Annotated in this window: 102 protein-coding genes, 7 tRNA genes and 2 pseudogenes (2 of these 111 only partly in view); 29 read left to right on the top strand and 82 right to left on the bottom strand. The window is 71.7% G+C overall.

What is annotated here, in order from left to right; all coding sequences use genetic code 11:
- The 19 genes from nusB to C6376_RS21865 form a co-directional block, all read right to left on the bottom strand.
- Positions 1 to 310: the 5' portion of a transcription antitermination factor NusB gene (gene nusB, locus C6376_RS21960; protein WP_107444998.1), read on the bottom strand. Its footprint begins 125 nt before the window's first position; only the first 310 of its 435 coding nucleotides appear in the window; its start codon is at positions 308 to 310; its stop codon lies off the left edge, out of view.
- Between the two features lie 2 nt (positions 311 to 312).
- Entirely contained in the window at positions 313 to 879 is a 567-nt protein-coding gene (efp, locus tag C6376_RS21955; protein ID WP_020117452.1) for an elongation factor P, read from the bottom strand.
- Between the two features lie 46 nt (positions 880 to 925).
- Positions 926 to 2032 (bottom strand): aminopeptidase P family protein, encoded by a 1107-nt coding sequence (locus C6376_RS21950; RefSeq protein WP_107444997.1) that lies wholly within the window; start codon positions 2030 to 2032, stop codon positions 926 to 928.
- 90 nt (positions 2033 to 2122) lie between these two features.
- Complete coding sequence (locus C6376_RS21945) at positions 2123 to 3004, bottom strand: Pro-rich N-terminal domain-containing protein (protein WP_107444996.1); 882 nt, start codon at positions 3002 to 3004, stop codon at positions 2123 to 2125.
- Between the two features lie 219 nt (positions 3005 to 3223).
- Entirely contained in the window at positions 3224 to 4318 is a 1095-nt protein-coding gene (gene aroB / locus C6376_RS21940; protein ID WP_107444995.1) for a 3-dehydroquinate synthase, read from the bottom strand.
- Positions 4315 to 4830, bottom strand: coding sequence for a shikimate kinase (locus tag C6376_RS21935; RefSeq protein ID WP_107444994.1), 516 nt, complete (start codon positions 4828 to 4830; stop codon positions 4315 to 4317). The genes aroB and C6376_RS21935 overlap by 4 nt, the downstream gene beginning before the upstream one ends.
- On the bottom strand, positions 4827 to 6011 hold the full coding sequence (gene aroC / locus C6376_RS21930) for a chorismate synthase (RefSeq protein WP_107444993.1): 1185 nt from the start codon (positions 6009 to 6011) through the stop codon (positions 4827 to 4829). Before aroC ends, C6376_RS21935 begins: the two co-directional genes overlap by 4 nt.
- A gap of 265 nt (positions 6012 to 6276) precedes the next feature.
- Positions 6277 to 7131: a shikimate dehydrogenase gene (locus tag C6376_RS21925; RefSeq protein ID WP_107444992.1), complete on the bottom strand. Its 855-nt coding sequence runs from the start codon at positions 7129 to 7131 to the stop codon at positions 6277 to 6279.
- A 121-nt stretch (positions 7132 to 7252) separates the two neighbouring features.
- Entirely contained in the window at positions 7253 to 9058 is a 1806-nt protein-coding gene (gene mltG, locus C6376_RS21920) for an endolytic transglycosylase MltG (protein ID WP_107444991.1), read from the bottom strand.
- 123 nt (positions 9059 to 9181) lie between these two features.
- Entirely contained in the window at positions 9182 to 9646 is a 465-nt protein-coding gene (gene ruvX / locus C6376_RS21910; RefSeq protein ID WP_107444990.1) for a Holliday junction resolvase RuvX, read from the bottom strand.
- Positions 9647 to 9654: 8 nt separating this feature from the next.
- A complete protein-coding gene (gene alaS, locus C6376_RS21905) occupies positions 9655 to 12327 on the bottom strand; it encodes an alanine--tRNA ligase (RefSeq protein ID WP_107444989.1) in 2673 nt (890 codons plus the stop codon).
- Positions 12327 to 12707, bottom strand: coding sequence for a hypothetical protein (locus C6376_RS21900; protein WP_107444988.1), 381 nt, complete (start codon positions 12705 to 12707; stop codon positions 12327 to 12329). Before C6376_RS21900 ends, alaS begins: the two co-directional genes overlap by 1 nt.
- A gap of 8 nt (positions 12708 to 12715) precedes the next feature.
- Positions 12716 to 13156, bottom strand: coding sequence for a DUF948 domain-containing protein (locus C6376_RS21895; protein WP_057580350.1), 441 nt, complete (start codon positions 13154 to 13156; stop codon positions 12716 to 12718).
- A 186-nt stretch (positions 13157 to 13342) separates the two neighbouring features.
- Positions 13343 to 13957: a 30S ribosomal protein S4 gene (gene rpsD / locus C6376_RS21890; protein WP_007491489.1), complete on the bottom strand. Its 615-nt coding sequence runs from the start codon at positions 13955 to 13957 to the stop codon at positions 13343 to 13345.
- A gap of 298 nt (positions 13958 to 14255) precedes the next feature.
- Positions 14256 to 15611, bottom strand: a complete 1356-nt coding sequence (locus C6376_RS21885) for a replication-associated recombination protein A (protein ID WP_107444987.1) — start codon at positions 15609 to 15611, stop codon at positions 14256 to 14258.
- 60 nt (positions 15612 to 15671) lie between these two features.
- Complete coding sequence (locus tag C6376_RS21880) at positions 15672 to 16331, bottom strand: vitamin K epoxide reductase family protein (protein WP_107444986.1); 660 nt, start codon at positions 16329 to 16331, stop codon at positions 15672 to 15674.
- 343 nt (positions 16332 to 16674) lie between these two features.
- Complete coding sequence (locus C6376_RS21875) at positions 16675 to 17796, bottom strand: IS630 family transposase (RefSeq protein ID WP_107441906.1); 1122 nt, start codon at positions 17794 to 17796, stop codon at positions 16675 to 16677.
- A 34-nt stretch (positions 17797 to 17830) separates the two neighbouring features.
- Positions 17831 to 19093, bottom strand: a complete 1263-nt coding sequence (hisS, locus tag C6376_RS21870) for a histidine--tRNA ligase (RefSeq protein ID WP_107444985.1) — start codon at positions 19091 to 19093, stop codon at positions 17831 to 17833.
- Between the two features lie 12 nt (positions 19094 to 19105).
- Positions 19106 to 19822 carry an MBL fold metallo-hydrolase gene (locus tag C6376_RS21865; RefSeq protein WP_107444984.1) on the bottom strand — a complete coding sequence of 239 codons (717 nt, stop codon included), beginning with the start codon at positions 19820 to 19822 and terminating at the stop codon, positions 19106 to 19108.
- A 180-nt stretch (positions 19823 to 20002) separates the two neighbouring features.
- Between C6376_RS21865 and C6376_RS21860 the strand changes: the two genes are divergently transcribed.
- Both C6376_RS21860 and C6376_RS21855 read left to right on the top strand, forming a co-directional pair.
- Positions 20003 to 20824 (top strand): peptidylprolyl isomerase, encoded by an 822-nt coding sequence (locus C6376_RS21860; protein ID WP_107444983.1) that lies wholly within the window; start codon positions 20003 to 20005, stop codon positions 20822 to 20824.
- Between the two features lie 155 nt (positions 20825 to 20979).
- The gene (locus C6376_RS21855; protein ID WP_107444982.1) at positions 20980 to 22209 is read left to right on the top strand and encodes a DUF349 domain-containing protein; all 1230 of its coding nucleotides are present in this window, start codon (positions 20980 to 20982) and stop codon (positions 22207 to 22209) included.
- 112 nt (positions 22210 to 22321) lie between these two features.
- On the opposite strand, the gene C6376_RS21850 is transcribed toward C6376_RS21855, so the two are convergent.
- The 15 genes from C6376_RS21850 to pgsA all read right to left on the bottom strand — a co-directional run bounded on the left by C6376_RS21850 (position 22322) and on the right by pgsA (position 37685).
- A complete protein-coding gene (locus tag C6376_RS21850) occupies positions 22322 to 24850 on the bottom strand; it encodes a bifunctional (p)ppGpp synthetase/guanosine-3',5'-bis(diphosphate) 3'-pyrophosphohydrolase (RefSeq protein WP_107444981.1) in 2529 nt (842 codons plus the stop codon).
- Between the two features lie 180 nt (positions 24851 to 25030).
- A complete protein-coding gene (locus C6376_RS21845) occupies positions 25031 to 25570 on the bottom strand; it encodes an adenine phosphoribosyltransferase (protein WP_107444980.1) in 540 nt (179 codons plus the stop codon).
- Positions 25567 to 26685, bottom strand: coding sequence for a protein translocase subunit SecF (gene secF, locus C6376_RS21840; protein WP_107444979.1), 1119 nt, complete (start codon positions 26683 to 26685; stop codon positions 25567 to 25569). Before secF ends, C6376_RS21845 begins: the two co-directional genes overlap by 4 nt.
- Before the next feature lie 3 nt (positions 26686 to 26688).
- Positions 26689 to 28461, bottom strand: coding sequence for a protein translocase subunit SecD (gene secD, locus C6376_RS21835; RefSeq protein ID WP_173985703.1), 1773 nt, complete (start codon positions 28459 to 28461; stop codon positions 26689 to 26691).
- A 133-nt stretch (positions 28462 to 28594) separates the two neighbouring features.
- Positions 28595 to 29101, bottom strand: coding sequence for a preprotein translocase subunit YajC (yajC, locus tag C6376_RS21825; protein WP_107444978.1), 507 nt, complete (start codon positions 29099 to 29101; stop codon positions 28595 to 28597).
- Between the two features lie 175 nt (positions 29102 to 29276).
- Positions 29277 to 30350 carry a Holliday junction branch migration DNA helicase RuvB gene (gene ruvB / locus C6376_RS21820; protein ID WP_107444977.1) on the bottom strand — a complete coding sequence of 358 codons (1074 nt, stop codon included), beginning with the start codon at positions 30348 to 30350 and terminating at the stop codon, positions 29277 to 29279.
- Between the two features lie 10 nt (positions 30351 to 30360).
- Complete coding sequence (gene ruvA, locus C6376_RS21815; RefSeq protein WP_107444976.1) at positions 30361 to 30966, bottom strand: Holliday junction branch migration protein RuvA; 606 nt, start codon at positions 30964 to 30966, stop codon at positions 30361 to 30363.
- Entirely contained in the window at positions 30963 to 31532 is a 570-nt protein-coding gene (gene ruvC / locus C6376_RS21810) for a crossover junction endodeoxyribonuclease RuvC (protein WP_107444975.1), read from the bottom strand. The genes ruvA and ruvC overlap by 4 nt, the downstream gene beginning before the upstream one ends.
- A 173-nt stretch (positions 31533 to 31705) precedes the next feature.
- Positions 31706 to 32458, bottom strand: coding sequence for a YebC/PmpR family DNA-binding transcriptional regulator (locus C6376_RS21805; RefSeq protein WP_107444974.1), 753 nt, complete (start codon positions 32456 to 32458; stop codon positions 31706 to 31708).
- 77 nt (positions 32459 to 32535) lie between these two features.
- On the bottom strand, positions 32536 to 33144 hold the full coding sequence (pdxT, locus tag C6376_RS21800; protein ID WP_107444973.1) for a pyridoxal 5'-phosphate synthase glutaminase subunit PdxT: 609 nt from the start codon (positions 33142 to 33144) through the stop codon (positions 32536 to 32538).
- Positions 33145 to 33150: 6 nt separating this feature from the next.
- Complete coding sequence (gene pdxS, locus C6376_RS21795) at positions 33151 to 34062, bottom strand: pyridoxal 5'-phosphate synthase lyase subunit PdxS (RefSeq protein ID WP_057580365.1); 912 nt, start codon at positions 34060 to 34062, stop codon at positions 33151 to 33153.
- Between the two features lie 169 nt (positions 34063 to 34231).
- A complete protein-coding gene (locus C6376_RS21790) occupies positions 34232 to 34774 on the bottom strand; it encodes a hypothetical protein (RefSeq protein ID WP_107444972.1) in 543 nt (180 codons plus the stop codon).
- A gap of 42 nt (positions 34775 to 34816) precedes the next feature.
- Positions 34817 to 35986, bottom strand: coding sequence for a glycosyltransferase family 4 protein (locus C6376_RS21785; RefSeq protein ID WP_107449096.1), 1170 nt, complete (start codon positions 35984 to 35986; stop codon positions 34817 to 34819).
- Positions 35983 to 36915, bottom strand: coding sequence for a phosphatidylinositol mannoside acyltransferase (locus tag C6376_RS21780; RefSeq protein WP_107444971.1), 933 nt, complete (start codon positions 36913 to 36915; stop codon positions 35983 to 35985). Before C6376_RS21780 ends, C6376_RS21785 begins: the two co-directional genes overlap by 4 nt.
- Complete coding sequence (gene pgsA, locus C6376_RS21775) at positions 36912 to 37685, bottom strand: phosphatidylinositol phosphate synthase (RefSeq protein ID WP_107444970.1); 774 nt, start codon at positions 37683 to 37685, stop codon at positions 36912 to 36914. Before pgsA ends, C6376_RS21780 begins: the two co-directional genes overlap by 4 nt.
- 226 nt (positions 37686 to 37911) lie before the next feature.
- Here pgsA and C6376_RS21770 point away from each other — a divergent pair, with 226 nt between their 5' ends.
- Both C6376_RS21770 and C6376_RS21765 read left to right on the top strand, forming a co-directional pair.
- Complete coding sequence (locus C6376_RS21770) at positions 37912 to 40107, top strand: elongation factor G-like protein EF-G2 (RefSeq protein WP_107444969.1); 2196 nt, start codon at positions 37912 to 37914, stop codon at positions 40105 to 40107.
- A 197-nt stretch (positions 40108 to 40304) separates the two neighbouring features.
- Positions 40305 to 41966: a hypothetical protein gene (locus C6376_RS21765; protein WP_107444968.1), complete on the top strand. Its 1662-nt coding sequence runs from the start codon at positions 40305 to 40307 to the stop codon at positions 41964 to 41966.
- Between the two features lie 133 nt (positions 41967 to 42099).
- Here C6376_RS21765 and C6376_RS21760 read toward each other — a convergent pair whose 3' ends face one another.
- Entirely contained in the window at positions 42100 to 42660 is a 561-nt protein-coding gene (locus C6376_RS21760; protein ID WP_107444967.1) for an HIT domain-containing protein, read from the bottom strand.
- Positions 42661 to 42727: 67 nt separating this feature from the next.
- On the opposite strand from C6376_RS21760, the gene C6376_RS21755 reads away from it, so the two are divergent.
- Complete coding sequence (locus tag C6376_RS21755; RefSeq protein WP_107444966.1) at positions 42728 to 43405, top strand: potassium channel family protein; 678 nt, start codon at positions 42728 to 42730, stop codon at positions 43403 to 43405.
- A gap of 30 nt (positions 43406 to 43435) precedes the next feature.
- Here the strand turns inward: C6376_RS21755 and thrS are convergent, their stop codons facing one another.
- The 3 genes from thrS to C6376_RS21740 all read right to left on the bottom strand — a co-directional run bounded on the left by thrS (position 43436) and on the right by C6376_RS21740 (position 47307).
- Positions 43436 to 45412: a threonine--tRNA ligase gene (gene thrS / locus C6376_RS21750; RefSeq protein WP_107444965.1), complete on the bottom strand. Its 1977-nt coding sequence runs from the start codon at positions 45410 to 45412 to the stop codon at positions 43436 to 43438.
- A gap of 117 nt (positions 45413 to 45529) precedes the next feature.
- Positions 45530 to 46744, bottom strand: a complete 1215-nt coding sequence (locus tag C6376_RS21745; RefSeq protein ID WP_107444964.1) for a hypothetical protein — start codon at positions 46742 to 46744, stop codon at positions 45530 to 45532.
- The gene (locus C6376_RS21740) at positions 46741 to 47307 is read right to left on the bottom strand and encodes a DUF4365 domain-containing protein (protein WP_107444963.1); all 567 of its coding nucleotides are present in this window, start codon (positions 47305 to 47307) and stop codon (positions 46741 to 46743) included. The genes C6376_RS21745 and C6376_RS21740 overlap by 4 nt, the downstream gene beginning before the upstream one ends.
- A gap of 168 nt (positions 47308 to 47475) precedes the next feature.
- Between C6376_RS21740 and C6376_RS21735 the strand changes: the two genes are divergently transcribed.
- Positions 47476 to 48201: a 3'-5' exonuclease gene (locus C6376_RS21735; RefSeq protein WP_107444962.1), complete on the top strand. Its 726-nt coding sequence runs from the start codon at positions 47476 to 47478 to the stop codon at positions 48199 to 48201.
- A gap of 91 nt (positions 48202 to 48292) precedes the next feature.
- On the opposite strand, the gene C6376_RS21730 is transcribed toward C6376_RS21735, so the two are convergent.
- Both C6376_RS21730 and C6376_RS21725 read right to left on the bottom strand, forming a co-directional pair.
- A tRNA-Val gene (locus tag C6376_RS21730) sits at positions 48293 to 48364 on the bottom strand.
- 39 nt (positions 48365 to 48403) lie between these two features.
- On the bottom strand, positions 48404 to 48850 hold the full coding sequence (locus tag C6376_RS21725; RefSeq protein WP_107444961.1) for an SRPBCC family protein: 447 nt from the start codon (positions 48848 to 48850) through the stop codon (positions 48404 to 48406).
- A 102-nt stretch (positions 48851 to 48952) separates the two neighbouring features.
- Here C6376_RS21725 and C6376_RS21720 point away from each other — a divergent pair, with 102 nt between their 5' ends.
- Complete coding sequence (locus C6376_RS21720; protein ID WP_254076006.1) at positions 48953 to 51325, top strand: SCO7613 C-terminal domain-containing membrane protein; 2373 nt, start codon at positions 48953 to 48955, stop codon at positions 51323 to 51325.
- 65 nt (positions 51326 to 51390) lie between these two features.
- Here the strand turns inward: C6376_RS21720 and C6376_RS21715 are convergent, their stop codons facing one another.
- The 7 genes from C6376_RS21715 to C6376_RS21685 form a co-directional block, all read right to left on the bottom strand.
- Positions 51391 to 54126, bottom strand: a complete 2736-nt coding sequence (locus C6376_RS21715) for a Tat pathway signal sequence domain protein (protein ID WP_107444959.1) — start codon at positions 54124 to 54126, stop codon at positions 51391 to 51393.
- A gap of 93 nt (positions 54127 to 54219) precedes the next feature.
- A complete protein-coding gene (locus C6376_RS21710) occupies positions 54220 to 54819 on the bottom strand; it encodes a hypothetical protein (protein WP_107444958.1) in 600 nt (199 codons plus the stop codon).
- 10 nt (positions 54820 to 54829) lie between these two features.
- Complete coding sequence (locus C6376_RS21705) at positions 54830 to 55705, bottom strand: carbohydrate ABC transporter permease (protein WP_107444957.1); 876 nt, start codon at positions 55703 to 55705, stop codon at positions 54830 to 54832.
- Entirely contained in the window at positions 55702 to 56658 is a 957-nt protein-coding gene (locus C6376_RS21700) for a carbohydrate ABC transporter permease (RefSeq protein ID WP_107444956.1), read from the bottom strand. Before C6376_RS21700 ends, C6376_RS21705 begins: the two co-directional genes overlap by 4 nt.
- Before the next feature lie 14 nt (positions 56659 to 56672).
- Complete coding sequence (locus C6376_RS21695; protein WP_107444955.1) at positions 56673 to 57962, bottom strand: ABC transporter substrate-binding protein; 1290 nt, start codon at positions 57960 to 57962, stop codon at positions 56673 to 56675.
- Positions 57963 to 58995: 1033 nt separating this feature from the next.
- Positions 58996 to 59067 (bottom strand) — tRNA-Val (locus C6376_RS21690).
- Between the two features lie 129 nt (positions 59068 to 59196).
- Entirely contained in the window at positions 59197 to 59658 is a 462-nt protein-coding gene (locus C6376_RS21685; protein WP_107444954.1) for a TIGR02611 family protein, read from the bottom strand.
- Between the two features lie 191 nt (positions 59659 to 59849).
- Here C6376_RS21685 and C6376_RS21680 point away from each other — a divergent pair, with 191 nt between their 5' ends.
- A complete protein-coding gene (locus C6376_RS21680; RefSeq protein WP_004002642.1) occupies positions 59850 to 60263 on the top strand; it encodes an SsgA family sporulation/cell division regulator in 414 nt (137 codons plus the stop codon).
- A gap of 367 nt (positions 60264 to 60630) precedes the next feature.
- Positions 60631 to 61191, top strand: coding sequence for a CGNR zinc finger domain-containing protein (locus tag C6376_RS21675; protein ID WP_107444953.1), 561 nt, complete (start codon positions 60631 to 60633; stop codon positions 61189 to 61191).
- Positions 61192 to 61276: 85 nt separating this feature from the next.
- On the opposite strand, the gene C6376_RS44490 is transcribed toward C6376_RS21675, so the two are convergent.
- Positions 61277 to 61429 carry a hypothetical protein gene (locus C6376_RS44490; RefSeq protein ID WP_173877776.1) on the bottom strand — a complete coding sequence of 51 codons (153 nt, stop codon included), beginning with the start codon at positions 61427 to 61429 and terminating at the stop codon, positions 61277 to 61279.
- Positions 61430 to 61686: 257 nt separating this feature from the next.
- A complete protein-coding gene (locus C6376_RS21670; RefSeq protein ID WP_107449095.1) occupies positions 61687 to 62133 on the bottom strand; it encodes a hypothetical protein in 447 nt (148 codons plus the stop codon).
- Positions 62134 to 62491: 358 nt separating this feature from the next.
- Here C6376_RS21670 and C6376_RS21665 point away from each other — a divergent pair, with 358 nt between their 5' ends.
- Entirely contained in the window at positions 62492 to 63055 is a 564-nt protein-coding gene (locus C6376_RS21665) for a DsbA family protein (RefSeq protein WP_107444952.1), read from the top strand.
- A gap of 74 nt (positions 63056 to 63129) precedes the next feature.
- Here the strand turns inward: C6376_RS21665 and C6376_RS21660 are convergent, their stop codons facing one another.
- From C6376_RS21660 to C6376_RS21650, 3 genes are all read right to left on the bottom strand, one after another.
- Entirely contained in the window at positions 63130 to 63954 is an 825-nt protein-coding gene (locus C6376_RS21660; RefSeq protein WP_107444951.1) for a GNAT family N-acetyltransferase, read from the bottom strand.
- An 87-nt stretch (positions 63955 to 64041) separates the two neighbouring features.
- Positions 64042 to 64863, bottom strand: coding sequence for an aminotransferase class IV (locus C6376_RS21655; RefSeq protein WP_107444950.1), 822 nt, complete (start codon positions 64861 to 64863; stop codon positions 64042 to 64044).
- On the bottom strand, positions 64860 to 65930 hold the full coding sequence (locus C6376_RS21650; protein WP_107444949.1) for a chorismate-binding protein: 1071 nt from the start codon (positions 65928 to 65930) through the stop codon (positions 64860 to 64862). Before C6376_RS21650 ends, C6376_RS21655 begins: the two co-directional genes overlap by 4 nt.
- A gap of 193 nt (positions 65931 to 66123) precedes the next feature.
- Between C6376_RS21650 and C6376_RS21645 the strand changes: the two genes are divergently transcribed.
- From C6376_RS21645 to C6376_RS21625, 5 genes are all read left to right on the top strand, one after another.
- Positions 66124 to 66196 (top strand) — tRNA-Gly (locus tag C6376_RS21645).
- A gap of 38 nt (positions 66197 to 66234) precedes the next feature.
- Positions 66235 to 66308: transfer RNA gene (locus C6376_RS21640), tRNA-Cys, on the top strand.
- Position 66309: 1 nt separating this feature from the next.
- Positions 66310 to 66381 (top strand) — tRNA-Val (locus C6376_RS21635).
- A 26-nt stretch (positions 66382 to 66407) separates the two neighbouring features.
- Positions 66408 to 66479: transfer RNA gene (locus tag C6376_RS21630), tRNA-Val, on the top strand.
- Positions 66480 to 66512: 33 nt separating this feature from the next.
- Positions 66513 to 66584, top strand: a tRNA-Val gene (locus tag C6376_RS21625).
- A gap of 54 nt (positions 66585 to 66638) precedes the next feature.
- Here C6376_RS21625 and C6376_RS21620 read toward each other — a convergent pair.
- The 3 genes from C6376_RS21620 to C6376_RS21610 form a co-directional block, all read right to left on the bottom strand.
- Positions 66639 to 66932: a zf-TFIIB domain-containing protein gene (locus tag C6376_RS21620; RefSeq protein ID WP_107444948.1), complete on the bottom strand. Its 294-nt coding sequence runs from the start codon at positions 66930 to 66932 to the stop codon at positions 66639 to 66641.
- Between the two features lie 80 nt (positions 66933 to 67012).
- On the bottom strand, positions 67013 to 67948 hold the full coding sequence (locus tag C6376_RS21615) for a phosphotransferase family protein (protein ID WP_254076005.1): 936 nt from the start codon (positions 67946 to 67948) through the stop codon (positions 67013 to 67015).
- Positions 67949 to 68191: 243 nt separating this feature from the next.
- Positions 68192 to 68386 (bottom strand): hypothetical protein, encoded by a 195-nt coding sequence (locus tag C6376_RS21610; protein ID WP_107444946.1) that lies wholly within the window; start codon positions 68384 to 68386, stop codon positions 68192 to 68194.
- 589 nt (positions 68387 to 68975) lie between these two features.
- Here C6376_RS21610 and C6376_RS21605 point away from each other — a divergent pair.
- Entirely contained in the window at positions 68976 to 70346 is a 1371-nt protein-coding gene (locus C6376_RS21605) for a serine/threonine-protein kinase (protein WP_107444945.1), read from the top strand.
- Between the two features lie 363 nt (positions 70347 to 70709).
- Here the strand turns inward: C6376_RS21605 and C6376_RS21600 are convergent, their stop codons facing one another.
- The 7 genes and pseudogenes from C6376_RS21600 to C6376_RS21570 all read right to left on the bottom strand — a co-directional run.
- Complete coding sequence (locus C6376_RS21600; protein WP_107444944.1) at positions 70710 to 71528, bottom strand: RNA methyltransferase; 819 nt, start codon at positions 71526 to 71528, stop codon at positions 70710 to 70712.
- Between the two features lie 64 nt (positions 71529 to 71592).
- Positions 71593 to 72825 carry a uroporphyrinogen-III C-methyltransferase gene (gene cobA, locus C6376_RS21595; protein ID WP_107444943.1) on the bottom strand — a complete coding sequence of 411 codons (1233 nt, stop codon included), beginning with the start codon at positions 72823 to 72825 and terminating at the stop codon, positions 71593 to 71595.
- A gap of 159 nt (positions 72826 to 72984) precedes the next feature.
- The gene (gene cobT, locus C6376_RS21590) at positions 72985 to 77121 is read right to left on the bottom strand and encodes a nicotinate-nucleotide--dimethylbenzimidazole phosphoribosyltransferase (protein ID WP_107444942.1); all 4137 of its coding nucleotides are present in this window, start codon (positions 77119 to 77121) and stop codon (positions 72985 to 72987) included.
- A 364-nt stretch (positions 77122 to 77485) separates the two neighbouring features.
- Positions 77486 to 78700: a precorrin-6y C5,15-methyltransferase (decarboxylating) subunit CbiE gene (cbiE, locus tag C6376_RS21585; protein ID WP_107444941.1), complete on the bottom strand. Its 1215-nt coding sequence runs from the start codon at positions 78698 to 78700 to the stop codon at positions 77486 to 77488.
- 97 nt (positions 78701 to 78797) lie between these two features.
- Positions 78798 to 79436 (bottom strand): GNAT family N-acetyltransferase, encoded by a 639-nt coding sequence (locus C6376_RS21580; protein ID WP_107444940.1) that lies wholly within the window; start codon positions 79434 to 79436, stop codon positions 78798 to 78800.
- A gap of 160 nt (positions 79437 to 79596) precedes the next feature.
- Complete coding sequence (locus C6376_RS21575; RefSeq protein WP_107444939.1) at positions 79597 to 80430, bottom strand: MetQ/NlpA family ABC transporter substrate-binding protein; 834 nt, start codon at positions 80428 to 80430, stop codon at positions 79597 to 79599.
- 77 nt (positions 80431 to 80507) lie between these two features.
- Positions 80508 to 80717: pseudogene (locus C6376_RS21570) on the bottom strand (ABC transporter permease); the annotation flags it as partial.
- A gap of 270 nt (positions 80718 to 80987) precedes the next feature.
- Here C6376_RS21570 and C6376_RS21565 point away from each other — a divergent pair.
- A complete protein-coding gene (locus tag C6376_RS21565) occupies positions 80988 to 81347 on the top strand; it encodes a hypothetical protein (RefSeq protein ID WP_107444938.1) in 360 nt (119 codons plus the stop codon).
- Between the two features lies 1 nt (position 81348).
- Positions 81349 to 81765 carry a hypothetical protein gene (locus tag C6376_RS21560; protein ID WP_107444937.1) on the top strand — a complete coding sequence of 139 codons (417 nt, stop codon included), beginning with the start codon at positions 81349 to 81351 and terminating at the stop codon, positions 81763 to 81765.
- Here the strand turns inward: C6376_RS21560 and C6376_RS21555 are convergent.
- The 3 genes from C6376_RS21555 to C6376_RS21545 form a co-directional block, all read right to left on the bottom strand.
- A complete protein-coding gene (locus C6376_RS21555; RefSeq protein ID WP_107444936.1) occupies positions 81755 to 82252 on the bottom strand; it encodes a GNAT family N-acetyltransferase in 498 nt (165 codons plus the stop codon). The two genes, C6376_RS21560 and C6376_RS21555, sit on opposite strands and share 11 nt — an antisense overlap.
- Before the next feature lie 45 nt (positions 82253 to 82297).
- Entirely contained in the window at positions 82298 to 82804 is a 507-nt protein-coding gene (locus C6376_RS21550) for an RNA polymerase sigma factor (protein WP_107444935.1), read from the bottom strand.
- 67 nt (positions 82805 to 82871) lie between these two features.
- Entirely contained in the window at positions 82872 to 84044 is a 1173-nt protein-coding gene (locus tag C6376_RS21545) for a glycerophosphodiester phosphodiesterase (protein ID WP_107444934.1), read from the bottom strand.
- A gap of 490 nt (positions 84045 to 84534) precedes the next feature.
- Here C6376_RS21545 and C6376_RS21540 point away from each other — a divergent pair, with 490 nt between their 5' ends.
- The gene (locus tag C6376_RS21540; protein WP_107444933.1) at positions 84535 to 85206 is read left to right on the top strand and encodes a 1-acyl-sn-glycerol-3-phosphate acyltransferase; all 672 of its coding nucleotides are present in this window, start codon (positions 84535 to 84537) and stop codon (positions 85204 to 85206) included.
- 129 nt (positions 85207 to 85335) lie between these two features.
- On the opposite strand, the gene C6376_RS21535 is transcribed toward C6376_RS21540, so the two are convergent.
- From C6376_RS21535 to argH, 4 genes are all read right to left on the bottom strand, one after another.
- A complete protein-coding gene (locus C6376_RS21535; RefSeq protein ID WP_107444932.1) occupies positions 85336 to 86859 on the bottom strand; it encodes an MFS transporter in 1524 nt (507 codons plus the stop codon).
- A 211-nt stretch (positions 86860 to 87070) separates the two neighbouring features.
- Positions 87071 to 87613, bottom strand: coding sequence for a TetR/AcrR family transcriptional regulator (locus C6376_RS21530; RefSeq protein ID WP_173985702.1), 543 nt, complete (start codon positions 87611 to 87613; stop codon positions 87071 to 87073).
- Between the two features lie 138 nt (positions 87614 to 87751).
- Positions 87752 to 88723, bottom strand: coding sequence for an aldo/keto reductase (locus C6376_RS21525; RefSeq protein WP_107444930.1), 972 nt, complete (start codon positions 88721 to 88723; stop codon positions 87752 to 87754).
- Between the two features lie 215 nt (positions 88724 to 88938).
- Positions 88939 to 90366, bottom strand: coding sequence for an argininosuccinate lyase (gene argH, locus C6376_RS21520; protein ID WP_107444929.1), 1428 nt, complete (start codon positions 90364 to 90366; stop codon positions 88939 to 88941).
- Positions 90367 to 90579: 213 nt separating this feature from the next.
- Between argH and C6376_RS21515 the strand changes: the two genes are divergently transcribed.
- The 6 genes from C6376_RS21515 to C6376_RS21490 all read left to right on the top strand — a co-directional run bounded on the left by C6376_RS21515 (position 90580) and on the right by C6376_RS21490 (position 96595).
- On the top strand, positions 90580 to 91521 hold the full coding sequence (locus C6376_RS21515) for a hypothetical protein (protein WP_107444928.1): 942 nt from the start codon (positions 90580 to 90582) through the stop codon (positions 91519 to 91521).
- Positions 91522 to 91670: 149 nt separating this feature from the next.
- Positions 91671 to 92342 (top strand): pyridoxamine 5'-phosphate oxidase family protein, encoded by a 672-nt coding sequence (locus C6376_RS21510; RefSeq protein ID WP_107444927.1) that lies wholly within the window; start codon positions 91671 to 91673, stop codon positions 92340 to 92342.
- A 9-nt stretch (positions 92343 to 92351) separates the two neighbouring features.
- The gene (locus C6376_RS21505; protein ID WP_107444926.1) at positions 92352 to 93089 is read left to right on the top strand and encodes a L,D-transpeptidase; all 738 of its coding nucleotides are present in this window, start codon (positions 92352 to 92354) and stop codon (positions 93087 to 93089) included.
- A 143-nt stretch (positions 93090 to 93232) separates the two neighbouring features.
- A complete protein-coding gene (locus C6376_RS21500; protein ID WP_173985701.1) occupies positions 93233 to 94615 on the top strand; it encodes a ferric reductase-like transmembrane domain-containing protein in 1383 nt (460 codons plus the stop codon).
- 56 nt (positions 94616 to 94671) lie between these two features.
- Entirely contained in the window at positions 94672 to 95802 is a 1131-nt protein-coding gene (locus tag C6376_RS21495; RefSeq protein ID WP_107444925.1) for an FMN-binding protein, read from the top strand.
- 55 nt (positions 95803 to 95857) lie between these two features.
- On the top strand, positions 95858 to 96595 hold the full coding sequence (locus C6376_RS21490; RefSeq protein WP_107449093.1) for an FAD:protein FMN transferase: 738 nt from the start codon (positions 95858 to 95860) through the stop codon (positions 96593 to 96595).
- A gap of 265 nt (positions 96596 to 96860) precedes the next feature.
- Here the strand turns inward: C6376_RS21490 and C6376_RS21485 are convergent, their stop codons facing one another.
- From C6376_RS21485 to C6376_RS21445, 9 genes are all read right to left on the bottom strand, one after another.
- Positions 96861 to 97406 carry an arginine repressor gene (locus C6376_RS21485; protein WP_107444924.1) on the bottom strand — a complete coding sequence of 182 codons (546 nt, stop codon included), beginning with the start codon at positions 97404 to 97406 and terminating at the stop codon, positions 96861 to 96863.
- Positions 97407 to 97413: 7 nt separating this feature from the next.
- Positions 97414 to 98613 carry an acetylornithine transaminase gene (locus C6376_RS21480; protein WP_107444923.1) on the bottom strand — a complete coding sequence of 400 codons (1200 nt, stop codon included), beginning with the start codon at positions 98611 to 98613 and terminating at the stop codon, positions 97414 to 97416.
- Entirely contained in the window at positions 98610 to 99515 is a 906-nt protein-coding gene (argB, locus tag C6376_RS21475; protein WP_107444922.1) for an acetylglutamate kinase, read from the bottom strand. The genes C6376_RS21480 and argB overlap by 4 nt, the downstream gene beginning before the upstream one ends.
- The gene (gene argJ / locus C6376_RS21470; RefSeq protein WP_107444921.1) at positions 99512 to 100663 is read right to left on the bottom strand and encodes a bifunctional glutamate N-acetyltransferase/amino-acid acetyltransferase ArgJ; all 1152 of its coding nucleotides are present in this window, start codon (positions 100661 to 100663) and stop codon (positions 99512 to 99514) included. Before argJ ends, argB begins: the two co-directional genes overlap by 4 nt.
- Complete coding sequence (gene argC, locus C6376_RS21465) at positions 100660 to 101688, bottom strand: N-acetyl-gamma-glutamyl-phosphate reductase (protein WP_107444920.1); 1029 nt, start codon at positions 101686 to 101688, stop codon at positions 100660 to 100662. Before argC ends, argJ begins: the two co-directional genes overlap by 4 nt.
- Positions 101689 to 101961: 273 nt before the next feature.
- A complete protein-coding gene (locus C6376_RS21460; protein ID WP_107444919.1) occupies positions 101962 to 104469 on the bottom strand; it encodes an alpha-L-arabinofuranosidase C-terminal domain-containing protein in 2508 nt (835 codons plus the stop codon).
- Between the two features lie 288 nt (positions 104470 to 104757).
- Positions 104758 to 105351, bottom strand: a complete 594-nt coding sequence (locus C6376_RS21455; RefSeq protein ID WP_107444918.1) for a histidine phosphatase family protein — start codon at positions 105349 to 105351, stop codon at positions 104758 to 104760.
- A 114-nt stretch (positions 105352 to 105465) separates the two neighbouring features.
- Entirely contained in the window at positions 105466 to 105936 is a 471-nt protein-coding gene (locus tag C6376_RS21450; RefSeq protein ID WP_107444917.1) for a GNAT family N-acetyltransferase, read from the bottom strand.
- A gap of 24 nt (positions 105937 to 105960) precedes the next feature.
- Positions 105961 to 107448 (bottom strand): PLP-dependent aminotransferase family protein, encoded by a 1488-nt coding sequence (locus C6376_RS21445; RefSeq protein WP_173985700.1) that lies wholly within the window; start codon positions 107446 to 107448, stop codon positions 105961 to 105963.
- Between C6376_RS21445 and C6376_RS21440 the strand changes: the two genes are divergently transcribed.
- Both C6376_RS21440 and C6376_RS21435 read left to right on the top strand, forming a co-directional pair.
- Complete coding sequence (locus tag C6376_RS21440) at positions 107447 to 108361, top strand: DMT family transporter (RefSeq protein WP_107444915.1); 915 nt, start codon at positions 107447 to 107449, stop codon at positions 108359 to 108361. The two genes, C6376_RS21445 and C6376_RS21440, sit on opposite strands and share 2 nt — an antisense overlap.
- A gap of 46 nt (positions 108362 to 108407) precedes the next feature.
- Positions 108408 to 108611 carry a DUF1918 domain-containing protein gene (locus C6376_RS21435; protein WP_057580426.1) on the top strand — a complete coding sequence of 68 codons (204 nt, stop codon included), beginning with the start codon at positions 108408 to 108410 and terminating at the stop codon, positions 108609 to 108611.
- Positions 108612 to 108639: 28 nt separating this feature from the next.
- Here C6376_RS21435 and C6376_RS21430 read toward each other — a convergent pair whose 3' ends face one another.
- A complete protein-coding gene (locus tag C6376_RS21430) occupies positions 108640 to 109860 on the bottom strand; it encodes a glycoside hydrolase family 10 protein (protein ID WP_107444914.1) in 1221 nt (406 codons plus the stop codon).
- A gap of 182 nt (positions 109861 to 110042) precedes the next feature.
- Between C6376_RS21430 and C6376_RS21425 the strand changes: the two genes are divergently transcribed.
- Positions 110043 to 110900, top strand: coding sequence for a 3-hydroxybutyryl-CoA dehydrogenase (locus tag C6376_RS21425; protein WP_107444913.1), 858 nt, complete (start codon positions 110043 to 110045; stop codon positions 110898 to 110900).
- Between the two features lie 95 nt (positions 110901 to 110995).
- Positions 110996 to 111295, top strand: a pseudogene (locus tag C6376_RS21420) (SGNH/GDSL hydrolase family protein); the annotation flags it as partial.
- A gap of 196 nt (positions 111296 to 111491) precedes the next feature.
- On the opposite strand, the gene C6376_RS21410 reads toward C6376_RS21420, so the two are convergent.
- The 3 genes from C6376_RS21410 to pheT all read right to left on the bottom strand — a co-directional run.
- Positions 111492 to 112022 (bottom strand): NUDIX hydrolase, encoded by a 531-nt coding sequence (locus C6376_RS21410; RefSeq protein WP_107444912.1) that lies wholly within the window; start codon positions 112020 to 112022, stop codon positions 111492 to 111494.
- Positions 112023 to 112098: 76 nt separating this feature from the next.
- Complete coding sequence (locus C6376_RS21405) at positions 112099 to 113439, bottom strand: transcriptional regulator (protein WP_107444911.1); 1341 nt, start codon at positions 113437 to 113439, stop codon at positions 112099 to 112101.
- 270 nt (positions 113440 to 113709) lie between these two features.
- Positions 113710 to 113718, bottom strand: partial view of a phenylalanine--tRNA ligase subunit beta gene (gene pheT / locus C6376_RS21400; RefSeq protein WP_107444910.1) — the 3' end only. It continues 2514 nt past the right edge of the window; the window shows 9 of its 2523 coding nt (coding positions 2515-2523); its start codon lies off the right edge, out of view; it ends in the stop codon at positions 113710 to 113712.

The raw sequence follows: 113718 nt of genomic DNA, 5'->3' as shown, positions 1-113718 counted from the left end.
CCGCGTCCGGGGTCTCGTCGGCCCAGATGAGCTCGTAGGCGCCGAGACGCAGGAGGTTGCGGTCGACGACCGGCATCCGGTCGAGCGTCCAGCCGACCGCGTACTGGGCGATCAGCTCGTCGATGCGCCGCGCGTGCTCCGCGTAGCCCTCGACCAGCTGCATGGTGTACTCGCTGACCGGCGGCTGCCGGGTGTCGGCCCGGGAGAGCCGGATCCAGTCCGCGAGGACCGTCAGGACGTCGACTCCGCGCTGGTCGCCCTCGAAGAGGATCTGGAAGGCGCGCTTGCGGGCCGTGTTGCGGGCAGCCACGGTTAGCTGTTCACCCGGCCGAGGTAGTCGCTGGTGCGGGTGTCGACCTTGATCTTCTCACCGGTGGTGATGAAGAGCGGGACCTGGATCTGGTGACCGGTCTCCAGGGTGGCGGGCTTGGTGCCGCCGGTGGAGCGGTCGCCCTGCAGGCCCGGCTCGGTCTCCTGCACCACGAGCTCGACGGCGGCCGGCAGCTCCACGAAGAGCACCTCGCCCTCGTGCTGCGCGACGGTGGCCGTGAAGCCCTCGATCAGGAAGTTGGCCGCGTCTCCGACGGCCTTGCGGTCGACCATGAGCTGGTCGTAGGTCTCCATGTCCATGAAGACGAAGTACTCGCCGTCCATGTACGAGAACTGCATGTCGCGCTTGTCGACAGTGGCGGTCTCGACCTTGACGCCGGCGTTGAACGTCTTGTCGACGACCTTGCCGGAAAGCACGTTCTTGAGCTTGGTGCGCACGAATGCGGGGCCCTTGCCGGGCTTGACGTGCTGGAACTCGACGACGGACCAGAGCTGCCCGCCTTCCAGCTTGAGCACCAGGCCGTTCTTGAGGTCGTTCGTGGAAGCCACGGTTGCGGAATCTCCTGGACTGACGACGACCCCGGGGCACGCACTCCTACAGCGCGAGCAGCTCCTTGGTCGTGATGGTGAGTAGCTCGGGTCCGCCGTCCGCCTCGGGGCGTACGACGAGCGTGTCATCGATCCGGACGCCGCCCCGGCCCGGGAGGTGTACCCCGGGTTCGACGGTGACCGGCACGCAAGCGTCCAGTTTACCCATGGCCGCGGGGGTCAACTGCGGGTCCTCTTCGATTTCCAGTCCGACTCCGTGCCCGGTGAGCGCCGGAAGGCCTTCGGCATACCCCGCGGAGTCCAGGATCTGGCGTGCCGCCCGGTCCACGTCACGGCAGGCGACGCCCGGCGCCAGGGACTCCCGTCCGGCCCGCTGAGCGGCGAAGACGAGGTCGTACAGCTCGATCTGCCAGCCGGCGGGGGACGTGCCGATCACGAAGGTGCGGCCGATCTCGCAGCGGTAGCCGCGGTAGGCCGCGCCCAGGCAGACCGAGAGGAAGTCGCCCTCCTCGACGCGTCGGTCGGTGGGCCGGTGGCCGCGGCGTCCGGAGTGCGGTCCGGTGGCGACGGAGGTGAAGAAGGCCGGCCCGTCGGCTCCGTGGTCGACGAGGCGCCGTTCCAGTTCGAGGGCGAGGTGGCGCTCGGTGCGCCCGACCAGGATCGACTCCAGCAGCTCCCCCAGCGCCTGGTCGGCGATCTCGGCGCCGATCCGCAGACAGGAGATCTCCTCCTCGTCCTTCACCACTCTGAGCTGTTCGACCGCGCAGCCCAGGTCGGCGAGGCGCAACCGGGGCGCCACGGAGCGCAGCTCGCGGTGGCGGACCACCGTCAGGTGATGTTCCTCGAGCGCCAGGGAGTCGCCGCCCTGGGCCGTGAGCAGGTCGGCGGCGGCCACCGCCGGATCCCCGCCGGCGTGGGGCAGGCCGTGGACCCGCAGCGACTCGTCCGGCCGGCCCTCACCCGGGCGGTCCTCGGGCGGCCCGGAGCAGACGAGGAGATCCTCGGTCCGGCCGAGCAGCAGGACGGCGCCCCGCGGGGCGGCGCCCGCGAGGTACCTCACATTGGCCGGGCGGGAGACGAGCGCAGCCGCGCTTCCGGCCGCGTTGCAGCGCTCGCGCAGGCGGGTTCGGCGGGACGCGTAGACCTCTGACATGAGTCGAGCCTAGGAGCGTCGGCCGGATCACGCCGGTTGGAGAGGCGTTCGGGGGACGGGACGCCCCTCAGCGGCCCTGTGCCCGGTCCGCTACCACTTCGGCGGGCTGGCGATCGCCCGCGCCAGGACGTCGTCCAGGACCCTCGCCGTGGTGGGGACGTCCAGCTGGGAGTTGTCGATGATCGGGAGGCCGGAGCCGTACCAGCCGGCCATGCGGCCGTGGATCCGGGCCACCTCCTCGTCGGTGAGGCGGCGGTTCCCGGAGCGCTCGGCGTTGCGCTCCAGGACGACTTCCAGACCGGGCAGCAGGACGACGGGCAGCAGGCCGGGGCCCACATGCCGCTTCCAGCCTCCGAGGCCGACGGCCGGGCGGTCGGGGAAGATCGCGTCGTCCAGGATGCACGAGATGCCGTTGGCCAGGAAATTGCGCGCGGCGAAGCCGCAGGTGCGGCGGGCCAGGCGGTACTGGGCCTCGGAGTGGTCGTTCCACCCGGACTGCGGGTCGGCGAAGCCCGAGCGGACCCATTCGCGCACGTCGTCGAGGCTGACGTGGGCGGTCGGCACCCGGCGGTGATCGGCCCAGAACTTGGCGACGCTGGTCTTGCCGGCGCCGGCCGGACCGATCAGCAGCACCGCGAGGGTGGTCGCCGAAGGGTCGGGGACGATCGGAGCGGGTGGCGCGCTGGGCATGGGTACCGGTCCACCCGGGGGCAGCGGCACATGCCCGGTGACGTCGGGGGCCGGCGGTGCCGGGGCGTGCTGCGGGGCGGGCGGGTGCGGCACGGGCGGCACCGGCGGCCGGGGGGCCGGCGGGACCGGGCCCGAGGGGACCCCGGGGTGACCGGGCTGCGGTGGATGGGCACTGCCCGGCTGGTGCGGTCCCGGGTGATGTGCGGCCGGCGGCCAGCCAGCGGCCGGACCGTGCCCCGGCTGGTGGGGCGGCGGCAGCGGAGAACCCACTGCGTGCTGCATCCGGTGCCACTCCGTCTCGTACAGGCAATGGGCGCTGGTCGTGGGGGCGCGGACCCCCGGTTCTCCCCACAGCCTAAAGGGCGTGGGAGATGCCCTTCCGAACGGTATCGCCCCCGGCTGTCGTTCGGTGAACGGCCGGGGACGGTCCGAAGTGCCCGGTGTGGACGGCGAATCGGGCGGAAGCGGATCCGGGCGGACCTACCCGGCCGTCCGGCGGTCCTACTCGCCCACCTCGCCGTACGCGGCGAGCAGGACAGCCGGGTCGGGACCCTCGAGGACGGTGGGCCGGGCCAGGCCGTCGAGGACGATGAACCGCAGCAGGTCACCGCGGGACTTCTTGTCGACCTTCATGGTCTCCAGCAGCTTGGGCCACTGGTCGTGGCGGTAGTGCAGCGGCAGACCCACCGACTGCAGGACCGTGCGGTGGCGGTCGGCCGTCGCGTCGTCCAGCCGGCCGGCGAGGCGCCCCAGTTCCGCGGCGAAGTGCATGCCTACCGAGACCGCCGCACCGTGCCGCCACTTGTAGCGCTCGTTCTTCTCGATGGCGTGCGCGAGGGTGTGGCCGTAGTTGAGGATCTCCCGCAGGCCCGACTCCTTCAGGTCCGAGGAGACCACGTCCGCCTTGACCCTGATGGAGCGTTCGATGAGCTCCGCGGTGTGCGGGCCCGCCGGGGTGCGGGCCGCCTCGGGGTCGGACTCGATCAGCTCGAGGATCACCGGGTCGGCGATGAATCCGGCCTTGATGATCTCGGCGAGCCCGGAGACGTAGTCGTTGACCGGGAGGGAGTCCAGCGCCGCCAGGTCGCACAGCACCCCGGCCGGCGGGTGGAAGGAGCCGACGAGGTTCTTGCCCTCGGCGGTGTTGATGCCGGTCTTGCCGCCGACGGCCGCGTCGACCATGGCGAGCACGGTCGTCGGGACGGCGATCCAGCGCACCCCGCGCAGCCAGGTCGCGGCGACGAACCCGGCGAGGTCCGTGGTCGCGCCGCCGCCGACGCCCACCACGACGTCCGAGCGGGTGAAGCCGGACTGACCCAGCGCCTTCCAGCAGTAGGCGGCGACCTCGGCGGTCTTCGCCTCCTCCGCGTTCGGCACCTGGATGGCGACGGCCTCGAAGCCCTGCCCGGCGAGATCGGCGCGCAGCGCGTCCCCGGTCTCGGCCAGCGCCTCGGGGTGGATCACCGCGACCCGCTTGACCCGGTCGCCGATCAGCCCGCCGAGCTCGCCCAGCAGCCGACGGCCGATCAGGACCTCGTACGGGTCGGTGCCCGCGCTGCCGCCGACCCGGATCCGGGTCACTGACTCGCTGCTCATGCTTCCTTCAACTCCAAAGCGTCCAGGGCGATCTGTGCGACCTCTTCGGGCGTACGGCCGTCCGTCGCGACCACCACCGTGGCCACGCTCTCGTAGAACGGACGGCGGGCGTCCATCAGCTCGCGCCACTGCTTGCGCGGGTTCACCGCGAGCAGTGGACGCGCCACGTTCAGCCCGGTGCGCTTGACGGCTTCCTCCACGTCCATGGCCAGGTAGACCACGCGCCGCCCGGCCAGCAGGCCGCGGGTGTCGGCGTCCAGGATCGCGCCGCCGCCGAGCGCCAGGACGCCGTCGTGCTCGCCGAGCGCGCCCCGCACGGCGAGCTTCTCGATCGCGCGGAACGCCTCCTCGCCCTCGTCGACGAAGATCTCCGCGATGCTGCGGTCCTGCTCGGCGACGATGTCGTCGTCGGTGTCCCGGTAGCCGACGCCGAGCCGTTCGGCGAGCAGCTGCCCGACGGTGGACTTGCCGACGCCCATGGGCCCGACCAGGACGACCAGCGGCCCGCTCATCGGATGTGCAGGTTGTCGAGGTACGACCGCACGTTGCGGCGGGTCTCGGGGACGCTGTCGCCGCCGAACTTCTCCGCCACCGCGTCCGCCAGCACCAGCGCGACCATCGCCTCGGCGACGATCCCGGCGGCCGGCACCGCGCACACGTCGGAGCGCTGGTGGTGCGCCTGCGTCGCCTCACCCGTGGCGACGTCCACCGTCTGCAGGGCCCGCGGCACGGTCGCGATCGGCTTCATCGCCGCGCGCACGCGCAGCAGCTCGCCGGTGGTCAGCCCGCCCTCGGTGCCGCCGGAGCGGCCGGAGGCGCGCCTGATCCCGTCGCCGGTGGCGAGGATCTCGTCGTGCGCCTTCGAACCGGGCACGCGCGCGAGGTCGAAGCCGTCACCGACCTCGACGCCCTTGATCGCCTGGATGCCCATCAGCGCGGCGGCCAGGCGGGCGTCCAGCCGGCGGTCCCAGTGCACGTGCGAACCGAGGCCAACCGGGACGTCGTACGCCAGTACCTCGACGACGCCGCCGAGGGTGTCGCCGTCCTTGTGGGCCTGGTCGATCTCCGCGACCATCGCCTTCGAGGCGTCCGCGTCCAGGCAGCGCACCGGGTCCGCGTCCAGCTTCTCGACGTCGGCGGGGGTCGGGTACACGCCGTAGGGCGCCTTCGCGGCGGCCAGCTCGACGACGTGCGACACGATCTCGATGCCGGCCGTCTCCTTCAGGTACGACCGGGCCACCGCGCCGAGCGCGACCCGGGCGGCCGTCTCCCGCGCGGAGGCTCGCTCCAGGATCGGCCGCGCCTCGTCGAAGCCGTACTTCTGCATCCCGGCGAGGTCGGCGTGGCCGGGGCGCGGGCGGGTGAGCGGGGCGTTGCGGGCGAGGCCGGCGAGGATCTCCGGGTCGACCGGGTCGGCCGCCATGACCTGCTCCCACTTCGGCCACTCCGTGTTGCCCACCATGACGGCCACCGGCGAGCCCATGGTCAGGCCGTGCCGGACACCGCCGAGGAAGGCGACCTCGTCGCGCTCGAACTTCATGCGCGCACCACGCCCGTAGCCGAGCCGCCGCCGCGCGAGGTGGTCGGCGACCATCTCCGTGGTGATCGGCACGCCGGCGGGAAGGCCCTCCAGCGTCGCGACAAGTGCGGGACCGTGGGACTCCCCCGCGGTCAGCCAACGCAGCCTGCTCAACGATGCTCCTCAGTGCTCGCGCCCTGGTACTGCTCTGCGCACGCGCGTCCGTCGCGTACGTCGTCGGCGTGACCGGGTGCGCGGCCCTGGCCCGCCGTCTTCGATCCTCCCACGTCCGGGGCGCGGACCCGGCCGTCGGTCCACCAACCGGACGGGACGGCGTCGCGGCGGTCGAGCGCGCTGCGGGACAGGACGTCGGGCGGCGTCGGCGCGCGGCCTGCCGCGAGGCGTCACCGGCACGGACCGCGTGGACGGGCCGAGCCGGTCAGGGCGACTGCCGCCGGGCGCTCAGCGCGTGTTCACCGGCCGTACGCATGACCTCCACGGGCGCCGGCGCCCGGCCGGTCATCTGCTCCACCTGGAGCACGGCCTGGTGCACGAGCAGGTCGAGGCCGCTGACGACGGCGCCGCCGAACATGGACCAGCGGGCGGCCAGCTCGGTCGGCCAGGGGTCGTAGAGCACGTCGAAGAGGGTGGCCGGGCGTTCGGGCACCGAAGCCGCCAGGGCGTCGGTGGCCCCGGCCGGGGTGGTCGCGACGACCAGCGGGAAGCGCAGGGCGTCGGCGGCGTCCGCCCAGTCGGCGATCCGGACGTCGACGTCGAGCCGTGCGCCCCACTGCCGCATCTCGGCGGCGCGGGCCTCGCTGCGGACGTAGGCGACGATCTCGCCGGTGCAGACCCGGGACAGGGCGGCCAGCGCGGACGACGCGGTGGCGCCCGCGCCGAGGACCGCGGCCGAGTCGACCTGCTCCACGCCGCGCTCGTGCAGGGCCGCGACCATGCCGGGGATGTCGGTGTTGTCGCCGACCCGGCGGCCGTCCTCGGTGAGGACGAGGGTGTTGACCGCCTCGACGGAGGCCGCCGTCTCGGTGATCTCGTCGAGCAGCGGGATGACCGCCCGCTTCAGCGGCATGGTCAGCGAGAGCCCGGCCCACTCGGGGCCGAGTGCGTCGACGAAGGCGGGCAGAGCCTCCTCGTCGACGTCGAAGCGGTCGTACGTCCAGCCGGTCAGCTCCAGCGCCTCGTACGCGGCGCGGTGCAGCGCCGGGGAGAGGGAGTGGGCGATGGGGCTGCCGAGCACCGCGGCCCGGCGGGCGTCGGTTGCTTTTGCTGCTGCCATGGAAACCAGTCCTTGAGCCTTCACGGCGCACCGCCCCGGACGGGTGGCGAGAGCAGCCGACCACCCGCCCGACGCCCGCCGTTGTCATGTCGTCGAACCCTGCGCGTACCCGGAAGGGACGTCAGCTCTTGCCCTTGCTCGCATTCCACGCCTTGACCAGCTTCTCGTGCTCGGCGAGCGTCTTCGTGAACTTGCTGCTCTTGCCGTCCGTCGAGAGGAAGTAGTACCAGCCGTCGTGCGTCGGGTTGAGCGCACCCTTCAGCGCGTCGTCACCGGGATTGTCGATGGGGCCCGGAGGCAGGCCCTTCTCGTGATACGTGTTGTACGGGTTGTCGTAATTACGCAATTCGGCGATCGTCAGGTCGATCTTGCTCTGGTTCTTCACGTAGTTGTACGTGGAGTCGAACTCCAGCGCGCCGTAGGTCTGCGGGTTTCCGGGCTTGAGGCGGTTGTAGACCACCTCGGCCATTTTGCGGAAGTCGTCGTGACTCGTGCCCTCCGCCTGCACCAGGCTCGCCACGGTGAGCAGTTCCCACGGACCGTCGAGGCCCACCGCGGAGGCCTTCTTGGCCAGGTCGAACTGCTCGTACTTCTCGGCGGCCCGGGTGACCATCTTCTTCAGGACGGCATCGGGCTTCTGCCCCTTGGAGACCGCGTAGCTGGACGGATAGAGGAATCCTTCCAGCGGGTCCTTCAGATCGGGCCGGTTGAGCGCCCAGGCGGGCAGGCCGAGCGTCTTGTACGACTTCTTGGCGACCCCCGCGGTGGTCCCCGCCGCCACGTCGAGACGTTTGTCGATCAGGGCGTAGACCGCGGAGTTGCGCAGCCCCTCGGCGATCACGAGGTTGCTACGGCTCTTCGGACTGAGCAGCAGTTCGACCGCACTCGCCGCAGACATACGTTTCTGCAACGTGTAGACGCCGTCCTGAATCGTTTTCCCCTTGGGATTCCCCTGTTGCGCCGAGACGAAGGCGTCGACGCTCTCCACGACGCCCGCCGCTTTCAGAATGCGGCCGATGTCGTATCCGCCCGCGCCTTTGGGAATCTCGACGGTCACGGCAGTGCCGGAGCCGTCGCCCGCGAAGTCCGGGGCCGCGCCGTAACGATTCTGGTAGAACTGGTAGCCGAAGTAGGCCACTCCGCCGAGACCGCCGGTGAACACCAGGACGACGATCAGGCAGGCGAAGCCGTTACGGCTCTTCTTGCCCTTGGCCCCTTTCGGCCCCTTGGCGCCTTTCCCGCCGCGTCCCCGCCGTTCCCCGCGCCCCTCCGGTTCGTCGCCGTCGTCCTCGTTCTCGTCGTCCTGGCCCGCGCCGCCCGCGAAGAAGGCGTGCTCGCCCTGGTCGGGACCGGGATCCCAGTCGGTCTTCTGCCCGGGCTCCGGTTCCGGCGTGGCCGCCTCCGGTTCGGGCTCCGGCGCCTGCCGCCGGTTGGGCGGCTCCGGCGGCGGATACGCGTCCGGGGTGCCGTAGAAGTCGGGCTGCTGGGCACCGTAGGCCGCGGCCTGCTGACCGTAGGGATCGCCGGGGTCGGCCGCGTACGGGACGTGGGCGTGGGTGCCCGTGCCGTCCCAGCCGCCCTCCTGGTACCCCTCGTGATAGGGCTGCTGGTTCTGGTGGCCGTACTGCTGCTGGTCCTGCTGGGCGTACTGCTGGTCCTGACCCGTGTACTGCTGCTGGTCGTAGCCCTGGTACTGCGGGTCGTACTGCTGCGCCTGTCCCTGGCCCTGGCCCCAGTCGCCGTACCCCTGGGGCTGCGACTGGTACCCCTGCGGCTGCTGACCCTGCGGGTAGTGGGGGTGCTGCTGGCCGCCGTAGGCAGGCTGATGACCCGGCTGGGCCTGCTGCCCTTCCCATCCGCCGTCCCCGTACAACGGGTCCTCCGGATGCCACGGTTCGGAGCCGGGGCCCCGGCCATACTCAGTCATCGATCCCCTAGAGCCGCGAGGCGGTGGACACGAAGCCTTCGCGAGCCCGTCACCGTTCCGCCTCTCTCTGTGCGGCGACTGTTCGAACAGCCCCGCATCGCGCGGAACGTTACCGTATCGCGATCAGATGACCACTTCGACGCCCTCGCCCGGTGCTTTACCTGACACCCGTTCGGATTCCAGCGCCTGCTGAAGAATGATCACAGCGGCTGCCTGGTCGATGACCGATCTGCCCTTCTTCGACCTCACCCCCGATGCCCGCAGTCCCTGACTGGCCGTCACGGTCGTCATCCGCTCGTCCACCAGACGTACGGATACGGGCGCGATTTTGTTCGCCAGTTCCTGTGCGAAACCGCGCACCTTGACCGCGGCCGGGCCCTCGCCCCCCTTGAGGGAACGAGGAAGACCCACCACGATCTCGATCGGCTCGTACTCCTCGACCAGTTGTCCGAGCCTCCGGTAGGCCGCCGGCAGGTCCCGGCCGGGGACCGTCTCCACCGGAGTGGCGAGGATCCCGTCGGGGTCGCACGAGGCGACCCCGATCCGGGCGTCCCCTACGTCGATCGCGAGTCGACGGCCCTTGCGCATGGGACCGCTCACTTCGCCGTTTCCGTCACGAGCCGCTCGACGGCGTCGACGGCGTCGCCGACCGCGGCCGGGTTCTGGCCGCCGCCCTGGGCCACGTCCGGCTTGCCGCCACCGCCGCCGCCGAGGGTCTTGGCCGCCGCGCGGACGAGCTCGCCGGCCTTGAGTCCACGCTCACGCGCGGCCTCGTTGGTGGCGATGACGGTCAGCGGCTTGCCGTTGTTGACCGTGAACAGGGCGACCACGGCGGCCCGGCCGCCCTGGATGCGGCCGCGCACGTCGAGGACCAGCCTGCGCAGGTCGTCCGGCGTGGTCCCGTCCGGGACCTGACCGGTGACCACGGCGATCCCGCGGACGTCCTTGGCGGACTCCACGAGACCGGCGGCGGCCTGCAAAACCTTCTCGGCGCGGAACTTCTCGATCTCCTTCTCGGCGTCCTTCAGCTTGCCGAGCATGGCGGAGACCTTCTCCAAGAGCTCCTCCGGACGTCCCTTGATCAGCTCCTGGAGCTGGGCGACGACCGTGTGCTCACGAGCCAGGAAGTTGTAGGCGTCGACGCCGACGAGGGCCTCGATGCGCCGCACGCCCGAGCCGATCGACGACTCGCCGAGCAGCTTCACCAGACCCAGCTGGGCGGTGTTGTGCACATGCGTGCCACCGCACAGCTCCTTGGAGAAGTCCCCGATGGTGACGACCCGGACGCGCTCGCCGTACTTCTCGCCGAACTCGGCGATGGCGCCCTGCTTCTTGGCCTCGTCGATGCCCATGACCTCGGCCTGGACGTCCAGATCGCGGGCGAGCACCTCGTTGATCTTCTGCTCGACGTCGGTCATCACGGCCGTCGGGACGGCGGAGGGGGAACCGAAGTCGAAGCGGAAGCGGCCGGGCTGGTTCTCGGAACCGGCCTGGGCGGCCGTCGGGCCGAGGGCGTCGCGCAGCGCCTGGTGGGTGAGGTGGGTGGCCGAGTGGGCGCGGGCGATGGCCGTACGGCGGCGGCCGTCGATCGAGGCGTGGGCCTTGGCTCCGACCGTCACCTCGCCGAACTGGACGACGCCCTTGTGCACGTACACGCCGGGAACCGGCTTCTGGGTGTCGCGGATCTCGACGACGGCGCCGGTGTCGACCTTGATCCGGCCGGTGTCGCCGATCTGGCCGCCGCCCTCGGCGTAGAACGGGGTGCGGTCGAGGACGATCTCGACCTCGTCGCCCTCGGTGGCGGCCGGCGAGGAGACGCCGTCGACGAGGATGCCGACGATCGTCGACTCGCCCTCGGTGTCGGAGTAACCGATGAAGTCGGTCTCGCCGGCCTTGTCGGCGATCTCGCGGTAGGCGCCCACACCGGCGTGCCCGGTCTTCTTGGCCTGGGCGTCGGCCTTGGCCTTGTCCCGCTGTTCCTTCATCAGACGGCGGAAGCCGTCCTCGTCCACGGACAGCCCCTGTTCGGCGGCCATCTCCAGGGTGAGGTCGATCGGGAAGCCCCAGGTGTCGTGGAGCAGGAAGGCCTTGTCGCCGGCGAGGACACGGCCGCCGGCGGCCTTGGCCTCGGTGATGGCCGTGTCGAGAATGTTGGTGCCGGCCTTCAGCGTCTTGACGAAGGCGTTCTCCTCGGCGAGGGCGACCTTCTCGATGCGCTCGCGGTCGGTGATGAGCTCCGGGTACTGCTGACCCATCATCTCGATGACCGTGTCGATGAGGTCCTTGACGACGAGGCCGGTGGCGCCGAGGAGACGCATGTTGCGGATGGCGCGGCGCATGATGCGGCGCAGCACGTAGCCGCGGCCCTCGTTGCCCGGGGTGACGCCGTCGCCGATGAGCATCACGGAGGTGCGCATGTGGTCGGTGACCACGCGCAGCGAGACGTCCGAGTCGTGGGCCTCGCCGTACGCGACGCCGGTCAGCTCGGTGGCCTTCCTGATGACGGCCATGGAGGTGTCGATCTCGTACATGTTCTGCACGCCCTGCAGAATCATGGCGAGGCGCTCCAGGCCGAGGCCCGTGTCGATGTTCTTGCTGGGCAGCTCGCCGAGGATCTCGAAGTTGTCCTTGCCGATGCCCTCCCCGCGCTCGTACTGCATGAAGACGAGGTTCCAGATCTCCACGTACCGCTCGTCGTTGACGGCGGGACCGCCCTCGACGCCGAAGTCGGGACCGCGGTCGTAGTTGATCTCGGAACACGGGCCGCACGGGCCGGGGACGCCCATGGACCAGTAGTTGTCCTTCATGCCGAGGCGCTGGATGCGCTCCTTGGGCACGCCGACGACCTCGTGCCACAGCCTCTCGGCCTCGTCGTCGTCCTTGTAGACGGTGATCCAGAGCCGCTCCGGGTCCAGGCCGTAACCGCCCTTGTCCTGGGGGCTGGTGAGCAGCTCCCAGGCGTACTTGATGGCGCCTTCCTTGAAGTAGTCGCCGAAGGAGAAGTTGCCGCACATCTGGAAGAACGTGCCGTGGCGGGTGGTCTTGCCGACCTCTTCGATGTCGGGCGTGCGTACGCACTTCTGCACGCTGGTGGCGCGCGCCCACGGCGGCTTGACCTCACCGAGGAAGTACGGCTTGAACGGGACCATGCCGGCGGGGACCAGGAGCAGAGTCGGGTCGTCCGCGATGAGCGACGCCGAAGGGACGACGGTGTGCCCGCGCTCCTCGTAGAAGCTCAGCCAGCGGCGGCGGATCTCGGCCGACTCCATCAGTGGTCCTCATTCCGGTCGTTCGAGTACGTCGTGTTCTCGATGTACTTCGGGTTGGTGCGGTGCTGCGGATTGGTGCGGTGCTGCGGGTCGGTGCGGTTCTCGATGGCGGGGTGACGCCTGGGGGCGGGCAGTGCCGGGTTCTCGTGGATCCCCAGCGCCTCCCCCAGCTCGGCCTCCCGCCGGGCCATGTTGTCGCGGACGTCGAGCGCGAAACCCACCGCGCGGTCCTTGAGGCGTGCTCCCGTCTCGAGGGCCTTGTCGGCCGCGGTCGCGGCGAGGCTCTCGGGGGTCAGCTGCCTCAGCTTGCGGTTGACCTTGGTGGTGGCCCAGACACCGGCGGCGACGCCCGTGCTGAACCAGAAGGTGCGGCGGAACATCGCTGGTCTCAGTCCCTCTTTCCACGGGGCTTGCGCTTCTCCCGCCGGGAGACCGTGCGGCCCACGATGACGGTCCGCCGGGGCTCCCTCGCGGGCGCGTCTTCCTTGCGGCCGCCGAGGGCCCGGCGGACGCCGTAGCCGAACGCGGCGACCTTCACCAGGGGTCCGCCGAAGGTGGAGGCGACCGTGGTGGACAGCGCCGACGCGTTCGACGTGACCTCCTGGACATCGCTGGCGATGGCGTCGACCCGGTCGATCTGGGTCTGCGCGGAGCGCACGGCGGCGGAGGCGTCGGCCAGCAGCGGGACCGCCTGTTCGGTCACGTCCGCGACCAGCCGGGTGGTCGCCCTGAGCGTCTGGGCCAGCCTCGCCAGCGCGACGGCGAGGAAGGAGACCAGGATCGCCCAGAACACGGCCACCAGAATGCCGGCCACCTCTCCACCGGACACTGCGCACCCGCTCCCTCGGCCGACGAACACCTATCTCTGGAGGCGAGCCTATCGCGCCGCCACAGGCGTTCCGTACCGGATTAGGGGCGCGCAAAAGCCCGTCGCCCCGCCCGCCCCGAAGGGCAGGAGGACGACGGGCCGGGGTGCGGAGGTGCGACGACCGCCGCGGGCCGATCCGGGCGGGGATCAGCGGGCGTAGTACTCGACGACGAGCTGCTCGTCGCAGATCACCGGGATCTCCTTGCGGTTCGGCTCACGGTCCAGGCGGAACGCCAGGGCCTTGAGGTTCACCTGGAGGTAGCGCGGGGTCTCGCCGTCGGGGGCGAAGCCGCCCTCGCGGGCGATGGAGAAGAGGGTCTTCTCGCGGCTGCGCTCGCGGACCATCACGACGTCGTCGGGACGGACACGGAAGGAGGGCTTGTCGGTCTTCTGACCGTTGACCTCGATGTGGCCGTGCACGACCATCTGACGGGCCTGGTAGATCGTGCGGGCGATGCCCGAACGCAGGACCAGCGCGTCGAGACGGCGCTCGAGCTCGATGATCAGGGCCTCACCGGTCTTGCCCTGGACCTTGGAGGCACGCTCGTAGGCGCGGACGAGCTGGCGCTCGGACACGTCGTACTGCGCGCGCAGACGCTGCTTCTCGAGCAGACGGACCTTGTAGTCCGAGTTCTGCTTGCGGCCGCGGCCGTGCTCACCCGGCGGGTAGGGGCGGGCCTCGAAGTACTTGACGGCCTTCGGGGTCAGCGCGATGCCGAGGGCACGCGACTTCTTCACCTTGGGGCGGGACTGGTTCGCCACTGTCTCTCGTTTCCTGGTTTCGGCTTGTCAGGGTTGAGGGAGGTCGCAATCCGCAGCCGGGGAAACCCGCCGGGTCCGCGTGGGACCTGTCGGGCAGCCGCTCCCCTGGTCTGGGCACATACGTGCAGCACGCGAGTTGCCCACCGACCGTTCCCGGATTCCGGGCGGTGATGGGCTGCCCGCGACACCTTCGACGGTGCGCGACGCTCCTGGAGCCGGTCCGATGGACCGGTGCTCCGGCTGACTGTCCCGTTCTGACTGCACGGGACGCAGCACTCCGAGGGATTCTACAGGGTGCTCAGGACCCGTTCCGACCGAGGTGCGTTCTGGTCCACTCGACCGCGTCCGCGTAGCGGGCCTCGGCGCCGTGCCGGGTGGGGGTGTAGTACTCCCGGCCGTGGATCGCGTCCGGCGCGTACTGCTGGGCGGCGATGCCCTCGGGCAGGTCGTGCGGGTACACGTACCCCTGTGCGTGCCCCAGTTTGGCGGCGCCCTTGTAGTGGCCGTCCCGCAGATGCGGCGGGACGGGCCCGGCCAGGCCCTTGCGGACGTCGTCGAGGGCGGCGCCGATCGCCGTGGTCGCGGCGTTGGACTTGGGCGCCAGGGCGAGGGCGATGGTGACGTGGCTGAGGGTGAGGGCGGCCTCGGGAAAGCCGATCATGGCGACGGCCTGGGCGGCGGCGACCGCGATCGGCAGGGCGTTCGGGTCGGCGAGGCCGATGTCCTCGCTGGCGGAGATCATCAGGCGGCGGGCGATGAAGCGGGGGTCCTCGCCCGCCTCGATCATGCGGGCCAGGTAGTGCAGGGCCGCGTCGACGTCCGAGCCGCGGATGGACTTGATGAGGGCGCTGGCGACGTCGTAGTGCTGGTCGCCGTCCCGGTCGTACTTCACGGCCGCACGGTCGACCGTCTGCTCCAGTGTCCGGAGGCTGATCTCCGTCTCGTCCTGGTCGAGGGCGGCGCCGGCGGCGGCCTCCAGGGCCGTCAGGGCGCGCCGGGCGTCGCCGCCGGCGATGCGCAGGAGATGGGCCTCGGCGTCCGCGGGGAGGCTGACGGCACCCTTGAGGCCGCGTTCGTGGGCCACGGCGCGCCCGACCAGATCGCGCAGGTCGTCGTCGGTGAGCGGCTCGAGGGTCAGCAGCAGGGAGCGGGAGAGGAGGGGCGAGATGACCGAGAAGTAGGGGTTCTCGGTGGTAGCCGCGATCAGCGTCACCCAGCGGTTCTCGACGGCCGGCAGGAGGGAGTCCTGCTGGGCCTTGCTGAAGCGGTGGATCTCGTCGAGGAAGAGGACGGTCTCCTTGCCGAAGCCGCCGATGGCGCGGCGGGCGCCGTCGATGACGGCGCGGACCTCCTTGACGCCGGCGGTGATGGCGGAGAGCTCGACGAACCGCTTGTCGGTGGCCTTGGAGACGACGTAGGCGAGGGTCGTCTTCCCGGTGCCGGGCGGCCCCCAGAGGATCACCGAGGAAGGGCCGGCCGGGCCCCGGGCGCCCTCGCCGACCAGGCGGCGCAGAGGTGAGCCAGGCTTCAGCAGGTGCTGCTGGCCCACCACCTCGTCGAGGGTGCGCGGGCGCATCCGGACCGCCAGGGGGCTCCCGGCGGGGTCCTTCTCCTGGCGGTCTTCCGCTGCGGCGGTGAACAGGTCGGGCTCCACACCTGGGAGCCTACGTCAGGGGTACGACAGTCCCCTCCGGGCGCCCGCGCGGCTGCGGGCTCAGGCCCAGAGGTCGGCGCCCCAGCGGGTCAGGATCAGCATCGCGATGATGCCGGCATGCGTGACCGGCAGGACCCAGGTGAACTCGCCGAGGAACCGCTTCAGCCCCGCGGGGGCGGGGAGGAGGCCGTTGCGCATGTTGAACGAGGTGACGTACCAGAACATGGTGATCGTCGCGACCCAGGCCAGCGAGCACCACAGACACAGGGCGTTGATCTTGTACAGCGACTGGTACTGCAGCCAGGTGCAGAAGACGACGCCGAAGAGCGTGCCGAAGTTGAAGGTCAGCCAGTACCAGCGCGGGAAGCGGGCCCGGGTCAGCAGACTCATGCCCACGCAGATCACCACGCCGTAGGCGACCAGGCCGAGCATCGGGTTGGGGAACCCGAAGACGGACGCCTGCTTGCTCTGCATGATGCTGCCGCAGGAGATGACCGGGTTGATGCTGCAGCCGGGCGTGAAGGTCGTGCCCGCGACCTTGGCCTCGAGGATCTTGAACTTGTCGATCGTGATGACCCACGCGGCGAGCAGACCGGCCGCGCCGGTGATCAGCAGCAGGATCGCGAACGCACGGCTGCCGCCCACCGTCCGTGGCTCCATCGCGGCCACGTGCTCGGGCTCGGACTCCGTGGAGGCGGCTTTCACTGTCGTCTTGCTCATCACGCCGATCCGTCACTTGAGAGTTGGACCATCTTCGGGCAGTGGCCATTGTGCCGCACAGGGCCGGCCGTCCACCGTTCGCTGGACATAAGGAGGTACGTGCGGCCACCCCCTGGCGTTCGGTTCCGGCCGGCACTCGAAGCATGACAACACACCCGAACCCCTCGCGGTGGATGTACCCGGCCTGCATACGGGCGGGCCGGGGAGCGCCGGGGCAGACCCGGAGGTGAGCGGTCGCGTGGGGCGCTCAGGCCTCGCCGTCGCCCGGAAGGGGAACCGGCGCACGCGGAGTTGACGGCGGGCGGGGACGCCGGGCAGCCACCCGGCGTCCCCCCGTGAAGCGCTAGTGTCCTGCGCCAGAGATCCGTCGGCAGAAGCGGGCAAGGGAGTCGAGGATCTCTTGGGCTGTCTTGGTCCAGATGAACGGCTTGGGTTCTTTGTTCCAGTCCTTGACCCATGCCCGAATGTCGGCTTCGAGGGCCTGGATGTTCTTGTGTGCGCCGCGGCGGATCATCTGGTGGGCCAGGTAGCCGAACCACCGCTCGACCTGGTTGATCCAGGAGGAGCCGGTCGGGGTGAAGTGCAGCTCGAACCTGGGGTGTTTGGCCAGCCAGGCCTTGATCGCGGGAGTCTTGTGAGTGCCGTAATTGTCCACGATCAAGTGGACCTGCAGGTGCGCGGGCACCTCCTTGTCGATCCGGATCAGGAACTTCTTGAACTCCACGGCCCGATGCCGACGGTGCAGGGCACTGATCACCTCGCCGGTGGCGACATCGAACGCGGCGAACAAGGTGGTCAGGCCGTTGCGGACGTAGTCGTGAGTACGCCGCTCGGGCATGCCCGGCATTATCGGCAGCACCGGCTGCGACCGGTCCAGGGCCTGGATCTGCGACTTCTCGTCCACCGAGAGGACCACCGCACCCTCGGGCGGGTTGAAGTACAGACCCACGACGTCGTAGACCTTCTCCACGAACAACGGATCCGTCGACAGCTTGAACGTGTCCGCCAGATGCGGCTTGAGCTGGAACTTCCGCCAGATCCGGCCGACCGTGGACTTCGACAGGCCGCTGTGCTCCGCCATCGACTTCCGCGACCAGTGGGTGGCGTTCTTCGGGATCTCCTCCAGCGTCGTGACCACGACCGCCTCCACCTGGTCGACGCTGATGGTGGGCGGCCGGCCCGGCCGGGGCTCGTCGACCAGGCCGTCCAGCCGCTCCGCCAAAAACCGCCGCCGCCACTTACGGACGGTGTCGGCGGCCACCCGCAACTCGCGGGCGACCACGACGATTGGCGGTACCTCCGGACCAGCGCACGCCAGCACAATCCGCGCCCGCAAGGCCACGGCCTGGGCCGATGTCGCCCTACGCGTCCACCGCTCCAACTCCGCCCGCTCGTCATCAGACAGCAGCAACGGTTCCAGCTTCGGGCCCCGACGAGGAACTGACGCACCAGCAGCAGAAGTCACACAACTACTAACGATCAACTACTGGCGCAGGACACTAGCCGAGCTTCGCCTCCAGTTCGGCCACGATCTCGTTGACGCCGATCGCCGTCTGCTCGCCGGACTCCATGTCCTTGAGCTGGACGACGCCCTCGGCGAGGTCGCGTTCACCGGCCACGACGCAGTAGCGCGCCCCGCTGCGGTTGGCGCTCTTCATGGCGCCCTTGAGACCCTTGCCGCCGTACGCGAAGTCGGCCGCGACGCCGAGCTTGCGCAACTCGGTGACCTTGGCGAAGAGCACCCGGCGGGCCTCCTCGCCGAGCGGCACCGCGTACACGGAGGTCGAGGCGGGCAGCCTGAGCTCCACCCCCTCCGCCTCCAGCGCGAGGACCGTGCGGTCGACGCCCAGCGCCCAGCCCACGGAGGGCAGCGCGGGGCCGCCGATCATCTCGGAGAGGCCGTCGTAGCGGCCGCCGCCGCCCACCGCGGACTGCGAGCCCAGCCCGTCGTGGACGAACTCGAAGGTCGTGCGCGTGTAGTAGTCCAGACCGCGGACCAGCTTGGGATCGTCCTCGAAGGCGACGCCCGCCGCGGTGATCAGCTCGCGCACCTCCTCGTGGTACGCCTTGCAGGCGTCGCAGAGGTAGTCGCGCAGCAGCGGCGCCTCCCCGAGCTGCTTCTGGACCGACTCGCGCTTGTCGTCGAGCACCCGGAGCGGGTTGATCTCCGCGCGGCGCAGCGTGTCCTCGTCCAGGTCGAGGCCTCGCAGGAAGTTCTGGAGCGCCTCCCGGTACACCGGGCGGCACTCCTTGTCGCCGAGGCTGTTGAGGAGGATGCGGAAGTTGCGCAGCCCCAGGGAGCGGTACGCCTGGTCCGCCAGGATGATCAGCTCGGCGTCCAGCGCCGGGTCCTCCGCGCCGATCGCCTCGGCGCCCACCTGGGAGAAGTGACGGTAGCGACCCTTCTGAGGGCGCTCGTAGCGGTAGTACGAGCCGGAGTACCAGAGCTTGACCGGCAGGTTGCCCACCTTGTGCAGGTTGGCCTCCAGCGCGGCGCGCAGCACGGACGCGGTGCCCTCGGGACGCAGGGCCAGCCTGTCGCCGCCCTTGGTCTCGAAGGCGTACATCTCCTTCGTGACGATGTCGGTCGATTCGCCGACACCGCGCGCGAAGAGTTCGACGTTCTCGAAGCCGGGCGTCTCGACATAGCCGTAGCCGGAGTTGCGCAGCGGGGCGGCGATGGCCTCGCGGACGGCGAGGTACTGGGCGCTGTCAGGCGGGATCAGGTCGTACGTGCCCTTGGGGGCCTGAAAGGTGCTCACGGAAGTCTCTCGTCACATTCCTCGTCGGGGAGGGGTGGGCGAACCCGCTCCCTGGCCGCCGGCCGCCACCTGCCGCAGATACGGGTTGGCGGCGCGCTCCTGGCCGATGGTCGTCTGGGGGCCGTGGCCGGACAGCACCACGGTCGAGTCGTCGAGCGGCAGGCACACGCGGGCCAGCGAGTCGAGCATCTCGGCCATGTCACCGCCGGGCAGGTCGGTGCGTCCGATGGAGCCGGCGAACAGCAGATCCCCGGAGAAGAACACCGACGGGACGTCGTTCGTCTCGGGCATCCGGAAGGTCACCGACCCCTTGGTATGGCCCGGGGCGTGCGCGACGGAGAACTCCAGTCCGGCCAGGTCGAGCCCGGCCCCGTCGGTGAGCTCGCGGACGTCGTCCGGCTCCCCCACGGTGAGCTCGCCCATCAGCGGCATACCGATGGACCGGCCCAGCGCCTTCTCGGGGTCGCTCATCATGTAGCGGTCCTCGGGGTGGATCCAGGCCGGCACGTCGTGCGCGCCGCACACCGGGACGACCGAGGCCACATGGTCGATGTGACCGTGGGTGAGGACGACGGCAACGGGCTTCAGCCGATGCTTTCTGATCGCTTCCTCGACGCCTGGGGCCGCCTGGTGGCCCGGGTCGATGATCACGCACTCCTCGCCGGCGGCCGGGGCGACGAGATAACAGTTCGTCCCCCAGGCTCCGGCGGGGAACCCGGCAATGAGCACGATCGTCCTTCGTTTGTGTCGATACGCGTGGGCTTCTGGGCGGCTGCGCCAGTGGTCAGAGCCTACCGGCGCTGCCGTTTCCTCAGCGAACCCATATACGGTACGGGACACACGCAGGCGGTCGGCTCACAAGACGCACGCGTCCCAGTCGACGTACGAGACGCATGAGGAGAGAACCCGGTGGTCACCCAGGAACAGCGGAAGCGTCAGCTCGCCCGGGAGAAGTTCTTGCGGCAGCAGCAGCGGCGCACGAGCGCCCGGCGCAAGGCCCGTATGCGCAACTCGGTGATCGCGTCGGTGCTCGGCGTGATCGTCATCGGCAGCCTGGCGCTGTACACGACGGGTGTCCTGAAGGACGACGGCAAGGACAAGACGAACGCGAGTTCGCAGACGACCCCGTCCGCCGCGCCCAGCGCCGCCAAGGACCCGTGCGAGAAGCCGGCCGCCGGCGCGGTCAAGACGCAGACCTGGAAGAAGGAGCCGGCGGTCACGATCGACGCGTCGGCCAAGTACACGATGACGCTCGCGACGACCTGCGGCGACATCGACATAGCGCTCAAGGCGAAGGCCGCGCCGCACACGGTGAACTCGTTCGGGTTCCTCGCCGGCAAGGGCTACTTCGACCACACCAAGTGCCACCGCCTCACCACCAACGGGATCTACGTGCTGCAGTGCGGCGACCCGACGGGCAGCGGCAGCGGCGGCCCCGGCTACACGATCCCGGACGAGAACCTGAAGGACGCCTCCCTCAAGGCCAACGTCTACCCGGCGGGCACGGTCGCGATGGCCAACACCGGGCAGGCGCACACCGGCGGCAGCCAGTTCTTCCTCGTCTACCAGGACAGTCAGCTGCCGCCCAGCTACACACCGTTCGGCACGGTGTCGGCCGAAGGCATGAAGGTCCTGAAGAAGATCGCCGCCGCGGGCGAGAACACCGGCGCGGGCGACGGCGCCCCGAACGCGACGGTCGTGATCGACAAGGCGACGGTCACGAAGTCCTGACGACGAACCGGTGGCCAGGGCGGTCAACTGCCCAATTTCGGTCGTGCGGGATGCGGACAGGCGGCCTGCCGGTCGCCTATGTTGGCCGTGACGAAACTGTGGACGATGCCCAGGGGCCCTGAGGCCCCTCGGAGGCATCATGTGGAGGAGGCGCTGTGAGCAGCGACCCGTGGGGCCGCGTCGACGAGACGGGCACCGTGTACGTGCGTACCGCCGACGGCGAGCAGGTGGTCGGTTCCTGGCAGGCAGGCTCCCCCGAGGAAGCCCTGGCCTACTTCGAGCGCAAGTACGAGGGCCTGGTTGTCGAGATCGGCCTCCTCGAGAAGCGGGTGCAGACCACCGATCTCTCGGCGAAGGACGCGCAGGTCGCGATCGACCACATTCGCGAGCAGGTGGACGCGCACCACGCCGTCGGTGATCTGCAGGCGCTGCGGGAGCGGCTGGACAAGCTGGTGGCGACCGTCGAGTCGCGACGCGAGGAGCGCAGGCAACAGCGGGCGAAGCAGTCCGACCAGGCCCGGCACGCCAAGGAGGACCTGGTCACCGAGGCGGAACAGCTCGCACAGTCCGACCAGTGGCGGGCCGCCGGTGAGCGGCTGCGCGCCCTGGTGGACACGTGGAAGGGGCTGCCCCGGCTGGACCGCAAGTCGGACGACGAACTGTGGCACCGGTTCTCGCACGCGCGCTCGGCGTTCTCCAAGCGCCGCAAGGCGCACTTCGCGCAGCTCGACGCACAGCGTGAGGAGGCCCGCCGGATCAAGGAGCGGCTGGTCTCCGAGGCCGAGGGCCTGTCCGGTTCGACGGACTGGGGTCCGACCGCCGCGCGCTACCGCGAGCTGATGGCGGACTGGAAGGCGGCCGGCCGTGCCCAGCGCGAGCACGAGGACGACCTGTGGAACCGCTTCCGCGGCGCCCAGGACGTCTTCTTCGCCGCCCGCAGCTCGGTCTTCGCCGAGCGGGACGCGGAGCAGACGGAGAACCTCAAGCTCAAGGAGGAGCTGGCCGAGGAGGCCGAGAAGCTGCTCCCGATCGGCGACCTGAAGGCGGCGCGGGCCGCGTTCCGTTCGATCAACGAGCGCTGGGAGGCCATCGGCCATGTCCCGCGGGACGCCCGGCCGAAGGTCGAGGGCCGGATGCACGCCGTGGAGCGGGCGATCCAGGAGTCCGAGGAGACGGAGTGGCGCCGGACGAACCCGGAGGCACGCGCGCGTGCCGCGGGCCTCACCGGTCAGCTCCAGGGCGCCGTGGACAAGCTGAGGGCACAGATCGAGCAGGCTCGCGCCCAGGGCAACTCGGCGAAGGCCGACAAGCTGGAGCGGGAGCTCGAGGGCCGTCAGGCGCTGCTGGACCAGGCTCTGAAGGGTCTGCACGAGTTCGGCGGCTGAGGCGGACCGGCTCCGCTGAGGACCGCACGCGGCGAGCGGCCCCCGTACCTGGTGTACGGGGGCCGCTTCGCGTTCTCGCCGCCGTCCTGCGGCGTGCGCGCCGACGGCCGTTCTAGGGCCTGCGCGCCGACGTCACCCGGTACACGTCGTAGACGCCCTCGACGCCGCGTACGGCCTTCAGGACGTGCCCCAGATGCTTGGGGTCGCCCATCTCGAAGGTGAAGCGGGAGGTGGCCACCCGGTCGCGGGACGTCTGTACCGCCGCGGACAGGATGTTGACGTGCTGGTCGGACAGGACGCGCGTGACGTCCGAGAGGAGCCGGGAGCGGTCCAGCGCCTCGACCTGGATCGCGACCAGGAAGACCGAGGACTGCGTGGGCGCCCACTCGACCTCGAGGATCCGTTCGGGCTCGCGTGACAGTGACTCCACGTTGACGCAGTCGCTGCGGTGAACCGATACGCCGCTGCCCCGCGTGACGAAGCCGATGATGGGATCGCCGGGCACGGGCGTACAGCAGCGGGCCAGCTTGACCCACACGTCGTCGACGCCCTTGACGACGACGCCGGGGTCCTGGTTGCTGCGCCGCTTGCGGCCGCGGCTGTGGGACGGCGGGACCGTCTCGTCGATCTCCTCGGAGGCGGCCTCCTCGCCGCCGAGCGCCTGGACCAGCTTCTGCACGATGTTCTGCGCGGAGACATGGCCCTCGCCGATCGCCGCGTACAGCGCGGAGATGTCCGAGTACCGCATCTCGTGCGCGAGCGTCACCAGCGAGTCGCCGGTCAGGATGCGCTGGATCGGCAGGTTCTGCTTGCGCATGGCGCGGACGATGGAGTCCTTGCCCTGCTCGATCGCCTCGTCGCGGCGCTCCTTGGAGAACCAGGCGCGGATCTTGTTGCGGGCGCGCGGCGACTTGACGAAGTTCAGCCAGTCCCGGGACGGACCCGCCCCGGCGGCCTTGGAGGTGAAGACCTCCACCAGGTCGCCGTTGTCCAGGGTCGACTCCAGCGGCACGAGACGCCCGTTGACCCGGGCTCCTATCGTGCGGTGGCCCACCTCCGTGTGCACCGCGTACGAGAAGTCCACGGGCGTCGCGCCGGCCGGCAGCGCTATCACGTCACCCTTCGGTGTGAAGACGAAGACCTCGTTGCGCGACAGGTCGAAACGCAGGGACTCCAGGAACTCGCCCGGGTCCTCGGTCTCCTTCTGCCAGTCGAGGAGCTGGCGCAGCCAGGCCATGTCGTTGAGGTGGTCGTCCTTGCCGGTGGTCCTCGGCTGGTCCGAGCGCACCTTCGAGGTGCCGGCGACGGCCTCCTGCTTGTACTTCCAGTGCGCGGCGATGCCGTACTCGGCGCGGCGGTGCATGTCGAACGTGCGGATCTGGAGTTCGACCGGCTTGCCGTTCGGGCCGATGACCGTCGTGTGCAGCGACTGGTACATGTTGAACTTGGGCATCGCGATGTAGTCCTTGAACCGGCCGGGAACCGGGTTCCATCGCGCGTGCACGGTGCCGAGCGCCGCGTAGCAGTCGCGGACGGTGTCCACGAGGACGCGGATGCCCACCAGGTCGTAGATCTCCGCGAAGTCGCGGCCGCGGACGATCATCTTCTGGTAGACGCTGTAGTAGTGCTTCGGGCGGCCGGTGACCGTCGCCTTGATGCGCGCGGCCCGCAGATCGGCCTGCACCTCGTCGGTCACTATGGCCAGGTACTCGTCGCGCTTGGGGGCCCGCTCGGCGACCAGGCGGACGATCTCGTCGTACATCTTGGGGTAGAGGATCGCGAAGGCGAGGTCCTCCAGTTCCCACTTGATGGTGTTCATGCCCAGGCGGTGGGCGAGGGGCGCGTAGATCTCGAGGGTCTCGCGCGCCTTCTTCTCCTGCTTCTCCCGCTTGAGGTAGCGCATGGTCCGCATGTTGTGCAGGCGGTCCGCGAGCTTGATGACCAGCACCCGCGGGTCCTTGGCCATGGCGACGACCATCTTGCGCACGGTCTCGGCCTGCGCGGCCTCGCCGAACTTCACCTTGTCCAGCTTGGTGACGCCGTCGACGAGCAGGGCGACCTGATCGCCGAAGTCGCGGCGCAGGTCCTCCAGGCCGTACTCGGTGTCCTCGACGGTGTCGTGCAGCAGACCGGCCATGAGGGTGGCCGGATCCATGCCCAGCTCGGCGAGGATCGTGGTCACCGCGAGGGGGTGGGTGATGTACGGGTCGCCGCTCTTGCGCTTCTGGCCGCGGTGCCAGCGTTCGGCGACCTGGTAGGACTTCTCGATCTGGCGCAGGGTCGCCGTCTCGATCTTCGGGTCGTTGCTGCGCACTATCCGCAGCAGCGGCTCCAGGACCGGGTTGTACGGGTTCTGGCGCTGGACGCCGAGACGGGCGAGACGGGCGCGGACGCGGTTGGAGGAGCCTGACCGGGCGGCCTGCTGCGGGGCGGCGGCCTGACGGCCGGCGGGCGCCGCCGTAGCGTCCTCGGGCGGAGCCGGCTTGGGACGGGGCTGCTCGGCGGGCCCGTCGGCGGGCGCGGAACGGTCGTGCCCGGCCGGGCCGCGGCTGTCCGCCTGCGCCTGCGACGCGGGGGTGGCCGCGGGCGCCGAGGCGGACTCGGGCTTGGCGGCTGTCAGGTGCTGGGCCTCGTCTGGCAAGAGGACTCCTCGTGCGCGATCCGGGTTCCCGGTCGGGCTCCGGAGCACCCATCGTAGCGATCCTGCGCCCCGGGATCGCCTTCAGGCCGATGTGAGGGCCGTCCACCGGTGAAACGCGAGGGGCGGGCACCGGATTCCTCCGGGCCCGCCCGTTCGCGTACGGCGGTGCGCAGACCGCGTTCAGATGGTGAGCAGCGCCTCCAGGGGCGCCCCGCGCAGGGCCGCCTCCAGGCGGGGACGCCCGTCGAGGAAGCCCAGCTCCATCAGGACCGCGACCCCGGCAACCTCGGCGCCGGCACGGTGTATGAGCTGGATCGACGCCTCGGCGGTACCGCCGGTGGCGAGGACGTCGTCGACGATCAGCACGCGGTCGCCGACGGTCAGGTCCTCCGCGTGCACCTCGATCTCGGCCGAGCCGTACTCCAGGTCGTAGGCCTGGCTGAGGGTCGCTCCGGGGAGCTTGCCCGCCTTGCGCACGGGGATGAAGCCCAGGCCGGCGCGGACGGCGACCGGGGCGCCCAGGATGAATCCCCGGGCTTCCAGGCCGACGATCTTGGTGGCGCCGGTGCGCTCGGCGATCAGCGCGAACGCGTCGGTGAGCGCGGTGAACGCCGCCGGATCCGCCAGGAGCGGGGTGATGTCCTTGAACATCACGCCCGGCTCCGGGTAGTCGGCCACGTCCCGGATGCGGCTGAGGAGCAGCTCCTCGACGCCGGTCACCGTCGCTTCCCCGACGGACGGCCACGGCCCCGGCCCCGGGACCCGGGCTGGTTGCGCGGGCCGACGACGGCAGGCGTCGCGTCCTCCGGGTCGTCGTCGTAGCCGTCGGCAGTGCGCGGCTCGTCGCCTCGCTCGCCCTCGGCCGGGGACTGGGCCCGCTTGGCGAGGACGCGCTTCTTCAGTGCCTTGTACTGCGGCTCGATCTCCTTGAGGTCGGCGACGAGCGGCGTGGCGATGAAGATCGAGGAGTAGGCGCCCGCCGCGAGACCGACGAACAGCGACAGCGAGATGTCGTTGAGCGTGCCCGCGCCGAGGAAGCCGCCGCCGATGAACAGCAGACCCGCCACCGGCAGCAGCGCGACGACCGTGGTGTTGATGGAGCGGACCAGGGTGCCGTTGATCGAGCGGTTGGCGACCTCGCTGTAGGTGAAGCGGGTCTGCTTGGTGAGGTCCTTCGTCTGCTCCTTGAGGGAGTCGAAGACGACGACCGTGTCGTACAGCGAGTAACCGAGGATGGTCAGCAGACCGATCACCGTGCCTGGCGTGACCTCGAAGCCGACGAGGGCGTAGATGCCGACGGTGATGGTGATGTCGTGGATCAGGGCGACGAGGGCGGCGATGGCCATCCGCCACTCGAAGGCGATCGCCAGGTAGATCACGACCAGCACCATGAAGATCGCCAGGCCCTGCCAGGCCTTGCTGGCGATCTGGTCGCCCCAGCTCGGACCGACGAGGTCGGCGTTGATGCTCTCCGGGTCGACCTTGAAGTCCTCGGCGAGCTTGTTCTTGATCTCGTCGGACTGCTGGATGTCCATGCCGGCGATCTGGATGCGCACCGAACCGTCGCCGAGCTTCTGCACGACCGCGTCGTGGCCCGAGGCGGTCTTCGCCGCGTCCTCGGCCTGGGTCACGGAGATGCTGCCGTTCTTCGCCGTGGTGAAGACGGCGCCGCCCTGGAAGTCGATGCCCATGTTCAGGCCGCGCACCGCCAGGCCGAGGACGGCCGTGATGGTGATCAGGATCGAGATGCCGTACCAGAGCTTGCGGTGCCCGATGAAGTCGTAGCTGATCTCGCCACGGTGCAGCCGGGCGCCGAGGTTACCGAGTTTGGACATCGCTCACGCCTCCTTCGTCTCGACGGGACCGGCGACGGGACCGCCGGGACGGCGGGTGCGGCGCAGCGGCGGCTGGGCACCCAGGCTCTTCGGGTCGAGGCCGGACCACTTGTGGCCGTTCGCGAAGAACTTCCGCCGAGCGATGAGCGTCATCAGCGGCTTGGTGAAGAAGAAGACCACGACCACGTCGAGGACGGTGGTCAGGCCCAGCGTGAACGCGAAGCCCTGGACCTTGCCGACCGTGACGACGAACAGCACGGCGGCGGCGAGGAACGACACGAAGTCGGAGACCAGGATGGTGCGCCGGGCCCGGGGCCAGGCCCGCTCGACGGCGGGGCGCAGAGTGCGGCCCTCGCGGATCTCGTCGCGGACACGTTCGAAGTAGACGATGAACGAGTCCGCTGTGATGCCGATGGCGACGATGGCTCCGCAGACGGCCGGCAGGTTCAGCGCGAAGCCGATGGCCGGGCCGAGCAGGGCCATGAGCACGTAGGTGAGGGCCGCCGAGACCAGCAGCGAGGCGAGGGCGACGAGCGCCAGACCGCGGTAGTACGCCACCAGGTACAGGACGACCAGGGCGAGGCCGATGGCGCCCGCCAGCAGACCGGCGTGCAGCTGGTCGCCGCCGAGGGCAGCCGTCACGGTGGTCGTGCTCTGCTCCTGGAAGCTGAGCGGGAGCGCGCCGTAGGACAGCATGTTGGCGAGGCCCTGGGCCTCCTCCTGCTTGAAGCTGCCGGAGATCTGCGCCTGGCCGCCGGTGATCGCGCTCTGCACGAACGGGCTGGAGACGACGTCGCCGTCGAGCACGATGCCGAACTCGTTCTGCGGCTGCTGGTTCTGCGCCAGCTTGCCCGTGATGTCGGCGAACTTCTTGCCGCCCGACTTGGTGAAGGTCATGGTGACCTGCCAGCCGGCGGCACCCTGCGTGTCGAAGACGGCCTGGGCCTTCTTGACGTCGGTGCCGTCGACCGCGGCCGGGCCGAGCAGGTACTTGTACCAGACGTTGTCGATCTCACCGCAGGCGACGGTCGCGTCGCCGGGCTTGACGCCCTCGCTGACCGCGGTGCGGACCTTCTTGTCGGTGCAGTCCAGGGCCGCGTACTTGGCCTGGAGCGCGGTGGCCTCGGCGGGGGCGGTGGCGCCACCGGAGGCTGACGGGCTGGGGGACGCCTTCGCCTTGGCGCCCGCGGCAGCCGACGGGGTGGCGTCGGCCTTGAGCGCGTCGGTGACGGCGCGGCCCTGCGAGGTGGCGGAGGCCGAGGGGGACGAGGAGGAGGTCGCCTTCTCACCCTTGGCGGAGGCGCTCGCCGAAGGGCTGGGAGACGCGCTCGACGAACCGCTCGGGGACGCGCTCGACGAGGGGGCGGCGGGGCCGGTGGCCTCCTGGGCCAGGACCGGACGGAAGTACAGCTTGGCGGGGGTGCCGACCTGCTTGCGGGCTTCCGCGGAGTTGGTGCCCTTGGGGATGTTGACGATGATGTTGTCGCGTCCCTGGGTCTGCACCTCCGCCTCGGTGACGCCCAGCCCGTTGACACGGCGGTTCATGATGTCGACCGCGGTGTCCATGTTGGCCTTGTTGATCGCGGATCCCTGGTCGGCCTTCGCCTTCAGCGTGATGCTGGTACCGCCGGCGAGGTCGATGCCAAGACGCGGAGTGGTGTGACCGGAGGCGAACATGCCTCCGGTGAGCCCCACGATGGCGATCAGGATCAGGGCCAGCGTGCGCCCTGGTTTGCTCTGGGCACTCGCACTCCGGCCCTTCTTGGGTGCTGCCACCTTCTCGTACTCCCTCTCGGGCCGCCTTGCGCCGGGTCAGCGCGGCGGCGGCCATGACATGGTGTGGGATCCCCTGGCGAGATGCGCGCGCCCCGGCGCCGTCGGGTGTGCACCCTGAGCTCCGGGGTCGTGGCTACTTCTTCTCGTCGGAGTCGCCCTCGGTCTTCTTCGGCTCCTCGTCGGCCTCGGCCTGCTCGCCCTCGGCGGCCTTCTCCCGGACCTCGTCGGTCTCGTCCTTCTTGCCGAGGTCGACAACCTTGTCGTCGGAGGCGGCAGCTTCGTCGACGGAGTCGTCGGTCTCGGCGAGGGAGGAGGCGTCGTCCGGGACGACGTCGGAGTCGGACTTCAGGTCGTGCTCGATGCCGTGCACGATGCGGTTGTACTCGTCGTCGGTCAGGACGGCGCCGATCGCGTTCTTCGCGAAGAGGAGTTCCACGCCCGGTCCCGCGTCGAGGAGAAGCGTGTCGTCGTTGACCTCCTTGACCGTCGCGTACATGCCGCCGATGGTGCGGACACCACTGCCGGGCTGCAGTTCGTTACGCATGGCGGCCGCCTGCTGCTGCTTCTTCTTGGCCGACCGGGTCATCAGGAACATGGCCCCGATGAGCACGATGAACGGGAGGAGGGTCAAAGGACTCACGGGTCGGAACTTCCTTCAAACGACCGCGGCGGTTGAGCGGCCTCATGGATGGGGGTTGTGTGCTGCCGACTAGGGCGGCATCGGCGGAGTCTAAGCGAGTCCGCGCGCAGGGAACAACGCTCAGCATGGCACCTGGGTTCCTGACCCGGCCAATGTCCTCGCCGAAGCCCCGGCGTCACGTCCCGAACAGGTCCTGCTGCCCGCTTCCCTGGCCCGGGGCCCGGGGCGGAGTGAGGCCTAGGTGCGTCCAGGCGGCCGGGGTCGCCACCCGGCCGCGCGGTGTGCGGGCGAGCAGCCCCTCCCGGACGAGGAAGGGTTCGGCCACCTCCTCCACGGTCTCACGCTCCTCCCCCACGGCGACGGCGAGCGTGGACAGACCGACCGGGCCGCCCCCGAACAGTTTCAGCAGGGCTTCCAGGACCCCCCGGTCCAGGCGGTCCAGCCCCCGCTCGTCCACCTCGTAGACCTTCAGCGCCGCCGCGGCGATCTCGCGGGTCACCCTCCCGTCGGCCTTGACCTGCGCGTAGTCGCGGACACGGCGCAGCAGACGGTTGGCGATACGGGGCGTGCCGCGGGAGCGGCCGGCGATCTCGGCCGCCCCCTCCGCGTCGATCTCGACGTCGAGGAGGTCGGCCGAGCGGTGGATGACGCGTCGCAGCTCGCCGGGCTCGTAGAACTCCATGTGCGCGGTGAACCCGAAGCGGTCGCGCAGCGGGGGCGGCAGCAGGCCCGCGCGCGTGGTGGCGCCGACGAGGGTGAAGGGGGGCAGTTCGAGGGGGATGGCGGTGGCGCCGGGGCCCTTGCCGACGATGACGTCGACGCGGAAGTCCTCCATCGCCATGTACAGCATCTCCTCGGCGGGCCGGGACATGCGGTGGATCTCGTCGAGGAAGAGGACCTCGCCCTCCTGGAGCGAGGAGAGGATCGCGGCGAGGTCGCCGGCGTGCTGGATCGCGGGACCTGAGGTGATGCGGATCGGGGCGCCCATCTCCGCGGCAATGATCATCGAGAGGGTGGTCTTGCCGAGGCCGGGGGCTCCGGAGAGCAGCACGTGGTCGGCGGTCGCGCCCCGCGCGCGGGCGGCGCGCAGGACGAGGTCGAGCTGCTCGCGGACCTTCTCCTGACCGATGAACTCGCCGAGGTCCTTGGGACGCAGGGCGGCCTCGACGGCCTGGTCCTCCCGGTCGGCGACCGAGCCCACCAGCCGCTCCTCGGCGGTGGTGTCCTCGGTCGTGTCGTCCCAGTTCACTGACGTTCTCCTAGCGGGCGCGGTTCAGGGTCTGCAGGGCGGCCTTCAGCAGCTGGCCGACCTGGGGCGCACCGCCGGCGGCCTCGGCCCGCGGGGTCACTGCGGCGACCGCCTCGTCGGCCTCGCGGGTGGCGTAGCCGAGGCCGATCAGGGCGGCGTGCAGCTGGTCGCGCCAGCCGCTGGTGACCGGTGCTCCGACCGCGGGGGCGCCGATCGGCTCGCCGAGCCGGTCCTTGAGCTCCAGCAGCAGCTTCTGCGCGCCCCTCTTGCCGATGCCGGGGACGGCGATCAGCGCCTTCTCGTCTCCGGTGGCCACCGCGCGGCGCAGGGCGTCCGGGGCGTGGACCGCCAGCATGGCCTGGGCGAGCCGGGGGCCGACGCCACTGGCGGTCTGCAGCAGTTCGAAGACCTGACGCTCGTCGTCGTCGACGAAGCCGTAGAGGGTCAGCGAGTCCTCCCGTACGACGAGGGAGGTGGCGAGCTTGGCCGGTTTGCCGAGCCGGAGCGTGGACAGCGTGTTCGGCGAGCACTGGACGGCCATGCCCACACCGCCCACCTCCAGCACCGCGGTGTCCGGGGCGAGTGCGGCGACGGTGCCGCTGACGAAGGCGATCATGCCGTACGGCCTTTCGATGTGATCGGGGCGGTCTCGGGGTGCGTGCGCGCCTTGGCGGTGTGCCGGGCGATCGCCTGCTGGAGCCGGTTCTGCGCGGGTGCGCGCCAGATGTGGCAGATGGCGAGGGCGAGGGCGTCGGCGGCGTCGGCCGGTCTGGGGGGCGCGTCGAGTCGCAGCAGGCGGGTGACCATCGCGCCGACCTGGGCCTTGTCCGCGCGCCCGCTGCCGGTGACGGCGGCCTTGACCTCGCTGGGGGTGTGCAGGGCGACGGGGATGCCGCGGCGGGCCGCGCACAGCATGGCGACGGCACTCGCCTGGGCGGTGCCCATCACCGTGCGCACGTTGTGCTGGCTGAACACCCGTTCCACGGCGACGAATTCGGGCCGGTGTTCGTCGAGCCACGCTTCGATGCCCTGCTCGACGGCGACGAGGCGCTGTCCCAACTCGGCGTCGGCGGGGGTCCGTACGACTCCCACACCGAGCATGGTGAGGGGCCGGCCCGCGACTCCCTCGACGACGCCGACACCGCACCGTGTCAGTCCGGGGTCCACCCCGAGTACCCGCACGCCCGCCCTCCCTTCGCTCTCCCCCGGCCCGGCCGGGACGCCCACCGGTTCGTGCAGGCTATCGGGTGCCACCGACAACGCCTGGCGGCACACGCCCCTGCGCACGCCCGGCAACGCGACGGGCCGACGGGGGTGTCCCGTCGGCCCGTTCGAAGACGCGGTGGAGCGCCGGCTCAGGCGTCGACCTTCTCCATGACCTCGTCGCTGACGTCGAAGTTGGCGAAGACGTTCTGCACGTCGTCGCTGTCCTCGAGCGCGTCGATCAGCTTGAAGATCTTCCGCGCGCCGTCCTCGTCGAGCTCGACCTGCATGGTCGGGACGAAGTTGGCCTCGGCCGAGTCGTAGTCGATGCCGGCCTCCTGGAGCGCGGTGCGCACCGCGACCAGGTCGGTGGCCTCGGAGAGGACCTCGAAGGTCTCACCGAGGTCGTTGACCTCTTCGGCGCCCGCGTCGAGCACGGCGCCGAGGACGTCGTCCTCGGCCAGCTCGCCCTTGGGGACGACGACGACGCCCTTGCGGTTGAAGAGGTACGACACCGAGCCCGGGTCGGCCATGGAGCCGCCGTTGCGGGTCATGGCCACGCGGACGTCTGAGGCTGCGCGGTTGCGGTTGTCGGTGAGGCACTCGATGAGGACCGCGACGCCGTTCGGTCCGTAACCCTCGTACATGATCGTCTCGTAGTCGGCGCCGCCGGCCTCGAGACCGGCGCCGCGCTTCACCGCGGAGTCGATGTTCTTGTTCGGGACCGAGCTCTTCTTGGCCTTCTGGATGGCGTCGAACAGCGTCGGGTTGCCGGACACGTCCGCGCCACCGGTACGGGCCGCGACTTCGATGTTCTTGATCATCTTCGCGAAGAGCTTGCCGCGCTTGGCGTCGATCACGGCCTTCTTGTGCTTCGTCGTAGCCCATTTAGAGTGGCCGGACATCTGCCTGTCTCCTTCGCGTAACCCAACCTGGACGAACTCCCCGGGCCTGCGGAGCCAGAGGGGACCTCCAGATCCTACTAGGACGCCGCCACCCGGTTCGCGCGCACCATGTCCACGAAGAGGGCGTGCACCCGGTGGTCGCCGGTCAGCTCCGGGTGGAACGAGGTGGCGAGCGCGTTGCCCTGGCGGACCGCGACGATGTGCCCGCCGTGCTCGGCGAGCACCTCGGCCCGGGCGCCCACGGACTCGACCCAGGGAGCGCGGATGAAGACACCCTCCACGGGAGGGCCCTGCACGCCCACGACGTCCACCGTGGCCTCGAAGGACTCGTTCTGACGTCCGAACGCGTTGCGGCGCACGATCATGTCGATGCCGCCGACGGTCTCCTGGCCCGAGCGCGGGTCGAGGATCTTGTCGGCGAGCATGATCATGCCCGCGCAGGTGCCGTAGACGGGCATGCCGGACCGTACACGCGCGCGAAGGGGCTCCATCACGCCGAACAGGACGGCCAGCTTGGAGATGGTCGTGGACTCGCCGCCGGGTATGACGAGGCCGTCGACCTCGGCGAGTTCCTCGGGGCGCCGCACCGGCCTGGCCACGGCGTCGGCCGCGGCCAGGGCTACGAGGTGCTCCCGTACGTCGCCCTGGAGGGCCAGGACGCCTATGACAGGGACCGTGTCGCTCATGAGGTGTTACCAGCCGCGGTTGGCGTAGCGCTCGGCCTCGGGGAGGGTGTCGCAGTTGATGCCGACCATGGCCTCGCCCAGGTTGCGGGACGCGTCCGCGATGATCTTCGGGTCGTCGTAGAAGGTGGTCGCCTTCACGATCGCGGCGGCACGCTTGGCCGGGTCGCCGGACTTGAAGATGCCGGAGCCGACGAAGACGCCCTCGGCGCCGAGCTGGCGCATCAGCGCGGCGTCGGCCGGGGTGGCGACACCGCCGGCGGAGAACAGCACGACCGGGAGCTTGCCGAGCTCGGCGACCTCCTTGACCAGCTCGTAGGGGGCGCGCAGGTCCTTGGCGGCGGCGTACAGCTCGTTGTTGTCGTAGCCGCGCAGACGGGCGATCTCGTTCTTGATCTGGCGCAGGTGGCGCACGGCCTCGACGACGTTGCCGGTGCCGGCCTCACCCTTGGAGCGGATCATCGCGGCGCCCTCGGCGATGCGGCGCAGGGCCTCGCCCAGGTTGGTGGCGCCGCAGACGAACGGGGTCGTGAAGGCGAACTTGTCGCTGTGGTTGACCTCGTCGGCCGGGGTGAGGACCTCGGACTCGTCGATGTAGTCGACGCCGAGCGACTGCAGGACCTGGGCCTCGACGAAGTGGCCGATCCGGGACTTGGCCATGACCGGGATGGACACGGCCTCGATGATGCCCTCGATCATGTCGGGGTCCGACATCCGGGCGACGCCGCCGTCCTTGCGGATGTCGGCCGGGACCCGCTCCAGCGCCATGACGGCGACGGCGCCCGCGTCCTCGGCGATCTTCGCCTGCTCCGGCGTGACGACGTCCATGATCACGCCGCCCTTGAGCTGCTCGGCCATCCCGCGCTTCACGCGCGCGGTGCCGGTCTCGGGGGTCTGGTTTTCGGAGATCGTGCTGGACACGGGTGACCTCACTAGTCGAAAAGAGGATTCTTCGGCACTGAGGAAACGCGAATGGACCAGTCCACAGCAAGGGCCAATGTGCAGCCGGTGGATCCTTTTCCCGGGCGGCGCCCGAGCAGCCCCCGACGCACGCCGATGCGCCGCCCGGACGGGCTCGGCCGGTCCCCGGTCAGACGGCCCGGTCGGCCAGCGCCGACGGGGGTTCGTCGTCCATCTCGAAGGCCATCGGGAACGGGGCGTGGCCGGCCAGGCGGAACCAGCGGACCTTGCGGTGCTCGCGCAGTCTGCGGACGGCGCCCACCGCGTCGTTGTGGAAGCGCCGGGCCATGGGGACCCGGCGGACTGCCTCCGTGAGCTCGCGGGCCGCCTCCTCCCCGCCGGGCGCCTCGCGTACGACCTCGACCTGCTGGACATCCGCGAAGACGGCCCGCAGGGCCTGGCTGAGCTCGCTCTCGGCGACCTCGCGCTGCTCCTCCTCGGCCTGTCGGGCGGCGTGCGCGGCCTCGTACAGGACGATCGAGGCGGCGGGGTCGAGGACCTTGGAGGTGGCCAGTTCCTGGGCCACCGACGCGCGGCGCAGCAGCTGCGCGTCGAGCGCCGCACGGGCGGCGTCGATGCGGGCGTGCAGCCGGTCGAGCCGTCCCGCCGTCCAGCTCAGGTAGAGGCCGATCGCGACGAGGACGACCAGGATCCAGATCAGGGTTGCGGTCACGGGCGGCAAGGCTACCCGCGATCCCCGCGGCGGCGGGGCGGGTCAGTCCCTGGCCAGCCCGAGCCGGGCCCGCAACCCCGTCGATCCCCGTTCGTCGTCGGCCGCGACCGCCGCCGCTCCCGCCGTCACCGTCTCGTAGACCGACAGGATGTCGGCGCCGACGGTCGACCAGTCGAAGCGCCGCACATGCGCGCTGCCCCGCTCGCTCAGCTGCTCCCGGCGTTCCGGGTCGCCCAGGAGCCGTACCGCCGCGGCGGCCAGCGCGTCCGCGTCCTCGTTGGCGAACAGCTCGCCCGCCGCGCCTTGGTCGAGGACCTGGGCGAACGCGTCGAGGTCGGAGGCGAGCACCGGCGCTCCCGCCGACATGGCCTCGACGAGGATGATGCCGAAGCTCTCGCCGCCGGTGTTGGGCGCGACGTAGAGGTCGACGCTGCGCAGGAAGCGCGCCTTGTCCTCGTCGCTGACCATGCCGAGGAACTCCACGCGCGCGTGCAACTCCTTCGGCAGGTTCTCCACCGCTTCCTTCTCGTCGCCGCGCCCGGCGACCAGCAGCCGTGCGTCCGGGCGTTCGGCGAAGATCTTCGGCAGGGCCCGCATCAGCACGGGCAGGCCCTTGCGCGACTCGTCGATGCGTCCGACGAAGCCGATGGTGCCGCCCTGCCAGTCGGGGTTGGGCTCGGCCTTGGCGAAGAAGTCGACGTCGACGCCGTTCGGGATGACGACCGCGTCGCCGCCGAGGTGCTCGACCAGCGTCCGCCGGGCGTACTCGCTGACGGCGATACGCGCGCTGATCTTCTCCAGGGCGGCCTGGAGGATGGAGTACGCGGCGATCATGGCCCGTGAGCGCGGGTTGGACGTGTGGAAGGTCGCCACGATCGGGCCGGAGGCCGCCCAGCAGGTCAGCAGGCCGAGCGAGGGAGAGGTCGGCTCGTGGATGTGGACGACGTCGAACGTGCCGTCGTGCAGCCAGCGTCGCACGCGCGCGGCGGACAGGAACCCGAAGTTGAGCCGGGCGACGGAGCCGTTGTACGGCACTGGGACCGCCCGGCCGGCCGAGACGACGTACGGCGGCAGCGGGGTGTCGTCGTCGGCCGGGGCGAGGACGGACACCTCGTGTCCGAGCCCGACGAAGTACTCGGCGAGGTCGCGGATGTGGAACTGGACGCCGCCCGGGACGTCCCAGGAGTACGGGCAGACGATGCCGATTCTCACGCGCTCGCCCCGTCCGACGGGCGGGGCGGCGACGGGCGGGATTCCAGGTCGGCGAGCCACAGTCGCTGCAGCATGTGCCAGTCCTCCGGGTGGTCGGCGATGCCGGTGGCGAAGGCGTCTGCCAGCGCCTGTGTCATGACGGACGTCTTCTCGGCCCGGGTGCCGGCCTCGGGCACCTCGACGGGCGGGTGCACGCGGCCCTGCATGACGGGCGAGTCGTCGTACCAGAGCGTGACGGGCAGCAGCAGCGCGCCGGTCTGCTGGGCGAGCAGGGCGGGTCCGGCGGGCATCCGGGCGGTGTCCCCGAAGAAGTCGACCTCGACGCCGGAGGCGGACAGGTCGCGCTCGGCGACCAGGCAGACCAGACCGCCGTCACGCAGCCGCCGGGCGAGGGTGCCGAAGGCGGCGCCGCCGGTGTGCGGCAGCACCTCCATGCCGAGGCCCTCCCGGTAGGCGACGAACCGGTCGTACAGCGTCTCGGGCCTGAGGCGTTCGGCGACGGTGGTGAACGGCGTGCGCAGCTTCGTCGTGACCCAGGCGCCGGCCAGATCCCAGTTGGCCATGTGCGGCAGCGCCAGGACGACGCCCCGGTCCGAGGCGATGCCGTCCGTCAGGTGGTGCAGGTCCTTGGGATCGAAGCCGTCGGCGACGCGCTCGGCGCTCCAGGCCGGCAGCCGGAAGGACTCCATCCAGTACCGCAGGTAGGAGCGCATCCCCGCGCGGGAGAGCTCGGCCAGGCGCTCCGGGCTCGCGTCCGGCACCACGCGCGCGTAGTTGCTCTCCAGGCGCAGCACGCCCTTCCCGCGCCGCTTCCACACGAGGTCGGCGACGGTGCGGCCGAGGCGTACGGCGGCGGGCTCGGGGAGCTTCTTGACGGCGCTCCAGCCGAGACCGTACAACGCGTCCGTCAGACGCTCCTGGGCGCTCACTTCGCGGCCTCGCTCCCCCGGGCCTCGCTGCCGTGTGCCTCGTCCGCCCGCTCCGCGACGTCCGGGGCGTCGGCCGCGGCCGCCTGCTCCGCCTCGGCGGATTCCCGGCGGACCGTGACGACGCGCTGGATCAGCGTGACGAGGCTGCCGACGGCGACGATCCACAGCGCGATCGGCAGCAACACCTGGATGCCGGGCACGCCGAACGCGTGCAGACCCGAGAGTCCGGCCGCGACCAGCGAGATCACCAGGCGTTCGGCGCGTTCCACCAGCCCGTTGACGGCGACCGGCAGGCCGATCGACTCGCCGCGGGCCTTCGTGTACGACACCACCTGACCGCTGGCCAGACAGAAGATCGAGACGGCGCACAGGGCGTTGTCGTCGCCGTGGCCCGCGTACCAGAGTGCGAAGCCGCCGAAGATCGCGCCGTCGGCGACCCGGTCGAGCGTGGAGTCCAGGAAGGCCCCCCAGCGACTGGTACGGCCGAGCTGGCGGGCCATGTTGCCGTCGACGAGGTCGGAGAACACGAAGAGCGTGATCACGATCGTGCCCCAGAAGAACTCGCCCCGGGGGTAGAAGACCAGCGCGCCCGCGATCACGCCGGCGGTGCCGAGGAGCGTGACCGTGTCGGGGCTCACGCCCCTGCGGATGAGAAACGCGGCGAACGGTGTGAGGACACGCGTGAAGAATGCACGCGCGTACTTGTTCAGCATGGCCTTCCCGAGGTTCGGTGTGGCCGTGCGGCCCCTGCTGGCCGTCGGCTGGCCCATCGTAGTCACGCGCGTGTGTGAGCGACGGTCGGGCACCCGGCCCCCCGCACCGTTTCACGGCCGCACGGTGTCCGGCACGCGGCCGGGTCGCGTCCGTCGTATGGACGCGCCGTGGCGGGAGTGGAAAGCTCGAAGGACCGCGGGCGTCGCCGGAGCCGCCATCGCACGCGGGGCCGTCGTGCCCGCGCCCCCAGTGACCTCACCGTGCACGGGAGGCAAGGAAAAAATGGGCGACAAGGCGAACGCACACCCCGGAGCCGCCGGCAGGGCTACGGCGGCCGACCAACCCGCGTCCGTACGGAATGTGGTGCTGGTCGGCCACTGCGGATCGGGCAAGACGACGTTGGTGGAAGCCCTCGCGCTGACCGCGGGGGCAGTGAACCGGGCGGGCCGCGTGGAGGACGGCGGCACCGTCTCGGACTACGACGAGATCGAGCACCGGCAGCAGCGCTCGGTGCAGCTCTCGCTGGTGCCCGTCACGTTCGACGGCATCAAGGTCAACCTCCTCGACACCCCCGGATACGCCGACTTCGTCGGGGAGCTCAGGGCCGGTCTGCGCGCCGCGGACGCGGCCCTCTTCGTCGTCTCGGCGGCGGACGGCGTGGACGGGTCGACCCGCATGGTCTGGGAGGAGTGCGCGGCCGTCGGCATGCCCCGCGCGATCGTCGTCACGCACCTGGAGGCCGCCCGCGCGGACTTCGAGGAGATGACGCGGATCTGCGCGGAGGCCTTCGGCGCGGACGACCCGGACGCCGTCCTGCCGCTGTACCTGCCGCTGCGCGGGCCCGAGGGGCCCGACGGACACGCGCCGGTGACCGGGCTGACCGGCCTGCTGTCCCGGACGCTGTTCGACTACTCCTCCGGCGAACGCAGGGAGTCCGAGCCAGACGAGGAGCGGTTGCCGGCCATCGAGGAGGCCCGCAACCGGCTGATCGAGGGGATCATCGCCGAGAGCGAGGACGAGACCCTCATGGACCGGTATCTCGGCGGCGAGCAGATCGACGTCAGGACGCTGATCGACGACCTGGAGCGGGCCGTCGCGCGAGGCGCCTTCTTCCCCGTCCTCGCGGCGGCCCCCGCCGCCGAGGGCGCCCGGCAGGGCCTCGGCACGGTCGAACTCCTGGAACTGGTCACCCGGGGCTTCCCGACGCCCTTGGAACGCGAGGCGCCGCAGGTGACGACGGTCGACGGCCGGCCACGGGAGCTGAAACCGTGCGATCCGGACGGTCCGCTGGTCGCGGAGGTCGTGAAGACCTCCTCCGACCCCTACGTCGGCCGGGTCTCGCTGGTCCGTGTGTTCTCCGGGACGCTGCACCCCGACGAGACCGTCCACGTCTCCGGGCACGGCCTCGCCGACCGCGGTCACGAGGACCACGACGTCGACGAGCGCATCGGCGCCCTGTCCGCGCCGTTCGGCAAGCAGCAGCGGGCCCTGACCCACTGCATCGCGGGCGATCTCGCGTGCGTGGCGAAACTCGGCCGCGCGGAGACCGGCGACACCCTCTCGGCGAAGGACGACCCACTCCTCATGGAGCCCTGGCAGATGCCGGACCCGCTGCTGCCGCTGGCCATCCGGGCCCACAGCAAGGCCGACGAGGACAAGCTGTCGCAGGGCCTGGGCCGACTGGTCGCCGAGGACCCCACGATGCGCCTGGAGCACAACCAGCACACCCACCAGGTGGTGCTGTGGTGCCTGGGCGAGGCGCACTCCGACGTCGCGCTCGAGCGGCTGCGCTCCCGATACGGCGTCCAGGTCGACGTCGTCCCGCACCGGGTCTCCCTGCGCGAGACGTTCGCGGCGAAGTCCGCCGGGCGCGGGCGGCATGTGAAGCAGTCCGGCGGGCACGGCCAGTACGCCGTCTGCGAGATCGAGGTGGAGCCGCTGCCGGGGGGCTCGGGCATCGAGTTCGTGGACCGGGTCGTCGGCGGTTCGGTGCCGCGGCAGTTCATCCCGTCGGTCGAGAAGGGCGTCCGGGCGCAGGCGGCCAAGGGGGTGGCGGCAGGGCATCCGCTGGTGGACGTGCGGATCACGCTGCTGGACGGCAAGGCGCATTCGGTGGACTCCTCCGACGCCGCCTTCCAGACAGCCGGCGCACTGGCCCTGAGGGAGGCGGCCGCCGACGCGAGGATCCATCTGCTGGAGCCGGTGGCCGAGGTGTCCGTGCTGGTGGGCGACGAGTACGTGGGCACCGTGATGAGCGACCTGTCGGGGCGGCGCGGACGCGTGCTGGGCACCGAGCAGACCAGCGGGAGCCGCACGCTCGTGCGGGCCGAGGTGCCGGAGATCGAGATCGGCCGGTACGCGGTCGATCTGCGCTCCCTCTCGCACGGCACGGCCCGCTTCCACCGCGCGTACGCCCGGCACGAGCCGATGCCTCCTCAGGTCGCCGAGAAGGTGCGTCAACAGGCGGAGACAGGCTGACGCTTGGTGCCGCACCGGTCCCAAGTGGCCGGTGCGGCACCATGCGGAGGACTTTCTTCCGGTTCGGCGGACGGCTTCGGTCGTCCGCCGACGGATGTCGGTGCCTGCCGATACGCTGATGACCTGATCAACAGGTGTGCGGAGCACGGAAGTCGGGAAAGCCGCAGAAGCGAGAGCAGCGGCGATCGGGGGCGGGAATGACCGTTGGCAGCGGTTACGCGGACATCTTCGGACCGCAGGTGCCGCAACAGGGCGACGGAGGGCAGACGCCGACGTTCGGCCTGGCGTCGGCGGCCTACCGGGACAACCCGGTCGACGACATCAAGAAGGCCGACAACGAGTGGCACCAGACGGCGGTCAACGGCGGCCGCAGCTGGGCCCGGATCTTCCGGCCCAACCTCGGCGAGGCGTTCTCGCAGGCGGTGATCGACCGCATGCTGGGCGTCGGCCGCAAGCCGCTCATCCAGTCGTTCGGCAGCGAGCCGCAGGTGGTCGTCGAGCACTGCCTCGCCGCGAACCGCATCCGCCGGGAACGCGACCAGAAGCTGACCGGCGTCATGCTGCTGTGCGGCCTGCTGTTCCTGCCCGGCCTGCTGGTGTGGCTGCTGGTCTTCCAACTGCGGGCGAGCATGGGGAAGCTGGACGACAAGCGGGTCTCCGGCCTCGGCACCGGTCTGCTCGTCGCCATGGGCGCGCTCGCCGTGCTGTTCCTGGTCAAGATGCCGTTCACCGGCGTCGTGGGGTGGTACGCGCGCGGGTGCGTCGTGGCGCCCGTGGTCGGCTGGTTCCTGGCCAAGCGGATCTGCGAGGGCACCGCGGTCGACCTTCGCGAGCGCTGGGACAGCCTGCTGTCCGGCGGCAGCGTCGGCGCCAAGGTCCCCGAGGCCGTGCCGACCAGCCCGAACCAGACGGCGGCGGAGCAACTGCGTCAGTCCCTGGCCCGGCTCAGCGCGGAGCAGCAGTCCAACTCGGTCTTCTACGCCGGCCCCAAGGGCATACTCGGCATGGGCACGCGGTGGGGGGCCTGGCACCTCGCCGAGGAGCTGGTGCCGAGCGACCCGAACAAGGGTGTGCACGAGTTCCGCAGCTGGACCGTCGTACGCGCCATCCACGACCAGCTCTCCGTGCTCAACCGGCAGAGCCTGAAGACCGGCGGCTTCCCGCCGCCCACGGTCCGGCACTGGATCGTCACCCCGGTCGGCGAGAACGCCAAGGCGGTCGCGCGGCCGGAGGGCACCGACGTCGAGGCGTACCAGGTCAAGCCGCGGGCCATAGAGGACATCTGCAACAACCAGCAGTTCGGCGGCGGCGACCGGCACTACCTGGGCGTCCAGTGGCCGCTGTGGGACGGCCAGTTGATCATCACCATGCTGATCACGGTGACGGTGCTGCACGAGACGCTGCGCATCGAGGTCACCGGACACGCCCTGGGCCCGGTGAACGGCCTGTTCACCACCAAGCCCGAGGCCCCCACCAAGGAGGTCGCCAAGAGCGTCCGGTTCTGGGAGACCCGGACGATCAAGCTGCCGCTCGTCACCGCCGACGAGGTGGTCCGGGTGGCCGCGCGCGCCACGATCAGCTGGTACCCGCCGCTGCTGAAGTGGCTCGGCGGCTCGATAGGCCTGCCGGAGCCCTTCGGCCTGCGGCACGCCTGGGCGGACCAGCCCTGGCGTCATCGTTTCATGGCCGACGACGCCCTGCGGGCGGCCACCCCGGTGCTGCGTGTGGTGCACTCGGCCGCGCTCAAGGTGCTCAAGGAGCACGACGTGAACATCGACAAGTTCACCTCGCGGTCCTCGATCCTCAGCGGTGCGGTCCAGGACGTGGCGCCGAGGAAGGCGGACAGCTACGACGCGTAGGCCTCCGGCGGCCGGCCGGAGGCGCGCGGGCGGTGGGGTGGGCATCCCCGGGGGCTGCGCCCCCAGACCCCCGCGGCCGGCCCTGAAGGGGCCTCGACCTCAAACGCCGGACGGGCTGACACGGTCACCTGTGTCAGGCTGTCGGCCAGGCTTCGGCCAGCATTTTCCTGGTGTCGGCCAAGAGCTGCGGCAGCACGCGTGTGTGTCCGACCACCGGCATGAAGTTCGTGTCGCCGCCCCAGCGGGGCACGATGTGCTGGTGCAGGTGGGCGGCGATCCCGGCGCCCGCGACGGCGCCCTGGTTCATGCCGATGTTGAAGCCCTGCGCGCCGGACGCGAGGCGCAGGGCCGTCATCGCCTGCTTGGTCAGCTCGCCCAGCTCGGCGGTCTCCGGCCCGGTCAGGTCGGTGTAGTCGGCCACATGACGGTAGGGCACGGTCATCAGGTGGCCGCCGTTGTACGGGTAGAGGTTCAGCACCGCGTACACGTGCTCACCGCGGTGGACGACCAGGCCGTCCTCGTCGGACTTCGCCGGGATGGAGCAGAACGGACAGCCGTCGCCGGCACCGGGGCCGGTCGGCTTGTTCTCGCCCTGGATGTAGGCCATCCGGTGGGGCGTCCACAGGCGCTGGAACGCGTCCTGCGTCCCCACTCCGATCTGCTGTTCCGGCTCACTCGTCATGCAAGGCAGCATATGGCTTCGCCCGTTCGCGGCGTGTCGCCGGGGCTGCGGGCAACGGCTCGCGCGCCAAGCTGGGCCCATGGACGCCAGCAGCCGCACGGTCCGCGACGACAGCCGCCTGGCAGGGTGGGAGGACCGCCTCGAGCTGCCACTCGCACTCGCCTCGTTGGTCTATCTCGGCGCGTACGCCCTCCACGTCCTCGCCCCGGGCATGCCCGCCGTCCTGCACAACGTCTGCTTGGCGGTGCTGTACACCACGTGGGCGGCGTTCGGCGTGGACTACGCGGTGCGCTGGCGGCTCAGCGGACGGGGGCCGAGCTTCGTGCGGACCCATGGGCTGGACACCGTCGTGCTGATCCTGCCGTTGCTGCGCCCCCTTCGGATCGTGAAGGTGTACCAGGCGATGGCGCGCCGACGCGACGAGCCGCGACTCTCGCTCTACGCACGCGTGGTCGCCTACGCCGGGCTGGCCACCCTGCTCCTCGGCTTCTCCGGCGCTCTGGCCGTCTACCAGCAGGAGCGCGGTGCGGCGGGGGCCAGCATCCGCACGTTCGGCGACTCGCTGTGGTGGACCGCGGCCACTCTGACGACCGTCGGGTACGGGGACGTCGTGCCGGTGACGCAAGCGGGCCGGATCATCGCCGTCGGCATGATGGCCTGCGGTCTCGCGCTGCTGGGCGCGGTCACCGGCTCGTTCTCGTCCTGGCTGCTCCAGGTGTTCTCACGGGAAGGCGACGAGCGGGCCCCGGGGAGCTGATCGGCTCTCCCGGGGCCCGGCCGCGCCGGCTCAGACCTGTGTCCGCTCCTCCACGACCTTCGCGATCTTCGCGATGGCCTCGTCGAACGGGATGCCGTTCTCCTGGGAGCCGTCGCGATAGCGGAAGGACACCGAACCGCCCGCCATGTCCTCGTCGCCCGCGATGACCATGAAGGGCACCTTCTGCTTCTGGGCGTTGCGGATCTTCTTCTGCATCCGGTCGGAGGAGGAGTCGACGTCGACCCGCAGCCCCTGCTTCCTGGCCGCCGCGGCGAACTTCTCCAGGTAGTCGACGTGCGTGTCGCCGATCGGGATGCCGATCGCCTGCACCGGGGCCAGCCACGCCGGGAACGCGCCCGCGTAGTGCTCCAGAAGCACCGCGAAGAACCGCTCGATCGACCCGAACAGCGCCCGGTGGATCATGACCGGTCGCTGCTTGGAGCCGTCCGGCGAGGTGTACTCGAGCGCGAAGCGCTCCGGCAGGTTGAAGTCGAGCTGGATGGTCGACATCTGCCAGGTGCGGCCGATGGCGTCCTTCGTCTGGACGGAGATCTTGGGGCCGTAGAAGGCGGCGCCGCCCGGGTCCGGGACCAGGGGCAGCCCCTGCTTCTCGGCGACCTGGCGGAGCGTCTCGGTCGCCTCCTCCCAGACGTCGTCCGAGCCGACGAACTTCTCCGGGTCCTTGGTGGACAGCTCCAGGTAGAAGTCGGTCAGGCCGTAGTCGCGCAGCAGGCCGAGGACGAAGGTGAGCGTCTTGTCGAGCTCCTCCGCCATCTGCTCGCGGGTGCAGTAGATGTGCGCGTCGTCCTGGGTGAAGCCGCGCGCGCGGGTCAGGCCGTGCACGACGCCCGACTTCTCGTACCGGTACACGGTCCCGAACTCGAAGAGGCGCAGCGGCAGTTCACGGTAGGAGCGGCCGCGCGCGTCGAAGATCAGGTTGTGCATCGGGCAGTTCATGGGCTTGAGGTAGTAGTCCACGCCCTCGTCGAGCTGCATGGGCGGGTACATGCCGTCGGCGTACCAGTCCAGGTGCCCGGACTGCTCGAAGAGCTTCCCCTTCGTCGCGTGCGGGGTGTAGACGAACTCGTAGCCCTCCTCCTCGTGACGGCGGCGGGAGTAGTCCTCCATGACCCGGCGGACGACGCCGCCCTTGGGGTGGAAGACCGCGAGGCCGGACCCGATCTGCTCCGGGATGGAGAACAGGTCGAGCTCGGAGCCCAGCTTGCGGTGGTCGCGCTTCTCGGCCTCGGCGAGGAAGTCGAGGTGCGCCTTCAGCTCGTCCTTGGTCGGCCACGCGGTGCCGTAGATGCGCTGGAGCATGGGGTTCTTCTCGCTGCCGCGCCAGTAGGCGGCCGCGTTGCGCATCAGCTTGAACGCCGGGATGTTGCGGGTGGTGGGCAGGTGGGGACCGCGGCAGAGGTCCTTCCAGCACAGGTCGCCGGTCCTCGCGTCGAGGTTGTCGTAGATCGTCAGCTCGCCGGCCCCGACCTCGACGTCGGCGCCGTCGTCGGAGGAGGCCGAGCCCTTGAGGCCGATCAGCTCCAGCTTGTACGGCTCGTCGGCGAGCTCCTCGCGGGCCGCCTCGTCGGTGACCACGCGGCGGGAGAAACGCTGACCCCGCTTCTGGATCTCCTGCATCTTCTTCTCGACGGCCTTGAGGTCCTCGGGCGTGAACGGCTTGTCGACGTCGAAGTCGTAGTAGAAGCCGTCCTTGACCGGCGGGCCGATGCCCAGCTTGGCCTCCGGGAAGAGCTCCTGCACGGCCTGGGCCATCACGTGCGCGGTGGAGTGGCGCAGGATGTTCAGACCGTCCTCGGAGGAGATCTCGACGCCCTCGACCTCTTCGCCGTCCCGCAGCACGTACGCCAGGTCCCTGAGCTCGCCGGCCACCCGCGCGGCGACGATCGAGCGCTCGCCGGCGAAGAGGTCGGCGGCCGTGGTGCCCGTCGTCACCGTGCGCTCTTCCCGCTCGGAATCGCGTTGGATGATCACACGGACGTCTGACACCGGTCTCTCCTGACTGAAGGCGGATGCGGGCGCCGTACCGTGGGCGCGCGCAATAGGGGATCGTACCGACCCGCACCCGCCGACCGCGAAATCAGCCCCCGCCGTCCCGGCCGGTGGCTACTCCCCGCCGCAGGCCTCCTCGAAGAAGTCGACGTTCTCCTGGAGGGACTTCAGCAGCCGGTCCCGCTCCTCCTCGTCCACCTGTACGGGGACGACCCCGCACGCGCCGGTGACCCTGCGGAACCCGCCCCGGCTCTCCAGCCGGCCGCGCACCCGCACGGGCAGCCCCACCAGGTGGGCCTGTCCGGCGATGCGGTAGTCCTCCTCGTCGAGGGTCAGCCGGACGTGCGGGATCTCGGCGCCGGCCAGCACCCGCAGTCGCACGCTGCCCTCGCCGCGCGGCCCCGACCGGCGCATCCGCACCACCGTGCCGGTGATCCGCACCGGCACGGAGGGCTCCTCGCGCAGATAGCGGGCGCCCGCCTCGCGCAGCACGGGCAGGTCGCCGGGCGAGAACTCGACCGGCTCGCCGCCGGGGGCGCAGTCCTCGGGGACGCCGGCCGCGGGCGCCCATTCGACGGCGATCCGGGCACCCTGGGTCCCTCGCACGAGGGTGATCAGCGCCTCGGTCAGCTCGCGGCTGGCGCCCGCCTCCACGGCGCCGTCGAAGGCGTCCATGGCGCCGGCCGCCCGCTGGTAGTCGATGGCCTCGCGCACGGCGTACAGGGCCTGGTGCAGCCGGACGGCGAGCGGGCGGGCGCCGGCGACCGGCGCGAAGGCCGTGAGACGACGCCCACCGGCCGCGGAGCCCACGAGGACGCCGTCCAGGGTCGCGAGGGCGGCGCGCCGGTGCCGGGCCCCGTAGTAGCCGGCACGCGCGCGCGTGGCGAGGGCGCCGGCCAGCAGCATCTGACGGGCCGCGCCGCGCAGCTGTTCCTCGACGGCCCAGGAGGCGGCCCCGGCGGGCCCGTCCGGCGCGTCCCGCCACCAGCGGATCTCGTCGCTGGGCACGGCGAGCCCGAGCAGCACCTCGCGGGCGCCGCGCGTGCCGCTGCGGGCGAGCGCCAGGAGCGCTTCCCCCAGCAGGTCGTCGCTGTCGGGGAAGGCCCGGCTCTCCGGCACCAGCAGGCTCGTCCCCGCGCCGCCGGGGCCGGGCGGGGTCCAGCGGCCGTAGCGTCCGGCGGCTCCGCCGCGCCGCTGCCAGCCGTGCCGGCGCAGCAGGGCGCCGAGGACGGCCGGGTCGACCTCGCCGGTCTCGGGGTGCCGGTTCCACTGGGCCTCGGGGTGCGGCCGCACCGGCCGCAGGCGCTCGTCCAGGGGGCGGTGGGTCACGGTCTGCCTCCCGTCCCGGCTCGCGTCATGATCTCGCACAGCGCCCGGTCGTCGAATATGCGTGCGGTCGGTATCCGCACGGTGGTGCGGGTCCGGCCGGTGATCGGGTGGCCGGCGAGATTGACCCAGTAGCAGCAGTGCCGCAGGTCGAGGCGGTCGTGGCCGGCCCGCAGCCACTGGTCCCGCACCCGGGGAACGATCATCACGACCAGGATCTTGTGCACCGTCACGGGGGTGCGGGCGAGCTTGCGCAGGTGGTCGTTGTCGAGGGTGAAGGAGAAGGAGTGGCCGGGCGGGTCGGGCCGCACCTGGTAGGTGGCCTTCAGCTGCACCTTGATGGTGACCTCGTCGTCGACGGTGTGCCCGGGAGCGCTGTGGCTGACGTGCCAGTCGATGCCGTTGTCGGGGAAGGGCTGGGACAGCGAGCATCCCGCGGCGGCCGCGACGGCGTGCAGATAGCCCACCTGCAGCGTCTCCATGCAGGCGGTGGTGGCGAGCGTGCCGCGTTGGACGCCCGCGCGCTCGGGCAGCAGCCCGCTCCGCTCGGGCTGCGCTATCGCCATGGCCAACAGCCTTCCCCGCAGAGCCGTTCCCCGTGACGGGCCGCTGAACTGCAAAGACCCGTACTCGTGTTGTGTCCTTCCGGCGTACGGCGCAAACAGCCCGGGTATCACCAAACTGGCAGAAGACGGTGCGTCAGCTGACGTGGGTGAACGAGGGGTTGGATTGCTATGACGTACTGGTACGAGGGCCCTCTGGCCGCTTTTGACACGGAGACGACGGGTGTCGACGTGGAGACCGACCGGATCGTGTCGGCCGCCCTCGTCGTCCAGGACGCACCGGGGGCGCGGCCGCGGGTCAGCCGATGGCTGGTGAACCCGGGCGTGCCGGTGCCCGCGGGGGCGACGCAGGTGCACGGACTGACGGACGACCACCTGCAGCGCAACGGCCGCTGGCCGGCGCCGGTGATGTTCGAGATAGCCCAGCTGCTCACCGAACAGGCAGCCGCTGGACGCCCGTTGGTGGTGATGAACGCACCGTTCGACCTGACGCTGCTCGACCGCGAGCTGCGCCGGCACCGGGCCTCGTCGCTGGACCACTGGCTGGACTCGACGCCGCTGCGGGTGCTGGACCCGCGGGTCCTGGACAAGCAGCTGGACCGCTACCGCAAGGGGCGTCGCACGCTCACCGACCTGTGCGCGCACTACGACGTGACCCTGGCGGAGGCGCACGACGCGGCGGCCGACGCGCTGGCCGCCCTCGAGGTCGTCCGCGCGGTGGGGCGCCGTTTCGCCGCCCGCCTGGAGCGCCTGTCCCCGGCCGAGCTGCACGCCCTGCAGACGTCCTGGCATGCCGCTCAGGCGCGGGGGCTCCAGGCGTGGTTCGCGCGCAGCGGGTCGCCGGAGACGGTGGACACCTCGTGGCCCCTGCGACCCGAGATGCCGGCAGCGGCCTAGGCATCCGTCCCGGGGCGTGCGCGGCGACTCGTCCGGCCTGCGTCCGGGCACGAAAAAGCCGGCCCGCTCGATGCGGACCGGCCTCTCCCGGTGGGCGATACTGGGTTCGAACCAGTGACCTCTTCGGTGTGAACGAAGCGCTCTCCCACTGAGCTAATCGCCCGGGAACGCACCGAACAATACAGGTCCCCGCACGCTTCCTTCAAACCGCTTCCAAGTACGCGGTCAGGCCGCGCCGCCCGGCCCGCATCATCAGCCGGTGGTTCAGGCGGAACACCGGCCGTCCGGGCACGGCGAGCCGTCTCAGGAGCGGCTTGTTCACCTCGACGGCCTGGTCGTAGCGGGCGAGGCTGCCGCAGCCGTCGGCGGTGACGGTCCAGCGCGCCCAGCCGTCGATGTCGCCGGACAGCGCGGTCTGCAGGATTTTGGCCGCGGGATCGCGCCGCACCGCACGCGCGGTGAAGGTCAGGTCGTACGGGAGGAGGGAGCGGACGCGGATGACGCCGGTCGTGTCGTCGATCCGGTTCACCTCGCGCACCTGGGGCCACCAGCGCGGGTAGTCCTCGGCTCGCTCCAGCACCTCGTACACGCGCGTGGGCGGCGCGTCCAGCGGCCACAGGCTGCAAAAGCGGTAGCGGGTCCAGTCCATGCGCCGAGTGTGCCCGCCCTGGGGGCGGCCGGCCGCATCTGAGTACGTCCCTGAGTACGTGCGCTCATGCCCGTGTACGTGACGCGAGCCACACTCCCAGGCATGACGCATATTCCGCCCCCGGCCGACGAGCTGCGGTTGCTCGACGCGGAGCTCTGGCAACTGGACGCCCGCCGCGCTCAGTTGCTGACCCGTCGCGCCTGGCTGGTCGCCGCCCTGCAGCAGGCGGCGGCCGGTCCGGTCCGGCCGACCGCGCCGGGACCCTCGGCGCCTCGGGTTCCGGCCGCCCCGTCCGAGGCCACCGCGCCGGGCGTGCAGAACGTCCTCCTCCTGCTCGGCGGCATCCTGCTCACCGTCGCGGCGATGGTGTTCACTCTGGTCAGCTGGGGTCATCTCGGGATCGTCGGCCGCTCCGCGGTGCTGGGCGCGGTCACCCTGGCGGTGCTGGCCACGCCCGTGCCGCTGCTGCGGCGACGGCTGCGTTCGACCGCCGAGGCGGTCGCGGGCCTGGGTCTGGCCCTGACCCTGCTGGACGCGTACGCCCTGCACGAGGCCGCGTTCCCGGCGGCGGACGGGACGACGTACGCGGCGCTCACCTTCACCGTGCTCGCGGCGCTGTGGGCGCTGTACGGCACGGCCCTTGCCGCGCTGCCGGACTCGGCAGCGCTGCGACTCCCCCGCCCGGCGGCCCTGACGGCGGCTCAACTCGTGCTGCCGCTGTGGACAGTGAGTGGCGACGGCGGTCCGCACGCGCTCACGGCCGCGGTGCTGCTGACGGCCGCCTTCGACGCGACGGCCGCGCTGCGGGCGTCCGAGCGGACCGTGCGTGTGGTCGCCGTGGTGTGCGCGGCCGGGACGGGTGGCTGGGGCGTGCTGACGGCAGGCCTGCTCTCGGTGGACGCGACCGGTCCGGGCGCCGCGGCACGGGCCGCCGCGCTCCTCGCCCTGGCGGCGGTGATCGCCCTGGGGGTGACCCGGTTCGCCCCGGGGCCCGGCCTCGCGGCGGGCACGGCCGCGGCCGGCGCCCTGTGCACGGTCGTCGGTCTGGGCGGGGTCCTGCGGGTGTCGCTGCCCGGCGACTGGACGGTGCCGGCCTATCTGGCCTGCGGGATCGCGCTGTTGGCCGGGGCCCGGGGACCGGAGGCGGTGCGCCGGGGCTTCTTCGGGGCCTCCGGCGCCGTGCAGGCGGGCGCGGTGCTGTGGTCGGTGCCGGCCGTCGGCGTCGCGCTGCTGGGGCCGGTCTCCTGGCTCGGACGCGTGTGGTCCGGCGCTCCCGCCGACGCCCGTGCCGCGGCGGCGAGCGACGTGTTCTGGCCGCCGTACGCCGTCACGGTCCCTCTCGTCCTCCTCGCGGTCGCCGCGGTCACGGCGACGGCGGTGCGCGACGAGGAATGGCGGCGCAAGGCTCGCACCGCCGCGCTCGCGCTGACCTGGGCCGCGGTGTTCGTCACCCCGGCGGCCCTCCAACTCCCCTACGTCGTCGGTCTGTCGGTGCAGGGTGTGCTGACGCTGGTCCTGCTGGCGCCGGCGTCGCGGACGGCCACCGCGCTCGCCCTGGGCTCGTCCCTCGGTCTCGCGTTCCTCTCGCTGGCCGCCGAACCCGCCACGCTCGCCGTGTTCGGCTCACTCACCGTGGTGTGCGCGGCAGCCGCCCGGCGCGGGCGCTCTGCGCCGGTGACCGCGGCCGCCTCCCTGGGCTACGCCACCGCCCTGGCCTGCGCGGCGGGCGCCGCGGACGGCTGGCGGCCGGAGCACATCGCGCTGCTGGTGCTGGTGGTCCCGGCCGTCGCGGCGCTGATCGCGGCCCGGACCGGCGACACGGCCACCACGCTCGCCGTCGAGGCGACGGGCGCCGTCGCGGGCCTCGTGGCCATCGGCCTCGCGGTGTTCGACCTGCCCCTGCTCGCCCTGGTGCTGTCGCTGTGCGCGGTGATCGCCGCGGGCACGGCCGTCCGTGCGGACCGCCGTTTCGCCGCCCACGTGGCCGCGGTGCTCTTCGTCCTGGCCTCGTGGGTACGACTGGTCGACTGGCGGGTGGACACGCCGGAGGCGTACACGCTGCCGGTGACCGTCCTGGCGCTCGTCGTGGGCGTCCTGCGCCGGCGCAAGGACCCGCAGACGTCGTCCTGGACGGCGTACGGACCCGGCCTCGCCGCAACCCTTGTGCCCAGCCTCGCCGTCACCTGGTACGACCCGGAGTGGACCCGCCCGCTGCTGCTGGGCGCGGCCGCTCTGGCGCTCACCCTGTCAGGCGCCCGGCGCCGGCTCCAGGCGCCGCTGGTGCTGGGCGGCTCGGTGCTCACGCTGGACGCGCTGCGCCAACTCGCCCCGTATCTCGCCCAGGTGAGCGACGCGCTGCCCCGCTGGGTGCCTCCCGCCCTCGCCGGACTGCTGCTGCTCGCGCTCGGTGCGACGTACGAGCAGCGACTGCGGGACGTCCGGCGGGTGCGGGAGGTGCTGGACCGCATGCACTAGGCCCGGTGGCGGGAGTCGTCCCGGGGGCCGCCCCGGGACGACTCCCGGGACGGATCGGGTGTCCGTCAGGGCATCTTGTCGCCGAGCAGTGCCAGGTTCTCGATGGCGGCGAGGCCGTAGAGCGCGGTGTCGTTCGTGGCGACCCAGGTGGCCTCGCTGCCCGCGACGAGGGTGGCGGGCCCGCTGAGCGGCTCCGTCTTCCACGGCGAGGACTCGGTGTAGCCGTCGGAGCCGTAGAACTTCGTCCACGCCCGCTTGGCGAGCGCCGCGTCCCCGGTCTGGACGGCGGCGTAGGCGTCGAGACGTGAGTGTCCCTGGAAGAGCAGCAGGGTGCCGAAGTTGGAGCCGTAGCGTGCCGCCTGTTCCGCCTTGGTGGCGTTGAAGTAACGGCAGTAGTCGAAGTAGGCCTCGTTGAACTTCGGCATGTCGACCAGGTGGATCAGCTCGGCGCACAGCTCGTTCAGGCCGAACACGGCCGACAGGTGGGACACCTCGACCTTGGGCTTGTCGGCGACGGCGAACCTGCCGGTGTCCAGGTCGTACAGGCCGCTGCCCTGGACGAACCCGTTGGGCTGCGCGGCGATCGTCTCCATGGTCGACAGCACGCGTGCCTTGGCCTTCTGCCACTTGGGGCCCTTGCGCTCCCACTCGGTCAGCCAGGCCGACACCAGACCGCTCCAGTCGGTGCCGAAACCGATGGACAGGGCGTGCCGGTCCGGTGTGTAGGGCTCGGTACGGATCTTGCGCAGCGGGTCGAGGGCGAGGAACGTCTCGTCGGAGTCGACGTTGGCGTGCATCAGGTCGCCGACGCGCTCGTCCGCCGTCAGGAAGTAGTAGTAGCGGCGGTAGGTGGTGTTGGCGATGCGCTGCTGCTTGGCGCTGTCGGCGTAGTGCTGGACGCCGTGCCGGGTGCCCAGGCCCGCCCACTTGCCGAGGTGGTAGACGTCGACCTCGCCGGTGTGCCGGGTCATCGCCTCGGCGAAGCGGAAGATGTCCGCACGGCCGCTGCGCAGGTACGCGAGCCACAGCCAGAGGTCCGGCGACAGCTCCGAGTTGTCCCAGGCGTACCCGCCGATGTCGTACCGCCACTGGTGCCGGACGGTGTCATACGTGTGCATGATGTCGCCGTAGTCCCAGAAGCCGTACCAGCGGCGCTGCTCCACCTGGCCCTTGTAGTAGGTGAAGAGGAAGTCGAGGTGGTCCTCGATCTTCGCCTTGGCGGGGGTCGAGCGGTCCGGCTCGGAGTACAGGCCAGGCCCGAACACCTTGGCCTTGATGAGCTGCCGGGGCGGGGCCGCGAGCTGCGGCAGCACCCGGACGGCCTCGACCTGTTCGGCGAGCTTCTCGGGCGTCGGCGTCGACTCGTTGGCCCAGAAGAGGAGTTCGGAGGTGCGGGCGATGCCGTAGGGGGTGCCGAATCCGGGCTCGTAGTCCTCGTAGGTGATATTGAGGCCCTCGAGTTGTTCGGGGAAGGTGTCCTGACCCATGCCGTCGTGGTAAAAGCGCAGGTCCATGGGCTGCGCTTCGGGCGACCAGAGCCAGAGGGTGACCTCGGCGGCGTCGGTGTGCGCGTCGCGGATGTCGAGCTGGGCGGGGTGCTTCTCCCAGAAGTCCCGCAGGCCGAAGGAGAACCCGCCGCTCACACCGCCGACGTATCCGAAGCCGGAGGCCCGCCTGCCGCCGCCGGCGCCGATCCAGCCGTGGCCCTTCTTGGTGCGCTTGCGCAGGGTGAAGCCGTCGGCGGACAGCTGGGAGAGCGTGTAGTCACCCCACTCGGGGATGTACTGGAGGCGGGTGGTGACCCGCTGGTCCCAGGTGGCGGGGTCGGGCAGCTTGCGGCCCGCGTACTGGGCGGCCTGCACCGCCGCGCCGGGGTCGCGCCGCAGTCCGGTGATGCCCTTGACCGCCTCGCGCAGCAGACCGGTGCCCTCGCCGCCGATGCGGACGTGCCGGTCGTAGGACTCGTCGCGCATCGGGACGGTGAAGCGGACGCCGAGGCCCCTGATGAAGTCGCCGCTCGCCTTGCCGGGCTCCTGCTTTCCGTCGTAGGTGATGGTGTGCACCATGCGGAAGGAGTCGGCGCCCGCGTAGAAGTAGAGGCGGATGGAGAACGGCAGCCAGCTGCGGCTGCCCTTGCGGTGCTTGCCGTCGATGCGGACGACAGCGCGGACCGGCCCCGACTGCTCGACGGTGACGCCGTCGACGGCGCCGTCGAAGCGCTCGGTCTTGACCGTGCCCTGGTCCTCGTCCTCGATCTCGGGCTGCCGGATCAGCACCAGTCGGCCGTTGCGGGCGATCTCCGTGGAGCCGCGGGTGACGGACTTGATGAGGGTGGCGCCCGACGTGCCGATCTTCGCCGTGATGACGCCCGTCGACACGTCGATGGTGCCGCCGTGCTTGTCGACGGTGACCTTCTGCGTGGGGGCGGCGGGGGCGCCGGCGGCGAGGGTGAGCTTGCCCGAACCCGAACTTACGGCGTGCGCGGTCCACTTGAGGGAGCCGTCGGGCCAGTAGGCGATGGGCCAGGACTGTACGGGGACGTCCTTGCCCGCGGCGTCGGTCAGCGCGAAGGTCTGGTCCTCCCGGTACGCACCCATGGGCCAGGGCACGCCGAGGGTGGAGCCGGGGGCGGCGCCGAGGCCGCCGTCCTCCAGCCAGTCCAGGGTCACCGGATCCGTGTCCGCCGCCGCGGCTCTCGGCGCGGCCTCGGCGTCCTTGGCTCCCAGGGCCCAGCTGAACTGCGCGGCGGCGCCGGCGACGGCGGCCGCCTTGAGGAGGGACCTGCGGGGGATGGGGGACATGGCCTTTCCTTTCCGTGCGAAAAGCAAGGTAGTCAGGGGCATGACAGAGAGAGGCGCGGCGCCCATGGCGCCGACCTGGTGGGGGCACCGCCGTCAGCGGTGCCGGTACCGCTGCTCGACGGCGACGGCCGCCGCCGCGACGGCCCCGAGGACCGGGACCGCCAGTGGCAGGACGAACAGGGCGGACAGGGTGACGACGGCCAGCCCGCAGACGACCAGGAAGGATCCGGCGGGGTCGAGCACGGTCCGCCGCCCGGCGTCCGCGACCAGCACCCGCCAGGCGGAGCCCGGGATCCAGACGGCCGCCGCGCGCAGCAGGGCCACGGCGAGCCCGATCAGCGCGAGGACGCCGACGGCTCCGACGAACGGCCCTCCGGGCAGACCGGCCCGCACGGCCAGGACGTCCGTCCAGACCGCGGCGGCCGCCGCCCAGCCGGCCAGACCGACGGCCCACCCGCCGCGTACGGCCGCCCGGAAGTCCGCGGCGAACTCCCGCAGCCCGCCGTTCTCGTGGCGCGTGCGGCGTCGCAGATGCCGTGCGCCGGCCGCGAAGGCCGCGGGATAGGTGACGACCCCGATGCAGGCCACGGCGATCCACACCCCGGTGAGCAGACACTCGGCGAAGACCGCGAAACGCTCGCCGAACACCGACTCCTTGCGCGTGGAGCGCGCCTTCACCCCTGTCTGCGCCATGGTGGCCGCCTCAGCCCTTCAGTCCGGAGGTCGCCATTCCGTCGATGAGATAGCGCTGGAAGGCCATGAAGAAGGCGATGACCGGCACCAGCGCCACCAGCGACATCGCGATCATGCTGCCGTAGTTGGAGATGCCCTCCTGGTCGCGGAACATCATCAGACCCAGTGAAACGGTGTACTTGGAGGGGGTGTTGAGGTAGATCAACGGCCCCATGAAGTCGTTCCACGCGTTGATGAAGGTGAAGATGGCGCTGGTGATGAGGGCGGGGCGGCTCAGCGGCAGCACGATGGACCAGTAGGTCCTCAGGTGCCCGCAGCCGTCGAGCTTGGCGGCCTCGTCCAGCTCCCGCGGCAGCCCGCGCATGAACTGCACCATCAGGAAGACGAAGAACGCCTCCGTGGCCAGGAACTTGCCCGCGACGAGCGGCACGAGCGTGTCGATGTAGCCGAGGTTGCGGAACAGCACGTACTGCGGGATGAGCAGCACGTGGTACGGCAGCAGCAGAGTGCCGATCATCAGCGTGAACAGCAGGTTCCGGCCGGCGAACCGGATCTTGGCGAAGGCGTACGCCGTCAGCGAGCTGGACAGCACCACGCCGACCACGGCCAGGACCGCGTACAGCAGCGAGTTGGTGAAGAAGCTGCCGACGGAGATGCCGGAGATGCCGTCGGCGAGCCCGGAGAAGTTGGCCCAGACCGGCTTGGCAGGCAGCAGGTCGAGGCTGGCGATGATGTCCTTGCTCGGCTTGAACGAGGCGCCCAGCACCCACACCACCGGGTAGAGGACGACCGCGAGGACGAGCAGGGCGCCCACGTGCCAGGCGAGGGAGCCGGCGCGCCGCCGCTCACTCGCGCTGCGCACGACGGGACTGGTGGCACTGGTCACTTGGCGGCCTCCTCGTAGTGCACCCACTTCTTCTGCGACCAGAACAGGACCGCCGTGACGAGCGCCACCGCCACCACCAGCGTCCAGGCCATCGCGGAGGCGAAGCCCATCTGTGCCTCCTTGAAGCCCTTCTGGTACAGGTAACAGGTGTAGACGAGGGTCGCGTCGGCCGGTCCGCACCGGGTGTCGGAGACCACGTACGCCGAGCCGAACACCTGGAACGCGTGGATGGACTCCAGCAGCACGTTGAAGAACAGCACCGGGGAAATCATCGGCAGGGTGATGTTCCAGAAGCGCCGCAGAGGGCCGGCCCCGTCCATCTCGGCGGCCTCGTACAGTTCCTGCGGCACCTGCTTGAGCCCCGCGAGGAAGATGACCATGGGCGCGCCGAACTGCCAGATGCTCAACGCAACCAGGGAGTACAGGACGTAGTCCGGGTTGCCGATCCAGCCGCCGACGTCGACCCCGAAGACCTTCTGGGTACGGTCCACCACGGCGTCGTCGGAGAACAGCGCCCGCCACACGAAGCCCACGGAGACGCTCGCGCCGATGAGCGACGGCATGTAGAACGCGGCCCGGTACAGGGCCTGTCCCCGCCGCTTCTGCGCGAGCAGCAGCGCGACGCCGAGGGCGAGGAGCAGCTTCAGGGGTGTCGCCACGACGACGTACTTGAGTGTGACCTCGACCGACTTCTGCCAGCGCGGGTCCTGGAACATCGTCGTGAAGTTGTCCAGACCCACCCACTTCGGCGGCGTGAACAGGTTGTAGCTGGTGAACGCGTAGTAGAGCGACGCGATCATCGGCCCCGCCGTGAGCAGCAGGAACCCCGCGATCCACGGCGACATGAAGAGATAGCCGGCGAGGTTCTCGCGGCGCCGCCCACGCCGCCCGGCGGCGGGAGCGGCGGACCGCTTCTTCGCCGGGCGCACGGGCGCTTCCTTGACGAGCGTCATGCTGGTACGTCCCCTCAGCCCGCGAACGCGGCCTTGGCCTCGCTGAACAGCGCCTTCGCCGCGTCGGCCGGCTTGGTCTTGCCCTGGGCGACCTCACCGCCGATGCGCAGGAAGGCCGCCTCGATGACGTCCGCGCCGGACGGGTGCGGGGTGATCTTGCCGAGGATTCCCGCCTTGGCGACCTCGTCCTCGTAGGCCGCGACGCCCTTGTTGTTGGGGTCGGTCGGCTTGAAGGCGTCGTACTGCTCGGTGGTGGCGAGGATGCCGCGGTCATAGCCCATGATCTTGCCGACCTCGGGATCGTGGACCATGAAGTCGATGAACTGGGCGACTTCCTTCGGGTGCTTGGTCCCGGAGAAGGCGCTCAGCATCAGCGAACCGAGGTACTGGCCGGTGTTCTTGCCGTCCGTGGTGGGGATCGGCGCGAGCCCGTAGTCGGAATCGCCCTCGCCCTGATAGCGGATCGAGAAGTTGTCCCAGGTGAATTCGGAGGCGGCGAGGCCCGCCGAGAGACCGGACTTGGGCTTGGCCTGCTCGATCTTCTTGGGATCGGCGACGAGACCGGACTTCACCCTCTTGTAGCCGTCCTCCCACCACTGGGTCAGGTCGGCCTCGGTGAACCCGAGGGCGCTGTCGGTGAAGAAGGCCTTGCCGTTCTGCCGCAGGTAAAGGTCGTAGAGGTACATGATGGCGAAGTAACCGGTGTCACCGGCGATCTTCGACTTGTCCTGAATCGTCTGCAGCGCGGCGAAGTACTCGTTCCAGGTCCAGCCGAACTTCGCCTCGACGCCGGCCTTCTTGAAAGCCTTCTGGTCGATCACGAGCGCCATGGTGTTGGCGCCGACGGGTATGCCGATCTGCTTGCCGTCGACCTGACCGTTCGCCAGGACGCCGTTGCGGAAGTTCTTCAGGTTCAGGTTCCCCGCGTCCGCCTGCGCCTTGAGGTCCATCAGAACGCCGCGCTTGTCGTACTTACGCAGGAATCCGACCGCATTCTGGAAAACGTCCGGCGGATTCCCGCCGGAAGCCTGGGTCTGGAACTTCTCCCAGAACGCCTCGTAGTCGGTGAATTCGGGCTTGATCTTGATCTTCGGGTACTTCTTCTCGAAGAGCGCGATCGCCTTCTTGATGGCGATGGTGCGCGGCTCGCCGCCCCACCACGCGTAACGGATCGTCACCGTCCCGTCCGCCGAGGTGCCGCTGTCTCCCCCGCACCCCGTCGTCGCGGCCAGCCCGAGCGTGGCCGCCGTGGCTCCGGCCGCCTTCAGGATGGTTCGCCTCTCAACATTCCTGCTGGTTCCCACAGTCGGGCCCCTCCCCGCAGCGTCATCGCTTGCATGAATCGTTTCAAGAAAGCGCTTGCTGGCACAAGGTACGAGGGGCTTGAGGGAGCGTCAATGATTCGGACAGGAATTTCTTGTGAGCGGGCAACGGGGCCGGGCGCGGTCAGGTCCGTCGACCACTGGTCCAAGAGCCGTGAACTCCCTGGTCAGACAGGGCAGTTCGGAGAGCCGAACGTCAGGCGCGACCAGTGTCAACACGCACGGGCCGCCGAAATCCGGCTGCGGGAGCGGGACATGGGAGACGTGCGGGGCGAAGGCCACTGCCCGGGACGGCAGTTGAAGGACGACCTCCGCGAGAGAAGGTGCGGCCCGGATCGAGGAGGGGCGTCTGCGGGCCGGGGCCGGAGGAGCGAGGGGACGGTCCAGGCGAGGGCCGCTGCGCGGGCGGCGGTGGGCCATGGGGCGGGGGCGAGCCGGCGCGGACTCCTGGACGGGCCACGAAGGCCGCCGGACGGGCGAGGCGCCGGCGCCAGGACGGAGCGACCGTCGTCGGACCAGCAGCCGACGGCCCCACGCTGCGGCGACACCGCCCGGCGGCCGAGACCGGCGCCAGGACGGGGCGAGGGCCGTCGGCGGGCAGAGGCCGGACAAGGTCGCTCGACGGCGTGAAGACGCGCAGGCCGCCGCCGGGGCGGGGCCGTCGGCTCGAGGAGGGACAGCCGGTGGGGTGGGTCTCGCCGGGCCGGGCCGTCGCCTTGAGGAGGACAGCCGGTGGGGTCGTCGGCGTCACGCCACTCGGAGCCGCCCGGCCCGAGAGAGGGGCCGCCACCAGGGTGGAGCAACGAGGTTCGTGCGTGCGCGGGGGCCGCGGCCGGCCCCTGGCGGGGTGGGCAGCCCAACCGCGCGGCCTGCGGGTTTCCCGAGGCGGGGGCGCACCCGACGGAGGCCTCGAAACCCACCGCTGCCCGTCGAGCGGCCACATGGACGATGCGCCGGTGGCTTCGAGAACGACCTCGGCCCGTCTGCGGGATTCGCAGACAGGCCGAGGTTCCGGTGGGCGATACTGGGTTCGAACCAGTGACCTCTTCGGTGTGAACGAAGCGCTCTCCCACTGAGCTAATCGCCCGGACGCAGGAAGAACATTACCCCATGTCAGGGGGTGGCCGTGACCAGGGACAACCCGCCGTTCAGCGGTGCCGGGGCGGGCCGTGGACCGGCGATCGCACGGACTTCGCCGCCCGGGACGGACCGACGGTCACTGATCCTTGATCTTCCAGGGCATGGTCAGACCGAACTTCCACAGATAGAAGCCCACCAGCGCGCCGATGATCACCAGACCGACCGACGTCAGGATGATGTTGCGGCGCCGGACCCTCGGATCGAGAGCGCGCTGTGCCGCCTCGGTGACCTTGCGTTTGGTCCAGCGCAGAACCAGCTGGGCCCAGACGAACTCGGTCGCCCAGATCGCCATGCCACCGAAGATCACGACCCAGCCAGGTCCGGGCAGCGGAAGCATGACGATGCCGGCGCCGACCACGGCCAGGCCGATGACGAAGACGCCGACCTGCCAGCTGAGGTGCAGCATGCGGCGCGCCTTGACGAATTCCGGCGCCCGGGAGCCGAGCCCCTGCCCGTGCCGGTCGTTCGCCGTGCCCTCCGGCACCGAGTCGTCCGCGGCCACGAAGGCCTCACCCGGCTCGTCACTCCCCGTGTTCATACAGCCAGACCCTACCCGAGAGATTCCAGTCACCGGAATGGTGGTACTTCGCGAACGAGCTGTCGGCCGGATGAGTTACGTAAAGGCACGCAAAACACGCAGAGGGGTTTACAACGGCACCGTAGGTGGCATGTCGATTTCGCCGACGTGCGAATCCCCGAGCGCACACTGAGCGAAAGGCCCTGGCGCTTATGAACACCACGGTCAGCTGCGAGCTGCACCTGCGCCTCGTTGTGTCGAGCGAGTCCTCCCTGCCTGTCCCCGCAGGCCTGCGGTACGACACGGCCGACCCCTACGCCGTGCACGCCACCTTCCACACCGGAGCCGAGGAAACCGTCGAGTGGGTGTTCGCCCGCGACCTCCTCGCCGAGGGCCTGCACCGGCCCACGGGCACCGGCGACGTCCGCGTCTGGCCGTCGCGCAGTCACGGTCAGGGCGTCGTCTGCATCGCTCTGAGCTCCCCTGAGGGCGAGGCCCTGCTCGAGGCCCCGGCGCGGGCTCTGGAGTCCTTCCTGAAGCGAACGGACGCAGCCGTACCTCCGGGTACGGAACACCGGCATTTCGATCTCGACCAAGAGCTCTCGCACATCCTGGCGGAGAGCTAGGGCGAGGGGCTCAGACCGAGCCGCCCGGCGCCGTCCAACTCGGGGAGACGGCTCGGGCCAGACCATCGCACAGAGCATGCGCCGACGCCGCTCCACGGGCACCCGTGGAGCGGCGTCGGCGTGCGTGCGTCGATGTGCGCGCATCCTGGAGGCGGCCTGGCGGACCTTCGCGGGAACGGCCTGCGCCGGCCTGTCGGGCGCGGGCGGAGGCCACGGCCCCGGGCCCCCGGAACCGGCCGTACCACCCCCGCGCGGGCCGCCCCCGGGGAGTCCGGCTCACAACCGCCCCTTGCCCGGGGCCCCGGTGCGGCTACCATCGGCCAGCATCGGCGGGCGCCCGCCCGACCGTCAGGCCAGGGAGCGAAACGTGCTGATCACCCACGACACCCGGTGCGCACTCGACGCCGTGGTGGATCTGGTGAACTCCGCGCCGGAGGACGAGACGACTCCGGACGGACTGCCGGATGTCGCCGCCCTCGGAGTTTTCGTACGAAAGCACGAAATCAGCGACATCGGCAGGCTCTCCGAGTTCGATCTGTCCGCCGTGCGCAAGGTCCGTGGACGGTTCGCCGGGGTTTTCGCGGCGCGGGACCCGCGTACGGCCGCCCATCTGATCAACGAGCTGGTCGCCGCCGCGGGCACCACCCCGCGCCTCACCGACCACGACGGCTACGACTGGCACGTCCACTACTTCGCCCCCGGCGCCTCGGTCGCCGACCACCTGGCCGCCGACTGCGGGATGGCACTGGCGTTCTTCGTGGTGGCCGGTGAGCAGGAGCGACTGCGGCGCTGCGAGGCACCGGACTGCCGGCGCGCCTTCGTCGACCTCTCCCGCAACCGGTCCCGCCGGTACTGCGACAGCCGCACCTGCGGCAACCGGCTGCACGTGGCCGCCTACCGGGCGCGTCGCAAGGAGGCGGCGGGCTGATCACGCCCTCGTGCGCAGGGGCTCCGTCGGGATGCTTGATGCCGACGCGGCCCCGGCGGGTGGCGCCGGGGACCGCGGGTACGGCTCAGAGCAGCAGCAGATCGTGCAGCGAGGCCATGAGCAGCAGACACCCGATCACCGCAAGGAAGATCATCAGCGGTGGCTGGGAAAGGGCGAAGAGGCACCCGCGCGGCTCGTCCTTCGGCGGCGCGGCGTCGCTCTGTGTCGTGTCCAGCATCTCGCCGCGATGATGACGCAGGAAGGATCTTCCGCGCGATCAACACGCACGGAATGAGCGGGACTTCGCTGGATTCCGTGATGTCGGTTTCAGGCCGTGTCCAGGCTGTGATCACTTCCGCGCACGAGCGGCCCGAGTGTGTCGTTTCACCTTTGGACCACCGGACCGGCCGGACCGGCCCTCACCTGCCGGACTTCATGAGAGTGCCGGGCGGCACAAGACCTGCCGGGCGGCGAGCCGCGGGGCGCCGGCCGGGTTCAGATGCCGTGCTTCTTGAGGATGGCTTCGATGTCGCTGAAGTCGTCCGCACCGCCGTTCGCCCGCGGCGTGGCCGCCGGACGGGAGGCCGGCCGGGCGGACTGCCCGAGGGACGGCGCCGAGGCCGCGGGCGCCACCGCCTCGGAGTGCGTGGCGCGGGCCGCGGCTCTGCGCTCCTTGCGGGTGCCGCCCCGGCGGCGTTCGACGGCGCGTGTCGTGGCGAAGAGGGCCCAGGCCCCGCCGAGCACGGCGAAGCCGGCCCAGGCCGTGGGACTGAAGGCGGTGTCGGCGATCCAGTCGACGATGCCGGTCATCACCAGGCCGAGGGGCACGAGGGCGTAGGCGGCGATACGGGCCGCCGCGAGGTAGCGCTTGCGGTAGGCGGTGACCACCGCGATGCCGAGGCCGGCCGCGGCGACGGCGGAACAGACGGTCTCGGCAATCATCCGGTCCTCCAGGCAGAACGTGCGGGCACGGTCGGGGTGGACTCGGCGGCACGACCGGCAGGCCTGCGCCTCGTCCTCCTCCATCCTGCACCTGGCCACCGCTCCCGGGCCATGCCGCAGCCGGACATCAGGGACATCTCCGGGTCGGCTCCTCCGCAGGTGCCGTATGCGCCTGCCCCCGGCTGCCGCTCCGGGTACCCCGGCACCGGTCTCCGGGCGGCGTCGTGGCGCGGACTGTGGTGGTGTGGTGGCGGCGGGCTGTGGTGGTGTGGTGGCGGCGGGCTGTGGTGGTGTGGTGGCGGCGAGCCGCAGGCCCTCCGGATTGGGGCGGTCGGGCGGGGGCTGGAAGACTGGCCGCATGAGCGACTCGTCCCCGGCACACTCCTCCCCGGCCTCCCCGGCCGCCTCCTCCCCGGCCGACGCCCGGCCGCCCGTCGTCCTCGACGTCTGGTGCGAGCTGCAGTGCCCCGACTGCCGTGGCGCGCTCGGCGACCTGCACGCCCTGCGCGAGCGCTACGGCGATCGCCTGGAACTGCGGTTGCGGCACTTCCCGCTGGAGAAGCACCGGCACGCCTTCGCCGCCGCGCAGGCCGCCGAGGAGGCTCTGGAGCAGGGCCGGGGCTGGCCGTACGTCGAGGCCGTGCTGGCCCGGGTCGAGGAGCTGAACCGTAGGGGCGAACCCCTCCTGGTCGAGATCGCGGCTGAACTCGGTCTGGACTCGGAGGAGTTCGACACCGCTCTGATCGACGGCCGGCACATGCTGATCGTGGACGCCGACCAGGCCGAGGGCAAGGCGATCGGCGTCACCGGAACCCCGACCTACGTCATCGGCGGCGAGCGTCTCGACGGCGGCCGGAGCCAGGACGGGCTGCGCGGACGCATCGAGGAGATCGCCGACCGGTTGCTGGCCGAGCAGGCGTGAGACCGGGCCCCGTCAGCCGGTAGGCCCGCCGACCGGCAACTCCGCCGGCCGGTGGGTCCCTGCCGGTGCCCGGTTCAGATCAGGGCCTTGTACATCGAGTAGGCCACCGGCGCGTATCCCAGCGACTCGTACAGCCGTTCCGCCGGGGTGTTGCCGGCGAAGACGTTGAGGCCGAGGACTTGCCTGCCGGCTTCGACCGCCTGCGTCTCGGCCAGCAGCATCAGGGAACGGCCGTGGCCCCGCCCGCGGAAGGGCTGGTCGGCCTCGACGTCGAAGACGAATGCCTTGTCACCGACGATCGCCAGCCAGAGCCTGCCCACCGGGACGCCTTCGTGCTCCAGCACGCTGAACCGCATGTCCGGCGTCGCGCGGCCCTGGGGCAGCTCCTGTTCGTGGTCGCGCCGTGCCTTGGCCCAGGCCTCGTCCTCCGGCACCCCGCGCTCCAGCCAGTCCTGCGCGTAGTCCGCCACGGCGTGCCGCTGCCAGGCCTCGTACTCGTCGTCCGTCATCGGCCGGCCCCGGCTGCCCTCGGGCAGCCGGGCGGGCGTGGGGCCGAGCGGTTTCTCCATGCCGCGGTTGCGGTGGACATAGCCGAGCGCGGTCGCGAGCCGCAGCGCGGCCGACGCGGCCGCCGGCACCCGGACGTCGATTCGTCTGCAGCCCCAGCCGCGGGCCACCTCCTCGGCGGCCAGCGCGGCCACCGTGCCCCGGCCGCGCCCGCGGTCCGGCTCCTCGATGCGCAGACCGGCGATCACTGCGACGCGGGGTCCGAAGGAAAGGGACGTCGAGAGATGGACCGCTCCGACGGGACGGCTGTTCACGCACACCTGGTAGTGGCGCGACAGCGCCCCGTCGGCAGCGCGCTGGAGCGGCTCGGTCGGCCGCAGGGTCGTGGTCATCAGGGGCTTTCTACCCAACACGGAGCGCGTCGTCAGCTCGATTTCCGCCGCTGTCGGGCGCGGGCCCCGAACGTCCGGCCCGGACCCTCACGGATCGAGGTCGTCCGCCGCGCGCTCGGCGAAGATCCGCATGGCCTTGGCGGTCACCGGCCCGGGCGCGCCCGGCAGTTCGCGGTCGTCGACCCGGTGGACGGCCTGGACGTCGCGCAGCGTGGAGGTGAGGAAGACCTCGTCGGCCCGCTCCAGCACGTCCAGCGGCAGGTCGGTCTCCTTGGCACCGGTCCACTCGACGGTCAGCTCGCGCGTGATCCCCGCGAGGCAGCCGGAGGCCACCGGCGGGGTGTGGATCTCGCCGTCGAGGACGACGAACACATTGGAGCCGGTGCCTTCGCAGAGCCGCCCGGCCGTGTTGCCGAACAGGGCCTCGGTGGCACCCTGCTCGTGGGCACGGGCCAGCGCGACGACGTTCTCGGCGTACGAGGTCGTCTTGAGGCCGGTGAGCGCGCCGCGTTCGTTACGGGTCCACGGGACGGTGACGACGGCCGTGGAGTCGGCGCGCCGGGCCGTCCCGCCGAGCGCGACGACGAGGGTGGGGCCCCGGTCGCCGCGGTCGGAGCCCAGGGGGCCGTGGCCGCCGGTGTAGGTGATGCGCAGCCTGCCGAGCGGCATCGGGTCGGCCCCGAGGACGGCGGCACAGGCGCGGCGGATCTCGTCCTGGTCCGGGTCGGGCAGGCCCAGGCCGCGTGCGGAGCGGGTCAGCCGGTCGAGGTGCCGGGTGAGCGCGAAGGTCTCCCCGTGCATCGCCTTCACCGTCTCGAAGACGCCGTCGCCCACGGTCAGTCCGTGGTCGAAGACGGAGACACGGGCGCTCTCGCCGTCCTGCAGCCCGCCGTCGAGCCAGATCTTCACGTCAGTCCCTCTCCCTCGGCCTCGCACGCTCCCGTGACCTCGTACGCACCCGACGCTACCGCGAGGAGCCGGGATGCCTTCAGCTCGGTCTCCTCCCACTCGGCTTCCGGGTCGGAGCCCCAGGTGATGCCCGCGCCGGTGCCGAAGCGCAGCACGGCCGCGCCGTCGGCGGCCCGGTCGATCCAGAAGGTGCGGATGCCGACGGCCAGCTCGCCCGTGCCCCGGTCGGCGTCGACCCAGCCGATGCCCCCGCAGTACGGGCCGCGCGGCGCCGTCTCCAGCGCGTCGATGATCCCTAGCGCGCTGGCCTTGGGGGCGCCGGTGACCGAGCCCGGCGGGAAGGCGCCGTCCAGCAGCTCGGGCCAGCCGGAGTCCGCGCGCAGCTCGCCGCGGACCGTGGAGACCAGATGGACCAGACCGGGATGCTTCTCGACTGCGCACAGGTCGGGCACCGTCACGGTGCCGGTGGCGCAGACCCGTCCCAGATCGTTGCGGACGAGGTCCACGATCATCACGTTCTCGGCGTAGTCCTTGGTGAGGAGGTCCGCCTCGGTGCGGCCGGTGCCCTTGATGGGTCCGGACTCGACGATCCGGCCGGTGCGACGAAGGAAGAGCTCGGGTGACGCGGTGGCCGCCTCCACGCCGTGCGCGGGCAGGCGAATCGTTCCTGCGTACGGTGCGGGGTTGCCCCGGGCCAGCAGGGCGGTCAACGCGTCCACGTCGGCGCCGGACGCCACGGGCGCGGTCAGCACACGGCACAGGTTGGCCTGGTACACCTCGCCGGCCGCGATGTGCTCGCGGATCCGGCGCACGCCCGCCGTGTACGCGGCGCGGTCGAGGGAGGACGTCCAGTCACCGGCCGCGGGCCCCCGCCAGGCCCCCGGCACGGGGGCGGGCACCGGCTCCTCGCGCACCTCGGCGAAGCGGGCGCAGACCAGCCGGCCCTCGAAGTCCGCGCAGACGGCCCAGAACCCGGTGCCCTCGAGCGCGGCGGGATCGCTGGTCACATCGAGGAGGCCGGTGGCGAGGCGGCCGCCGAAACGGGCGAGAGGAGGGAGGTCGAGCACAGGGTCGAGTGTAGGGCGGGCGCTTCGGGCAGCGCCCTCGCGTGTTCCGCAGGTCACGGCCTCCGGTGGGACGCCGACCTGGTGCGCGCGCGAGCGCAGCGCAGCACGCTGCACAAACGCGTTTTTGTACTGGCCCGGGAATCCGCTAGAGTTCAACTCGTCGCCGGGCCGCGAGAGCGGAACGAAACGACAAGCGGACGTAGCTCAGTTGGTAGAGCGCAACCTTGCCAAGGTTGAGGTCGCGAGTTCGAGCCTCGTCGTCCGCTCGAAGGAAGAAGGGGTCTTCCCGGCCCCCTACACTCCTGGTGGAGTGGCCGAGAGGCGAGGCAACGGCCTGCAAAGCCGTCTACACGGGTTCAAATCCCGTCTCCACCTCCAAGGACGATTAGCTCAGCGGGAGAGCGCTTCCCTGACACGGAAGAGGTCACTGGTTCAATCCCAGTATCGTCCACTGGATCTGCTCGAAGATCCTTACCCGCGCGATTAGCTCAGCGGGAGAGCGCTTCCCTGACACGGAAGAGGTCACTGGTTCAATCCCAGTATCGCGCACGCAGTGTCACGGTCCGCGGATCGTGGTCCCGAGGACGATTAGCTCAGCGGGAGAGCGCTTCCCTGACACGGAAGAGGTCACTGGTTCAATCCCAGTATCGTCCACACGCCGAGAGCCCCCGGCCGCCTTCGCGGTCGGGGGCTCTCGCGTGCGCCGGTTCAGCTGGAGAACAGCATGTGGCCGAAGCTCTTGTGGCGGTGGTGGCCGCCGTAGTGACCGCCGTGACCGCCGCCGTGCGGGGCTCCCCAGGCGGGAGCGGCCGGCGCCGCGGGGTACGCCTGCGGGGCCCCCGGGGGCGGCGGCGCGGGCTGGGACCACTGGGACTCCACCCGGGTCAGCGCCTCCAGCTCGCCGTAGTCGAGGAAGATCCCGCGGCAGTTGCTGCACTGTTCGATCTGGACGCCGTTGCGGTTGTACGTGTGCATCTGAGCGTGACACTTCGGGCACTGCATGTTCGGCTCAACTCCTCGCCGGTCGGTGCTGTTTCGCCTACCGCCAGGACAGACACTGTCCGGCTGCGGTCGGTTGCACCCTACTTCGCGAAGTCCGCCGCCACCTGCGCGGGGAGGGAACCCATGCGCGCGCAGGCGTCGACCAGGCACTGCTCGACCTCGTCGAGCGGACGGCCGGCCACAGCCGCCTTGGTGACGGCCCGTGCCGCGCTCTGCACGGTGAGTGCGCGCGCCGGGACGTCGAGCCGGGGCCAGGGATCGCCGGCAGCCGGCACGGCGGGACCGGCCGCGGATCGGTAGGCCGTGAGGAAGCGGTTCCACTCGTCGGGCGGGAGCAGTCCGCAGGCGAACCAGGCGGCGGGACGGGCGAGATCCCAGGCCGGGTCGCCGACGCCGAGGTCGTCGACGTCGATCAGCCGCCACGGGCCGTCCGGGGCGGGACGGCGGACGAGCTGGCCGAGGTGGAGGTCGCCGTGGCAGAGGGCGCCGACGCCGGGCACGGGGGCTTCGGCCCGGGCCCAGGCCGGGAGCGTGCGCCAGGCGCCGAGGACGGGGGCGAGGGCGGGATGCGCTCCGGCGGCGCCCAACAGCGCCACGGCCCGGGCGGCCTTCGCGGGACCGCGCATCGCGGGCAGGCCGGCCGGGACCGGGGTGCGGTGCAGTTCGGCGAGCAGTGCTCCGGCCGCCTCCCAGGGCGCCGCGTCGGGATCGTCCGGGTCCACGGGGGCGCCGTACGGCCAGAACGTGACCAGGCGTCCGTGCAGCAGCGTCGGGGCGGGGGTGAGCGGCGGCAGGAGGATGTCGGGGAGGGCGGCGGCCGCCGCGAGGCGGGGCGCCAGAGCGGCCGGGTCGGTGTCGGGCCCGTGCGCCTTGGCGACGGTATCGGCGTGCCGGACGACGACGGCGTCGGGGCGGTCGGCGAGGGTGGCCGCCCCGCAGGGGCAGGTTTCGACGGCCGCGTGCGCCCGGGCCGCGGCCCGGCGGGTGAGCTCGGCGAGCAGGGGGTGCGGGGTCACGTGGCTCCTGGACGGCGGCGTAGCGGGTCGGTCTCCTCGTGAGGGTACGCAACGGGGTCGCCGGGGATCGGGCCTCGCGGCCTCGAAGAGGGGAGGACGAGCGACGCGGGCGGGGAAAAACAATGCAGGCGCAGCTCCCCAGCTGCGCCTGCATCTTTTGCCGTCCGCCGCACCCCCGTCCCCACGGGGTTTCATGGGTGGATGTCCCCGCCCGGACCGCTCTTCCGGGCCTGGGGTCGCCGCTCAGCGCCCCAGCATCACTCCCACGGACGACGCCTGTGTGGCCACCGTCTCCCAGCCGTCGAAGACGACGAGGAGCAGGACCGCCAGGGGAAGGGCCATCAGCGTCGCCACCAGGGGGTGGCGGCGGCCCGTGCGACGCGGGCGCGCATCGCGTCCCGGTGCGCGGATCGCCGTCCGCGGTGCCGTAAGGGCCATGGTCCCTCTCCTGACCTGATCAGTTGTCGTTGGCAGCGGCGGGTGTCTGACCTCGGGGGACGAGTGCTGCACCCGCCGCTTGACCTCAAATCTAGGCGTACGGCGGACGACGGTCGTCATGCCCTCGTACCGATTGACGGGCCTCCCGGAGGATGAGCCGCCACCGGGGGTGTACTCCCCTGGGTGGAGAGAAGGTCCTACGTCTCGGGGTCTTCCCGGAGGGGGTGCCCGATCCGGGACGGTTTTCCCGGGCAGGGCCGTGACTTCGCTCACTTCCGGCGCCTCTCCCGGTACCGCGGCCGGTAGCGGGCGGCCCGCTCCGCGCGCCCTCACGTCATGCGTCCGGGCGGCGGCGCCGATGTCCGGGGCACTGTGCGGCCGGTCACCCTTCATGAGTTCAATCCCCCTTCCGGGGAGGGTGGTTGAGAGGGCACGGTCGGCCAAGTGCCGCTTTTCCCGAACCCTCTGACGACTCCTCGATTCTCCCGTCCGGCACTGACAATCCATCGGGACGAGAGGGCGCGGCCTCTGCGCGCGAACGGCCGTGTAAACGTAAGCTGTGCCACGTCAGACGGACCGGGCAGCGGGGATGAACATGGCGATGATGCGCCTGAGGCGCGAGGACCCGCGCGTCGTCGGCTCGTTCCGGCTTCACCGGCGGCTCGGCGCGGGCGGGATGGGCGTCGTCTATCTGGGCTCCGACAAGAAGGGGCAGCGGGTCGCCCTGAAAGTGATCCGGCCCGATCTGGCGGAGGACCAGGAGTTCCGCTCGCGGTTCGCACGCGAGGTGTCGGCCGCCCGGCGGATCAGGGGCGGCTGCACGGCACGGCTCGTCGCGGCGGATCTGGACGCCGACCGGCCGTGGTTCGCCACGCAGTACGTGCCCGGCCCCTCTCTGCACGACAAGGTCAACGACGAGGGACCGCTCGGAGCGGCGGAGCTCGCCGCGATCGGGGCCGCGCTGTCGGAGGGACTCGTCGCCGTCCACGAGGCCGGAGTGGTGCACCGGGACCTGAAGCCCTCCAACATCCTGCTCTCCCCCAAGGGTCCGCGGATCATCGACTTCGGCATCGCGTGGGCGACGGGCGCGTCCACACTCACGCACGTCGGCACGGCGGTCGGCTCCCCCGGCTTCCTCGCGCCGGAGCAGGTGCGCGGGGCGCTGGTCACACCGGCCACCGACGTGTTCTCGCTCGGCGCCACGCTCGCCTACGCCTCGACGTCCGACTCGCCCTTCGGGCAGGGCAGTTCGGAGGTGATGCTGTACCGCGTGGTGCACGAGGAGCCGCAGCTGCACGGCGTCCCGGACGCGCTGGCCCCGTTGGTGCGGGCCTGTCTGGCGAAGGACCCCGAGGAACGACCCAGCACGCTCGAACTCTCCCTGCGGCTGAAGGAGATCGCCACCCGGGAGGCCCAGGGCATGGCGGACGCGCGGCCTCCGGCACCGCGGGCGGCCGAGGCTGACCGGCCCACGGGACGACTGGCCGACCCGGGCCATATGGAGCGCACCCTGCGTCATCCGGGCGGGCCCGGCACTCCCCCGCCGCGCGGCGGGACGCCGTCCTCACGCGGTCCGGCCCCCACGCGCGGCGGTGCGCCGTCGCGCGGCGCGAACCCGGCCCGCGGGGGCGGCGGCGCCGCGTCGCGGTCCGGGGCCCGGCCTGCTCCCGGCACGCGCAACACCCGGCCCGGCAGCGGCAGTCGGCCGGGACCCCGCAGCGGCGCCCGGCGTCCCGGGCCGCGGACGACGGGCGGCAGACTGCGGCCCGCCAACCCGCGTCTACTGCGTCAGCGGCTGTTCGTGTTCGTGGTGGTGACGCTGTTCGTGGCGCTGGGCATCGCCGTCGTCCAGGGGTGCGAGGGACCGGCACGCGGACTCGGCGGAGGCGACGGCGTCGTCCGGCACGAGCAACCGCACCTCCCGCCGGCACCGGGCGCGGGCGATACGACGGCCGGCTGACCCGGCGGGCGACGCGCGGACAAGCGTCCGCGTCCATCTGTCGTGGACTTCGGCGCCCACAGCGGCCCTGCCCGTACATCCGGGGCCCGTCGCATCGTCGCCGGCCACCGGCGGCGGGGGCGTGTCCCAGCCTGTCACGCTCGGGCCGACCCGCGGGTCGGAGCCGTCGTCTCCGCAGGCCCGGGCGTGTCAGCGAAGGCCCGCCCGGTGCGCCCTTCCCCCCCGTGGGGGCACTCCCAGCCGCGTCGTCGGGCACGCCCCTGTACCACCCGTGCGGGGGCGGCCCTGACCGCCGTGCGATGGCACGCACCGGACGCCGCGCGCCCCGCCCTTCGGGCGGACGACGCCACGTCGCGGACGTCCCTAAGCGCGAGGCCGGCCCGTCGCCACCGCGTAGAAGGCGACTGCCGCCGCCGCGCCCACGTTGAGCGAGTCGACGCCGTGGGACATCGGGATGCGGACCCATTCGTCGGCGGCGACGAGCGCCTGGGTGGAGAGGCCGTCGCCCTCCGCGCCGAGCATGAGGGCCACCCGGTCCATCCGGTGCGGGGCGGCCTCGTCCAGGCTGCGGGCCTTCTCGTCCGGGGTGAGGGCGAGCAGGGTGAAGCCGGCCTCGCGGACCGAGTCCAGGCCCTTGGGCCAGGTGTCCAGACGGGCGTACGGGACGGAGAAGACCGCGCCCATCGACACCTTCACGCTGCGCCGGTAGAGGGGATCCGCGCAGTCCGGTGAGAGCAGTACGGCGTCCATCCCGAGGGCGGCGGCCGAGCGGAAGATCGCACCGATGTTGGTGTGGTCGTTGACCGACTCCATCACGACCACCCGCCGCGCGGTGTGGAGCAGGTCGGCCGCCGTGGGCAGCGGCCTGCGCTGCATCGAGGCCAGCGCGCCCCGGTGGACGTGGTAGCCGGTGACCTGTTCGGCGAGGTCGGGGCTGACCGCGTAGACCGGCGCCGGGAGCTCGTCCATGACGTCGCGCATGACGTCGATCCACTTGGCCGAGAGCAGCATCGAGCGCATCTCGTACCCGGCGTCCTTGGCGCGTCGGATGACCTTCTCGCCCTCGGCGATGAACAGGCCCTCCGCGGGCTCGCGTCTGCGGCGCAGCTCGACGTCGGTCAGGCCGGTGTAGTCGCGCAGGCGCGGGTCGTCGGGATCTTCCACGGTGATGAGATCGGCCACAGGGGTGATACTGCCTTGTCCTGGGTGCGGTGCCAACGGCTCGGAACGGTTGTGTTACCCGCGGTTACTCTGAGGTCCGCGGCCCGACGCCGACGACCGGGCCGATGACGACGACCGCCGGGGGCCTGACCTCCTGGACGCGGACCGTCTCGGCGACCGTGGCGAGCGTCGCGTCGACCCGGCGCTGGGCCGCCGTCGTGCCCTCCTGGACGAGGGCGAGCGGGGTGTCGGGCGACTTGCCGTGCGCGACGAGCGCCTCGGCGATCTTCCCGATCTTGTCGACGCCCATCAGGATCACCAGGGTGCCGGTGAGCTTCGCGAGAGACGCCCAGTCGACCAGCGAGCGCTCGTCGTCGGGCGCCACATGGCCGCTGACCACCGTGAACTCATGGGCGACGCCCCGGTGGGTGACGGGGATGCCGGCCGCGCCCGGCACCGAGATGGAACTCGAGATCCCCGGGACGACCGTGCAGGCGATGCCGGCCTCGGCGAGGGCCTGGAGCTCCTCCATGCCGCGGCCGAACACGTACGGGTCGCCGCCCTTGAGACGGACGACGGACTTGCCCTGCTTGGCGTGCTCGATCAGCGCGTTGTTGATGGCCTCCTGGGCCATGTACCGGCCGTAGGGGATCTTCGCCGCGTCGATCACCTCGACGTGCGGCGGGAGCTCGGCCAGGAGGTCGCGCGGGCCGAGGCGGTCGGCGATCACGACGTCCGCCTCGGCGAGCAGACGGCGGCCGCGGACGGTGATCAGGTCGGGGTCGCCCGGGCCGCCGCCGACCAGCGCCACGCCGGGGGTCCGGGTGCGGTGGTGGGGGGCGACGAGGGTGCCGTCGCGCAGGCCCTCGACGACCGCGTCGCGGATGGCGGCGGTGTGCCGGGGGTCGCGGCCGCGGCCGTCGGTGGTGAGGACCGCGACCGTCACGCCCTCGCTGTGGCCGGTCGCCGGAGTCCAAGCGGTCGCGGCCTCGGCGTCGTCGGAGCGCACGCACCAGATGCGGTGTTCCTCCGCCTCCGCGGACGCCAGAACGTTCGCCTCGAGGTCGCTCGTGGCGATCAGGGCGTACCAGGCTCCGGCGAGGTCGCCCTGCGCGTACCGGCGCCGGGACCAGGTGATCTCGCCCGCGTCGGCCATGGCCTCGACGGACGGGGTGGCGCTCGGGGAGACGAGCTCGACGACCGCGCCCGCGGCGATCAGGGCGGGCAGCCGGCGCTGGGCGACCTGGCCGCCGCCGAGGACGACGACCCTGCGGCCGGCGAGGCGGAGACCTACGGGGTAGGCGGGGTGTTCGGCCATGAGGGTGCGGCTCCTCGTACGGGCAGAGAGGTGCAGTGAGCGGGCGCTGCGACTCTGGAGCGGCCCTGACGTGCGCATTTTAGAGGTGTGTTCAGGTGTGTGCAGCATGCGGCGGGGCCAGGGGCGCGCACCGGCGCGCCCGCCGGCCCCGCGGGGGTCCTACTTCTCCGTCACGCCCGCCGAGTCGAACGTCGCCACCTCGTGCATCGCCCGGGCCGTGCTCTGGACCAGCGGCAGGGCCAGCAGCGCGCCCGTGCCCTCGCCGAGACGGAGGTCGAGGTCGACGAGAGGACGCAGGCCCAGCTTGTTCAGGGCGGCCACATGACCGGGTTCGGCGCTGCGGTGGCCCGCGATGCAGGCCGCGAGGACCTCGGGGGCGATCGCACGGGCCACCAGAGCGGCGGCGCCGGCGCTGACGCCGTCCAGGATGACCGGCGTGCGCAGGGACGCCCCGCCCAGGAGCAGCCCGACCATCGCGGCGTGCTCGAAGCCGCCGATCGCGGCCAGGACGCCGATCGGGTCGGCCGGGTCCGGCTGGTGGAAGTCCAGGGCGCGGCGCACGACCTCGGTCTTGCGGGCGAGCGTCTCGTCGTTGATGCCGGTGCCGCGGCCGGTGACCTCGGCGGGGTCGGCGCCCGTGAACACCGAGATGAGAGCCGCGGACGCGGTCGTGTTCGCGATGCCCATCTCGCCCGTGAGGAGCGCCTTGTTGCCGGCCGCCACCAGGTCGCGGGCCGTCTCGATGCCGACCTCGATGGCCTGCTTGGCCTCCTCGCGGGTCATCGCGGGGCCGGTGGTCATGTCGGACGTGCCGGCGCGGACCTTGCGGGGCAGCAGCCCCGGGGTCGCGGGCAGTTCGGCGGCGACGCCCACGTCCACCACGCACACCTCGGCGCCCACCTGGCTCGCGAAGGCGTTGCAGACCGCTCCGCCGCCCAGGAAGTTGGCGACCATCTGGGCCGTGACCTCCTGTGGCCACGGGGTGACCCCCTGCGCGTGGACGCCGTGGTCGCCGGCGAAGATCGCGACGGCCGCGGGCTCCGGGATCGGCGGCGGACACTGCCGGGACAGACCGGACAGCTGCGCGGAGATGATCTCCAGCATGCCGAGCGAGCCCGGCGGCTTCGTCATGCGCTTCTGCCGCTCCCAGGCCTCGCCGAGCGCCTTGGCGTCCAGCGGGCGGACGCTGGCGACGGTCTCGGCGAGCAGATCGTGCGGGTCCTCTCCGGGCAGCGCGCGACGGCCGTACGTCTCCTCGTGGACGACCCACGACAGCGGACGGCGTTTGGCCCAGCCCGCCTGCATCAGCTCCGGCTCGTCCGGGAACTCGTCGACGTAGCCGACGCAGAGGTAGGCGACCACCTCGAGGTGTTCCGGCAGTCCCAGCGCGCGGACCATCTCGCGCTCGTCGAAGAAGCTGACCCAGCCGACGCCGAGGCCCTCGGCACGGGCGGCGAGCCAGAGGTTCTCGACCGCGAGCGCGGAGGAGTACGGCGCCATCTGCGGCTGGGTGTGACGGCCGAGGGTGTGACGGCCGCCGCGGGTCGGGTCGGCGGTGACGACGATGTTCACCGGGGTGTCGAGGATGGCCTCGATCTTGAGTTCCTTGAACTGCTTCGCCCGCCCCTTGGGCAGTGACTTCGCGTACGCGTCACGCTGCCGGACCGCCAGTTCGTGCATCGCGCGCCGGGTGTCGGCGGAGCGGATGACGACGAAGTCCCAGGGCTGCGAGTGACCGACGGAGGGCGCGGTGTGGGCGGCCTCCAGGACCCGCAGCAGCACCTCGTGCGGGATCGGGTCGTCGCGGAAGCCGTTGCGGATGTCCCGGCGCTCGCGCATGACCTTCAGGACGGCCTCGCGTTCGGCGTCGTCGTACCCGGGCGCGGCGGGACCCGCCGACACCCGCCGCACTCCGTCGGCAGCCGGGTCGTCGTCCTGTTCGGCGGCTCTGGTCTCCAGGTCCTCCGGGCTCTGCACGACGTCGGGGTCGACGGCTCCGGACGCGGCGACGCCGGTCTCCCGCCGGGCGTCCGGGGTGTCCTGGGCTGCCGGGGCGGGGCCGCTCTCGCCGGGCGCGGTCTCGCGGGGGGCGGGAACCGTGGCGGCGGGCAGGCCGGCGGCGGCCTCGACGGCGGGACGGGCCTCGGAGGCCGCTTCCGTGGCCGTCTCGGGGGCCGGCTCCGCGACCGGCTGCTCCTCGGGCGGGAGCACGAGGAGCCGCGGCGGGGTCGGGGCGAGGTGCGCGGGGGTGGGCACCTCGCCCTCGACCGGAACGAACTGCCCGAGGGACGGCTGCGGCGCGGGCTCCGGCACGGCGTGGCCGGGCACGGCTTCCTGCGCCCGGTGCACCGCCTGGTCCGTCTCCGGCAGTTCCGGTGCGGGCCGGGGGCCCTGGGGGGCGGCGGCCGCGAGATCCGCGCCGGTCGCGTCACCCGGCGCCGAAGGCACGGGCCGCGGGGCGGGGACGGCCTCCGCGAGGAAGGTCAGGGGCTCGGGGGCGGCGGCAGAAGCGAGGGGCGCCTCGGCGGGCCGCTCCGACACGGCCGTCGTCTTGGGGTCGGGCCCCGGCCGGGACTGCGCCACGTCGTCCAGCCCGGGCTCCGGTCCTGCCTCCGGCTGCGGCTCCGCGGGGGGTGTTTCGGGGGTGACCGACGCCTCGGGGCCGGCCTGCGGGGACTCGCCGTGCGCGGGGGCGGGCTGCAGGGCGTCCGGAGCGGGGGATGCCGGATCCGCGAGGTGAGCGGCGACCGGGACAACAGGCTCGGGCGTGGGTGAACTCTCCGACTCCGCGTCCGCCGTCGGCCGGGTCTCCGACTGCGGCGCGGGCCCGGCGTCGGGGGCCGGTTCGACGGGCTGCTCCTCGGCGGACGCGGGCTCGGTCTGCGGGACGAACTGCTCGGCGACGGCAACGGCGTCGGTGTCGGCGTCGGTGTTCGGAACGTGCGCGGATTCCGGGGCCTTCGGGGCGGACGCCGCCGGCTCAGGCGCTTCGGCCGCTTCCTCGGTCATGCCCCCGGTCATGGCTTCGTCGGGCTGCGGAGCCTCGGCCGCTTCGGGCTCTGCGCCCAGGGCGGCTCCGGGTTCCGTGGCCGGGGCGGGCTCGTCGGCCGGCCCGACCTCCGGGCCGGGAGGCGCGTCGGCGACCGGTACGGGTTCGGCCGCCGTCTGCGGAGCCGGGGCAGGCGCCTCGCCGGGACGGGCGTCCGCGTCCGATGCCTCAACCTGGGCCTGGGCCTGCGGCTGGGCCTCGGGCTCCTGGGCGGCTTCCACCACGGGGCCCGCCTCGGCCGCGTCCGGCGCCTCCGCCTCCACGGGCTCGGCGGGCTCGACCGCCTCGGCGGCGCTGTGTCCAGCCGGTTCAAAGGCTTCCGGCGTCCGGGAAGCCGCCGGGGCGTCCTCGTCCGCGGGCAGCGACGCCGGCGGCTCGGCGGGGGCGTCCACCGGCTGGTCGCCGCCGGGCACAAGCGCGTCCGCGGCCTCGGCCAGGTCCTGTCCGGCCTCCGCCATCATGGCGGCGCCCAGCAGTTCACCGGGGTCGACGACGCCGTACGTCCCGGTGGACGGCGGCTCCGGCGAGGCGCCTTCGGGTTCGGCCGCGAGCTCGGCCTGCGGCTCCTGCGGCTCCTGCGGCTCCTGCGGCTCCTGCGGGGCGGTAGCGGCGATCGCCTCGGTCGCCACCCGGGTCACCACGGCCTGGGCCACGCCCGCCGGTTCGCCCTGCTGCTGCGCCGCGACCGGGGCCGGCACGACCGGCTCCGCGGTGGTCGCCCCGGAGGCGGCCGGCGCCTGGGCCGTGGCCTGCGCGGTGCCCCAGGGGGACGCGCCCTGCAGCGGCATCTCGCGCAGTTGCGGCACGTCGAGGTACTCGGGTCCGGAGGCGGAGGGGCCGGGCTGGCGGACCGGCGCGCCCGCGGGGCCGCGGTCGGCCAGTGAGCGGACCGGGCTGGCGGAGGCGTCCGGGATCGGCGGGCCGAGGTGCAGTGGGCGGCGCGGGGCCGCCTGGGGCGCCGACGCGCCGGGCAGACGGACGGCGCTGAGGTCGACCGAGCCGCTGTCGCGGCCGTCCGTCTCGTGCGGGCCGGGCTCGTGGACCGCCTCGACCACCGGTTCCGGGGCGGGCGGGGCCACTTCGTTGCCCCACGCGCTCTGGGCGCCCGGCAGCAGCAACAGGTCTGCGTCCTCGGCGGTGGTCTCGGAGAGGTAGGTGTACGCACCGTGCGCGGGGGCGCCCGGCTGCTCCACCATGCCTGCCCTCTCCGGCAGCGCCTCGCCCGGGACCTGGCCGGTGTCGGTCATGCGTACCCCTCGCCCATCGGTTAGTGCTCTTACGACCAGCTCGCCCGGAGCGGCGCACCGACCGCCCCGCAGTGAGAACGAGCGTCCGTGCCCAGCGGCACGAACGACCCGCTCGAAAAAGCGACAAAGCCATACAGTGGCATTGTCCCGGCTGTCGTGTCGTCGCGACAGCTTGATCCGCGACGCTCCGCTGTGGACTGCGCCACGTTGCGCGCCCTCCGGTTCTGCCGTACCACACCCAGCCCAAAAGGGAGGTGTTTTCCGGACATTGACCGACGAAGCGCCGGGCGACCGGAAGCGGTACGACGATCGGCCAGCCTACCGCGAGCGGTACGACAACAGGATCACCGGGCGGGCGACCGGGTCAGGGCCTGCGGTCCGCGAGAACCCCCGTGAGCAGGAACGCGACGCTCCGCTCCGTCTCCGTCCAGGCCCGGGTGTCGAGTGCGACGGCCTGGACGAGGGCGCATTCGACGCGGTAGTCGTGCTCGGTCAGGTCGCGGCCCACGAGTTCGGCGGTGTCCCGGGTGGCCGCGTGGGTGACGATGCGCTGCGGGCGGCGGTCGGCGACCGCGGAGACGACGGCCGCTCCCCCGCCGCCGACCCGGACGACGTCCGGTTCGGGCAGGTTCTCCAGCACGTGCGGGGCGTCCCCGCGGACGATCTGGAGCTGGACGCCGTACCGGCGTGCGACGGCGTCGGTACGGGCGCAGGCCTGGATGTCCCGGTCGACGGCGATGACGGCGGCGCCCGCCCGGGCGGCGTCGGCGGCGAAGGCTCCGCTGCCGCAGCCGATGTCCCAGACGAGGTCGCCCGTCCGCGGCCCGAGGTGGGCGAGTTGGGCTGCGCGCAGCAACGGCGCCTCCCCCTCGCCCAGCCCGCCGCCGTAGGTGTCGGCGGGCAGGGTCCAGCCGCGCGGGCCGGCGCCCGGGTCACGGCCGGCGATCCAGCCACCGTCCCCGGCGGCGGCCGGGCCTGCGGGGCCGATGACGATGACGACGTTGGGGTCGCGCCAGGCGTGGTCGGCCGCCTTGTCGGAGGTGACGACGCTGACCTGCTCGCGATCGGTGCCGAGTTCCTCGCAGACCACGAAGGTGCGGTGCACGCCCTCCATGAGCAGGCCGAGCTCGGCGGGACCGGCGCCCGGGGAGGTGAGGACGGCGACCTTGGTGTGGGCGCGGCACACGTTGACCGCCCGGCGCAGCGTGCGCCGGTGGGCGACGACCACCTGGGCGTCGTCCCAGGGCATCCCGGCGCGGGCGAAGGCGGCGGCGACGGCGGAGACGGCCGGGACGACCTCGACCTCCAGGCCGAACTCGGGTGCACGCAGGGTTCGTACGACGCCGAAGAAGCCCGGGTCTCCGTCGGCGAGGACGACGGCGGTGCCACGGTGGCCGGTGATACGGCGGGCGGCGAGGGCGACGCTGCCGAGCCGGATGCGTTCCGCGCCGGGCGGCACCTCGGGCAGCGCCAGGTGGTGGGCGGCGCCGGCCACCAGCGTGGCGGCGTTCAGAGCGGAGCGGGCCGCGTCGGTCAGCGGCGAGCCGTCCCAGCCGATCACCGTGACGCGGTCGGCCATCGTCGTCAGTCTCCCCCGGGGTTCACGCAGGCAGCGGGCACCGTGAGGGTACCTGGTCGGCGGGCGGGGGCGGGGGCGGTGACACCTGCGGCGGGGATCAGTTCCAGTCGGTGTACGACGTGAATCCGCCGCTCTCCGCGAAGGGCTCGCCGCCTCCGTCCAGATCCTCCGGCAGGAGGCTGTAGACGATGTAGTCGGTGCGCACCTCGTTCCAGGTCCCGTCCTCGGCACGGGCGCGCGCTATGCAGGCGCCGCGCAGCACGCCCTCGCTGATGCAGCCGATCTTCTGCGCGACCTGCTGGGAGGCGGTGTTGTCGGCGGCGGTGCGCAGCTCGATGCGCTCGAACTTCTGGTCGGCGAAGAGCCATTGGGCGGTGGCCAGCGCCGCCTCGGAGGCGTAGCCCTCGCCGCGCGCCCAGGGGCCGATGATGTACGACAGTTCGGTGGAGCGGACGTGCCAGTCGGTCTTGGCGAGCTGGACGACGCCGACCAGGCGCTGGGTGAGGAACTCGGTGACGGCGAGGTCGAGGCCGCGTCCCGCGGTGCGTTCACCGGGCGCGCACTCGGCGATCCAGCGGCGGGCGGCCGCCTCGTCGAAGGGCTGGGGCACCGCGGTCCAGGCCGTGACCTGCTCGTCGTTCATCATGTCGGCCAGGGCGGGCACGTCGTCCTCGTCGAGGGGGCGCAGCACCAACCGCTCCGTGCTGATGGAGATGTTGGGGAAGGTGCTCGTCATGCGCCGCTCCGTAACCTTCGGGACCTCGGGTGAGACCTGCCGCCCCGTCAGGGCCGACTGAACTGCCCAGCATGCAGCATGTGCGCCCGGAACCCCACCACGGGGTCCACACCGGGTGAAGGCGCGGACCCCGTGCGTGTGTGTGCGTCGGGGGCGCGGGTCAGAAGGCCGCCACGACGGCTCCGTCGTACTTGTCCTCGATGAACTTCTTCACCTCGGGAGAGGTGAGCAGCCCGGCCGGCTTCTTCACCCGAGGGTCGTCCTGGTCGCCCTTCCTCACGGCGAGGAAGTCGGCGTACGGGTTGTCCGTCGCGGACTCCGCCGCCAGCGCGTCCTTCGCCGGGCTGAGCCTGGCCTCCAGCGCGTAGTTGCCGTTGACCACGGCGGCGTCGACGTCGGAGAGGGAGCGCGGCAGCTGAGCCGCCTCGAGCTCCTTGAACTTCAGGCCCTGGGGGTTGGAGGTGACGTCCCCCGGGGTCGCGTCGTAGCCGCGTCTCGGCTTCAGCCCGATGAGACCTGCGGCCTCCAGGAGCTTCAGCGCGCGTGCCTCGTTGGTGGTGTCGTTCGGCAGGGCGACGGTGGCGCCCTTCTCGAGGGCGTCGAGCTTCTTGACGCTGCGGGTGTACAGGCCGAGCGGCTCGAGGTGCACCGTGGCGCCGGGCACGGCGACGATGTCGGTGCCGTTCTCCTTGTTGAAGTCGTCGAGGTACGGCTGGTGCTGGAAGTAGTTGGCGTCGACCTCACCCTGCTGGACGGCCGTGTCGGGCGTGACGTGGTCGGTGAACTCCTTGACCTCGAGCTCGAGGCCGGCCTTCGCCGCGAGGTTGTCCTTGATGTAGTCGAGGATCTCGCCCTGCGGGGTGGGTGTGGCGGCGACGGTCAGCGTGGCGTTCGCGTCGGCGCCGGAGTCCTTGTCCGAGCCGCAGGCGGTGAGTCCGAGGGTGAGGGCTCCGGCGGCGAGGACGGCAGTGGTGATCCTGGCGGTGTTACGCACGAAAAGTGCCTTTCCTGAAGGTGGTGCGGCCCCGCGTCGGGTGGTGCGGGGAGTTCGGTGGGCGGCCCGCGGAGGGCTCAGGCGACCTTGCGGGCGTCGGCGGCGTCCGCCGGCTGCTTCGCCTTCAGCAGGCGGAGCTTGGGGGCGGGGCCCGAACTGCCGCCGCGGCGGTGCAGCGAGCGGGCCGTGCGGTCGCCGGCGAACTGGATGAGCGAGATGGCGACGGCGAGGACCGCCACCGTGATCCACATCAGTTCGGTCTGGAAGCGCTGGTAGCCGTAACGCAGACGTACGGTCCTGACCAGGACGCCGCTGTCCGTATTCTGGACAGCCGTGGACAGCCGTGGACGGCCTCCGGCGTTCCTGACCCCGGCACGCAGATCTCCGCTCCCCCGCCGGTGACCGGCGCCGACGAGGCGGACCGGTCCAGGGCCACGAGGCCGGCGCCCGGTTCGCGGACCCGGCATGCTGTGGCCGACGCCACGGCCGCGCCGCCGGTCCCACGGGTCCACGGGGCCGACCGCCGGGTGTCTGTTACGCCGTATTAAGGTCACTGCATGCTTGATGCCCTGACGGCGATGACCGGCGTCGCCGCGTTGCTGCTCGCCGCCTGGTGCGGCTGGGCCGCCTACCGCGACCAGTCGACCAAGGACTGGCACTTCATCGGGATGGCCGTGGTCTCGCTGCTGGCGACGGTCCAGCTGGTGATCGGGACCGTGCAGCTGGCGCGGGGCGAGAAGCCGGAGCAGGGCACGACGCTCTTCGTGGCGTATCTGCTGGGCGCGTTCGCATGCGTGCCGACGGCGGGGTTCATGTCACTGGCCGAGCGGACCCGCTGGGGTTCGGTGACGGTCGCCGCGGGCGGAGTGGTGCTCGCCGTGCTCGAGGTGCGGCTCTTCGACATCTGGGGAGGCTGAGATGACGGCGGTGCAGGAGAAGCCGGGCCGGCTGATCAGCGGGCCCGGGATGCTGCTGGTGTGGTTCTACGGCGTGATGGTGGTCGGGGCGGTGTCGCGGTCGGCGTACGAGATCGCCGCGCATTTCGACCGGGCGCCGCTGTCGTACACGCTGTCGGCGGTGGCGGGTGTGGTGTACGGCTTCATCACGTACTCGCTGGTGCGGGGCGGCGAGACGGCACGCAGGGCGGCGCGGTTGTGCTGCGCCGCCGAACTCGCGGGCGTACTGGTCGTCGGGACCTGGACCCTGGTCCAGCCGTCCGCCTTCCCCGAGGCGACCGTCTGGTCCGACTACGGGATGGGGTATGTCTTCATCCCCGTGCTGCTTCCGGTGTCGGCCCTGTACTGGCTGCGCACCTCCCGTACGGCTACGCCGTAGCGGCGTACTGCCCGGCCTGCTTCTCCAGGACGATCATCGGCACGCCGTCCGTGCCCTGGGAGGTGCCGACCGTCTCGTAGCCGACGCGGCGGTAGAGGCGGAGGTTGCCCTCGCTGCGGTGGCCGGCGAAGAGGCGGAACTTCTTGGCGCCGCGCTCGCCGCCCAGCGCCGACTCGGCGGCGCGCAGCAGCCGCGCGCCGATGCCGTGGCCCTGCAGGCGGGGGTGGACGCAGAGCTTGCCGATGGCGGCGGCGCCGTCCTCGGTGAGGGTGCCGCGCACCGAGCCGACCACCTCGTCGCCCAGCCGGGCCACGAAGACGCAGTCGGCGGTGAGTTCCTGCCGCACCGAGTCGAGGCTCTGGACGAGCGGGGCGATGCGGTAGTTCCCGTACAGCGCGGCTTCACTCTGGAAGCACAGGTACTGCAGTCTGAAGATCTGCTCGGCATCATGCTCGGTCGCCACCGAGATGGTCACGCTCATGCCCATGTGCGCACGCCTCCCGCTCACCTGATCGCCTGTGGTCCCTCACTCCTATCCCCGCACTTCGGGAGCCGCAACCTCCGGTGCGAGCAAACGGCGAAGACATCCCAGACATCTGGAACGTTCCGGTCCGAGACTGCCCTGTGAGATACCCAACTTCCCCGCGATCTCCCGGTAGGTGAGGTCCTCGGGCGAGAGAAGAGCCTGCAGAAGACGGGAACAGCGGCCGGGCAGCCGGTGCACGGCCTCGCGCAGCGCGCGGTGGCGGGCGGCGGTCAGGGCCAGGTGCTCGGGCCCGCGTTCCGCGTCGTCGGCGGGCTCGGTCTCGTAGGGCTGTTCACGGCGGGTGGTACGGCGAGCGCGGCGGACCTCCGCCCGGACCGCCCGGCGCAGCCAGCCCTCGGGGTCGCGGGGCGGGCCGTCGGCGGCGAGGCGTTCGAGCAGACGGAGCCAGACGGCCTGCTCCAGGTCACCGGGTTCGGCGCCGGCGGCTGGGGCCTCCGCGAAGGCCTCCGCGCTGAGCAGCGGGTACAGGGAGGCGAGCAAGTCGGGGGTCATGTGCCACACGATGCGGCGGCCCGGGCGGTCGGTTGCCCGGGCGGCCGACTGTCACCCCAACGAGGACTCAGCCGTTGACGAAGTCCGCGCGGGCCAGCACCCCGGTGTCCGGGTTGTCCGTGAAGACCCCGTCGATACCGGTCGCGAAGTAGGTGCGGAACGCGCCGAAGGAGTCGCCGTAGGCGTCCGCGTCGGAGCCCTTGCGGAAGTCGGCGGGCAGGAAGGGGTTCTCGTTGCGCATGGTGTACGGATGCAGGATCAGGCCGACCGCGTGGGCGTCCTTCACCAGGGTGGTCGGCCTGGTCAGGTTGCCGGCCGCGTCCTTCGGGATGACCAGGTCGAGGGTGGGTCCGATGCCCTGCGCGTACCCGGCGATCTCCCGCAGGCCGGCCCGGGTGATCAGGTCGGCGACGGTGCGCGGGTCGCCCGTCTCGACGAAGTCCCAGGGGCGGGAGCCGGCGGTGGACAGCAGCACGACGAGCGGGTTGTCGACCAGCTTGTTCAGGCGCTGGATGCTGGTCGGCTCGAAGGACTGCAGGACGACCGGCGAGTTCTTCCCGTCCTTGCCGTACTTGTGGAGCAGCTTGGCGACCCGCTCCTCCAGGCCCAGGCCCTGCTTGCGGAAGTAGGTGGGGTGCTTGGTCTCGGGGTAGATCCAGACCTGCTTGCCGCGCCTACGGGTCTGCTCGTCCTGCCACTTGAGGACCTCCTCGAAGGTGGGGATCCCCCAGCGGCCGTCGTAGAGCGTGTTGTGCGGGCGGTTGGCCGGGATGCGCTCGACCGCCCGCAGTCTCTTCAGTTCGGCGAGCGTGAAGTCCTCGGTGAACCATCCGGTGGTGGGGACGCCGTCGAGCACCTTGGTCGTGCGGCGGCCGGCGAACTCGGGGTGGGCGGCGACGTCCGTCGTGCCGCCGATCTCCGGCTCGTGCCGGCAGACGAGGTGGCCGTCCCGGGTGGGGACGAGGTCGCCGGCCTCGACGATGTCGGCCCCGAGGTCGAGGGCGAGCTGGTAGGAGCCGAAGGTGTGCTCGGGGCGGTAGCCGCTGGCGCCGCGATGACCGATGACCGTCGGCACCGGAAGGCCTCTGAGGCCCCCGTGACGTGCCTCGGCGGCCGCCGCCGTGCCGGGCAGACCGAGCACGCCTGTGGCGCCGAGCACGGCCGCGCCGAGGAGCGCCCGCCGCCCGGTGCCGCCCGTGGCCGCCTGCTCGTTCGACTCCTGCGTGTCCTGCGTTCCCATGAGGGTCCTCCGGTCGTCGGCTCGTCCCTGCGGGCCGATGGTAGGGGCGTGGACATGACCGCCGGGAGACCTCGGCCCCAACACGCGGCGGACGGCGGACGGCACGTGGTGTACGCGGGTGCGCGATGTCGTCTACGCCGGATGCGGTCCGTGCGGTACGTCGAGGTGACGGGTCGTCGGACGCCGAGATTCGCCCCGGCCGGCCGGGGAACCCGGTCACCGCCGGCGCGGGGTGCCGGCGGCCACGGCGGGGTCCGGGGCCCCTCACCCGGCCTTCCCGGGGGTGGGCCTCCTCGTTCCGCCGGATGACGGGCGGGCTACGGCCGGGCTACGGGTGCGCTGCCGACGGGCGGCTCTGCGGCCGTACAGGTAAACAAACGTCAACAGTGCGTAAGACCCGGGTGACCCGATGTGCGTCGGCCCCCGGCCCGCGAGTATCGTCCTCACCTGCACAGACTCATACCGTTTTCCCTTGACATCGGAGGGCTCGTTGTCGCGCTTCGCGCTCATCAAGGCAGTGCTCGGACCGGTCATGCGCCTGATGTTCCGCCCTCGGGTCGAGGGCGCGGAGCACATCCCGGGCGACGGCCCCGTGATCCTGGCGGGCAATCACCTCACCTTCATCGACTCGATGATCCTGCCGCTGGTGTGCGACCGACAGGTCTTCTTCATCGGCAAGGACGAGTACGTCACCGGCAAGAGCCTGAAGGGCCGGCTGATGGCCTGGTTCTTCACCGGGGTCGGCATGATCCCGGTGGACCGGGACGGAGGCCGCGGCGGCGTCGCCGCGCTGATGACCGGACGCCGGATCCTGGAGGAGGGCAACGTCTTCGGGATCTACCCCGAGGGGACGCGGTCCCCCGACGGCCGCCTCTACCGGGGCCGTACCGGCATCGCGCGACTGACCCTGATGACGGGTGCGCCCGTCGTGCCGTTCGCGATGATCGGCACGGACAAGCTGCAGCCGGGCGGAGCGGGCATGCCCCGTCCGGGCCGGGTGACGGTCCGGTTCGGCGAGGCGATGGAGTTCTCCCGGTACGACGGGATGGACCGCGACCGCTATGTGCTCCGGGCCGTCACCGACTCCGTGATGACCGAGGTCATGCGGCTGTCGGGGCAGGAGTACGTGGACATGTACGCCACCAAGGCCAAGGCGGCGTGACGCCGCCGCCGGGGTGCGCCGTCCGGCGCGGGCACGACGGCCCGTCGCAAGGTCGCCCGCGCCCCCGGCTCGCGGGACCACCTGCCCGGTGACGTGCGGACGCCGTTTCCCGCGCCCCGCTCGCCTCACTCAGCCGGCGGTCTCCAGGCGCTGCCCCCTGAGCAGGAACCACGCCGCCACCGCCGCCGCCAGCAGGACCGCCGCGCCCACCCCTGACGCCACCGCGAGGCCGTCGACGAAGGCCTCGCGGGCCGACGCCAGCATCTGCGCGCCCGCGGCCGGCGGCAGGTGCCCCGCCGCCTCCACCGCACCGCCCAGCGACTCGTGCGCCTGTTCCGGCGTGCCCGCCGGGGCCGCGAAGCCCCGGTAGACGCCGGTCACGATCGAGCCGAGCAGGGCGATGCCGAGCGCCGCGCCGAGTTCGTACGCCGTCTCGGAGACGGCCGAGGCCGCGCCCGCCTGGTTCTTCGGCACCGAGCTCAGTACGACGTCCGCGGTCACCGTGAAGGAGAACCCGGCGCCCACGCCCACCACCAACAGGGCCGCGCCCAGCAGCGGATAGCCGGTGGTCCCGGTGACCGTCGTCAGCGCGGCCAGTGCCAGGCCGATCGCCGCGAGACCGCCGGAGACCACGGCCCGCACCGAGAAGCGGCGCGCCACGCGGCCCGCCAGCAGGCCGGCCGCCACCGCGCCCACCGCCGCCGGCAGTTCGGCCAGTCCCGCCTCCAGGGGCCGCCTGCCCTGGACCGACTGCAGGTACTGGGACAGGAAGAACACCAGGCCGGACATGCCGAGCACGGTCAGCAGGTCGGCCAGCACCGCGCCGCTGAAACCGCGCCTGCGGAACAGCCGCATGTCCAGCAGCGGGACCGGGAGCGCGAACTGACGCCGCACGAAGCCGTACAGCGCCGCGGCGCCGAGCACGGCCGCGGCGAGGGTCTCCCAGCTCGGGCCGTGAGCGGCGACCTCCTTCACGGCGTACACGACGGCGATCACGCCGACCAGCGACAGCGTCACGCTGATCAGGTCCCAGGGTCCGTGGTCGGGGTTCCTGGACTCGGGCAGCGTCTTCACGCCGACCACCACGAGCACCACCATGACGGGCAGGTTGATGAGGAAGACCGAGCCCCACCAGAAGTGCTCGAGCAGGAATCCGCCCACGATCGGACCGACCGCGGTGCCCGCCGAGGCCGTCGCGCCCCAGATGCCGACCGCGAGACTGCGTTCGCGCGGGTCGTGGAAGAGGTTGCGGATCAGGGCGAGGGTGGCCGGCATGAGGGTCGCTCCCGCCACGCCCAGCAGGGCGCGGGCCGCGATCATCGTCTCCGGGGAGGTCGCGTAGGCGTTGAGGACCGAGATCAGGCCGAAGGCGGTGGCGCCGAGGAGCAGGATCCGCTTGCGGCCGATGCGGTCGCCGAGGCTGCCCATGGAGACGAGCAGGCCGGCGATGACGAACGAGTAGACGTCGCCGATCCAGAGCAACTGGGCGCCGGAGGGTTCGAGATCCTCGCTGATGTACGGGGTCGCGAGACCGAGGACGGTCGCGTCGACGGCCACCAGCAGCACGGCGAGCACGAGGACGGAGAGCGCCAGCCAACGGTCGGGGCGCCTCACCGCCTCGGTCGTGGTCGCCGGCTGCAGGGTGCTGGTCATGGTTCCTCTGTTCGTGAGCGGGGTGAGCCGAAGGATCGGGTGAAGGGGACGGCCGACCGCTCGAACCGGCGCGAGGCGGCCGACGGTGGGGCAGCGAGCGGCCGCCACCGATCGGCGGTGGTACCGAGTTCTGGACCACCGAGCCAAGGTGGTACCGAGCGGTGCCGGGCGATGGGCGGTGCCGGGCGGTGGGCGGTGGGCGGTGCCGGTTTCAGTGGCGCAGCGCGCCGCCGAGCAGCAGCTCGGTGATCATGTGGGTGAAGTCCTTGGCGGCGACCCGGCCCTCGGAGACCACCCAGGCGCCGGAGGCCAGCAGGCCGTAAAGCGCCTCGGTGAGCCAGGCGGGGGTGAGGTCGATGCGGAACTCTCCGTCGGCCTGGCCGCGCCGGAACAGGGCCGCGACGCGCTCGTCGATCCTGGTCCAGCCCGGGTTCTGCCGCTCACCCTCGAACAACTGGTTCTCGGTGTAGAGGAAGGCGAGCAGGGCGGCGGCCGGCTCGATCTCCCGGACGAGCCGGCGTACGGCGTCGGGCGCCGGGCCCTCGTCCAGCCGCGCCGCCTCCAGGGCGGACTCGCACTCCGCGATGCCGAGGGACTCCAGGGCGCGCACGAGCGCGTCACGCCCGGCGAAGTGGCGGTGCAGCGTGGCCCGGCTGATCCCGGCCGCCTTGGCGACCTCGTCCATCGTCGCGGTGGATTTTCGGGTCAGCAGGGCCGCGGCACTGCGCAGCACGTGGTCACGGTCGACAGCCATGAGACAAGAATAACCCATGTGAGACGTTCATGTCTCATTCTCAGGGTGTGCGGCTCACCCGGCACGGTCAGGGCGAGAGTCCGCCGGACGTCGTAGGCTCGGCGCGCTCGCTCGATGTGCTCGGCGCACTCGACGCGCTCAGTGCCAGGGCAGCCGGCTGCGCCGCTCCCAGTAGGCCTGCGGGTCCTCCGCCAGTCCGGCGAGCCGGTCCAGTTGGTCGTCGTCTAGGTCGACGGCCGCCGCGTGCAGGTTGGAGACCAGTTGGGCGACGGTCGCCGCGCCGGAGAGGACGACTCCGGCCCAGGGGCGGCGCAGGATCACCGCCAGGGCGACCGCGTCACAGCCGAGACCCGTCTCCCGCGCGACCGCTTCGAGGGCGTCGGGCGCGGCCGGCCCGGCGAGGCGCCCGTTGGCCATCCCCTCCTTCACGATCACCGTGAGTCCGGCCTCCCGGGCCTCGGCGAGAGCCGGGCCGGCCGAGGTCTCCAGGACGTTGTAGGTCGCCTGGACGGTGCGGAAGAGGGGCTCGCCGTCGACCGACACGGCGAGCGCGGCACGGATGGCGTCGGCCTGGGCGGGGCCGCTGGTGGAGAAGCCGACGGTGCGGCCGCGGGCGGCGGCCTCCGCCAGTTTCGCGTGCAGTTCCTTGTCGGCGAGGGCCGGACTGTCCGGGGTCACCGAGTGGATCTGGTAGAGGTCGAGCCGGTCGCCGAGCAGGCCTTCCGTCTCCCGGCGCTGACGTTCGTAGGTGGCGAGACCGTGGTCCTTGACCTCGTGCGTCTCGGCGTCCGTCGACCAGTCGGCCGTGTAGGTGTACCCCCATTTGCTGCCCACGACGACGTCGTCGGCGTCGGGCCGGACGGCGAGCCAGCCGGCGAGGAACTCCTCGGAGCGGCCGTAGGAGCGGGCCGCGTCGATGTAGCGGACGCCCTGCGCGTAGGCGGCGTCGAGGAGTTCGTGCGTACGGGCACGGAGCGCTTCGACGCTGCGGTCCTGCGGAAGGTCCCGGTCACGGCCGAGGTTGAGATAGCCGGGGCGGCCGACGGCGGCGAGCCCGAAGCCGATGTGACAGGTGGGGGTGGTCGCTGAAGCGAGGCGGGCGAAGGGCATCGCGGGCTCCGTTCGGTCGGCTCCGGTACGGCTGACGACCAACGTAACCCGCGACGGCGTTCGCTCCGGCGTGCGGGGGGGGGGCGGAGTGCGGGAGGCGGAGTGCGGGAGGCGGAGTGCGCGGAAGCCCCGCGCACGGGGCTTCGTGGTCGCCCACCGCCGCGCGGGTGCGCCGCGATCGCCGCGGCCCTCGCGCGCCGCGCGCCCCGCCGGTGTCACCGCTTGGCGGTGGCCCAGTCGTGCTGCGCCCGCACGTTCGCCTTCACCTCGGCCAGCTGGACCGCGACCGCGCTCGGGGCGGTGCCGCCCCGGCCGTTGCGGGAGGCCAGCGCGCCCGGCACGTTGAGCACCGAGCGGACCTCGGGGGTCAGATGGGCGCTGATCTTCGCGAACTGGTCGTCCGTCAGCTCGTCCAGCTCCTTGCCCTCGGCCTCCGCCGCCTTGACGCACTCGCCGGCGACCTCGTGCGCGACACGGAACGGCACACCCTGCTTGACGAGCCACTCCGCGATGTCGGTGGCGAGCGAGAAGCCGGCCGGGGCCAGTTCCTCCATGCGCTCCCGGTGCACGGTGAGGGTGGCGACCATGCCGGTGAAGGCCGGCAGCAGCACCTCGAGCTGGTCACAGGAGTCGAAGACCGGCTCCTTGTCCTCCTGGAGGTCGCGGTTGTAGGCGAGCGGGAGGGCCTTGAGGGTCGCCAGCAGTCCGGTCAGGTTGCCGATCAGACGGCCGGACTTGCCGCGCGCCAGCTCCGCGATGTCGGGGTTCTTCTTCTGCGGCATGATCGACGAGCCCGTGGAGAAGGCGTCGTGCAGCGTCACGAAGGAGAACTCCCTCGTGTTCCAGAGGATGATCTCCTCGGCGATGCGGGACAGGTTCACGCCGATCATCGCGGTGATGAAGGCGAACTCCGCGACGAAGTCCCGCGAGGCGGTGCCGTCGATGGAGTTGCCGACGCTGCCGTGCTCGAATCCGAGGTCCTTGGCCACGGACTCCGGGTCCAGACCTAGGGAGGAGCCGGCCAGGGCACCCGAGCCGTACGGCGAGACGGCCGTGCGCTCGTCCCACTGACGCAGCCGCTCGGCATCCCGGGACAGGGACTGCACATGGGCGAGGACGTGATGGGCGAAGAGCACCGGCTGGGCGTGCTGGAGGTGGGTGCGGCCCGGCATCGCCACGTCCGGATGGGCCTCCGCCAGGCCGACCAGGGCGTCCTGGAGGTCGGCGATCAGCCCGCCGACGATCCGCGCGTGATCTCGCAGGTACATCCGGAAGAGGGTGGCGATCTGGTCGTTGCGGGAGCGGCCGGCGCGCAGTTTGCCGCCGAGGTCGGGGCCGACGCGCTCCAGGAGGCCGCGCTCCAGAGCGGTGTGGACGTCCTCGTCGGCGATCGTGCCCACGAAGGAGCCGTCGGCGACGTCCTCCTCGAGCGTCCCCAGGCCCGCGATCATCCGGGTCAGCTCGTCCTCGGTGAGCAGACCGGCCTTGTGCAGAACACGCGCGTGGGCGCGGGAACCGGCGATGTCGTAGGGAGCGAGTCGCCAGTCGAAGTGGACGGACGCGGACAGCTTCGCCAGGGCCTCGGCGGGACCGTCGGCGAAACGACCGCCCCAGAGCCGTACGTCACCGCTGTTGCTGCTCACTTGCGTTGCTCCTCACCGCTGCATTCACCGACCTGCATGATTATGCAGACCTCTGCATGATTCGTCAATCCGACGTGCGCGGGGCGGCGGCCCCGATGAGTTGCGAAGACTTTTTGAAGAATGCCTTGAACAACGGCAACCGCTTACCCGTACTCACCGCTGAACGCCGGCCGCGTGAAACAAACCCACTCCTGACCCAAGTGAGGCATCCGCATGTCCAGGGCTCTTCCGAAGTACAACAAGCGTCGTGTGGTCGTCATCGGCGCGGCCGCCGCTCTGGCCCTGACCGGTGCGGTGGTCGTGAACTCCGCTCTCGCCGGGGAGTCGTCCAAGGGTGGTGCGACCAACGCCCAGACACTGGCCGCCGGTCCCGGCACGATCACCTGCCCGGACGTGGCGTCGCAGCTGCCCGCCGTCCCCGCCACCGCCAAGGCCGAGGTCGACCGCAACCTCGCCCTCCTCCAGACGCAGATCAACGAGGCCAACACCCGCCTGCAGAACACCGTCGGCCAGGGCGGCCCCAACTTCGTGCAGAACGCGATCCTCGGCCCGCTGCAGGGCAAGCGCGAGTCCACGATCGACCGCATCGCCATCTCGATCGGCCGCAAGGGCACCAAGCCGCAGGGCCTGAACGCCCTCGCCAAGTGCGCTCTGAACGCGGGCGGCGCGGCGAACAACGGCGGCGCTGCCGCTCCGGCGAACGGCAACGCGGGCAACAACGGCAACGCCGGGAACAACGGGAACAACGGGAACAAGGGAAACGCAGGTAACAACGGAAACGCGGGCAACGCAGGGAACAAGGGAAACGCGGGTAACAACGGAAACGCGGGCAACGCAGGTAACGCGGGCAACGCCAACGGCGTCGGCACGATCACCTGCCCGGACGTGGCGTCGCAGCTGCCCGCCGTCCCCGCCACCGCCAAGGCCGAGGTCGACCGCAACCTCGCCCTCCTCCAGACGCAGATCAACGAGGCCAACACCCGCCTGCAGAACACCGTCGGCCAGGGCGGCCCCAACTTCGTGCAGAACGCGATCCTCGGCCCGCTGCAGGGCAAGCGCGAGTCCACGATCGACCGCATCGCCATCTCGATCGGCCGCAAGGGCACCAAGCCGCAGGGCCTGAACGCCCTCGCCGCCTGCACGCTGAACAAGTGACGTGACAGGTGCGGCGGCCGCCCCGGGACAGCACCGGCCGGGGCGGCCGCCGCACCATGCGTACGGCCGCACCAGGCGCACGCGCGTCGACCGGGGAGGTCCCGTATTTCCTTAGACGCGCGAAAGACTTTCCCGGATACTTCCTGAACATGGGAAAGACCTACGCGCGCATAGACGGAAGACTCCGTTCGTTCATCGAGGAACAGCCCCTCTTCTTCACCGCTACCGCGCCCCTGTCCGGCGAGGGCACGGTCAACCTCTCCCCCAAAGGCCTCAAGGGATCGTTCGCCGTGCTCGACGAGCACACCGTGGCCTACCTCGACTTCGCCGGCTCCAACGCCGAGACCGTCGCGCACCTGCGGGAGAACGGCCGGATCACCCTGATGTGGTGTGCCTTCCAGGGGCCGCCGAACATCGTGCGGGTGCACGGCCGGGGCGAACCGGTCTTCCGCGACGACCCCCGCTTCGGCGAACTCCTGGGCCGCTTCCCGGACATCGAGCCGAGCGCGCACGGATTGCGCGCGATCATCGTCGTGCACGCCGAACTCGTCCGGGACACCTGCGGATACGCGGTGCCCTTCATGACCTACGACGAGGACCGCGAACTGCACGGCAAGCGTTTCGCCCGGGAGGACGACGCCTCGCTCGGCGCGTACTTCGCCAAGAAGGACCACATCGCCTCGAGCATCGACGGGCTGCCCGGCCTGCCGCTGCCGCTCCCGCCACTCCCCTCGCTGCCGTCGACGCAGCCACAGCCACAGCCACAGCACCGACGCACGGTCGGCCCCTCCCGGACTGCCGGAGAAGACGTGCGCCCTTAGCGTCTTCGCATGCCTCCTCGTGTCGTCGCCGCCGGCCTCGTCGTCGCCTCCCTGTTCGTGCTCGGCGCGGCCCCCGGGGCCGGGGCGGTTCCACGCGCCGGGGAGCCGGCCCCGCGTGACGCGCCCCTGCCCGCGCGAATGGCGGACCCGGGCCCCGGTGCCCAGCTGATCACCGCCCTGGCGCCCGGGACCGGCTCCACCGCGGGCGTCGTCTCCTGGTGGGAGCTGCGGCACGGGCGATGGGTGCGGGCCGGTTCCGCACCCGCCCGGTTCGGCGCGAAGGGCCTCGTCGAAGGCGCCGCGCGCCGGCAGGGCACGAACACGACGCCGACGGGCCTCTACGGCCTCCCCTACGCCTTCGGCGTCCAGGCGCCGCCCCGCGGGACGTCGTACCCGTACCGTCCGGTCCACGAGGACTCCTGGTGGTGCCAGGACAACGCCTCCCGCGCCTACAACCGGTGGGCCGAGCCGCGGCCGGCCGACTGCCGGGCCGGCGGGTCCGAACACCTGGTCGCCTACCGCGCGCAGTACGCGCACGCCCTGGTCATCGGCTTCAACTACCGCAAGCCGGTGCGCCGTCGCGGCGCGGGGATCTTTCTGCACGTCGACGGGCGCGGGGCAACGGCCGGGTGCGTGTCGGTGCCGGCCGGCGCGATGCGGCGGCTGCTCGCGTGGGTCCGGCCGGAAGAGCGGCCGCACATCGCGATCGGCACGGCGAGCGGGCGGACGGCGGTCACGCGGTACTGAGTCGGCCGGAGCCACCCCCGCCAGCACCGGTTACCGGGGGTCACGTCCGTCGGCGGCCCTTCGCGCGGACTCTCGCCGGGACTGAACGCTGCGCGGCCGTGGCCCGTATCTGAGGGCCAAGGGTCCGCACCCACGGAGGAACAGTGACCACGACGATCGCCGGCGGCCGTGCCGCCCGCCGCCAGACGATGCGCCGCATCCGTCCGCGCCGCTCCCCGGCCGTGCCGCTGCTGATCGCCGTCTGGGCGGGAGCCGCGGGCGTGCTGTGGCTGTGGTGGCACAACACGCCCAACATCGCGGACGACAACAGCAAGATCCTCAACGCGGGGCGGATCACCGGTCTGCTGGCCGGGTACCTGATGGCGCTCGTCGTGCTGCAGATGGCCCGGGTGCCGGCGCTGGAGCGCCGGGTGGGCTCGGACCGGGTCGCCCGCTGGCACGCGATGAGCGGCCGGTACACCCTCTGCCTGACGTTCGCGCACGTGTTCCTCATCATGTGGGGATACGCGCTGCAGGCCGGGAAGTCGCTCGGCGACATCGTCTCGCAGACCGTCGACTCGGTGAACCAGCTGCCCGACATGGGCAAGGCCGCGATCGGCACCGGTCTGCTGCTGCTCATCGGCGTGGTGTCCATCGGCCCGGTGCGGCGCAAGATGCCGTACGACACCTGGTACCACATCCACCTGATGACGTACGCGGCCGTGTTCTTCACGTTCTGGCACCAGATCACCACCGGCAACGACTTCGCCGTCGAACCGACCGCGAAGACCGCCTGGTACGCGCTGTACGGCTCGGTCACCGCGCTCGTCGTCTGGTACCGGATCATCACCCCCCTCCGGCTGAACCTGCGGCACCGTCTGTACGTCGAGGCGGTCATCGAGGAGACGCCGGGCATCGTGTCGGTGCTCATCGGCGGACGCAAGCTGCACCGGATGGGCGCCGAGGCGGGTCAGTTCTTCCGCTGGCGGTTCATGGCACCGGGCATGCGCATGAGCTCCCACCCGTACTCGCTGTCCGCGGCGCCCCGCCCGGAGCTGCTGCGGATCACCGTCAAGGCGATCGGCGACCACAGTGCGGCGCTGCGCGAACTCACGCCCGGCACGAAGGTGTGGGCCGAGGGTCCCTACGGCGCGATGACCGCGTCCCGGCGCAGCCGCGGCAAGGTGCTGCTGGTGGCCGGCGGGGTCGGCATCACCCCGATGCGGGCGCTGTTCGAGACGCTGCCGGGCGCGGCCGGCGACATCACCCTGCTGTACCGGGCCAACAGCACGCAGGACCTGGCCCTGTGGGACGAGCTGGCGAAGATCGCCGACGAGCGCGGGGCACGGCTGATGTACGCCGTGAACAGCCCCGACGGGGAACGCCCCGACATCTCGGCGGAGTCGCTGCAGCGGAAGATCCCCGACATCGACAGCCACGACGTCTTCATGTGCGGACCGAACGGCTTCGCCCAGGGGGTGTACGAGGCACTGCGCGGCGCCGGGGTCCCGGCCCGCCGCATCCACCACGAGTCGTTCGAGATGTGAGCGACCCGTACGCACGGGAACCTCGCCACCAAAGGGAATCAGGAGCTCAGGAAGCGATGAGGAAGAGTCACCCGCTTCGGCGGGTCGTACTGGCCACCGCCGCCACCGTGTCCGGGGTCGTGCTGCTGCTGTCGCTGAAGCCGTCGACCGACCCTGGCGCCACGCAGGCGGCGGGGGCGGGCGGCGGCGCGGCGGCGCAGGAGGCGGCCCAGGGCGGCGCGGGCGCGGTCGTGTCGGGCACGATGACCGGTGACGCGGCGCAGACCCAGTACGGGGCCGTGCAGGTCCGCATCACCGTCGTCGAGAACAAGATCACCAAGGCGGAGGCCGTCCAGGCCCCCAAGGGCGGCACCAGCACCCAGAAGACGGAGCTGGCCGTCCCCAAGCTGAACGCCGCGGTGGTCGCCCGGCAGAGCGCGAACATCGACACGGTGTCCGGTGCCACCTACACCAGTGAGGGCTACAAGAAGTCCCTGCAGTCCGCGATCGACAAGGCGAACGCGAGCGCCGGATCCTCCCAGGGCTCGGGGAGCGCGCAGGCCGCCGGCACGTTCACCGGGGACGCGGCACAGACGCAGTACGGAGCCGTGCAGGTCCGCATCACGGTGGCCGGCGGCAAGATCACCAAGGCCGAGGCCGTACAGGCGCCGAAGGGCGGCACCAGCGACCAGAAGACCCAGCTGTCCGTCCCCAAGCTCAACCAGGAGGCGGTCGCCGCCGGCAGCGCCGACATCGACTCCGTCTCCGGCGCCACCTACACCAGCGAGGGCTACAAGAAGTCCCTGCAGTCCGCCCTGGACAAGGCGAAGGCGGGCAAGGGCCCGTCGTCGGGCTCCGGGAACGCGGGCGGTTCCGGGAACGCGGGCGGTTCCGGCTCGTCCGCGGGTTCCGCCGGCTCCTCGGGCGCCGCGCAGGCCAAGACCGTCACCGGCAGCGTCGAGCAGACGCAGTACGGGCCGGTACAGGTCCGCATCACGGTGGCCGGCGGCAAGATCACCAAGGCCGAGGCCGTACAGGCGCCGAAGGGCGGCACCAGCGACCAGAAGACCCAGCTGTCCGTCCCCAAGCTCAACCAGGAGGCGGTCGCCGCCGGCAGCGCCGACATCGACTCCGTCTCCGGCGCCACCTACACCAGCGAGGGCTACAAGAAGTCCCTGCAGTCCGCCCTGGACAAGGCCGGTGTCTGACACGGTGGCCGAGTCGGCGGCGGCCCCGACCGTGGTGCGGCACGCGGAAGAGGTCATGGGGACCGTCTTCTCCTTCGACGTCCGCGGCGGCGACGCCGCAGCGGTGCGGGCGGCGCTGGACGAGGCGGTCGCCTCGCTGCACCGGGTCAACGAGGTGTTCAGCACCTACCGCGAGGACAGCCAGGTCTCCCGGCTGGCGCGCGGCGAGCTGACCCTCGAGGAGTGCGACCCCGAGGTGGCCGAGGTGCTGGAGCTGGGCGCGGAGGCGGAGCGGGCGAGCGACGGCTGGTTCAGCATGCGCTACCAGGGCCGGCTCGACCCGACGGGCATCGTGAAGGGCTGGGCCGCCGAGCGCGCCGCCCGGCTGATCGCGGCGGCGGGCGTGAGCGGGGTGAGCGTCAACGGCGGCGGGGACGTGCAGTTGCTGGGCGTCCCCGGTCCCGAGCGGCCGTGGCGGGTCGGCGTCTCCGACCCGCTGCGTCCCGGCGGGCTCGCGGCGGTGGTCTCGGCGGCGGGCGCGGACGAGCTCGCGGTGGCGACCTCCGGGACGTCGGAGCGCGGCGCCCACATCGTGGACCCGCGCACGGGCCGCTCCGCGGTGACCGACCTGGTCGCCGTGACGGTGGTGACGCCCCGGCTGACCTGGGCCGACTGCTGGGCCACCGCGGCCTTCGCGATGGGCTCGCGGGAGGCGCTGGGCTGGCTGGAGTCCCTTCCGGACGTCGAGGCCCTACTCATCACGGCAGGCGACGAGGTCCGCTGCACCGGCGGCCTGGCATCCCGGCTGGGCTGACCCCGCACCAGAAGCGGGAACCCGCGCAACCCACCCCCGTAGCCCCACCCCGCTCAGGGGCGCGGGGAAAACTGCGCACCCAGCCCCCACCGGACCCGCACGAGCAACCCCGCCCCCTCAGGGGCGCGGGGAACTGCGCGACAAGCCCTCACGCACTCGCGGCGACCCATACGAGCAGCCCACCCTCAGGGGCGCGGGGAACTGCGCAACCAACCCCCACCGACCCGCACCCGGCGCACAGAAGCGGCCCCCGCGGCGGCAGCCGTCAGTGGCCGTTCTGCGCCAACCGCAGGAGATGGTCTGCGAGCGCCTGCCCCCCGGTGGCCTCCCGGCTGATCAGCAGCAGTGTGTCGTCGCCGGCGATGGTCCCCAGGATGTCGTGCAGTTCGGCCTGGTCGATCGCCGAGGCGAGGAACTGCGCGGCCCCCGGAGGGGTCCGCAGGACCACGAGGTTGGCGGACGCCTCCGCGGAGATCAGCAGCTCCTGCGACAGCCGCCGCATCCGCTCCTCCTTCGCCGACTCCCCCAACGGCGCCCGGGGGGTGCGGAATCCCCCCTCGCTGGGCACCGCGTAGATCAGGTCGCCGTCGGTGTTGCGGATCTTCACCGCGTTCAGCTCGTCGAGGTCCCGGGAGAGCGTCGCCTGGGTGACGCTCAGCCCGTCGTCCGACAGCAGCTTGGCCAGCTGGCTCTGCGAGCGCACCGCCTGCCGGTTGAGGATGTCCACGATCCGGCGGTGACGCGCGGTGCGGGTCTGCGGCACGGCGGGCCCGTTGATCCCCGAGTGCTCATGGTCCTGCGCCTGGCTCATCGTCGTCTCATTCTCCGGATCGGTCCCCGTTCACTGCGTCGAGGATGCCGGGCAGCGCCCCGAGGAACACCTCCGCCTCGTCGTCGCCGAGGTTCAGCGGCGGCATCAGCCGGATGACGTCGGGGGCGGGCACGTTCACCAGGAACCCGGCCTCCTGAGCCGCCTGGCGCACCTGGGGTGCGAGGGGCTCGGTGAGCACGATACCCAGGAGGAGGCCGGCGCCCCGGACATAGTCGATCAACGGGTGGCCGACGGCCTCGATTCCGTCCCGCAGCTTCTCGCTCTGCCGCTTGACGTTCTCCAGCAGCCCCTCGTTCTCGATCGTCTCGAGGACGGCGAGGCCGGCCGCACAGGCGACCGGATTGCCGCCGAAGGTGGTCCCGTGCTGGCCCGGCTGCAGCAGGTCCGCAGCCCGTCCGAAGGCGACCGTCGCGCCCAGCGGCAGTCCGCCGCCGAGACCCTTCGCCAGGGTGACGACGTCCGGCAGGACGCCCTCGTGGGACTGGTACTCGAACCACTGCCCGGTCCGGCCGACGCCGGTCTGCACCTCGTCGAGGACCAGCAGCGCGCCGGTCGCGGCGGTGATGGCGCGGGCGGCCTTCAGATACCCGGCGGGTGGCACGACGACGCCCAGCTCGCCCTGGACCGGCTCGAGGACGACGAGCGCGGTCTCCTCGGTGACGGCGGCGGCCAGTGCCTGGGCGTCGCCGAACGGCACGTGGGTGACGTCGCCGGGCAGCGGCAGGAACGGCTCCCGCTTGCCCTGCTGGCCGGTGAGCGCGAGCGCGCCCATGGTCCGGCCGTGGAAGGCGCCCTCGGTGGCGACCATTGCGGTCCGCCCGGTCAGCCGGCCGATCTTGAAGGCGGCCTCGTTCGCCTCGGCGCCCGAGTTGCAGAAGAAGACCCTGCCGTCCCGGCCGAAGTGCCGCAGCAGCCGTTCGGCGAGCGCGACGGTCGGCTCGGCCATGAAGAAGTTGGAGATGTGGCCGAGGGAGCCGATCTGCCGGCTCACGGCCTCGACGACGGCCGGGTGGGCGTGGCCGAGGGCGTTGACCGCGATGCCGCCGACGAAGTCGAGGTACTCGTTGCCGTCGGCGTCCCAGACCCGGCTGCCCTCGCCGCGCGCCAGGGGCAGCAGCGGGGTGCCGTAGTTGTTCATGAACGCGCTCTGCCACCGCGCGGTCAGTTCCTGGTTGGCGTCGCTCACGGCTCCCCCTGTCCGTCCGGCACGACCATCGTGCCGATGCCTTCGTCGGTGAAGATCTCCAGCAGGATCGAGTGCTGGACGCGCCCGTCGATGACCCGGGCGGTGTTCACACCGCCTCGCACCGCGTGCAGGCAGCCCTCCATCTTCGGGACCATGCCGGAGCTCAACTCCGGCAGCAGCTTCTCCAGTTGGGAGGCGGTGAGGCGGCTGATCACCTCGTCGCTGTTGGGCCAGTCCTCGTAGAGGCCCTCGACGTCCGTGAGGACCATGAGGGTTTCGGCGCCCAGAGCAGCAGCGAGTGCCGCAGCCGCCGTATCAGCATTGACGTTGTAGACATGTCCGTCGTCCTGTGAGCGGGCGATCGACGAGACGACCGGGATGCGGCCGTCGGCGAGCAGGGCCTCGATGGCGCCCGTGTCGATCGCGGTGATCTCGCCGACCCGCCCGATGTCGACCGACTCGCCGTCGATCTGCGGCTGGTGCTTGGTGGCGGTGATGGTGTGCGCGTCCTCGCCGGTCAGTCCGACGGCGAGCGGGCCGTGCTGGTTGAGCAGGCCGACCAGTTCGCGCTGGACCTGCCCGGCGAGCACCATCCGTACGACGTCCATCGCCTCTTCGGTGGTGACGCGCAGTCCGGCCTTGAACTCGCTGACGATGCCGTGCCGGTCGAGGGCGGCGCTGATCTGCGGGCCGCCGCCGTGCACGACGACCGGCCTGATGCCGGCGTTGTGCAGGAAGACGACGTCCTGCGCGAAGGCGGCCTTCAGGTCCTCGTCGATCATGGCGTTGCCGCCGAACTTGATGACGACGGTCTTGCCGTTGTGGCGGACCAGCCAGGGCAGCGCCTCGATGAGGATCTGGGCCTTGGGGAGCGCGGTGTGTTTGCGGGTCGTGTTGCTCATGAGGAGTACGCGCTGTTCTCGTGGACGTAGTCGGCGGTCAGGTCGTTGGTCCAGATGACGGCCGACTCCGAGCCGGCGGCCAGGTCGGCGACGATGTGCACCTCGCGGTAGCGCATGTCGACCCGGTCGCGGTCCTCGCCGACCCCTCCGTTCCGGCAGACCCAGACGCCGTTGATGGCGACGTTGAGCCGGTCGGGCTCGAAGGCGGCGGAGGTGGTGCCGATCGCGGAGAGCACCCGGCCCCAGTTGGGGTCCTCTCCGTGCACGGCGCACTTGAGGAGGTTGTTGCGGGCGATCGAGCGGCCCACCTCGACGGCGTCGTCCTCGCTGGCGGCGCCCACGACCTCGACCTTGATGTCCTTGCTGGCGCCCTCGGCGTCCCGGATGAGCTGCTGGCCGAGGTCGTCGCACACGCTGCGCACGGCCGCGGCGAACTCCTCGTACGACGGAGTGACGCCGGAGGCGCCGGAGGCCAGCAGCAGCACGGTGTCGTTGGTCGACATGCAGCCGTCGGAGTCGACGCGGTCGAAGGTGACCCGGGTGGCGTCGCGCAGCGCCTTGTCCAGGGTCCCGCTGTCGAGGTCGGCGTCGGTGGTGAGGACGACCAGCATGGTGGCGAGGCCGGGGGCGAGCATGCCGGCGCCCTTGGCCATGCCGCCGACGCTCCAGCCCTCGCCCCGGGCCACGGACGTCTTGTGGACGGTGTCCGTCGTCTTGATGGCGATGGCGGCCTTCTCGCCGCCGTGCTCGGAGAGCCGGCCCGCGGCGGTCTCGATGCCCGGCAGCAGCTTGTCCATCGGGAGCAGGACGCCGATGAGGCCGGTGGAGGCGACGGCGACCTCGCCCGCACCGATCTCCAGCACCTCGGCGACCTTCTCGGCCGTCGCGTGCGTGTCCTGGAACCCCTTGGGTCCCGTACACGCGTTGGCGCCACCGGAGTTCAGCACGACGGCGGTCAGCTCGCCGCTCTTGAGGACCTGCTCGGACCACAGCACGGGCGCGGCCTTCACGCGGTTGGAGGTGAAGACGCCGGCGGCGGCGCGGCGGGGCCCGGTGTTGACCACGAGGGCCAGGTCCGGGTTGCCGTTCTCCTTGATTCCGGCGGCGATGCCGGCCGCCGTGAATCCCTTGGCTGCCGTGACGCTCACGGTGCGACTCCGATCGTGGAAAGCCCGGTGGTCTCGTCGAGGCCGAGGGCGATGTTCATGCTCTGCAGGGCGCCTCCGGCGGTGCCCTTGGTCAGGTTGTCGATGGCGCTGACGACGATGACGCGGCCCGCCGCCGGGTCGTGGGCGACCTGCACCTGAACGGCGTTGGAGCCGTAGACGGACGCCGTCGCGGGCCACTGCCCCTCGGGGAGGAGATGGACGAACGGCTCGTCGGCGAAGGCCTTGGCGTAGGCGGCGCGCACGGACTCGGCGGTGACGCCGGGCTTCGCCTTGGCGCTGCACGTGGCGAGAATGCCGCGGGACATCGGCGCGAGGGTCGGGGTGAACGAGACGGAGACCGGCTCCCCCGCGGCGGTGCTGAGGTTCTGGATCATCTCCGGGGTGTGCCGGTGACCGCCGCCCACGCCGTACGGCGACATGGACCCCATGACCTCGGAGCCCAGCAGGTGCGGCTTGGGCGCCTTGCCGGCCCCGGAGGTGCCGGAGGCGGCGACGATCACGGCCTCCGGCTCGGTCAGGCCCGCCGCGTACGCCGGGAAGAGCGCGAGCGAGACGGCCGTCGGATAGCAGCCGGGGACCGCGATGCGCTTGGACCCCTCCAGCGCCGCGCGGCCGCCCGGCAGTTCGGGGAGGCCGTAGGGCCAGGTCCCGGCGTGCGCGGAGCCGTAGAACCGTTCCCAGTCGGCCGGGTCCTGCAGCCGGAAGTCGGCGCCCATGTCGATGACGAGGACTTCCGGGCCGAGTTGCTCGGCCACGGCCGCTGACTGGCCGTGCGGGAGGGCGAGGAAGACGACGTCGTGTCCGGCGAGGACCTCGCGGGTGGTCTCCTGGAGCACGCGGTCGGCCAGCGGCAGCAGGTGCGGCTGGAGCGCGCCCAGCTTCTGCCCCGCGCTGGAATGGCCGGTCAGGGCGCCGATCTCGACCTCGGGGTGCGCGAGGAGCAGACGCAGCAGCTCTCCGCCCGCGTACCCGCTCGCTCCGGCCACCGCCGCACGTACCACCATGACTCCTCCTCCTGGATGGCATGACTATACGTTTCTATGCACGTTTATGCAATCCATGCAGAGGCGGCCCGGAGTGATCTTTGCCCGCTCCCGCCTCCCGCCTAACCTCGGCCCGGTGATCGCCGTGACACCGCCGGCTGGCCTGGACCCGGCCGGCGGCACGATCGCGGACCGGCCGGTTCCGGCACGGGGCCGGTTCCGGCACAAGGTCGACCGGGGGGCGCGGGACGTCCGGCGGGCGTGAGCGGTGGCCGCCCGCGCCCGCCGGGCCCGCTACCGCTGCCTGATCCGCAGGAAGGTGATCGAGTTCGCCGGGAAGGTGTAGGTGAACTTCCCCGCGATCCCGGTGACGGTGGAGGTCACCGGGGCGACCGGCGTCCCGGTCTCCGTGTTGACCGCGTCCGGGGCCGCGGCGAGGGTGGTCGCCCGCGCCGTGGAGGCGACCTTGGCGCGGCCCAGGTCGATCGCCGTGCGGGCGCCCGAGGCCTGGGCGTTGACGACCTTGACGATCAGGTCACCGGTCCTGCGGTCCTCGGTGACGACCTGGCGGAACGGCTCGGCCGGCTTGTCGTCGGTGAAGCTGCCCCACTCCTGGCCGTCCAGGTAGAGGGTGACCTGGCGGCCGCGCACCCTGACGTCGACGTCGTAGGCGCGGCCCGTCTCGACGGACCCGGCCTTGGAGATCAGCGTCGACTTTCCGCCGTCCACCGCCTGCTCGACGGCGGACTGGGTGTTGTTCCAGCCGCCCAGGTTCCACCAGTAGTAGTTGCCGGTGTCCTTGACGCCGAACGCGACGAGGAAGCCTTCCTTGCCGGACTTCTTGGTGGCCTTCACATGCAGGTCGTAGTCGTGCCATGCGGTGTCACCGGCCGAGACCATGGTGTTCTCGGCGGCGGCGTCGGTCTGCACGTACTGCCCGTCCTGCAGCGACCAGCTGCCGCCGCCGGTGTGCGTCCACCGCGCGGCGTCACCGGAGAAGTCGTCGCTCAGCAGCGTCGCACCGTCCACGCCGGTCACCTTCACGTCGTCGTACGCGGCGCTCGTCGCCCAGGTCGACAGGCCGACGGCGCCCGTGATCGGGCCCTGGAGGGAGGGCGTGGCGGAGGCCGTCGAGGGCACCACGCGGTCGCCGACGTTGGTCATGAACAGCTTCTGGACCTCGTAGTTGGCGGAGTTCCAGGAGGCGTGGTTGTTGAACCACACCAGGTCGGGGCGCCACTGGACGTAGTCCTCGTTGGCGAACAGCGGCGCGTAGGAGGCGAGCTTGACGACGTCGGCGTTGCGTTCGAGGCCGGTCATGAACGCGGCCTCGGCCAGGCCGTTCTTGAAGGCGTTGCCCTGGGAGGCGTACTCGCCGAGGAAGACCTTCGGGCCGCTGCGGTCGTAGGAGTCGTAGCGGTCGTTGTTCTGCAGGAACCACTGCGGACTGTTGTAGTAGTGCTCGTCGACCATGTCGACCTTGGCGTCCCGGTTGAGCTGCCAGGCCGTGTCGAAGGTCGAACCGGAGTCGTCGGGACCGGAGTTGGAGACGACCGTGACGTCCGGGTACTTCGCCTCGATCGCGGCGCGGAACTCCTTGAAGCGGGCGAAGAACTCGGCGGGCAGGTTCTCCTCGTTGCCGACCTCGAGGTGGGTGAGGCCGAAGGGCCCCGGGTGGCCCATCTGCGCGCGCTTCCTGCCCCAGGTGGAGGTGACCGGGCCGTTGGCGAACTCGATGAGGTCCAGGGTGTCCTGGATGTGCCGCTTCAGCAGCGCGTCGTCGACCACGGCCTTGTTCTGGCCGCAGCCGGTGACCAGGGCGGGGACCACGGGCAGCGGCATCGCGCCGACATCCTCGGCGAAGCGGAAGTACTCGTAGTAGCCGAGGCCGTAACTCTGGTTGTAGCCCCAGAAGTTGGAGTTGACGGCGCGCTGCTCGACGGGCCCGACGGTGTCCTTCCACTGGTAGGAGCGGGCGCGCTGCCAGCCGGAGGCCTCGCTGTAGTCCTGCATGGAACCGGTGTTCACCAGGCAGCCGCCGGGGAAGCGCACGAAGCCCGGGTGCAGGGCGGCGACCTTCTCGGCCAGGTCCTTGCGCAGCCCGTTGGGCTCGTTGCGGTAGGTGTCCCGGGGGAACAGCGACACCATGTCGAGGGCGGCCGCGGCCGAGGAGCCCACCGTCAGACGGCCGTTGCTGCTGGTGCGGGCGGCGGTGAAGGAGGCCCGGTAGCGGACCCAGCCGCCGGCGCGCGCGGCCACCGTGCGGGCGGTGGCCAGCGGGCCGTCGGCGTCCTGGAGGCTCACGGTGAGGGTGCTGCCGTTCTCGGCGCGGGCCCACACCGAGAAGTCGTACTTCTTGCCCTGCTCGACCCGGACGCCGGTGTTGTACCCGGAGTTCGTCACGGACGATCCGGCACCCAGCGAGAGGTAGTTGCGGTTGCGGTCGTTGAGACGGCCGGCGTCGTTCAGGACCTGGGCCGCGCCCTCGACCGTCCAGGACGTCAGCGGGGTGTACGACCTGTTGTCGACGGCGGCGTACTCGAAGGACCGGTTCTGCACGAGTTCGGCGTACAGACCGCCGTCCGCCGCCCGGTTGATGTCCTCGAAGAAGACGCCGTACATCGTGTCGTCGATCTTCGCGCCCTTGGCGGACGGATCGACGGCGATGGTGTAGTCGGTCACGGACTCGGCGTGGGCCGGGGCTGGGAGCAGCGCGGCGGCGGTCAGCAGGGCCGTGAGGGGAAGGCCGATTCTCCAGCGCGCGCGGGTGACGGGGGTTGTGGGGGTGGTGCTGCGTGACATGAATAACTCCGCGGCTCGGTGGTGCGAGTTGTCCTGCGAGTTGTTCGAAATATCAGACGATGATCAGCACTGCGAACGGCAAGATAGGGAGGTGAACGAGGCACGTCAATGGGGCGTGCGGCGGCGGGGGTGACGGCGGGCGGCGCCCCATGGGCGAGTTCCGGCCGTCGCCGGACAGGCCGGCGCACGTCGCCGGGAGCCGGCGGGCGGAGCGGTCGGTGCGGGGCCCGAGGGGCGGCGAGGGCCGTGCCCGGCCGGCCCCGCAGGGGACCTGGTCCTCGTCGCCGGCTACGCGCGCGTGGGCTGAGCCGGAGCCCCTTCGAGGCGGAGGTTCCAACGGCCCCCGCGGCCGGTGACGGTGGTCGTGGACAGCGGGCGCACGTCGATGTTCCAGTACGTCGAGGGCGGTGCCTTGAGTGCGTACACCAGGGCGGCACGGATCACGCTCGGCTCGGCGACGGCGACGACACGGCAGCCGTCCTCCACCGGCCGGGTGTCGAGCCAGCCGCCCACCCGGGAGATGAACCCGAGCAGGGACTCGCCGCCGTGCGGAGTGGCGAGGGGGTCGGCGAGCCAGGCGTCCACGGCCTGCGGCTCCCGCGCCATCGCCTCGCCGAGCGTGAAACCGCGCCAGCGGCCCATGTCGCAGTCCCGCAGCGCGAGCTGCACCAGCGGCGCGTATCCGAGCGCGTCCCCGGTGGCCCGGCTGCGCGGCGTCGGCGAGCAGTAGCGCAGTTCGGCGGCGGCCAGCGGGATCAGTTCGGCGGCCGCGCGCTGCACCTCGCCCCAGCCCGCCTGGTCCAGCGGCCGGTCGTCCTCGAAGCGTTCCGCGAGCAGCGGGGAGCTGCGAGCGGCGGCGACGAAGGTGACCCGAAGTGGCATGCGGTGATGGTGAGCCGCGCAACTGCGCAGGTCAAGAGATGTCGGCGGACGACCGGAAGAAAACTTACCGACGGGTCCAGGGCTCTTTGGACAAGTCGCCGGAAAACAGTGGCGTCACGCCGGGCCGGTCTGGTCGAAGATCAGCGCCATCCAGTGGTCCGGCTTCTCCAGCGTCTCGAAGCCGACCTGCCGGTACACCCCGTGCGCGTCGTGGGTGGCGAGCAGGATGCGGCGCAGGTCGTGGGGGCGCAGGTGGTCCCGGACGGCGGCGACGAGCGCGGTCCCGATGCCCTTCCCCCGCGCCGCCCGGTCCACGTAGACGTCGCACAGCCAGGCGAAGGTCGCGAGGTCCGTCACGACCCGCGCGTAGGCGACCTGCTCCCCCGACGCCGTGTCGTACACGCCGAAGTTCAGCGAGGCGTCGATCGCCCGGTCCTGCTTCTCCCGCTCGCGGCCGATCGCCCAGTACGCGTCCGTGGACAGCCAGCGGTGCACACGCCCGGCGTCGACGCGGGCGGGGTCGGTGGAGATCTCGTATTCCTCGGCGAGGGGCGGGGTGACGTTCCTGGCGTTCGTGGCAGTCATGGCCGGATCCTCACAGGAGGCCGCTCACGCTGTCGAACGGTTTGCGGGCAGCGTCTCGTCGTACGCCGCCCGCAGCCGCCGCACCCCCTCGGCGATCTCCTCCACCCCGGCGACGGCGGCGAAGCTCAGCCGCACATGGGCGGCCGGGGGTTCGGCGCTGAAGTAGGGGCGGCCGGGAGCGAGGGCGACGCCGGCCCGCAGGGCGGCGGCCGTGAACGCCGCCTCCGTCTGGGAGCCGACGGCCCGCGAGGCGTCCCCGGCTCCGTCGGGCAGCCGCAGCCACAGGTGGTAGCCGCCGGACGGGATGTGCGGCAGGTCGAGTCCGGGCAGCCGCAGCCGCAGCGCGGAGGCCATCGCGTCGCGCCGGGCCCGCAGCTCGGCCGCGACGGTCCGCAGATGGCGGGGCCAGGCGGGCGAGCCGACGAGTTCGAGCGCCGCCTCCTGCAGCGGGCGGGGCACGAAGAAGGTGTCGACGACCTGGATGGCGCGCAGCCGCTCCAGAACCGGCCCGCGCGCGGCCAGCGCGCTGACCCGCAAGCTCGGCGAGGTCGCCTTGGTCAGCGAACCGACGTGGACGACGACGCCGTCGGGGTCGTCGGCGACCAGCGGTCTCGGCAGTTGCCCGGCGTCCTCGTGGGCGAGCCGGCGCACGAAGTCGTCCTCGACGACGAACGCGCCCGCCTCCCGGGCGATGCGGAGCACCTGCGGGCGCCGGTCGGCGGCGAGCACGGCGCCGGTCGGGTTCTGGAACAGCGGCTGGCAGACGAAGACCCGGGCGCCGGTGGCCCGGAACGCGTCGGCGAGCAGCTGCGGCCGCACCCCGTCCGCGTCGACCGGCACCGGCACCGGGCGCAGCCCGGCCGACCGGGCGATCGCCAGCATGCCGGGGTACGTCGGCGACTCGACGAGGGCCGGGGCGCCGGGCGGGGCGAGGGCGCGCAGGGCGGTGGTGAGCGCGGCCTGGCCGCCCGCGCTCACCAGCACCTCGGCGGCGGTGAGCGTGCCGCCGATGGTCCGGGCGAACCACTCGCGCAGCTCCGGCAGCCCTTCCATGGGCGGCCGCCCCCAGGCTCCGGGACGCCGCCCGGCTCTCGCCAGGGCCGCCGCCATCGCGCGTTCCGGCTGCAGCGAGGGGTGCAGATAGCCGCCGTTGAACTCGATCACACCGGGTGGCGGAGCGGCCAGCGACACCGTGACGCCCGAGGCGTCCACCGAGCGCGGGACCAGGTCGGCGGCGCCGTCGGCGCTCAGCGCGACCTCCTGCCAGGAGGTGTCCGCCGGCGGCGCGGCCGTGGCACGCGTCGGCCGGGTCCGGAAGGCCCCGGCGCCGGGCCGGGTCACCACCAGGCCCTCGGCGGCCAACTGCGCCAGCGCCCGGGAGACGGTCACCGGGCTCACCCGGAATCGCTCCACCAGGGCCCGGCTCGACGGGAGCTTTCCACCGGGGGAGTAGCGGTCGAGCTCCCCACGCAGTCGATCCGCCAGTTCACCCACACTGCTACGCTCTTGCATGACAGTACAGAGTAGCGCTACTACCCGGTCGGCGATAGCGGTCAGCACCTCTCGGCCAGGCGGTCACGGCACCCTGCAGGCCGCCCTCGGCGTCGTCGCCTTCTCCCTCACCTTCCCCGCCACCGCCTGGGGCCTCGAAGGCTTCGGCCCGTGGTCGCTGGTGGCCGTGCGCAGCGTCCTGGCCGCCCTGATCGCGGGCGCCTGTCTGCTCGCGCTGCGCGTCCCGCCGCCCGCGCGGCGGCACTGGGCGGGCCTCGCCGTCGTCGCCGGCGGGGTGGTCGTCGGCTTTCCGCTGCTCACCACGCTCGCGCTGCGGACGTCCACCACCGCGCACGCCGCCGTCGTCGTCGGTCTGCTGCCGTTGACGACGGCGCTGTTGTCCGCCCTGCGCACCGGCGTGCGGCCGTCCCGCACGTTCTGGGCGGCCGCCCTGGCCGGCGCCTGCGCGGTGGCCGCGTTCACCGCGCAGCAGAGCGGCGGAGCCCTGACCACGGCCGACCTGTATCTGTTCGGGGCGCTCCTGGTGTGCGCGGCCGGCTACACCGAGGGCGGCAGGCTGGCCCGGGTGATGCCGGGCTGGCAGGTCATCGGCTGGGCGCTGGTGCTGTGCCTGCCCGTCGGCGTGCCCGCGGCCTGGGTCGCGCTCGCCCACGAAAGCGTCCACCCGAGCGCGCACGGCGTGGCGGGGCTGCTGTGGGTCGCGGCGGGCTCGCAGTTCCTCGGCCTCGTGGTCTGGTACCGGGGCATGGCGGCCATCGGCGTTCCCAGGGCCAGCCAGTTGCAGTTGGCCCAGCCGCTGCTCACACTGGTGTGGTCGGTGCTGCTGCTGGGCGAGCACCTCACCGCCGCCGCTCCGCTGACGGCGGCAGCCGTGCTCGTCTGCATCGCCGTCACACAGCGGGCGCGCGGTTAGTCGCAGAACGCGCCGCCGCTCCCGCACCCGTTGAGGAGGCCCACAGATGCGCGCAACCGAGGGCGACCAGTTCGTCCAGCACGGCAGGGTGGTCGGGCAACACGACAAGGTCGGCGAGATCCTCGAGGTGATGGGCCAGGCGGGCAACCCCCCGTACCGCGTCCGCTTCGAGGACGGGCACGTCGGCGTGTGCTCACCCGGCCCCGACACCGAGATCCGCCACAGGACGGCCGGGGAGCCCCGGCCGTGACGACCGGCGGAGGCTCCGCGGCCGCGGCTCAGCGTGGAGGCGCCGCCCGTTTGGGGTAGTGGTCGGCGACCACCCGCGCCATCGCCCCGATCCGGTCGGTCCGCACGTCCTGGGCGGCGAAGAAGACGTGCCCGCGCACCTCGGGGTGCCGGGCCGCCAGGTCGAGGTGTTCGGACAGCTCGGCCGGGTCCTGCCAGGCCGCGGGCTGCGTGGGATCGCCCGCCCGGTAGAGGGCCTCGCCGATGTACAGACGTGTGCGGCTGCCCTTGGCGACCTCCGCCCACCAGGGCACGAGCTTGGCGTAGTCGGCGGCCGACAGCCCGATGTTCCAGTACAGCTGCGGCACGACGTAGTCGATCCAGCCCTCGCGCACCCACTTGCGGGTGTCGGCATGGATGTCGTCGTACGACTGCAGCGCCCGGGTGGCGGAGCCGCGCGGATCGGTGGAGGCGTTGCGCCACACCCCGAACGGGCTGACGCCGAACTGCGTCGTGGGCCGTACGGCCTTGATCCGGGCGGCGGTCTCCAGCACCAGCCGGTCGACGTTGTCGCGCCGCCAGGCGGCCCGGCTGGAGAAGTCGCCGCCATGGGCGTCGTAGGCGGCCTCGTCGTCGAAGGTCTGGCCGGCCACCGGGTAGGGGTAGAAGTAGTCGTCGAAGTGCACGGCGTCCACGGGGTACTTGCGGACCGCGTCCAGGATGGCGTCCTGGACGAAGGCGCGGACCTCGGGCAGACCGGGGTTGTAGTACAGCCTCCCGCCGAACGGGACCACCCAGTCCGGGTGCCTGCGCGCGGGGTGGGAGGCGACGAGCCTCGCGGGGTCGTCGTGGGTGGCGACCCGGTACGGGTTGAACCATGCGTGCAGCTGCAGTCCGCGTGCGTGGGCCTCCGTGACGGCCGTGCCCAGCGGGTCCCAGCCGGGCGAGCGCCCTTGGACGCCGGTGAGCACCTGGGACCACGGCTCGTACGGCGAGGGCCACAGCGCGTCGGCCGTGGGCCGCACCTGGAAGACCACCGTGTTGAGCCGTCTGCCGACCGCCAGGTCGAGCAGTTCGATCAGTTCGGCGCGCTGCGTTGCGGCGGACAGGCCCGGGCGGGAGGGCCAGTCCCGGTTGGAGACGGTCGCCAGCCACATCCCCCGCATCTCGGCCGTCGCTCTTCGCTCCCCCGCGGGAGCCGCCGCCGCACCCGTCGTGGTAAAGGCCGACAGCGCTGCCAGCGCGAACGCCCGCCGGGTCAGTCGCCCCATCGCACACATCCCCACATACTCCGCGGATCCGTACGGTCACGGATCGTGTCCGGCCCCAGCATGCCCCCACCCCGACGATCGATCATCGATACTTGCTAGTAACGTGCACGATCGGAGCAGGCCTGCCGGAATCCGGTGGGGCGTGCCCCTGCCAACGAAGTCAGCGCGGCGAAAGGGACGATGTGACCGACATCGAACGGATCGGAGTGGTGGGCTGCGGCCAGATGGGGGCGGGCATCGCCGAGGTCTGCGCCCGCGCCGGTCTCGACGTCAAGGTCGCCGAGACCACCGGCGAAGCCCTGGAGATCGGCCGTACCCGGCTGTTCAACTCCCTGGCCAAGGCCGCCGAGCGCGGCAAGATCTCCGAGGAGGAGCGCGACGCGACGCTGGCGCGCCTGAGCTTCACCACGGACCTCGGCGAGTTCGCCGACCGCGACCTGGTCGTCGAGGCGGTGGTGGAGAACGAGCAGGTGAAGACGGAGATCTTCCAGGTCCTCGACCAGGTGGTGACCCGCCCGGACGCGATCCTGGCCTCCAACACCTCCTCCATCCCACTGGTGAAGCTGGCGGTCGCCACCTCGCGGCCCGACCAGGTCGTCGGCATCCACTTCTTCAACCCAGCCCCGGTGCAGAAGCTGGTCGAGCTGATCCCGGCGCTGACCACCTCCGAGGGCACGCTCGGCCGCGCGCAGCTGTTCGCGGAGAAGGTGCTGGGCAAGCACGCGATCCGCGCCCAGGACCGCTCCGGCTTCGTGGTCAACGCCCTGCTGATCCCGTATCTGCTCTCCGCGATCCGGATGTTCGAGACGGGCATCGCCAGCCGCGAGGACATCGACAACGGCATGGAGATGGGCTGCGCCCACCCGATGGGCCCGCTGAAGCTGTCCGACCTGATCGGCCTGGACACCGTGGCCTCGGTGGCGCAGAGCATGTACGACGAGTACAAGGAGCCGCTGTACGCCGCTCCCCCGCTGCTCCAGCGCATGGTCGACGCCGGCCGCCTCGGCCGCAAGACCGGCTCGGGCTTCTACACGTACTGACCGCCGGCGCGGCACGCGACGGGCCCGGCGCTTCGCGGAGCGCCGGGCCCTCGGCGTCCACCCGCCCGGCATGGGGGTGTGACCGAGGTACGCACGCGTACAGCCGGATGATCGCCGAGGTCGCCGCCACCGACGAGGTGGCCTACCTTCCGCTCCACGAACGCCAAGTGGAGGAACTGCGCCAAGCGGACCCGCCGCCGATTTCCTTCCGGGAGGTGACGCCCGCGGCGGGCATCGGCGTCCTCGTGCAGCACGCGGTGCTGCGCCGCAGCCTCGACACGATCTCGCGGCGGCGAAATCTCGTGCTCACGACCGACCACATCCACCAGAACAGCCGCGGCGCCACCCTCGTCGCTGAGGTCATCGACGCCGGTCTGCTGACCCAGAGCGCGTAGCCCTGTCCACCCGGCCCGCGTCGTGCACCGCGCGGTCGAGCGCCACCTCACCGGCGAACCCGCGCCGACCGGACCTGCCCGCCGAGGCGCGGAGCCGCCTGTCTTCCCCGTCGCCGCGATCGACGACCCGGCACCGTCGGAGATCCTGGCCGAGCCGGCCGCCGCGCGGGCGGGCCCGCGGGGTCCGGCGCCACGCTCAGCCGATCCTGAGGTGGTGCAGCAACATCAACGCCGCCGCCATGTTGGCGGCCGGGACCTCCCCCCGGGCGACCAGGTCGGGGACGGCCTTCAGGGGAACCCACTCCCGCCGGTCCGACTCGAAGTCGTCCACCGGGTGCCCGACGTACTCCCCGCGGTCCGACCAGTAGATGTGGTGGACGGCGTCGGTGAGCCCGTTGGACGGCTCCACGCTCATCAGGTGGCGCAGCGGCCCCGGCCGCCAGCCGGTCTCCTCCTCGAGTTCCCGGGCGGCGGCGCGGGCGACGTCCTCGCCGTCCTCGACCACGCCCGCCGCCAGCTCCCAGCCCCAGCTGTCGGTGATGAAACGGTGCCGCCACAGCAGGAGCGCCTCGTTCGCCGCGTTCACGACCGTGGCCACGGCGACCGGCCTCAGCCGTATGAGGAAGTGGTCGAGGTGCCGACCGTCGGGCAGCTCCACATCTGCCAGATTGACGCTGAACCAGCGGTTTTCATACACAATCTGCTCGTTCTGTTTTGTCCACTGCACGGTTCTGCCACCTTCCGTCGAGTAAGTGGCAATATCGCAGCAGGAACCATGCGGCGACGGTGGCGGCCGGTCCCGTCTACAGCGGTACGCGCAGCGCCCCGTCGATGAGCTCGGCGGCCTCGGCCGTGCCCGCGCAACCACTGCGCACCAGGTGTTCGCGCACCGCCCGGAGTCTGTCGCGCAGTCGCTGCGACTCCATCCCCCGGGCCTGTTCGGCCATCTCCATCGCGGTGACCACCGCCTTGTCGGCATTGCCCTGCCGCAGCTCGATCGTGCTGAGCATGGCCAGCCGGTGCACCCGCCCCCGGTCGTGCGCCGGGGTGCCTACGGCGGCCGCCGCGTGCTCGGCGGCCGCGGCCAGGTCGCCGAGACTGAGCAGCGCCTCCGCCACCTGGACGTTGACCAGGCCCGGCTGGACATAGCCGGTCTCGTCCGGCTCGCGTCCGCGCAGGATGCGGTCCGCGGTCGTCTCGGCACGCCGGATGCACGACAGGGCACTCGTACCGTCGCCGAGGTGGGCGTACGCCTTGGCCTGCATCGCGTACAGGTCCGAGGCGAGAGCGGGCGTGATGTGCTTGCCGGCCGCCCGCAGCGCGGCCTCCGCGAAGGCGACCGCCTGCCGGTACTCCCGCACGTACAGCGACTGGTTGACGAGAAGGGCGATGACGTAGGCCCCGAGCCCGCGGTCCCCGCTGGCCTTCGCCAGTCTGAGCGCCTGGTGGAAGTAGCGCTGGGCCAGCCCGTGCGCGTCCGAGTCGTACGCGCAGATCCCGGCGACCGCCACCAACCCGCCGGTCGCACGGTGCAGTTGACGGCCCGTCTCGTCGGTGTAGCTGCCGCGCAGCAGCGGGGCGGCCTCGGCGTTCAGGAAGCCGACGATGCGGCTGCGGGTCGCGATGCCGCCGGCCTTGCGGTACAGCTGCTCGTAGTGGGTGCGGGCGGCCCGCAGCATCTCCAGGTCGGCGGAGGTGACGCGATGCCGGCCGCCGCGCGAGACGTCCACGTCCTCCGGCGGGTTCTCCCACTCCCAGACCGGCATCACGGCAGGCGTGCCGGTGACGGCGGGCGCGCCCAGGATGTGCGGGCGCTGCTGCTCGTCGGAGCGCCACAGCGCGGTGGCCCGCTCGACGAACCCGGAGAGCGAGGTGCCGTGCGGGGCGGACGACTCGCCGGGGACGCCGAGCCCGATGTCGTCGAGGGTGACCGGACGGTGCAGCCGGCCCGCGAGCACCTCGCAGATCAGGTCGGGCACCTGGCCCCTCGGCCGCTGCCCCTTCAGCCACCGGGCCACCGCCGTGTGCTCGTAGCGCAGGGCCAGTCCGCGGGCTCGGCCGGCCTGGTTGACGTGGGCGGCGAGACCCGCGTGCGAGATGCCCGCCTCGTCCAGGATCGCGTCGAGCAGAGTGTTGGGCTGCATGGATGGCCCCCCGGTACCTCGGTGCCGTCAGCCTAGTGGCCCGGGCTTCACACGGGGTGCGAACGGAATGCGTGCAATCACCGGGTGTGCGCGCTGTCGCCGAGCGTTTCCGGTCGGTTTGACTTAAATGCCTCGTAAGGGGTTCGCCGGGCCGTCGGCTCCCCCTCGAAAAGCGACGGTCCGGCGATTTCGGGTCACACGGCCGACGGCGCGGTCCCCCGCCCCTGCGCAGGGGTGAGGAGGCCGCGCCGCCCGTGTGGTCCGCCGTGGTCAGCCGCG

The sequence above is a fragment of the Streptomyces sp. P3 genome, assembly GCF_003032475.1.
GTDB lineage: Bacteria > Actinomycetota > Actinomycetes > Streptomycetales > Streptomycetaceae > Streptomyces.
Note: the sequence above shows the minus strand (reverse complement) of the source record. Positions and strands in the feature narration are given on the sequence as shown.

What these genes read in the sequence shown, in the direction of transcription:
- C6376_RS21950 (WP_107444997.1), bottom strand. Translation starts at nt 2,032, where the DNA reads ATGTCAGAGGTCTACGCGTCCCGCCGAACCCGCCTGCGCGAGCGCTGC.
- C6376_RS21945 (WP_107444996.1), bottom strand. Translation starts at nt 3,004, where the DNA reads ATGCAGCACGCAGTGGGTTCTCCGCTGCCGCCGCCCCACCAGCCGGGG.
- aroB (WP_107444995.1), bottom strand. Translation starts at nt 4,318, where the DNA reads ATGAGCAGCGAGTCAGTGACCCGGATCCGGGTCGGCGGCAGCGCGGGC.
- C6376_RS21935 (WP_107444994.1), bottom strand. Translation starts at nt 4,830, where the DNA reads ATGAGCGGGCCGCTGGTCGTCCTGGTCGGGCCCATGGGCGTCGGCAAG.
- C6376_RS21925 (WP_107444992.1), bottom strand. Translation starts at nt 7,131, where the DNA reads ATGGCAGCAGCAAAAGCAACCGACGCCCGCCGGGCCGCGGTGCTCGGC.
- mltG (WP_107444991.1), bottom strand. Translation starts at nt 9,058, where the DNA reads ATGACTGAGTATGGCCGGGGCCCCGGCTCCGAACCGTGGCATCCGGAG.
- ruvX (WP_107444990.1), bottom strand. Translation starts at nt 9,646, where the DNA reads ATGCGCAAGGGCCGTCGACTCGCGATCGACGTAGGGGACGCCCGGATC.
- alaS (WP_107444989.1), bottom strand. Translation starts at nt 12,327, where the DNA reads ATGGAGTCGGCCGAGATCCGCCGCCGCTGGCTGAGCTTCTACGAGGAG.
- C6376_RS21900 (WP_107444988.1), bottom strand. Translation starts at nt 12,707, where the DNA reads ATGTTCCGCCGCACCTTCTGGTTCAGCACGGGCGTCGCCGCCGGTGTC.
- C6376_RS21880 (WP_107444986.1), bottom strand. Translation starts at nt 16,331, where the DNA reads ATGAGCAAGACGACAGTGAAAGCCGCCTCCACGGAGTCCGAGCCCGAG.
- secF (WP_107444979.1), bottom strand. Translation starts at nt 26,685, where the DNA reads ATGTCCAAACTCGGTAACCTCGGCGCCCGGCTGCACCGTGGCGAGATC.
- ruvA (WP_107444976.1), bottom strand. Translation starts at nt 30,966, where the DNA reads ATGATCGCCTTCGTCAGCGGCACCGTCGCCGCACTCGCCCCGGACACC.
- C6376_RS21805 (WP_107444974.1), bottom strand. Translation starts at nt 32,458, where the DNA reads ATGTCCGGCCACTCTAAATGGGCTACGACGAAGCACAAGAAGGCCGTG.
- pdxT (WP_107444973.1), bottom strand. Translation starts at nt 33,144, where the DNA reads ATGAGCGACACGGTCCCTGTCATAGGCGTCCTGGCCCTCCAGGGCGAC.
- pgsA (WP_107444970.1), bottom strand. Translation starts at nt 37,685, where the DNA reads ATGGGCCAGCCGACGGCCAGCAGGGGCCGCACGGCCACACCGAACCTC.
- C6376_RS21770 (WP_107444969.1), top strand. Translation starts at nt 37,912, where the DNA reads ATGGGCGACAAGGCGAACGCACACCCCGGAGCCGCCGGCAGGGCTACG.
- C6376_RS21765 (WP_107444968.1), top strand. Translation starts at nt 40,305, where the DNA reads ATGACCGTTGGCAGCGGTTACGCGGACATCTTCGGACCGCAGGTGCCG.
- C6376_RS21760 (WP_107444967.1), bottom strand. Translation starts at nt 42,660, where the DNA reads ATGCTGCCTTGCATGACGAGTGAGCCGGAACAGCAGATCGGAGTGGGG.
- C6376_RS21755 (WP_107444966.1), top strand. Translation starts at nt 42,728, where the DNA reads ATGGACGCCAGCAGCCGCACGGTCCGCGACGACAGCCGCCTGGCAGGG.
- C6376_RS21740 (WP_107444963.1), bottom strand. Translation starts at nt 47,307, where the DNA reads ATGGCGATAGCGCAGCCCGAGCGGAGCGGGCTGCTGCCCGAGCGCGCG.
- C6376_RS21735 (WP_107444962.1), top strand. Translation starts at nt 47,476, where the DNA reads ATGACGTACTGGTACGAGGGCCCTCTGGCCGCTTTTGACACGGAGACG.
- C6376_RS21725 (WP_107444961.1), bottom strand. Translation starts at nt 48,850, where the DNA reads ATGGACTGGACCCGCTACCGCTTTTGCAGCCTGTGGCCGCTGGACGCG.
- C6376_RS21720 (WP_254076006.1), top strand. Translation starts at nt 48,953, where the DNA reads ATGACGCATATTCCGCCCCCGGCCGACGAGCTGCGGTTGCTCGACGCG.
- C6376_RS21715 (WP_107444959.1), bottom strand. Translation starts at nt 54,126, where the DNA reads ATGTCCCCCATCCCCCGCAGGTCCCTCCTCAAGGCGGCCGCCGTCGCC.
- C6376_RS21710 (WP_107444958.1), bottom strand. Translation starts at nt 54,819, where the DNA reads ATGGCGCAGACAGGGGTGAAGGCGCGCTCCACGCGCAAGGAGTCGGTG.
- C6376_RS21700 (WP_107444956.1), bottom strand. Translation starts at nt 56,658, where the DNA reads ATGACGCTCGTCAAGGAAGCGCCCGTGCGCCCGGCGAAGAAGCGGTCC.
- C6376_RS21685 (WP_107444954.1), bottom strand. Translation starts at nt 59,658, where the DNA reads ATGAACACGGGGAGTGACGAGCCGGGTGAGGCCTTCGTGGCCGCGGAC.
- C6376_RS21680 (WP_004002642.1), top strand. Translation starts at nt 59,850, where the DNA reads ATGAACACCACGGTCAGCTGCGAGCTGCACCTGCGCCTCGTTGTGTCG.
- C6376_RS44490 (WP_173877776.1), bottom strand. Translation starts at nt 61,429, where the DNA reads ATGCTGGACACGACACAGAGCGACGCCGCGCCGCCGAAGGACGAGCCG.
- C6376_RS21670 (WP_107449095.1), bottom strand. Translation starts at nt 62,133, where the DNA reads ATGATTGCCGAGACCGTCTGTTCCGCCGTCGCCGCGGCCGGCCTCGGC.
- C6376_RS21665 (WP_107444952.1), top strand. Translation starts at nt 62,492, where the DNA reads ATGAGCGACTCGTCCCCGGCACACTCCTCCCCGGCCTCCCCGGCCGCC.
- C6376_RS21660 (WP_107444951.1), bottom strand. Translation starts at nt 63,954, where the DNA reads ATGACCACGACCCTGCGGCCGACCGAGCCGCTCCAGCGCGCTGCCGAC.
- C6376_RS21620 (WP_107444948.1), bottom strand. Translation starts at nt 66,932, where the DNA reads ATGCAGTGCCCGAAGTGTCACGCTCAGATGCACACGTACAACCGCAAC.
- C6376_RS21610 (WP_107444946.1), bottom strand. Translation starts at nt 68,386, where the DNA reads ATGGCCCTTACGGCACCGCGGACGGCGATCCGCGCACCGGGACGCGAT.
- C6376_RS21605 (WP_107444945.1), top strand. Translation starts at nt 68,976, where the DNA reads ATGAACATGGCGATGATGCGCCTGAGGCGCGAGGACCCGCGCGTCGTC.
- cobA (WP_107444943.1), bottom strand. Translation starts at nt 72,825, where the DNA reads ATGGCCGAACACCCCGCCTACCCCGTAGGTCTCCGCCTCGCCGGCCGC.
- cobT (WP_107444942.1), bottom strand. Translation starts at nt 77,121, where the DNA reads ATGACCGACACCGGCCAGGTCCCGGGCGAGGCGCTGCCGGAGAGGGCA.
- cbiE (WP_107444941.1), bottom strand. Translation starts at nt 78,700, where the DNA reads ATGGCCGACCGCGTCACGGTGATCGGCTGGGACGGCTCGCCGCTGACC.
- C6376_RS21580 (WP_107444940.1), bottom strand. Translation starts at nt 79,436, where the DNA reads ATGACGAGCACCTTCCCCAACATCTCCATCAGCACGGAGCGGTTGGTG.
- C6376_RS21565 (WP_107444938.1), top strand. Translation starts at nt 80,988, where the DNA reads ATGCTTGATGCCCTGACGGCGATGACCGGCGTCGCCGCGTTGCTGCTC.
- C6376_RS21560 (WP_107444937.1), top strand. Translation starts at nt 81,349, where the DNA reads ATGACGGCGGTGCAGGAGAAGCCGGGCCGGCTGATCAGCGGGCCCGGG.
- C6376_RS21555 (WP_107444936.1), bottom strand. Translation starts at nt 82,252, where the DNA reads ATGGGCATGAGCGTGACCATCTCGGTGGCGACCGAGCATGATGCCGAG.
- C6376_RS21550 (WP_107444935.1), bottom strand. Translation starts at nt 82,804, where the DNA reads ATGACCCCCGACTTGCTCGCCTCCCTGTACCCGCTGCTCAGCGCGGAG.
- C6376_RS21545 (WP_107444934.1), bottom strand. Translation starts at nt 84,044, where the DNA reads ATGGGAACGCAGGACACGCAGGAGTCGAACGAGCAGGCGGCCACGGGC.
- C6376_RS21535 (WP_107444932.1), bottom strand. Translation starts at nt 86,859, where the DNA reads ATGACCAGCACCCTGCAGCCGGCGACCACGACCGAGGCGGTGAGGCGC.
- C6376_RS21530 (WP_173985702.1), bottom strand. Translation starts at nt 87,613, where the DNA reads ATGGCTGTCGACCGTGACCACGTGCTGCGCAGTGCCGCGGCCCTGCTG.
- C6376_RS21525 (WP_107444930.1), bottom strand. Translation starts at nt 88,723, where the DNA reads ATGCCCTTCGCCCGCCTCGCTTCAGCGACCACCCCCACCTGTCACATC.
- C6376_RS21515 (WP_107444928.1), top strand. Translation starts at nt 90,580, where the DNA reads ATGTCCAGGGCTCTTCCGAAGTACAACAAGCGTCGTGTGGTCGTCATC.
- C6376_RS21510 (WP_107444927.1), top strand. Translation starts at nt 91,671, where the DNA reads ATGGGAAAGACCTACGCGCGCATAGACGGAAGACTCCGTTCGTTCATC.
- C6376_RS21505 (WP_107444926.1), top strand. Translation starts at nt 92,352, where the DNA reads ATGCCTCCTCGTGTCGTCGCCGCCGGCCTCGTCGTCGCCTCCCTGTTC.
- C6376_RS21495 (WP_107444925.1), top strand. Translation starts at nt 94,672, where the DNA reads ATGAGGAAGAGTCACCCGCTTCGGCGGGTCGTACTGGCCACCGCCGCC.
- C6376_RS21490 (WP_107449093.1), top strand. Translation starts at nt 95,858, where the DNA reads ATGGGGACCGTCTTCTCCTTCGACGTCCGCGGCGGCGACGCCGCAGCG.
- C6376_RS21485 (WP_107444924.1), bottom strand. Translation starts at nt 97,406, where the DNA reads ATGAGCCAGGCGCAGGACCATGAGCACTCGGGGATCAACGGGCCCGCC.
- argB (WP_107444922.1), bottom strand. Translation starts at nt 99,515, where the DNA reads ATGAGCAACACGACCCGCAAACACACCGCGCTCCCCAAGGCCCAGATC.
- argC (WP_107444920.1), bottom strand. Translation starts at nt 101,688, where the DNA reads ATGGTGGTACGTGCGGCGGTGGCCGGAGCGAGCGGGTACGCGGGCGGA.
- C6376_RS21460 (WP_107444919.1), bottom strand. Translation starts at nt 104,469, where the DNA reads ATGTCACGCAGCACCACCCCCACAACCCCCGTCACCCGCGCGCGCTGG.
- C6376_RS21455 (WP_107444918.1), bottom strand. Translation starts at nt 105,351, where the DNA reads ATGCCACTTCGGGTCACCTTCGTCGCCGCCGCTCGCAGCTCCCCGCTG.
- C6376_RS21450 (WP_107444917.1), bottom strand. Translation starts at nt 105,936, where the DNA reads ATGACTGCCACGAACGCCAGGAACGTCACCCCGCCCCTCGCCGAGGAA.
- C6376_RS21440 (WP_107444915.1), top strand. Translation starts at nt 107,447, where the DNA reads ATGACAGTACAGAGTAGCGCTACTACCCGGTCGGCGATAGCGGTCAGC.
- C6376_RS21445 (WP_173985700.1), bottom strand. Translation starts at nt 107,448, where the DNA reads ATGCAAGAGCGTAGCAGTGTGGGTGAACTGGCGGATCGACTGCGTGGG.
- C6376_RS21435 (WP_057580426.1), top strand. Translation starts at nt 108,408, where the DNA reads ATGCGCGCAACCGAGGGCGACCAGTTCGTCCAGCACGGCAGGGTGGTC.
- C6376_RS21430 (WP_107444914.1), bottom strand. Translation starts at nt 109,860, where the DNA reads ATGGGGCGACTGACCCGGCGGGCGTTCGCGCTGGCAGCGCTGTCGGCC.
- C6376_RS21405 (WP_107444911.1), bottom strand. Translation starts at nt 113,439, where the DNA reads ATGCAGCCCAACACTCTGCTCGACGCGATCCTGGACGAGGCGGGCATC.